Source organism: Paucihalobacter ruber, assembly GCF_006494535.1.
GTDB classification, from domain to species: Bacteria; Bacteroidota; Bacteroidia; order Flavobacteriales; family Flavobacteriaceae; genus Paucihalobacter; species Paucihalobacter ruber.
On the sequence record NZ_VHIQ01000003.1, the window covers coordinates 460,017 to 543,062 of the forward strand.

Annotated in this window: 64 protein-coding genes, 2 tRNA genes and 2 rRNA genes (1 of these 68 cut by a window edge); 24 read left to right on the forward strand and 44 right to left on the reverse strand. The window is 36.4% G+C overall.

Annotated elements, in window-relative coordinates:
* The 8 genes from rplB to rpsL all read right to left on the reverse strand — a co-directional run.
* On the reverse strand, positions 1 to 727 hold the 5' portion of the coding sequence (rplB, locus tag FJ651_RS08435; RefSeq protein WP_140990069.1) for a 50S ribosomal protein L2. The gene continues 101 nt to the left of window position 1, outside the view; only the first 727 of its 828 coding nucleotides appear in the window; its start codon is at positions 725 to 727; its stop codon lies beyond the left edge, outside the window.
* A gap of 10 nt (positions 728 to 737) precedes the next feature.
* On the reverse strand, positions 738 to 1,028 hold the full coding sequence (rplW, locus tag FJ651_RS08440) for a 50S ribosomal protein L23 (protein ID WP_140990070.1): 291 nt from the start codon (positions 1,026 to 1,028) through the stop codon (positions 738 to 740).
* A 7-nt stretch (positions 1,029 to 1,035) separates the two neighbouring features.
* Positions 1,036 to 1,665 carry a 50S ribosomal protein L4 gene (gene rplD, locus FJ651_RS08445; protein WP_140990071.1) on the reverse strand — a complete coding sequence of 210 codons (630 nt, stop codon included), beginning with the start codon at positions 1,663 to 1,665 and terminating at the stop codon, positions 1,036 to 1,038.
* Positions 1,665 to 2,282, reverse strand: a complete 618-nt coding sequence (gene rplC, locus FJ651_RS08450) for a 50S ribosomal protein L3 (RefSeq protein WP_140990072.1) — start codon at positions 2,280 to 2,282, stop codon at positions 1,665 to 1,667. The genes rplD and rplC overlap by 1 nt, the downstream gene beginning before the upstream one ends.
* 256 nt (positions 2,283 to 2,538) lie before the next feature.
* Complete coding sequence (gene rpsJ, locus FJ651_RS08455; protein ID WP_007650482.1) at positions 2,539 to 2,844, reverse strand: 30S ribosomal protein S10; 306 nt, start codon at positions 2,842 to 2,844, stop codon at positions 2,539 to 2,541.
* Between the two features lie 10 nt (positions 2,845 to 2,854).
* Positions 2,855 to 4,981 carry an elongation factor G gene (gene fusA, locus FJ651_RS08460; protein ID WP_140990073.1) on the reverse strand — a complete coding sequence of 709 codons (2,127 nt, stop codon included), beginning with the start codon at positions 4,979 to 4,981 and terminating at the stop codon, positions 2,855 to 2,857.
* Between the two features lie 6 nt (positions 4,982 to 4,987).
* Positions 4,988 to 5,464, reverse strand: coding sequence for a 30S ribosomal protein S7 (gene rpsG, locus FJ651_RS08465; RefSeq protein ID WP_140990074.1), 477 nt, complete (start codon positions 5,462 to 5,464; stop codon positions 4,988 to 4,990).
* A 22-nt stretch (positions 5,465 to 5,486) separates the two neighbouring features.
* Positions 5,487 to 5,894 (reverse strand): 30S ribosomal protein S12, encoded by a 408-nt coding sequence (gene rpsL / locus FJ651_RS08470; RefSeq protein WP_140990075.1) that lies wholly within the window; start codon positions 5,892 to 5,894, stop codon positions 5,487 to 5,489.
* Between the two features lie 210 nt (positions 5,895 to 6,104).
* Here rpsL and FJ651_RS08475 point away from each other — a divergent pair, with 210 nt between their 5' ends.
* The 6 genes from FJ651_RS08475 to rlmB all read left to right on the forward strand — a co-directional run bounded on the left by FJ651_RS08475 (position 6,105) and on the right by rlmB (position 16,554).
* The gene (locus tag FJ651_RS08475) at positions 6,105 to 7,760 is read left to right on the forward strand and encodes a BamA/TamA family outer membrane protein (protein WP_246085339.1); all 1,656 of its coding nucleotides are present in this window, start codon (positions 6,105 to 6,107) and stop codon (positions 7,758 to 7,760) included.
* A gap of 76 nt (positions 7,761 to 7,836) precedes the next feature.
* On the forward strand, positions 7,837 to 9,474 hold the full coding sequence (locus FJ651_RS08480; protein ID WP_140990076.1) for an aryl-sulfate sulfotransferase: 1,638 nt from the start codon (positions 7,837 to 7,839) through the stop codon (positions 9,472 to 9,474).
* A gap of 453 nt (positions 9,475 to 9,927) precedes the next feature.
* Positions 9,928 to 13,164 carry a SusC/RagA family TonB-linked outer membrane protein gene (locus FJ651_RS08485; protein ID WP_140990077.1) on the forward strand — a complete coding sequence of 1,079 codons (3,237 nt, stop codon included), beginning with the start codon at positions 9,928 to 9,930 and terminating at the stop codon, positions 13,162 to 13,164.
* Between the two features lie 15 nt (positions 13,165 to 13,179).
* Complete coding sequence (locus FJ651_RS08490) at positions 13,180 to 14,853, forward strand: SusD/RagB family nutrient-binding outer membrane lipoprotein (RefSeq protein WP_140990078.1); 1,674 nt, start codon at positions 13,180 to 13,182, stop codon at positions 14,851 to 14,853.
* Between the two features lie 13 nt (positions 14,854 to 14,866).
* Positions 14,867 to 15,739, forward strand: coding sequence for a hypothetical protein (locus FJ651_RS08495; RefSeq protein WP_140990079.1), 873 nt, complete (start codon positions 14,867 to 14,869; stop codon positions 15,737 to 15,739).
* Between the two features lie 80 nt (positions 15,740 to 15,819).
* Entirely contained in the window at positions 15,820 to 16,554 is a 735-nt protein-coding gene (gene rlmB / locus FJ651_RS08500) for a 23S rRNA (guanosine(2251)-2'-O)-methyltransferase RlmB (protein WP_140990080.1), read from the forward strand.
* Here the strand turns inward: rlmB and FJ651_RS08505 are convergent.
* Entirely contained in the window at positions 16,551 to 17,297 is a 747-nt protein-coding gene (locus FJ651_RS08505) for a rhomboid family intramembrane serine protease (RefSeq protein ID WP_140990081.1), read from the reverse strand. The genes rlmB and FJ651_RS08505 overlap by 4 nt on opposite strands.
* A gap of 146 nt (positions 17,298 to 17,443) precedes the next feature.
* Between FJ651_RS08505 and FJ651_RS08510 the strand changes: the two genes are divergently transcribed.
* On the forward strand, positions 17,444 to 18,724 hold the full coding sequence (locus FJ651_RS08510; protein ID WP_140990082.1) for a replication-associated recombination protein A: 1,281 nt from the start codon (positions 17,444 to 17,446) through the stop codon (positions 18,722 to 18,724).
* On the opposite strand, the gene FJ651_RS08515 is transcribed toward FJ651_RS08510, so the two are convergent.
* Genes FJ651_RS08515 through radC form a run of 3 tightly spaced genes read right to left on the reverse strand, consistent with a single transcriptional unit; the run spans position 18,721 to position 21,003 of the window.
* A complete protein-coding gene (locus tag FJ651_RS08515) occupies positions 18,721 to 19,587 on the reverse strand; it encodes a hypothetical protein (protein ID WP_140990083.1) in 867 nt (288 codons plus the stop codon). The genes FJ651_RS08510 and FJ651_RS08515 overlap by 4 nt on opposite strands.
* Positions 19,588 to 19,611: 24 nt before the next feature.
* Positions 19,612 to 20,301 (reverse strand): YjjG family noncanonical pyrimidine nucleotidase, encoded by a 690-nt coding sequence (locus FJ651_RS08520; RefSeq protein WP_140990084.1) that lies wholly within the window; start codon positions 20,299 to 20,301, stop codon positions 19,612 to 19,614.
* A 3-nt stretch (positions 20,302 to 20,304) separates the two neighbouring features.
* Entirely contained in the window at positions 20,305 to 21,003 is a 699-nt protein-coding gene (gene radC, locus FJ651_RS08525; RefSeq protein WP_140990085.1) for a RadC family protein, read from the reverse strand.
* 91 nt (positions 21,004 to 21,094) lie between these two features.
* On the opposite strand from radC, the gene FJ651_RS08530 reads away from it, so the two are divergent.
* Entirely contained in the window at positions 21,095 to 21,982 is an 888-nt protein-coding gene (locus FJ651_RS08530; protein WP_140990086.1) for a dienelactone hydrolase family protein, read from the forward strand.
* On the opposite strand, the gene FJ651_RS08535 is transcribed toward FJ651_RS08530, so the two are convergent.
* The 3 genes from FJ651_RS08535 to FJ651_RS08545 all read right to left on the reverse strand — a co-directional run bounded on the left by FJ651_RS08535 (position 21,979) and on the right by FJ651_RS08545 (position 26,687).
* Positions 21,979 to 23,334: a UDP-N-acetylmuramate--L-alanine ligase gene (locus FJ651_RS08535; protein ID WP_140990087.1), complete on the reverse strand. Its 1,356-nt coding sequence runs from the start codon at positions 23,332 to 23,334 to the stop codon at positions 21,979 to 21,981. The two genes, FJ651_RS08530 and FJ651_RS08535, sit on opposite strands and share 4 nt — an antisense overlap.
* A 91-nt stretch (positions 23,335 to 23,425) precedes the next feature.
* Positions 23,426 to 25,597: a S46 family peptidase gene (locus tag FJ651_RS08540; RefSeq protein WP_140990088.1), complete on the reverse strand. Its 2,172-nt coding sequence runs from the start codon at positions 25,595 to 25,597 to the stop codon at positions 23,426 to 23,428.
* 136 nt (positions 25,598 to 25,733) lie between these two features.
* On the reverse strand, positions 25,734 to 26,687 hold the full coding sequence (locus FJ651_RS08545) for a tetratricopeptide repeat protein (RefSeq protein ID WP_140990089.1): 954 nt from the start codon (positions 26,685 to 26,687) through the stop codon (positions 25,734 to 25,736).
* Between the two features lie 177 nt (positions 26,688 to 26,864).
* Between FJ651_RS08545 and FJ651_RS08550 the strand changes: the two genes are divergently transcribed.
* Entirely contained in the window at positions 26,865 to 32,885 is a 6,021-nt protein-coding gene (locus tag FJ651_RS08550; RefSeq protein WP_140990090.1) for an alpha-2-macroglobulin family protein, read from the forward strand.
* A 35-nt stretch (positions 32,886 to 32,920) separates the two neighbouring features.
* Here FJ651_RS08550 and FJ651_RS08555 read toward each other — a convergent pair whose 3' ends face one another.
* Positions 32,921 to 33,706, reverse strand: a complete 786-nt coding sequence (locus FJ651_RS08555; RefSeq protein WP_140990091.1) for a UbiA prenyltransferase family protein — start codon at positions 33,704 to 33,706, stop codon at positions 32,921 to 32,923.
* 178 nt (positions 33,707 to 33,884) lie between these two features.
* Here FJ651_RS08555 and FJ651_RS08560 point away from each other — a divergent pair, with 178 nt between their 5' ends.
* Positions 33,885 to 34,256 (forward strand): DoxX family membrane protein, encoded by a 372-nt coding sequence (locus FJ651_RS08560; RefSeq protein WP_140990092.1) that lies wholly within the window; start codon positions 33,885 to 33,887, stop codon positions 34,254 to 34,256.
* Between the two features lie 27 nt (positions 34,257 to 34,283).
* Here FJ651_RS08560 and FJ651_RS08565 read toward each other — a convergent pair whose 3' ends face one another.
* The 5 genes from FJ651_RS08565 to FJ651_RS08585 all read right to left on the reverse strand — a co-directional run bounded on the left by FJ651_RS08565 (position 34,284) and on the right by FJ651_RS08585 (position 38,124).
* On the reverse strand, positions 34,284 to 34,814 hold the full coding sequence (locus FJ651_RS08565; protein ID WP_140990093.1) for a DUF4136 domain-containing protein: 531 nt from the start codon (positions 34,812 to 34,814) through the stop codon (positions 34,284 to 34,286).
* A gap of 122 nt (positions 34,815 to 34,936) precedes the next feature.
* A complete protein-coding gene (locus FJ651_RS08570) occupies positions 34,937 to 35,641 on the reverse strand; it encodes an ion transporter (protein WP_140990094.1) in 705 nt (234 codons plus the stop codon).
* A 35-nt stretch (positions 35,642 to 35,676) separates the two neighbouring features.
* The gene (gene obgE / locus FJ651_RS08575; RefSeq protein WP_140990095.1) at positions 35,677 to 36,675 is read right to left on the reverse strand and encodes a GTPase ObgE; all 999 of its coding nucleotides are present in this window, start codon (positions 36,673 to 36,675) and stop codon (positions 35,677 to 35,679) included.
* A gap of 85 nt (positions 36,676 to 36,760) precedes the next feature.
* Positions 36,761 to 36,979 carry a PLDc N-terminal domain-containing protein gene (locus FJ651_RS08580; RefSeq protein ID WP_140990096.1) on the reverse strand — a complete coding sequence of 73 codons (219 nt, stop codon included), beginning with the start codon at positions 36,977 to 36,979 and terminating at the stop codon, positions 36,761 to 36,763.
* A 35-nt stretch (positions 36,980 to 37,014) separates the two neighbouring features.
* Positions 37,015 to 38,124 carry an adenylate kinase gene (locus tag FJ651_RS08585; protein ID WP_140990097.1) on the reverse strand — a complete coding sequence of 370 codons (1,110 nt, stop codon included), beginning with the start codon at positions 38,122 to 38,124 and terminating at the stop codon, positions 37,015 to 37,017.
* A gap of 127 nt (positions 38,125 to 38,251) precedes the next feature.
* On the opposite strand from FJ651_RS08585, the gene FJ651_RS08590 reads away from it, so the two are divergent.
* The 5 genes from FJ651_RS08590 (at position 38,252) to FJ651_RS08610 (ending at position 43,112) form a co-directional block, all read left to right on the forward strand.
* Positions 38,252 to 39,406: a 5-(carboxyamino)imidazole ribonucleotide synthase gene (locus FJ651_RS08590; protein ID WP_140990098.1), complete on the forward strand. Its 1,155-nt coding sequence runs from the start codon at positions 38,252 to 38,254 to the stop codon at positions 39,404 to 39,406.
* 114 nt (positions 39,407 to 39,520) lie between these two features.
* Positions 39,521 to 40,003: a 5-(carboxyamino)imidazole ribonucleotide mutase gene (gene purE / locus FJ651_RS08595; protein WP_140990099.1), complete on the forward strand. Its 483-nt coding sequence runs from the start codon at positions 39,521 to 39,523 to the stop codon at positions 40,001 to 40,003.
* Between the two features lie 196 nt (positions 40,004 to 40,199).
* Entirely contained in the window at positions 40,200 to 42,245 is a 2,046-nt protein-coding gene (locus tag FJ651_RS08600; RefSeq protein WP_140990100.1) for a M3 family metallopeptidase, read from the forward strand.
* Between the two features lie 56 nt (positions 42,246 to 42,301).
* The gene (locus FJ651_RS08605; protein WP_140990101.1) at positions 42,302 to 42,853 is read left to right on the forward strand and encodes a sigma-70 family RNA polymerase sigma factor; all 552 of its coding nucleotides are present in this window, start codon (positions 42,302 to 42,304) and stop codon (positions 42,851 to 42,853) included.
* Between the two features lies 1 nt (position 42,854).
* Positions 42,855 to 43,112 carry a hypothetical protein gene (locus FJ651_RS08610; RefSeq protein ID WP_140990102.1) on the forward strand — a complete coding sequence of 86 codons (258 nt, stop codon included), beginning with the start codon at positions 42,855 to 42,857 and terminating at the stop codon, positions 43,110 to 43,112.
* Here the strand turns inward: FJ651_RS08610 and FJ651_RS08615 are convergent.
* The gene (locus FJ651_RS08615) at positions 43,077 to 43,925 is read right to left on the reverse strand and encodes a UbiA prenyltransferase family protein (RefSeq protein WP_140990103.1); all 849 of its coding nucleotides are present in this window, start codon (positions 43,923 to 43,925) and stop codon (positions 43,077 to 43,079) included. The two genes, FJ651_RS08610 and FJ651_RS08615, sit on opposite strands and share 36 nt — an antisense overlap.
* A gap of 126 nt (positions 43,926 to 44,051) precedes the next feature.
* Between FJ651_RS08615 and gcvP the strand changes: the two genes are divergently transcribed.
* The 4 genes from gcvP to FJ651_RS08635 all read left to right on the forward strand — a co-directional run bounded on the left by gcvP (position 44,052) and on the right by FJ651_RS08635 (position 49,554).
* The gene (gene gcvP, locus FJ651_RS08620) at positions 44,052 to 46,901 is read left to right on the forward strand and encodes an aminomethyl-transferring glycine dehydrogenase (RefSeq protein WP_140990104.1); all 2,850 of its coding nucleotides are present in this window, start codon (positions 44,052 to 44,054) and stop codon (positions 46,899 to 46,901) included.
* 171 nt (positions 46,902 to 47,072) lie between these two features.
* Positions 47,073 to 48,131: a 3-oxoacyl-ACP synthase III family protein gene (locus FJ651_RS08625; protein WP_140990105.1), complete on the forward strand. Its 1,059-nt coding sequence runs from the start codon at positions 47,073 to 47,075 to the stop codon at positions 48,129 to 48,131.
* Positions 48,132 to 48,143: 12 nt separating this feature from the next.
* Positions 48,144 to 48,668: a class I SAM-dependent methyltransferase gene (locus FJ651_RS08630; protein WP_140990106.1), complete on the forward strand. Its 525-nt coding sequence runs from the start codon at positions 48,144 to 48,146 to the stop codon at positions 48,666 to 48,668.
* 34 nt (positions 48,669 to 48,702) lie between these two features.
* Entirely contained in the window at positions 48,703 to 49,554 is an 852-nt protein-coding gene (locus tag FJ651_RS08635) for a glycosyltransferase family 2 protein (protein ID WP_140990107.1), read from the forward strand.
* Here the strand turns inward: FJ651_RS08635 and pafA are convergent.
* Positions 49,551 to 51,176 (reverse strand): alkaline phosphatase PafA, encoded by a 1,626-nt coding sequence (gene pafA / locus FJ651_RS08640; protein ID WP_140990108.1) that lies wholly within the window; start codon positions 51,174 to 51,176, stop codon positions 49,551 to 49,553. The genes FJ651_RS08635 and pafA overlap by 4 nt on opposite strands.
* 105 nt (positions 51,177 to 51,281) lie before the next feature.
* Between pafA and FJ651_RS08645 the strand changes: the two genes are divergently transcribed.
* Both FJ651_RS08645 and FJ651_RS08650 read left to right on the forward strand, forming a co-directional pair.
* Positions 51,282 to 52,019, forward strand: a complete 738-nt coding sequence (locus FJ651_RS08645; protein ID WP_216746108.1) for an MlaE family ABC transporter permease — start codon at positions 51,282 to 51,284, stop codon at positions 52,017 to 52,019.
* Positions 52,019 to 52,786 carry an ABC transporter ATP-binding protein gene (locus FJ651_RS08650; protein WP_140990110.1) on the forward strand — a complete coding sequence of 256 codons (768 nt, stop codon included), beginning with the start codon at positions 52,019 to 52,021 and terminating at the stop codon, positions 52,784 to 52,786. The genes FJ651_RS08645 and FJ651_RS08650 overlap by 1 nt, the downstream gene beginning before the upstream one ends.
* Here the strand turns inward: FJ651_RS08650 and FJ651_RS08655 are convergent, their stop codons facing one another.
* The 10 genes from FJ651_RS08655 to porU all read right to left on the reverse strand — a co-directional run bounded on the left by FJ651_RS08655 (position 52,787) and on the right by porU (position 69,391).
* Positions 52,787 to 54,232: a DUF389 domain-containing protein gene (locus FJ651_RS08655; protein WP_140990111.1), complete on the reverse strand. Its 1,446-nt coding sequence runs from the start codon at positions 54,230 to 54,232 to the stop codon at positions 52,787 to 52,789.
* Between the two features lie 15 nt (positions 54,233 to 54,247).
* Positions 54,248 to 55,324 (reverse strand): mannose-1-phosphate guanylyltransferase, encoded by a 1,077-nt coding sequence (locus FJ651_RS08660; RefSeq protein ID WP_140990112.1) that lies wholly within the window; start codon positions 55,322 to 55,324, stop codon positions 54,248 to 54,250.
* A 32-nt stretch (positions 55,325 to 55,356) separates the two neighbouring features.
* Positions 55,357 to 55,968, reverse strand: coding sequence for a SprT family zinc-dependent metalloprotease (locus FJ651_RS08665; protein WP_216746109.1), 612 nt, complete (start codon positions 55,966 to 55,968; stop codon positions 55,357 to 55,359).
* Between the two features lie 8 nt (positions 55,969 to 55,976).
* On the reverse strand, positions 55,977 to 60,032 hold the full coding sequence (locus tag FJ651_RS08670; RefSeq protein WP_140990113.1) for an FG-GAP-like repeat-containing protein: 4,056 nt from the start codon (positions 60,030 to 60,032) through the stop codon (positions 55,977 to 55,979).
* Positions 60,033 to 60,047: 15 nt separating this feature from the next.
* Positions 60,048 to 60,728: an SDR family NAD(P)-dependent oxidoreductase gene (locus tag FJ651_RS08675; RefSeq protein WP_140990114.1), complete on the reverse strand. Its 681-nt coding sequence runs from the start codon at positions 60,726 to 60,728 to the stop codon at positions 60,048 to 60,050.
* An 81-nt stretch (positions 60,729 to 60,809) separates the two neighbouring features.
* Positions 60,810 to 62,477 (reverse strand): pyruvate dehydrogenase complex dihydrolipoamide acetyltransferase, encoded by a 1,668-nt coding sequence (locus FJ651_RS08680; RefSeq protein WP_140990115.1) that lies wholly within the window; start codon positions 62,475 to 62,477, stop codon positions 60,810 to 60,812.
* 3 nt (positions 62,478 to 62,480) lie between these two features.
* Entirely contained in the window at positions 62,481 to 63,479 is a 999-nt protein-coding gene (pdhA, locus tag FJ651_RS08685) for a pyruvate dehydrogenase (acetyl-transferring) E1 component subunit alpha (RefSeq protein WP_140990116.1), read from the reverse strand.
* Positions 63,480 to 63,592: 113 nt separating this feature from the next.
* Positions 63,593 to 64,075, reverse strand: a complete 483-nt coding sequence (gene cdd, locus FJ651_RS08690) for a cytidine deaminase (protein ID WP_140990117.1) — start codon at positions 64,073 to 64,075, stop codon at positions 63,593 to 63,595.
* A 145-nt stretch (positions 64,076 to 64,220) separates the two neighbouring features.
* Positions 64,221 to 65,459 (reverse strand): type IX secretion system outer membrane channel protein PorV, encoded by a 1,239-nt coding sequence (porV, locus tag FJ651_RS08695; protein WP_140990118.1) that lies wholly within the window; start codon positions 65,457 to 65,459, stop codon positions 64,221 to 64,223.
* 62 nt (positions 65,460 to 65,521) lie between these two features.
* Positions 65,522 to 69,391, reverse strand: coding sequence for a type IX secretion system sortase PorU (gene porU, locus FJ651_RS08700; RefSeq protein ID WP_140990119.1), 3,870 nt, complete (start codon positions 69,389 to 69,391; stop codon positions 65,522 to 65,524).
* 250 nt (positions 69,392 to 69,641) lie between these two features.
* Between porU and gldJ the strand changes: the two genes are divergently transcribed.
* Positions 69,642 to 71,318, forward strand: coding sequence for a gliding motility lipoprotein GldJ (gldJ, locus tag FJ651_RS08705; protein WP_140990120.1), 1,677 nt, complete (start codon positions 69,642 to 69,644; stop codon positions 71,316 to 71,318).
* Positions 71,319 to 71,369: 51 nt separating this feature from the next.
* Positions 71,370 to 72,656 carry a UDP-N-acetylmuramoyl-tripeptide--D-alanyl-D-alanine ligase gene (locus FJ651_RS08710; protein WP_140990121.1) on the forward strand — a complete coding sequence of 429 codons (1,287 nt, stop codon included), beginning with the start codon at positions 71,370 to 71,372 and terminating at the stop codon, positions 72,654 to 72,656.
* A 188-nt stretch (positions 72,657 to 72,844) separates the two neighbouring features.
* Here FJ651_RS08710 and FJ651_RS08715 read toward each other — a convergent pair.
* From FJ651_RS08715 to FJ651_RS08750, 8 genes are all read right to left on the reverse strand, one after another.
* Positions 72,845 to 72,919: transfer RNA gene (locus FJ651_RS08715), tRNA-Val, on the reverse strand.
* A gap of 51 nt (positions 72,920 to 72,970) precedes the next feature.
* Positions 72,971 to 73,045 (reverse strand) — tRNA-Val (locus FJ651_RS08720).
* A gap of 61 nt (positions 73,046 to 73,106) precedes the next feature.
* Entirely contained in the window at positions 73,107 to 74,324 is a 1,218-nt protein-coding gene (locus FJ651_RS08725) for a bifunctional folylpolyglutamate synthase/dihydrofolate synthase (protein ID WP_140990122.1), read from the reverse strand.
* A gap of 8 nt (positions 74,325 to 74,332) precedes the next feature.
* Positions 74,333 to 75,166 (reverse strand): energy transducer TonB, encoded by an 834-nt coding sequence (locus FJ651_RS08730; protein ID WP_140990123.1) that lies wholly within the window; start codon positions 75,164 to 75,166, stop codon positions 74,333 to 74,335.
* 1 nt (position 75,167) lies between these two features.
* Entirely contained in the window at positions 75,168 to 75,560 is a 393-nt protein-coding gene (locus tag FJ651_RS08735) for an ExbD/TolR family protein (protein WP_140990124.1), read from the reverse strand.
* On the reverse strand, positions 75,560 to 76,234 hold the full coding sequence (locus FJ651_RS08740; protein WP_140990125.1) for a MotA/TolQ/ExbB proton channel family protein: 675 nt from the start codon (positions 76,232 to 76,234) through the stop codon (positions 75,560 to 75,562). Before FJ651_RS08740 ends, FJ651_RS08735 begins: the two co-directional genes overlap by 1 nt.
* A gap of 65 nt (positions 76,235 to 76,299) precedes the next feature.
* Entirely contained in the window at positions 76,300 to 77,691 is a 1,392-nt protein-coding gene (gene nhaD / locus FJ651_RS08745) for a sodium:proton antiporter NhaD (RefSeq protein ID WP_140990126.1), read from the reverse strand.
* 161 nt (positions 77,692 to 77,852) lie between these two features.
* Positions 77,853 to 78,920, reverse strand: a complete 1,068-nt coding sequence (locus FJ651_RS08750; protein WP_140990127.1) for an anhydro-N-acetylmuramic acid kinase — start codon at positions 78,918 to 78,920, stop codon at positions 77,853 to 77,855.
* Positions 78,921 to 79,010: 90 nt separating this feature from the next.
* Between FJ651_RS08750 and FJ651_RS08755 the strand changes: the two genes are divergently transcribed.
* Positions 79,011 to 80,153, forward strand: a complete 1,143-nt coding sequence (locus tag FJ651_RS08755; protein ID WP_140990128.1) for an acyl-CoA dehydrogenase — start codon at positions 79,011 to 79,013, stop codon at positions 80,151 to 80,153.
* Between the two features lie 15 nt (positions 80,154 to 80,168).
* Here the strand turns inward: FJ651_RS08755 and FJ651_RS08760 are convergent, their stop codons facing one another.
* The 3 genes from FJ651_RS08760 to FJ651_RS08770 all read right to left on the reverse strand — a co-directional run.
* Complete coding sequence (locus FJ651_RS08760; protein WP_140990129.1) at positions 80,169 to 82,592, reverse strand: helix-turn-helix domain-containing protein; 2,424 nt, start codon at positions 82,590 to 82,592, stop codon at positions 80,169 to 80,171.
* A gap of 128 nt (positions 82,593 to 82,720) precedes the next feature.
* A 5S ribosomal RNA gene (rrf, locus tag FJ651_RS08765) occupies positions 82,721 to 82,828 on the reverse strand.
* 130 nt (positions 82,829 to 82,958) lie between these two features.
* Positions 82,959 to 83,046, reverse strand: a 23S ribosomal RNA gene (locus FJ651_RS08770); the annotation flags it as partial.

Here is an 83,046-nt window from a genome sequence, read left to right on the forward strand (position 1 = left end):
CACCTGAAGCACGACCTTCACCACCACCCATTGGGTGATCTACAGGGTTCATTACTACCGGTCTTGTTCTAGGTCTTCTACCTAACCATCTTGATCTACCCGCTTTACCGGATACGATTAACTGATGATCTGAATTAGATACCGCACCAATTGTTGCCATACATGTTGCCAAAATCATTCTGGTTTCACCTGAAGGCATTTTTACTGTAGCGTATTTTCCGTCTCTTGCCATCAACTGCACGAAAGTGCCTGCGCTACGCGCAATGTTGGCGCCTTGACCAGGATGCAATTCTATACAAGATATAATTGTTCCCAAAGGAATTTGACTCAAAGGCATGGAATTACCTATTTCAGGTGCTACGCCAGAGGTTCCTGATGAAATAGTTTGACCTACTTGTAAACCATTTTGAGCAATAACATATCTCTTTTCTCCATCCTGATATTCTACCAAAGCAATAAATGCAGATCTATTAGGATCATACTCAATTGTTTTTACTTCAGCAGCCATATCATATTTATTTCTTTTGAAATCGATGATACGATACTTCTTTTTATGACCACCACCTATGTGACGCATGGTCATTTTTCCCTGACTGTTTCTACCACCAGATCTTTTTTTCGGAGCGATTAGACTCTTCTCCGGCTTATCAGTAGTTATGGCGTCAAACCCATTGACTACTCTAAAACGCTGAGCTGATGTGATTGGTTTTAATTTTCTTACTGACATAATTGTCTAATTACATATTAGCGTATAAGTCTATTGTCTCACCTTCCGCCAACTGAACAATTGCCTTTTTAACAGCATTTGTTTTACCGTGCTGAAGACCCGTTTTTGTAAAACGTGTTCTTCTTTCGGGACGGACATTAATAGTACGAACCTTTTCAACAGAAACACCGTAAGCAGCTTCCACCGCTTGTTTGATTTCTATCTTGTTCGCCTTTGTATTTACTTCAAAGCTGTAGCAATTATTTGCTTCACTGCTTGCAGTGGCTTTTTCAGTAATAATAGGTTTTATTAAGATGCTCATCGTACTTCTATTTACTTAAATTCGATTCAATTCCTTCTAAAGCGCTCTCAACCAAGACAAGTTTATTTGCGTTAAGTATCTTATAAGTACTTAATTCAGAACTTGTTACAACCTCAGAGCCCTTTAAATTGCGTGACGACAAATATACATTATTATTTAAGCCGCCCAACACAAACAAAGATTTTTTATTGTCAATTTCTAAAGCCTTTAAAATACTAGTAAAATTCTTAGTCTTTGGGCTATCAAAATTGAAGTCTTCTAACACAACTATTGAGTTGTCGTTAGCCTTCATACTTAAGGCAGATTTACGAGCTAGTCTCTTAAGATTCTTATTAAGTTTGAAGCTGTAATTTCTTGGGCGTGGTCCAAACATTCTACCACCACCTTTAAAAACACCAGACTTAATGCTACCGGCACGAGCTGTACCAGTACCCTTTTGTTTTTTAATTTTTCTTGTGCTACCGGCAATCTCATTTCTCTCTTTCGATTTGTGAGTACCTTGACGTTGATTAGCCAAATACTGCTTTACATCTAAATAGACAGCGTGATTATTAGGCTCTATAGCGAACACGTCGTTAGAAAGCTCTGCTTTTCTACCGGTGTCTTTTCCGTTGATATCTAAAACTGCTACTTTCATTACTTCTCAATCATTACATAAGAGTTTTTGTGACCTGGAATGCAACCTTTAACTACGATAAGATTTTTTTCAGGTACCACTTTATACACTCTTAAATTTTCAACTTTTACGTTTTCTCCACCCATTCTGCCGGCCATTTTTATACCTTTAAAAACTCGTGCAGGATACGATGCCGCACCAATAGAACCCGGTGCTCTTAATCTGTTGTGCTGACCGTGGGTAGCCTGACCAACACCACCAAAACCGTGACGTTTAACAACACCCTGAAAACCTTTACCTTTTGAGGTACCGGTAATATCAACAAATTCTCCTTCAATAAAATGCTCTACCGTAATGGCATCGCCTAATTTGTACGCTTGTTTAAATCCTTGAAATTCGGCAACTTTGGCTTTTACAGAAGTACCAGCTTTCTTGGCATGACCAAGTTCTGCTTTATTTGTACTTTTTTCTGCCTTGTCATCGAAACCAAGTTGAAGCGCGTCATACCCGTCAACCTCTTTGGTTCTGACTTGGGTAACGATACATGGTCCAGCCTGAATAACGGTACATGGAATGTTTTTTCCATTCTCGTCATAGATGCTGGTCATACCGATTTTTTTTCCAATTAACCCAGACATATTTTGTTTGTTTTTGTTATGACAACTCGCGAATTGTCTTTTCGTTTTTGTTTTTACAAGCTTAGCTTGTTCTGGTCAAGTCGCGACTTGACTCTAATAAAACAGGGTCAAAATACTTTTCAACCCTGAAATGTATTTTTACCGTTTTTCCGTCGCTCGCAGCTCCGGACATGTATACCCGCGTAGGCGGGTATCTCATCGTTTAATTGCTGAATGTGACAATTTTTGACAAGATTCCCGTTTTCACGGGAATTCATCACACCTTAATCTCAACCTCTACACCACTTGGCAACTCTAACTTCATCAACGCATCGATAGTTTTAGAAGATGAGCTGTAAATGTCAAGCAATCTCTTGTATGAGCTTAATTGAAACTGCTCTCTACTCTTTTTGTTGACGTGTGGAGATCTCAATACTGTAAATATTTTTTTGTGTGTTGGTAAAGGAATTGGACCGGTTACCACAGCACCAGTGCTCTTTACAGTTTTCACAATTTTATCGGCAGATTTATCTACCAAGTTGTGATCGTATGATTTTAATTTTATTCTAATTTTCTGACTCATGACTTTTTATTTAAGCTTCAACACCTTTAGCTGCCTTAATCACTTCTTCAGATATATTTGAAGGTGTTTCGGCATAATGAGAAAATTCCATAGTAGAGGTTGCTCTACCTGAAGATAATGTACGTAAAGAGGTTACATAACCAAACATTTCTGATAATGGCACGTGTGCTTTTACAACTTTAGAACCAGCTCTATCGCCCATGTCATTAACCTGACCACGACGACGGTTAAGGTCACCTACTATATCACCCATGTTTTCTTCAGGAGTTAATACTTCAAGTTTCATGATAGGCTCCATAATAACAGCTTTTGCAGCTCTTGCAGCAGCTTTAAAACCAAGCTTTGCAGCCAACTCGAACGACAACTGATCTGAATCTACGTCGTGATAAGAACCATCTAAAAGTGTTACTTTCATCGCATCTACCTCATAACCCGCTAACGGACCATTTTGCATTGCCAATTTAAATCCTTTTTCAATAGACGGTATAAATTCTTTTGGTACGTTACCACCTTTAATTTCTGAAACAAACTCCAATCCAACTTTACCTGCTTCAGCCGGCTCAAGTTTGAATACGATATCGGCAAATTTACCGCGACCACCAGATTGTTTTTTGTAAACTTCTCTGTGTTGTGCTAATTGGGTGATTGCCTCTTTGTATTCTACCTGTGGTTGACCTTGGTTAACTTCAACTTTAAACTCACGTCTTAAACGATCCACAATAATGTCTAAGTGAAGCTCGCCCATACCTGAAATAATGGTTTGACCGGACGCTTCGTCCGTTCTTACAGTAAACGTAGGATCTTCCTCTGCCAATTTAGATAAAGCCATTCCTAATTTATCAACATCGGCCTTAGTTTTAGGCTCAACAGCAATACCAATTACCGGATCAGGGAAGTTCATACTTTCTAATACAATTGGATGCTTTTCATCAGATAAAGTATCACCTGTTTTAATGCTCTTAAAACCAACAGCAGCACCAATATCACCTGCCTCGATAAAATCGATGGCATTTTGTTTATTAGCGTGCATTTGATAGATTCTAGAAATACGCTCTTTATTTCCTGAACGGTTATTTAAAACGTACGAACCAGCATCTAAACGACCTGAATAAGCTCTAAAAAATGCTAAACGACCTACATAAGGATCTGTTGCAATTTTAAATGCTAAAGCAGCAAATGGCTCTTTTACATCAGGCTTTCTGGCAATTTCCGCTCCTGTATCAGGATTAGTTCCAATGATGGCTTCCTTATCAACCGGAGAAGGCAAGTATCTGCATACGGCATCCAATAAAAACTGAACCCCTTTATTCTTAAATGACGAACCACAAATCATTGGGATGATGGACATATCCATTACAGCAGCTCTTAGAGCAGCGTGAATTTCATCCTCGGTGATGGATTCTTCATCTTCCATATATTTTTCAAGAAGATTTTCATCGTATCCGGCTACCTCTTCAATTAGAAGCGCTCTGTACTTTTTTGTTTCTTCTTTTAGTTCCTCAGGTATTTCAATAACATCGAAAGTAGCACCCTGAGTTTCATCATGCCATACTATAGCACGGTTTTTAACTAAGTCTACTACACCTTTAAAATCAATTTCATCACCAATAGGTAATACAATTGGCACTGCGTTAGAACCAAGCATTTCTTTTACCTGGGTAATTACTGCCATAAAGTTGGCACCTTGACGGTCCATTTTATTCACAAAACCAATTCTTGGCACTTTGTAATTATCTGCTAATCTCCAGTTAGTTTCAGATTGTGGCTCAACACCATCAACAGCGCTAAACAAGAATACTAAACCGTCAAGCACACGTAAAGATCTGTTTACCTCAACGGTAAAATCAACGTGCCCGGGAGTATCAATAATATTAAAGTGATAATCTTTTGAATCGTCAACTGGCTGTCCATTTACTCTAGGAAAAACCCATGTACAGGTGGTAGCAGCAGAAGTAATAGTGATACCTCTTTCTTGTTCTTGCTCCATCCAGTCCATAGTAGCAGCCCCATCATGTACCTCACCAATTTTGTGACTTACACCTGTATAAAACAAAATACGTTCTGTTGTAGTTGTTTTACCAGCATCGATGTGAGCGGCAATACCTATATTTCTAGTATATTTTAAATCTCTACTCATTTTTTATTAAAATCTAAAGTGTGAGAATGCTTTGTTCGCTTCGGCCATTTTATGTGTATCAACTCTCTTTTTAACTGCTGCACCTTCTTCTTTGGCTGCGGCAAGAACTTCAGAGGCTAATCTTTGTGCCATTGATTTCTCGTTTCTCTTTCTTGAGTAACTAATTAACCATTTCATGGCAATAGAAATTTTTCTATCAGGACGAATTTGAGAAGGAATTTGGAATGTAGCTCCACCTACTCTTCTACTTCGCACCTCTACGTGAGGCATTACATTAGATAATGCATCTTTCCAGATTTCAAGAGCAGTTTTCTCTTCGTCTGTTTTCTTCTGGTCTACAATGTCAATCGCATCGTAAAAAACCTTAAACGCCACAGACTTTTTACCGTCCCACATCATCATGTTAACGAAACGTGTTACTAGTTGATCGTTAAATCTAGGATCTGGTAAAAGCGGTCTTTTTTTCGCTTGTCTTTTTCTCATGTCTTTTTCTTAAAAGATTTAATTACTTTTTCTTACCGGTTGCAGCAGGAGCCTGACCTGGTTTTGGTCTCTTTGCACCATACTTTGATCTGCGTTGCGTTCTACCTGCAACACCTGCGGTATCTAAGGCACCACGAACAATGTGATATCTTACACCCGGTAAATCTTTTACTCTTCCGCCTCTAACCAATACTATCGAGTGCTCTTGGAGATTGTGTCCTTCGCCCGGGATGTATGCGTTTACTTCATTACCATTAGTTAATCTAACCCTTGCTACTTTACGCATAGCCGAATTAGGTTTCTTAGGTGTAGTAGTGTAAACACGCGTACAAACTCCACGTCTTTGCGGACAAGAATCCAAAGCAGCCGATTTACTCTTCTTAGTTATTTTGGCTCTACCTTTTCTTACTAATTGTGAAATTGTTGGCATATTATTTTACTAAAATATAATTAACCCTCACTTTTGAGGGCTGCAAAGGTAGAAATTAAAATGAATAATTCAAATTAGTGAAGATTAATTTTAAGCATTATTCAATTAAATTATAAACAGACTACAACTAAAGAGAAATATTTCCGTTAGTTTTGACAGTTTTTCAGAAATATTCAAGTGCTAAATAGACTAAAATTTGTGTTTTATTTTGTGTTCATTCTTGCGTTGTTTCCTTCTCAAGCGCAAACACTTCAGCTAAAAATTAAAACAACGGATAGTTCGAAAATTAAAACAGTAGACTCTATTGGATACAAAAAATGGCATCAAGATTTTAACTCTGCCAATCTAGAGGTCATCTCTTTTATAACAAAACTTGAGCGCTTAGGCTACATTGAAAATAAATTACACTCATTTTTAAAAACTAACGATAGTTTATTCACGGCTGAGATTTCGTTAAACAATCAATACAAAACAGTTAGAATCTTCAAGGACCCAAATATTAGCTTTAAGTTTTTAAAAACTGACATAAAAAACAATACCAGTGATTTTGTAGATATTGATATTCAAAATCTGGAAACCGTTCTTCAAGGTATCAATAAAGAATTAAGCTCAAAAGGAGATCCCTTCACTGTTGTTCAGTTAACGAATCTCGAAAGACTAAATAACGAGATTATTAAAGGCAATTTAAAAATTGAAGAGAATGTAAAGCGCAATATTGACTCGATTATCATAAAAGGATATGAAAAATTTCCGAAGGGTTTTTTAAAACACCAAATAAAACTAACCAATAGCACACCATTCAATTTAGATAACATAAAAAAGCAAACTGCTAATTTTCAAAATATCAATTTTGTGAATCAAGTACGAGAACCTGAGGTGCTTTTTACCCAAGATTCTACACTATTATATCTATATCTTGAAAAAGAACAAGTTAATACTTTTGACGGATTCCTTGGCTTTGGAACCAACGAAGACTCCAATAAAATTCAATTTGATGGTTATTTAAATTTAAACCTCATCAACAATCTTAATTACGGTGAATCTCTAAGAATTTTTTATAAAAGTGATGAAAATGAACAACGCACATTTGATGTAAATGTCAATATGCCATTTTTATTTAAAACCCCCATTGGAGTTACAGCTAACTTAAATATTTTTAGAAGGGATTCTACCTTTCAAAACGCAGAGCAAAGTTTTAAGGTTGACTACCAAATCAACCTTAAAAACAGGGTGAGCTTAGGTATATCAGGCTTAAATTCAACTAATTTGTCAGGTGCCACCAATCTCTTTATTCAAGATTTTAAATCCACCTTTTATTTAGCTCAGTTTAATCATATTACACCACAATTTTACGATTTGCTTTTTCCTGTAAATTTTTATTTTGACCTCTCTGCCGGGTTTGGCAACAGAATTAGCGGAGACACTTCCATCAACCAAACATTGGTTAAAATTAACACCTATAAGATTTTTAATCTAAATAACAGAAACAGTGTTTATGTAAGAATTGATGGAGCAAGCCTATTTTCAGATAATTTTTTTGAAAATGAACTGTTTAGATTTGGCGGCATTAACTCCATTCGAGGCTTTGAAGAAAATACACTTCTCGCAAACCTTTATGGTGTTATAAATACCGAATACCGATACAAATTAAGCAGTAATCTTTTTGTACACACAGTATTTGATGCTGCCTACAGTGAAAATAAAATTACAGAAATCAATAATAAACTTTTTGGATTTGGATTTGGATTTGGTCTTTTAACCAACACCGGTTTATTTAGGTTTAACTATTCAAGTGCTAAAACAGAAGACCAACCATTTAGACTTTCAGACTCTAAAGTTCATATAAGTTTAACAACATCCTTTTAAAAAGGGCTGTTAATTTTAAAAACTTCCATCATTTTTTTATCAATTATTATTAGGTTTGTCGAACAACAATAGGCTTATGAAATTAAAATTACTTATTCTACTCTTAATATTTAATTTTTATGGTTTTTCACAAAACACCTTTGGAACAATTTTAATTGACGCTGATGTTTTTGAAGCTTACACACTTATTTCGATTAACAATAAATCTTTTTTATTCAACAATTGTGGTGAAGTAATCAATGAATGGGAAAGTAATTATTTACCCGGCAATGCCGTTTACTTGCTTGAAAATGGTGACTTATTACGTACCGGTCGCACCAATAGTACTACCATCTCATTTGGTGGTCGCGGTGGAGTTATTGAAAAATATTCTTGGGATGGCGACCTTATTTGGCAGTTTTTTTACGACACCCCTCAATATCGTCAACACCATGACGTTTATCCCATGCCTAATGGAAATGTGTTAATTTTAGCAGCAACGTTAATGACAGCGGAAGAAGCAATTCAAGCCGGACGGAACCCGGCTTTACTTCCGCAAGGCGAACTTTATAACCAACAAATCATAGAAGTATCACCGGTTGGATTTGATGAAGCTAACGTTGTTTGGGAGTGGAATGTCAAAAATCATCTTATACAAGATTTCGATATAACAAAAAATAATTTTGGAAACGTCGGTTTAAATCCAAATAAACTTGATATTAATTTTGTAAATGGTTTAAGCGGCAATGCCAATTGGCTCCATTTTAATTCAATTCAGTATGACGAAGTTTTAGACCAAATAGTGATAAGTAGCCGAAACCTTAGTGAAATTTACATCATTGATCACTCAACCACAACTGCTCAGGCCGCCACAGGCGATGGCGGTATTTACGGTAGAGGTGGCGATTTGCTTTACCGATGGGGAAATCCACAAGCCTACAGACAGGGTAATGCATCAGCAAGAAAATTATTCGGCCAGCATTATCCCCATAGAATTCCACAGGGATTAAATAATGAAGGTAAAATTATTTTATTTAATAACGGCAATGGCAGAACTCCTCTATTTTCAGAAGTTTTTATTATTGATACACCATTTGACAGTCCCGGATTTTACAGTTACGAAACCAACACCATGTTTGGTCCTAGTACGCCCGACTACGTTTACGTAGACACCGAAGATATTACAAATTTTTATTCGCCTATTCTCAGCAGTGCACAAGTATTACCTAATGGAAATATGCTCATCTGTTCGGGAGGTAGAGGAATAATTTTTGAAATCAATCCCAACGAAGAAATTGTTTGGAAATACATTGTACCGATTAATAACGAAACTGGAGTGATAGCTGAACAAGGTCAAACTACCCAAGGTTTTTTAAATCAAACCTTCAGAGCCATTAAGTATGCACCAGACTATCCAGCATTCACAGGAAAGGATCTCACGCCAGGCGATCCAATAGAACTAGATCCCGATTTAACCCCTTGTAATAATTTAAGCATAGACGAATTCAATACCACTCAAATAAAAATTTGGCCGAATCCAAGCAATAATTACCTTCATATTTTGTCAAACGGTATGATCGGTAAAATTCAAATTTTTAATGTTCTTGGAAAAAATGTTCTTCAATTAAACGCTACAAACCTGATTGAAGTTTCAAATTTTGAAACTGGTATTTATTTCTTGCAAATTGAATTAAATAATAATACAATGCAACAATTCAAATTTATAAAGTTGTAGCTACCACTTTACTTTTTTAGTTCACTAATTGAAAACTCTTTATTAACTAAATTGAAATAAAAAATTGAGCTTGGAATTTTATATAAGATTCTAAACTATAATTCCTTTTAATTTTAAATTTAAATTTTTAGAAGTAGTGATTCTCGTTTTTATTTTTGTGTTAATTATATTGTTTTCAATTCTTTAAAATATTTTTTTTAACTAATAAAACAAATATTAGACTGAACGTTAAATCGACTCACCTACTTTGTTAAATTCTCAACACACAGGTCGTTTTAAGTTAATTTATGATTTTATTATTACGTTTTAATTATAATTATTGCAGTATTCATACTTTTTTAATAAGTCCACTAATTTTATTTGAATATATGTTGGTGCTTTAACAAAATATTGGCATATTTGTCCCGATTAACTTAAACAAAACATTTCATTAACTTAAAACTAACATTTAGTATGAAGAAAAAGTTGACGGGTTTATTAACCCTGTTATTAGTTTTTGTTGTGCATGTATCATTTGCACAGGAAAAAATTATAACAGGTAACGTCACTGACCAAGACGGGCTTCCACTTCCAGGTGTAAGCATTACTGTAAAAGGCACTACAAATGGTGCACAAACCGATTTTGATGGTAACTATACCATTACTGCCAATGTAGGAGAAACATTAGTGTTTTCTTTTGTAGGTCAAAAAACCGAAGAAAGACTGGTTGGCGACGCATCGGTAATAAATGTTCAACTGTTTGAAGATTCTGTTGGACTAGACGAGGTGCTTATTACTGCACAAGGTATTAGAAGGGAGAAAAAAGCTCTGGGTTATGCCGTAAGCACAGTAAAATCTGAAGATATTGAGCAGCGCACCGAAGGTGATTTGGGTCGCGTACTTCGAGGCAAAGCTTCGGGGGTTAATATCACTCAACAAAGTGGTATATCTGGTTCTGCAACAAGCATCAACATTCGTGGCCAGGTCTCGTTTAATCAAAACAATCAGCCATTATTTATTGTTGATGGTGTTCCTTTTAGTTCAGACACTAATGCACCGGGAGACTTTGTTGATGGTAATGCAGGTTCAAGTAGATTTTTAGATTTAGACCCAAACAGTATTGAGAGTGTTAACATTTTAAAAGGTTTTTCTGCCGCAACCATTTATGGTGAGGCCGGAAAAAATGGTGTTATATTGATTACTACTAAAAATGGCACAGCCGGAATGTCAGCTAAAAAGTCTGAAATTACTTTTAGCCAATCAATATTTTTTAATGATATTGCCTCTTTACCCAATTATCAAACAGAATACGGAGTTGGTTTTGATCAGGCTTTTGGGTGGTTTTTTAGTAACTGGGGACCAAGTTTTAATGAAGGTGGTCCAGCAGGATGGGGAAGTCAGCCAGCAATTGACAGTAATGGAACATTGGCTCATCCTTACTCCACAGCTTCATCGGCAACCGGTATACCTCAAGCATTTCCTGAGTTTGCCGGCGCCAGATACGACTGGAGACCTTACAAAAGTGTTGAAAACTTTTTTAGAACCGGACTTGTAACAAATACCTCTGTTAACGCTAATGGGTCTTCGGCAGACGGTAAAGTTGCATACAATATAAGCTATGGTAACCTTACAGATGAAGGATTTACACCAGGTAATAAACTAACAAGAAACAATTTTGGTATGGGTGGTAGAGCCCAGTTAAGTAATAACTTCTCAATTTCTGGAACATTTAATTATACCAGAACCGATTTTAAAACGCCGCCTTTTGCGGCCAGTACAGGTAACGGGGCTTTTGGTGATGGTTCTTCTGTTTTTGGGAATTTATTCTTCACACCAATTAGTGTAGATTTAATGGGATTACCATTTCAAAACCCTATTACCGGAGGTAGTGTTTACTACAGACAAAACAATAGTATACAACATCCATTATGGACGGTTAATAACGCTCAAAACAGACAATTAACAAATAGAGTTTTTGGAAATTTCACAGCGCAGTATGATTTTACCGAAAATCTCAATCTTGTTTACCGTTTAGGATTTGATTTCTACAACGAAAGAAACAGAAATTACCAAAATAAAGGTGGTGTAGATTTACCTGCAAGAACTTTAAGCGGGGTAATAGATTCGTTCGACAACAACAATCTTATTTGGGATCACAACCTTATTCTGAATGGAAATTATAAGCTTACAGAAGACTTAGATATGAATTTTAACTTAGGTGCCACATCTAGGAGTATTAATTACGACAGACAAGGGGTATCGAGTTCAGGTCAAAATGTGTTTGGAGTGTTAAGACATTTCAACTTTAATCTTCACGAGCCTATACAATTTACTACTTATCAAAATATAGTTGGTCTTTATGGACAAGCTGAATTTGGATACAAAAACTTTTTGTACTTAACACTTAACGGTCGAAATGATTGGGCCTCAAACTTACCTGAAGCTAACAATTCTATCTTCTATAAAGGTAGCTCATTAGCCTTTATTGCAACCGACGCCATAGAAGGATTAAAATCAAGTACAATAAACTTCTTAAAAGTTAGAGCAGGATATGGAGAATCTGCAGGATTTGCTACCGGTTTCCCTGCTTCAACCAACTTATTCTTAAATACACAACGATTTCAAGATAGTGGAGGTAATTTTGTGGTGTCAAATACTGCCGACAATGTTTTGTCAAACCCTAATATAAAACCAGAAAGATACACAGAAGTAGAAATTGGTATAGAGTCTAGATGGTTTGATAATCGCGTTACATTTGATGCATCCTATTTTGACAGAGTTACAAAAGATTTAATCGTTACAAGACCATTAGACCCGGCAACAGGTGGTACTTCTATACAAACTAATGTTGGTGAAGTAACCGGCTGGGGTATTGAAGCAGATTTAGGTGTTGCTGTTTTTAGAAGCCCTGAACCTTCAGGTTTTAACTGGAGTATCAACTCTAACTTTACCGTTATCAGAAATGAAGTTACAGACTTAGGTCCCGATACCGATATTATCATTTACGCAGGTTTCTCAAACCTTGGTAATGCTGCCATTGAAGGTCAGCCTCTAGGCACCATGGTTGGTAGCAGAATAGGTAGAGATGCCAATGGAAACTTTTTGGTTGATGCTAATGGAGATTACATTATAGAAAATCAAGATGAAAGCGGAAGAATTCCAATTATTGGAGATCCAAACCCCGATTTTATTTTGAATGTTTCTAATACAATTTCTTACAAAAACGTAACCTTAAGTTTCTTATTCAACCATGTTCAAGGCGGAGACATTTACAGTTCAACTGTAGCAACTCTTCTTGGTAGAGGTCTTATCACAGAAACCATCGACAGAGAAAGCACATATATTTTGCCAGGTATTAATGCCAGTACAGGCCAGCCAAATACTACACAAATAAATAACTCAACCTATTATTTTAACAACGTGTTGTTTGGTCCTGAGGAATTAAGAGTGTATGACGCAACCACATTGAGACTACAAGAAATTTCTCTAGGTTACAACATACCAAGAAAATGGCTGGAAAGAACGCCCTTCGGTTCACTTTCATTTAGTGTTCAGGGTTTTAATCTTTGGTATAAAGCATTCAACATGCCAAGCGGTGCTAACTTCGATCCCAACGTTGCAGGTTTAGGTGTTGGTAATGGTTTAGGTTTTGATTATCTTAATGGCCCAAGTGGTAAAAGATATGGTTTTAGTTTAAAAGCAACATTTTAAAAAAGTATTATAATTATGAAAAGATTTTTCAAGATATTATCACTCTCAGGATTTGTTGGGGTACTATTCTTAACATGCGAGACAACAGATCTCGATTTAAGAGTAAACCCAAACACGCTAAGTCCTGAACAAGCTGATGTTAATGCACTTTTAAATAACATACAATTAGAGTTCATTGACATGATAGACGGAACAGGTAGTGGTTTTGCCCGTGTAGGTGCAGAACTGGCACGAATTGACTATATGTTTGGTAGAAATTACACCAACAATTACGGACCCTCAACTTTTGATGGGAATTGGAGACGTGCTTATGCCGAAATGATGACCGATATCAGAATCATGTTACCATTAGCCGAAGAAGGAGGTCTTACCACACACATCGGTATTGCTAAAACCTTAGAAGCATTTACCTTGGTGACATTAGTTGATTTCTTTGGAGATGTTCCCTACTCTGAAGCACTTCAAGGATCAGGCAACTTTAATCCGAATGTTGATGCAGGAGCAGACGTATATGCCGCAGCAGTTGGTTTATTAAACGAAGCTATTGCAGCGTTTAACGAAACTCCCGCTTCAGGACCGCAAAACGATTTCTATTATGGCGGCAATAGAACTAAATGGATAAAGGCTGCCAACACTATTAAATTGAAAATTTATTTACAATCTAGACTTGTTGATAACAGCGCCATTGCCAACTTTAATAGTATTATAAGTTCAGGAAATTATATTGCTAGCTCTGATGACGATTTTCAATTTAATGGCTGGGGTACAAACGAGGTACAGCCAGATACACGCCACCCCAGATATTCTAGCAGTTATACTACTACTGGTGGTATTGATTACATGTCTAACTGGTTAATGAACTACATGCGAGTTAACAACGATCCAAGAATTCGTTACTATTATTATAGACAAGTAAGCGCCACACCCGGAGCTGAAATTGCACCTAATGAAGAGAGCTTACAATGTTCACTTCAAGATGCTCCTGTACATTATGTAGATACGCCTTTTGAAGATATCTTCTGTTTTTTACCAAATGGATATTGGGGAAGAATACACGGCAACAATGAAGGTATTCCACCAGATGGGTTTTTGAGAACACTTACAGGTGTCTATCCAGCAGGCGGTGCCTTTGATGATAACAGATTTGAAGGTCTTGGCCAAGGTGCCGGCGCAGGAGGTATTGGTATTACTCCACTTATTTTGGCCTCTACCGTTGACTTTTATCGAGCTGAAGTGGCTATGCTAAGTAGCGACTTTACCACCGCAAGAAATTTCGTGTTAAGTGGATTGCAAAAATCTGTAGCCAAAGTCTCTTCATTCGGAGCGTTGGACACCACAGCTGATTTATCATTTGCGCCAAGTACAACGGTTATCACAAACCACGCGAACGCAATTGCCGCAAAATTTAACGCAGCTGATCCTACAGGTAAATGGAATGTTCTTGCAGAAGAGTTCTTCACCAATCTTTACGGCAACGGTATTGATGGTTATAATTTTTATAGAAGAACCGGTTACCCTACAACGGTAGCACCAAATATTGAACCCAACCCGGGAGCTTTTATCAGATCATTATTTTACCCGGCAAATTTTGTAAACAACAATTCAAATGTTCAGCAAAAAGCAAGTGTAACTCAGCAAGTTTTCTGGGATAATAATCCACCATCGCCCGGTTTTCCAATTGCAAACTAAAAAATAAATAGTTATGAAATATATATTTAAAATCTTTACAATTGTAATCTTAGCATCGCTACTTGGTTGTAGCAGTGATGATAACGTTATCGATATTGTAAACAATAATACAACACGCGGTGCTATATTAAGAACCATCGCGGTAAATAGTTCTGAATTCGACGTATTTAATCCACAATCTGAATTTTCGGTAACTCTTGAATTCGAAGATAACAGAGGTGGTGATTTATTAGAATCGGTAGACGTTGTGGTATCATTTGATGATAGAACAGACAACGGTCCTGATAATTCAAGAGATGAAGCACCTTTAACAACTATTCCCGCCTCAGCATTTTCGAATGGAGAAAATAATTTACCTGTCATTACCTTTAACACATCACTTGGACAAGCAGCTCAGGCATTAGGTCTAACCAGTGACGACTATTCAGGTGGTGATCGTTTTGTAGTTAGATTTATTGCCAATTTAACAGACGGCCGTAGTTTTTCTAGTGGTGACGCTAATGGTGGAATTTTATCAGGTTCATTTACAAGATCACCTTACCAATACAATGTAAATTTAGTTTGCCCACCGGCGCCACCGGCTTCCGGTACCTGGACCATAGAAATGACCGATTTATACGGTGATGGATGGAACGGTGGCGAATTAGTAATTACTATTGATGGAAATGAATCAAGATTTACCATGGACAACGGAGCCAGTTTAACAGTTAACTTTGAAGTTCCTTCGGGTTCTCAGGTAATCTCCATACAGTATTCTAGCGGAGATTGGGATGAGGAAGTTATTTTCCAAATCATTGCCTCTAATGGTAACACTATCATGGACATTGGTCCATTCCCACCGGTAGGTGTAGAATTGATTGATTATTGTAATACAAATTATCAATAATTGAGCATGTTAACTTGGAAGCCGGCTACCGCCGGCTTTTTTTATGTTTTGATTTCAGAATTTAATCCTACTTTTACAGCATGGAATCTAATCAACAAATCTTCGGTATTCGGGCTGTAATCGAAGCTATTAATTCGGGTAAAAGCATAGATAAAGTATTTATGCAGAAAGGCCTGAAAGGCGACCTTTCAAATGAGTTAGAACAATTGTTAAGACAAGAAGGCATCAGCACTTCTTATGTACCTATTGAAAAGCTGAACAGACTTACCAATAAGAACCATCAAGGCGTTATCGCGCAAATAGCACCGGTTGAGTTTAATAATTTAGATGATTTGGTACTTGAGGTTATTGAATCCGGGAAATTACCGCTCTTTCTTATTTTAGATCAAATAAGCGATGTTAGAAATTTTGGAGCCATCATTAGAACTGCAGAGTGTACAGGCGTTTCAGGTATTATTGTGGCAAAAAAAGGCGGTGCTCCTCTTAACGCCGATGCGGTAAAAACAAGTGCAGGTGCCATTTTTAAAATTCCTATTTGCAAAGTAGACCACATAAAAGACGCCATTTACCACATGCAAGCATCTGGCATTAAAGTAATTGCTGCTACCGAAAAAGCTAAACAAACTATTTATGATTTAGAACTTAAAGAACCTTGCGCCATAGTAATGGGTTCAGAAGGTTTTGGCATTAATCCATCTGTTTTAAAAATAGTTGATGATCAGGCTAAATTACCAATGATTGGCACCATTGCTTCTCTAAATGTAAGTGTGGCCTGTGGTGTAATATTATACGAAGCCCTAAGGCAAAGACTCTAGTCTTTTTTAGGTTCCTCTTTATAGATGTACCGAATGGTGGTTTCCTGCTTTGATTGGGTTTCAACAACTTTTGAATCTTCTTCTTTAAATTCAATAAAATTTCCGTTTTCATCGAAGTGTTTCATGAATTCGTCTTCTTCTTCATTATAATCGGGTTGTTCCCATGCGTAGATTTCTGGTTTTGCAATTTGTTTTCGGAAAATTACAGCGAACAAAAATCCGGTAATAAGGCCTGACAAATGCCCTTCCCAAGACATGTTATCCTTCACCGGAAAAACATACCAAATCATACTTCCGTAGAGAAATACCACCAAAAGTGACAAAGCAATAAGCCTGTAATGCTTGGCTAGAACTCCTTTAAAAAAAATAAAACTAACCAAGACATAAATGAGTCCACTGGCACCGATATGATTGCCAGGCCTGCCAATCAACCAAGTTAACAGTCCTGATAAAAGAATACCGTAAATAATAACCTTCCAGCTAATTTTATGATAGAAATAAAACAAAGCCATACTCAACACAAACAATGGTATGGTGTTATTGTACAAATGAGAAATATTGGAATGTAAAAACGGACTAAACAAAACGCCTTTTAATCCGGATAAAGTTTGGGGTTCAATACCAAAATATTTTATACCATAATAAACACGCACCTGGAACCAAAATACCAGCCAAATGGTTAGCACCATTAAAATAGGCACTACAATTACAGAAGGCGAAAATTTAAAATCGTCTTGTTTCATGATTAATCATCTTTACAAAAAGCAATCCATTTATAAAACGTACAGATTTACTGACAAGATGTCTAAATTTAGCAAAACTCCCTTTAAAGTAGATAAGTTTTTTATTACAATTGGAAAGGCCTTGAGTATTTTTGTAATTTTAATAAATGAATTCACCCCTAGCCGAAAGATTAAGACCACAACAACTATCTGATTTTATAAGTCAGGAACATTTGGTTGGCGAAAATGGTATTATCACCAAACAGATTAAAAGCGGTGTATTGCCTTCCATGATTTTCTGGGGTCCGCCTGGCGTAGGCAAAACCACCCTGGCAAATATCATTGCCAACTCAACCGATAGACCATTTTTTAAATTAAGTGCCATCAATTCAGGTGTTAAAGACATTAGAGATGTTATAGAACAAGCCAAACAAAAAGGCGCTTTATTTACTGTTAAAAACCCCATTCTTTTTATTGATGAAATTCATAGATTTAGCAAATCTCAACAGGATTCACTATTAGAAGCGGTTGAAAAAGGTTGGGTAACCTTAATTGGTGCTACCACTGAAAATCCGAGTTTTGAAGTGATTCCTGCGTTATTGTCACGCTGTCAAGTTTATACCTTAAACGCTTTTAGTAAAACTGATTTGGAAAATTTACTTAAAAGAGCGCTTTTAGAAGATGCATGGCTTCAGAATAAAAATATCCAAATCAAAGAAACCGATGCCTTGTTGCGCTATTCGGGTGGCGATGCGCGCAAGTTGTTAAATATGTTCGAGTTGTTGATAGGTTCTGTCGAGAACAACCACATTATTGAAATTACCAATCAACTGGTCACCAAACAAATGTCTACAAATGCTGCGCGTTATGACAAAACAGGAGAACAACATTACGATATCATTTCGGCTTTTATCAAATCTATACGTGGCAGCGACCCAAACGCGGCAGTTTACTATTTGGCCAGAATGATTGAAGGCGGCGAAGATGTTAAGTTTATCGCTAGAAGACTGCTCATATTAGCCAGTGAGGATGTTGGTAATGCCAACCCTACCGCATTAGTACTAGCCAACAGCACCTTTCAGGCAGTATCTGTTATCGGCCATCCCGAATCAAGAATTTTATTGAGTCAGTGTGCTACTTATCTGGCTTGTTCTCCAAAAAGTAACGCGTCATACGAAGCCATCAACAAAGCCCAACAAATTGTTAAACAAACCGGTGATTTAAGTGTGCCTTTGCATCTTCGAAATGCACCAACCAAACTCATGAAAGAATTAGATTACGGCAAAGATTACAAATACGCTCACAGCCACGAAGGCAATTTTGCCGATCAGGAATTTTTACCTGACGAGTTGAGTAATACAAAAATATATCAACCCGGAAATAACCAAAGAGAGCAAGCCCAACAGGCTTATTTAAAATCTAAATGGAAGGATAAGTACGGTTATTAATCGTAGAATTTAATATTTAATAATGTTTTTACAGTTCTACCTTCAACAATTTCAGAATAATACCAAAAACCTTCTTCCTTAAACACAATAGCATCTTTGCCTTTAACCGAGAAGGTATTTTTTTGAGCAGTACGAATAAGTTCCATAATTAATTTAGGCTCAGAATCAACTAATTTATATCCCGATTCTGTGGCTTGTGCATAGTAAATATTTTCGTTTAAAAGTGGTTTCGCTTCAGCACCGGTTTGTATTATTTTCTTAGATTCTTGGGTACTATTGGTTTTTGATGTTTCAGTATATTCAACCGATTTTACATTATACGAAACTGTTTCACCCTCTTTGTTTTTTTCGTTTTTAGCCACTTCAGGTGTTACTTGAGGCTTGGATTGAGATTGTGTTATATTCTCATTTTTTTGATTATTTGTCTTAGGCTTATATTGATATTCAAATTCTTCAAAACTTTCGAATGCATTTCTTAGTGCCTCTGTATACGCCTTACCAAAATCTTTTTGTTTTGAAGAACCCACTTTAGAAGTGTAAATGATCTTTCCATAACAATCATTTAGATTGATTTGAATTTCGGTTTTAAACAAGCCACTCTTTAGTTTTTCGGCATCGGCAGATAAAGCTAAACATCTGTTATTAAACAAATCCTGCGGTAAAGAATCTGAAATGATATAAGCTGCATATCCTTCTCTGTTAAACAAAAATTTAGTCAATGAGTTTAATTGATATGTATCCTTGCCTTGAACAAAATCATAAGATTCTGGAATGATAATGTACTTATAATTGTTAAGCTCCTGTTGTGCTTTTACCTGAAAAACAAACAAAAAAATTGTTAATAGTAAGATATATTTCTTCATAATAATGACTTTCAACTAGGTTATTCAAAGGTAATTTTTTAATTGTAATAAGGTGTCTACTTTTTTTATTGAGGTATCTACCTCTACTTTATGATGGTTAAATAAAATCACATCTAAACCAACGTTTAAAGCACCCAAAATATCGGCTTCTAAATTATCTCCTATCATCATACTTTGTTCAGGCGAAGTTTGTGCCAGCTCCAAGGCATGATTAAAAATAATTGGATTTGGTTTTTTTACACCAACCATTTCAGAGTTGGTAATGGTTTTAAAAAAATGATCAATTTTAGAATTTTTGATTTTTCGGTATTGAGCTTCTTCAAAACCATTGGTAATAATATGTAGTTTATAATTGGTGTTTAAATAAATTAAAATTTCTAAAGCGCCATCAAATAAGTGATTAAAAGTGGTTAAATACTTGATGTAATCTTCTGATAAGATATGAATTAATTCATCTTCAACCTTAAAGTTGAGCAGATCAAAACTATCTTTTAATCTGCCGTATCGCAACGACGGTTTATCAATACGTTCTTCTCTGTAAAGCTTCCAATAATTGAGATTGATGGGTTCGTAAATTTTTATAAAATCATTAAATGGAACCTCAACACGATGTTCAGTAAAAATTCTCTTAAAAGTCAAAGCTGAATTTTTATCAAAATCCCACAAGGTATGGTCTAAGTCAAAAAATACATCGGTAATTTTTCTTTGGGTCATAAATTAAAGCATGTTTTCGTCTGCAAAGCTAAAGTAATTGGTTTCAGTAATGATTAAATGATCTAAAACTTTCATGTCTAAATGCTCAGAAGCGCGTTTTAATTTTAGGGTGAGATCTTTATCTGCCTGGCTAGGATTTAATGTTCCTGAAGGATGATTGTGCACCAAGATTAAACTAACGGCACCTACTTCAAGCGCAGTTTTGAGCACCAATCGCACATCGACCAATGTTCCGGTGATACCACCTTTACTGAGTTGATTTTTCTGTAAAACTTTATTTGAATTGTTAAGGTACAGAATCCAAAATTCTTCGTGAGGCAATTCGCCCAAAATAGGTTGCATTAATTGAAACACATCACGGCTTGACGTTATTTTAGTTAATTGTTTAGCATCTTCTAGTTTTCGGCGTCTTCCCAACTCTAAGGCAGCAGCAATGGTAATGGCCTTGGCTTCACCAATGCCTTTAAATTCCATAAGCTGTTTTAAAGATAATTTGCCAAGAGCATTCAAATTATGGTCAACACTCGCTAAAATTCGTTTGGCCAAATCAACGGCACTTTCGTCTTTATTTCCAGAGCCAATTATAATAGCTATCAACTCTGCATCGCTTAAAACCAATTTGCCCTTATCGCGCAATTTCTCACGAGGCTGGTCATCTTGAGACCAGTTTTTAATTGAAAATGACCTATTTGATTTTAACATGAGATAAATATAGATATTGTATATTTATAAATCAAAAATCTGGTAAAGATTTAGTTTGAAAATACTTGTAATTGCAAATCCGTCTTAAAATATGAAACCAATTAAAAAAGAACAAATTAGTCAGGACGTTTTCGACCTCTACGACGATTACGCGCACAACCGAATTGACCGACGGAAATTTCTTGAAAAATTATCTATTTATGCCGTAGGTGGTATCACTTTGGGCTCTTTATTGAGTTTCGTTTCTCCAAATTATATAGGTACAGCTTTAATCAAAGAGGACGATCAGCGAATTATTTCAAATTACGTCACGTATAATTCACCTAAGGGCGGCGGTGATATCAAAGCGCTTTACAGCAAGCCTGCCAACGCTAACGCCAAACTTCCCGGTGTGATTGTTGTTCATGAAAATAGAGGATTGAATCCTTATATAGAAGATGTTGGAAGACAATTAGCAATTGATGGCTTTTTGTCTTTAGCACCCGATGCCTTAACACCACTCGGTGGTTATCCGGGCAATGATGACGAAGGTCGAGCTTTGCAGCGCCAGCGCGACAGAATGGAAATGTTAGAAGACTTTATAGCGGCGGCCTACTTTTTAAAAACGCATCCCGATTGCAATGGTAATATTGGGGTGGTTGGATTTTGCTTTGGCGGCTGGGTCTCTAATATGATGGCTGTAAAAATGCCCGAATTATTGGCTGCTGTTCCTTATTACGGCGGTCAGCCAACAGCCGAAGAAGCTGCTCAGGTAAAAACTCCGTTATTGCTTCACTTTGCCGAATTAGACACGCGTGTTAACGCCGGGTGGCCAGACTATGAAGCCATTTTGAAGTCTAACAAAGTTGAATATGAAGTGCATTTCTACCCAAACGTTAACCACGGTTTTCACAATACCTCAACACCAAGATACGACCAGGAAGCGGCTGAATTGTCATGGCAAAGAACCATCACTTTTTTCAAAAACAAACTGGGTTAGGCTATCAAGGTTTTTACCTCATCAAAATTTAAACCACCATAATTACCACTGCTCATCAGCAGCAAGACTTTATTTTCAAAATTTTGTGAAAACAAATAGGCTTTAAATGCTGCCGGATTGGTATAGATGATTAAATCTTCCCTTTGAAAAGCGTCTGCTATTTGTTGTTCTGTAATGGGTTGTAATTTTTTGATTTCTACAGCGTGCGGCGAGTAAAAAACTACGGCTGTATCGGCTGCATCAAGGGTGTTTTTATATTCCTTTAAAAATTCAGGTGTTAAGCTGCTGTACGTGTGTAACTCCAGACAAGCTATTAAATTTTTGTCAGTGTATTGTTCTTTTACGGCCTGCGTGGTAGCTTTTACCTTGCTGGGTGAATGTGCAAAATCTTTAAAAGCCACACCTGTTTTTGATTCGGCAATTTTTTCAAGACGTTTGCTGGCACCTTTAAAGGTGGCAATGGCTTCGTAAAAATCGTCTTCGTCAATGCCCATGTGCTGACAAATCCATTTGGCACCTGCCAGGTTATTGAGGTTGTGTTTACCAAAAATTTCAATAGGTAACTCACCTTCTGTAGTTTCCAAGAAGGTTTGTCCGTTTACAACCGAATAATTAGGCGTGTAATAAGGCAACTTTCGAATGGTGTTTTGTGAAGATTGCACCACTTTTACTACCTCAAAATCTTCTGCATTGTAAGTGATACTGCCGCCTTCAACAATACTATCAACAAATATTTTAAACTGTCCTACATAATTTTCGTAGGTTGGAAACACGTTGATATGATCCCAGGCAATTCCGCTTAATAAAGCAATATTGGGCTTATATAAATGAAATTTTGGTCTGCGGTCAATTGGTGAACTCAGATACTCATCGCCTTCTAAAACAACAAAATCGTTGTCTAGGGTGAGTTTCACCATTACATCAAATCCTTCTAATTGCGCGCCAACCATATAATCAACATCGCGTTCGTGATACTGCATTACATGTAAAATCATCGAGGTGATGCTGGTTTTTCCGTGGCTGCCACCTATAACTACACGGGTTTTGTGCTTAGACTGTTCGTAAAGAAATTCGGGATAGCTGTAAACTTTTAAACCTAATTCCTGTGCCTTTAAAAGCTCGGGATTATCGGCTTTGGCGTGCATTCCTAAAACGATGGCATCTAAGTTTGAGGTGATTTTTTCAGGAAACCACCCAAAGGTTTCCGGTAGTAATCCCTTTGCATCCAATCTGGATTTAGATGGTTCAAAAATTTCGTCGTCGCTGCCTGTAATGGTATCGCCTTTTAGGTGAAGTGCCAATGCTAAATTATGCATAGCACTACCGCCAATGGCTATAAAATGTATGTTCATGGTTGCAATAAATGAGGTGTAAAGATAAGTATTGTGAATAAAAAAACCTGCCCAGATTAAAGGCAGGTTTTAAAATTTATCTCCTATTTTTTTAGTTCACCAAAGTAAGCTCATCAACTATATGCTTGGCGCCGGCATATTTATCGATGATAAACAGTACGTATCTAATATCTACGCTAATGGTGCGTTGTAATTGTTCGTCAAAAATCACATCGCCGGCCATGGCTTCAATATTACCATCAAATGCCAACCCAATTAATTCGCCTTTGGCATTTAATACCGGTGACCCGGAATTTCCGCCGGTAATATCATGATCTGTCAAGAAATTAACAGGTAAGTGACCCATTTTATCTGCATAGGGGCCAAAATCTTTATTGTTATACAAGTCTATGAGTCGCTGCGGCATATCGAACTCTTCATCGCCCGGCACATACTTAGCAACCGTTCCTTTTAAGGTGGTAAAATAATTAACGGCAGCGTCGTTTGGTTTTGCGCCTAAAGGAAGCGGTCTCACTGTTCCGTAAGTTAATCTTAGTGTACTGTTAGCATCGGGATAATAAGTAACATCAGGGTTCATTTCTCTCATGCCTTTTATCATATTTCTGAAGCCTTTTTGATATTGCTCTCCAAGTACTTTTAATTCATCAGACTCATAACGATACGCAGTAAAAAGTTCATTAGAGAGCTGAATTAACGGGTCGCTGATGTAGGCGTCTCTGTCAGGATTCTTCGCAAACTGAGACAACTTTTCCTTCGAACTTAAAATACTGGCATCGAACAATTGACCCAATTGCATTTTAATATCTGAACCACTATCCTTCATTTTAACCAAAGACTCGATGGGATTTGAGGCTTTATTTGCGTATAAGCTAAGGGTTTCGATAAACACATCGCGTTCTAAAGGCATATATAACTTGGCGTACAGATTGTCTATTTGCGGTTGGATTTTTTCATCAAAAGCCACTTCATCCATGGCATCACTTTCCATTACTTCAGACATCATTCTACTTAATCTATTGGGAAGTGTAATCATATTGCTTCCTCTTAAAACACTCACCAAGTAATTATCGTCTTTACTTTTAACGTTGGTTTGCTCGTAGTAGTTATTAATGGCGTCCATTACGTTTCCGTAGTTTTTGATACGTTCAGCCTGACCTGTTTTCCCACCCAGCTTTTTATCCTTTGAGTTAATCCATTTCACAAATTCTTCCTCTTTAGCTCTTTTAGCCTCGGCGGTTTTGTGCTGTGTAAGGGCGTCAATCATACCTTGTCTGTTTTTCCAATAATTAGCAATACTGGCGTATTTGGAAGCGTAATCCAAATTAACTTGCTGATTTTGTTCCATGTGTTTTTTCATGGCATCCATGGACGTTTTTGAACCTTCAACCCAAGCGGGATAGGCATATTTCACGTTTTGATCTATTCCGGCCGATGGCATCCATCTATTGGTTCTACCGGGATATCCTAATATCATTGAAAAATCGTTCTCTTCGTAACCTTTCATGCTTACCGGTAAGTGGTATTTAACCTGTACCGGCACATTGTCTTGTGAATAGGCGGCAGGATTTCCTTCAGCATCACCATACACTCTAAACAACGAAAAATCACCGGTGTGACGTGGCCATTCCCAGTTATCGGTATCACCACCAAATTTTCCGATACTGTTTGGTGGTGTTCCTACCAAACGCACATCTGTATAGTCTTGATAAACAAAATAGTAATATTCGTTACCACTATAAAATGGACGTACCGAAACCGTATACTTACCACCTTCGTCGTTTTCCTTTTGAATTTTTGCTATTTCTTGATTGATAATTTTCTCGCGTTCTAACTCGGTCATACCTTCATTCACCAAACTTAAAATTCGCTCGGTTACATCGTCCATTCTTACGAAAAATCGCACCGATAAATTAGCAGGCTTTAATTCTTCGCTGTAATCTTTGGCCCAAAAACCATTGGTGAGGTAATCGTTTTCTTCGGTAGACAGTTCGGCTATTTGTCCATATCCACAGTGATGATTGGTGAGTACGAGTCCGTTTTTAGAAATAATTTCGGCAGTACAACCACCGCCAAATTGCACAATGGCGTCTTTTAAACTATAATTGTTGATGTTGTAAATTTCTTCGGGCGTAAGTTGCAAGCCCATTTTTTGCATATCGACATAATTGAGTCTTTCAATATGCATTAAAAACCACATGCCTTCATTGGCGCTTAATGGCAAGACCATAAACACCATGAGCAAAATTTTAAACATTTTTTTCATGTTGTAATATTAAATTTGATTAAGTTAAAAAATCTTGAATTTTAAGTGCTTAAAATTACGAATTTTTCATGATTTGTATTCCTAATTGATACATGTAATTTTTCCCGAAAAAGATAATAGAAGACAAAAAAATACTTTAAAGCGAAAGAATAAGTTGCTGTTCTTCCTTAAAATATTTAATATCTGGTAACTGGGACATTGCCAATTGAATATAATTTAACGCCGTTATTTTGTCTTTTTTGTGTCTGTAAATTTGTGCGAGTCGGTAATTGGCCCAAGCCACAGGCACGCCGTCTTTGGCTGTGTAATTTTGAATGTAGGTTTTTAAGCAATGTTCACCTTTGTCTAACTGCAAATTATATTCGGCGCAAACTTTTCCTAATTGATAGTGCAACGCGTTACGTTGATGCTTATCAATACCGGTTTGTATGGTTTGTATGGCGTTTTCGGGTTTTTGTTGTTTTTCGTAAAAATTACTCAATTTTTCATAACAAGTCAACGATCCGCCAACCAGAACAGCTTTTCTATAATACAATTCCGCTTGATCGGGGTTATTATCGTATTCATAAATATAGCCTTTTGCCAAATAGCCGTCAACTTTTGAGATGTTTTCCAATTCATTGGCATAAGCCAAGGATTTCTTAAAACTACCACCAAAAATCCCGGGTAATTGCATGTACAATTCAACCAAGGCCCAACGCGTATCAATATGGTTTTTATCTAATTCTGCCGCCTTTAAAAATGCATTTTTGGCGTCAAACACATAACTTAAAGCCTTCACTTTACTAACCGATAAGGCTTTCATTGCCAAAGCACCACCATATTTGTATTGAAAATTAGCACTGTTAGGTTCTTTTAAAACCAGATTTTTATAGATGTCAATGGCTTCGTCCCATTTGGTGAGATAGCCAAAAGTATCGCCGTAAAGCTCCATAGCTTCGGAATGGTCGGGATTTTGACTTAAGAAGTTTTCAATGGTTTGTTGCGCTTTTATATAAGACTTATTTTCAATGTATTGATGCGTTTTCTGAATCGCCAATTGCGACCAGCAAAACAAAGGGAATAACATCAAAATAAATGTTTTAATCATAATTTAAATGTCGCATTCAACCTTGTAAACTTACACAATATTGATTAAATTGTTTAAAAATGTATATTGGTGCTGGACACAAAACATAGACACTCAAATGAAAGTGAATATTATTTATATCGATATTTCATTTTTGGAACAGCTTTTGAAACTACTTTCATATAAAAATTAGTCATCATGCCTTACTTAAGAATCGCGCTCATTATTATGATATTCACAGGAATTACAAACGCGCAAAACAACAATTACGACAAACTTTGGGAAGAAGTCACCAAACTTGAAAACGACGGACTCACCCAATCTGCCTCAAAAGTTGTTGACCGGATTTGGCAACAGGCCGAAAAAGAAAACAATGAGCAACAACTCATTAAGTGCCTGATTTATCAAAGTAAATACACCTTGATATTACAAGAAGATGCTGAACTCAACATTATACATAAGTTTAAAAACAAAATTAATAAGAGCAAAGTACCTACCAAAAATTTGCTGGAATATATGCTTGCCGACCTTTATTGGCAATATTTTAAGCAGAACAGATATAAATTTTATAACCGCAGTACCACTGACGGAAAACCTTCGGATGATTTTAGAACTTGGGATTTGAGTACGCTTTTTAACGAAATTCATTCGCATTTTCAAAAAGCGCTTCATCAACCTGAAACACTTCAAAAAACATCATTAAATGCTTACGAAAGCTTACTAATTAAAGTCCCTAATTCTGAACTTTACAGACCAACACTTTTTGATTTGCTGGCACATGGCGCTTTGGATTTTTACAAAACTCCTGAAAGCAGCATCAATCAACCGGCCGATAAATTTTTAATCGATCGTGAATCGTTCTTTGAAGACGCTAAAACCTTTTCAGAACTAAAAATTACAACTACCGATACTACGTCGCTTCAACACAACGCACTCAAAATTTATCAGCAACTTATAAAATTTCATCTCAACGACACAAACAAACTTGCTTTAGTTGATGCCGATATCCAAAGACTGCAATTTGTTTATCAAAATGCTGTAAAAGACAACAAAGACCAACTTCTTAAAGCTTCCTTAGAAAAAGCTATTGGTCAAAACACAGGAGAAATTTCGGGATTATATCAATTTGAATTGGCGGCACTGTATTATAAACAAGGTAACACCTACAATCCACAAACCAACAACGAACATAGATGGAAAATAAAAGAATCCTTGGAAATTTGTAATACCATCAGTGCTATTAATTCTAACAGTTTATCATCTAAAAAAGCCGAAGTTTTAAAACAACAAATTCTTCAAACTCAGCTAAGCATAAAGACAGAGCAATTTTTGCCGCTAGATAAAAATACTTTTAGCCTCGTAACATATAGAAATATTGAAACTCTCGACTTTTCGGCTATTAAAATTAGTCAAGAACAACTTGAAATCTTCAACAAAACCTATCGAAAAGATAATCAATATTCGTTTATTAAAGCTTTAAAACCCACTGAAACCTGGCAAGCCAAACTACCTAACGAAAACGATTACCAGCAACACAGCACAGAAATTGTTATTCCAAAATTAGAAAACGGTTTATATATTGTTTTTGCTGAACGTGCTAATGATCCAGAAACTTTTGCGTTTTCTACCATTCAGCTAACCGATTTGGCTTTAACTTCTAAATGGACTCAAACTGAAGAAATATTTCAAATCATTAACCGCAATAACGGCAAACCCATTGTTGGAGCAGCCATTGATATTAGCTACAAAGAACAATATAACTTACCGCTTAAATATCAAACTTATACCACCGATAAAAACGGAGAGTTTAAGTTGTTTAAAAGCGATAAACAATACCGAGATTTAAATTTTGTAGTGTCGTATCAAAAGCAGACAGCATACTTCGGAAATTCGTTTGTTGGCGAGCAGTCTAAACCGGGTAAAAAAGAGATTGACTACCAGTCCTTCATTTTTACAGACAGAAGTATTTACAGACCCGGACAAACCGTCCATTTTAAAGCTATTGTAATTAAAACCGAGAACGATAAAAGTGAAGTAGTGCCCAACCAGATAGTAGAAATAATTTTATACGACACCAACGACGACGAGCTCACTACACTCCAACTAAAAACCAACGAATTCGGCTCGGTTAGCGGTAGTTTTATATTACCTTCAAACACCTTAACAGGCGAGTTTTCTATTGAAATTGATGCTGATGACATTGATATATACCATGAAGTTTATTTTTCGGTTGAAGAATACAAACGACCTAAGTTTGAAGCAAACTTTCAACCCATTACCGAGACTTTTCGCGTTAACGACAGTATAAAAGTAACAGGCGAAGCCAAAGCCTATGCCGGCAGCAATATTACCAATGCCAAAGTGCAATATCGGGTGGTGAGAACTGTGCAATTTCCGCGTTGGTACGGGTTTAGACCTCCGTATTACGCCCAATCTCAGGAAATTACCTTCGGGGAAACCCAAACAGATGCCAATGGTAAATTTGATGTAATGTTTAAGGCCATTCCTGACGAATCAGTTGATAAAACACATCAGCCTGTATTTACCTACGAAGTCACTGCCGATATCACCGATATCAATGGAGAAACCCGAAGCACGCAAACCATTGTAAAAGTTGGTTATCACGCAATGACGGCTGCTATTTTGGTGAATTCAGAACTTGAAAAAGGCGATAAAAATCACGATATCGCCATTCAAACCAATAACCTTAACGGTCAATTTGTGCCTGCTAAAGGTAACATCAAAATCTATAAACTTCAAGAACCTGAAACCGTAACCAGACCCAGACCATGGTTGGCACCGGACTTACCTTCGTTAACCGAAGCTGAATTTAAAACACTATTTCCTCACGACATTTACAGCAATCCAAATTCCGCTGAAACACCCAAAACGGCATTAGTTTTTGAGCAAAGTTTTGATACCGGTAATTCCAAATCTATCAAACTTGGAAACATTAAAAAATGGCTTTCAGGCGATTATGTGATTGAACTTGAAAGCGAAGACAACTTCAATCAAACCGTCAAAACATCGGCATTTTTTAAAGTTTTTGGTAAAGATGATAAAACGGTTAGTGAGAAAAAACTTTTTGAAATCTATACCAACAACAACGTTTATCAGCCGGATGATTTTGTAATGCTCACCATAGGTTCAGCGGCTAATATCACGGTTACCATTGACATCGAAAAGAGAAAACAAACCATTAATAGCTATGTAATTGAACTCAATAACTCGAAGAAAACCATTGCCATTCCGGTAAATAAAGGTGATGAAGGCGGATTTTCAATTAATTACAGTTACGCTGCCTTCAACAGTTTTGACAACGGCAGTTTGGTTATAAATGTACCCTATCCTTCAACCGATTTAAATATTGAAACCCTTGTATTTAGAGACAAACTGCAACCGGGAACTAACGAAACCTGGCAATTTAAAATAAAGGGTCCAAAAGGGGAAAAAGTAAGTGCCGAACTGTTGGCAAGTATGTATGATGCATCTTTAGATCAGTTTAAATCGCATAACTGGACGTTTAATCCCATTTCAAAACCCACCTATTACGCCAAACAAACCCGCTGGTCGCAATTGAGTTTTGGCACCAAGAATTTAAGGGTTTACTTACCCAATTATAGTATGAGTTATCCCCAACAATCGTATGATGCGTTGAATTGGTTTGGGTTTTATTTTGGATTTAATAGTAAGAATAATTACAGACTTAAAAACATGGCACAAGCACCTGTCCAACTAAATGAAAGTACTGATGGTTTAGAAATGGCAATTGAAGAACTGGAAAATAATCCAAGATTAGATGAAGTAGTAGTGACAGGATATGGGAGTCCAATAACAAAATCGATTGATAGTATTCAAAATGAATTAGATTTCTCAACGGTCAAAATCAGAAAAAACCTCGAAGAAACCGCCTTCTTCTTCCCACACCTTCAAACCGATGCCGATGGGAATGTGAGTTTCAGTTTTACCTCACCCGAGGCTTTAACACAATGGAAGCTCCAATTGTTAGCGCACACCAAAAATTTAGAAAGTAGTGTAACAACCCTTCAGGCCGTGACCCAAAAAGAATTGATGGTGATACCCAATGCACCGAGATTTTTACGTCATGGCGACCAAATTACCATCAGCGCCAAAATTGCCAACCTGAGCACGCAACAATTAACAGGCGACGCGGTGTTACAATTGTTTGACGCTTTTACAGAAAAATCAATAGACTTAGACTTAGGAAATATAAATGCTGTTAAAAGTTTTACAGTTGATGCCAATGGCAACACCAATGTATCTTGGGACATTACAATTCCAGACACTGTTGATGCCGTCCATTATAAAATTATTGCCAAATCGGGCGATTTTAGTGATGGCGAGCAAAATGCCCTACCGGTATTGTCAAACCGAATGTTAGTGACCGAAACCTTGCCTATGTGGGTAAAAAGCAACGAAAGCAGAACCTTTGTGTTAGACAAATTAAAAAACAATACCTCAAACACCTTAAAACATCACAAACTTACGCTGGAAATTACCTCAAACCCGGCTTGGTATGCGGTGCAGGCACTGCCCTATTTAATGGAATATCCATACGATTGCAACGAACAGATTTTCTCAAGATTCTACGCCAATGCGCTTGCAAGTTTCATAGCAAATTCAAACCCAAGAATAAAAGAGGTGTTTAACCAATGGGCGTCACAAGATGCCTTGATCAGCAATCTAGAGAAAAATGAGGAACTCAAACAAATTATCATTCAAGAAACACCGTGGCTGAACGAAGCACAATCTGAAACAGAACAAAAAAAGCGCATAGCCTTACTCTTCGACTTGAATAAAATGACCAATGAACTCGAGGTGGCGCAACGCAAATTAGAAAACAATCAACTGGGCAATGGTGCCTGGTCTTGGTTTGAAGGTGGTAGAGAGAACAGATTCATTACCCAACATATCATTACTGGTTTTGGCCATTTAAAACATCTTAATGTGTCGGCTCAAGATAATGAGAACATGATTAGTCAGGCAGTATCTTATTTAGATAATGCCTTTGTTAAGGAATATCATGACCTTACAAAATTTAACGCCAATGTAGATCTTAGTAAAGACCACTTAAGCTACACGCAATTGCATTATTTATATATGAGAAGCTTTTTCCCTGACATCGAAAAAAGCAAAGAAGTAAAAGATATTACTAACTATTATTTAGGTCAAATAGAAAAGTATTGGTTAAAAAGATCATTGTATGCGAAGGGATTAATGGCGCTCATCACCCATAGAGCCGAAAAACCTGTAGTTGCCGATAAAATTTTAAAATCGCTCAAAGAAAATGCCATTATTAGCGATGAATTAGGCATGTATTGGAAAGAAAACACGGCATCTTGGTATTGGTATCAGGCACCGGTAGAAACTCAGGCCTTGATGGTGGAAGTTTTTTCAGAAATTGAAAACAACACCAAAACGATTGATAACCTTAAAATATGGTTACTTAAAAATAAGCAAACCAACAGCTGGAAAACTACCAAATCTACCGCCGATGCGGTTTATGCTTTATTGCTACAAGGCAGCGACTGGTTAAGTATTACCGATGCTGTTGAAGTAACCGTAGGAAACCAATCTATCAACCCTGCCACTATAGACGCAGTAAAAGTTGAAGCCGGTACCGGTTATTTTAAAACGTCTTGGAACACCAACGATATTAAGCCTGAGATGGCCGAAGTTTCATTGAAGAAAAAAGGCGAAGGTATTGCCTGGGGAAGTCTGTACTGGCAATATTTTGAGGATTTAGACAAAATCACATCTGCTGAGACAGGTTTAAAATTAACTAAAACCCTATTCTTAAAATCAAATACAGCCAAAGGTGAAGTGATTACCGAAATTAAAGATAACAGCGTGTTGAAAGTTGGTGATTTAATAAAAGTAAGGATAGAATTACGCAGTGATCGCGACCTAGAGTTTATTCATTTAAAAGATATGCGCGCAGCAGGATTAGAACCGGTTAATGTGATATCGAGTTATAAATGGCAAGACGGTTTGGGCTATTATGAAGCCACCAAAGATGCGGCTACCAATTTCTTTATAGACTTTTTGCCCAAAGGTATATACGTATTTGAATACGATTTAAGGGTTAATAATTCGGGTAATATGAGTAACGGCATTACTACCATTCAAAGTATGTATGCACCGGAGTTTAGCAGTCATAGTGAAGGCATTAGAATAAACGTAAAAGGCGACAATTAACTTGCCGCCTTTTACTAACTGTTGTAACTTATGGTCTACTCTTCTACCGCTTCATCAAGTGCCTCTATTTGCTCTTGATAGTCGGCTTCGTCGAGGTTTTTCTCTTTGATTTTTCTGTTTTCGCAACGGCTGCACAAGTTGGCTATGTTTTTTAACTCTCTGGCTTGGGCCACTGAACCTTCAAAAATTTCGGTAGTTCTATCGGTATTGATATAAGAACAATCGTTATATAAATGGTAGACAGTTCCTGATTTGGTCCAATACACAAAGTTAGAGCCTTGCAACCATTCAACACGTCTGGTCTGTTCGGTATATTGCTCTATCGATGGCGGATTAAAATCAAATCCGGTAACTCCGGCTATAACTAAAGCTACCACGGCAATACTGCCTACAATTCCTTTTTGTTTACCGTCTAAATTTTTGCTGGTAAAAATAAAAATCACCAATGGTAAAAAGGCAATAATGGCTACCACCATGCCCAACTGACTTTGCATAAAGAATTTAAATTTATCCTTTTCAGATGCAGGATCAAGTCGGTTTGACTTTTTCCAAAGTACAGCGCCAATGATGGCAAAAATTAAATCCACTACAATTAGTATAATCAACCAGGTCATGTTAACCGGTGGCTTAAACAGCAAGGTAATGGCAAATATTTGCGCAGCAATAGCTAAAATCCATGAAATCACCGCAAAGGTGCGTAACTGATTGGCTTTCCCTTTGGCTTCTGCTGTTGGGACAAAGGTTGTGGTTGTGGCTTGGTGCGAAGTGTTGTCACCACCCGAAACACGCGTCACTTTTTTGTTTGGTTTGTTAGTTTCCATAGTTGGGATAATTAATGTGCTTGCTAAAATACATTTTTTATCATAAATTACAGATGAAAAAAAGTAATGGTTAAATAACGGTATTTTGAACTATTAATTGACCTCTTTTGTAAGTAATATGTCAACATAACGACTTAAGCATTACATCAAATGAATTACTAACTAAACAATCAAAATTATGAACTCGAAACTTTTTTTAATTTTAAGAATTTTACTAGGTCTTTTTGTTTTAGTTTTTGGTCTTAATAAGTTTTTCAACTTTATGCCAATGCCCGAAATATCTGAAGATGCAGGCGCATATTTTGGCGCTTTAATGAATGCTAAAACCTTAGTTTTAGTAGCAATCGTAGAGATTATAGCAGGCTTAGCTTTTATATTTAATAAATATGGCGCTTTACTAGCTCTCATTTTAATGAGTGTTTCGATTAATGCTGTATTATTTCATTTAACTTTAGATCCCGGAGGTATTGGTGGCGCGGCCATGTTATTAATTTTAAACATAGCGGTACTCTTTGGTTATAAAGATAAATATCAGTCTCTTTTGAAATAAAAACAATTTAGTTTACGGCTAAAGATTTTAATTTTTAGCCGTTTTCTTTGGTGGGTAACCAGACAAAATCTTATCAACTAATTTCAAAAAATCCAATTGGCGTTTTTCGGGTGAGGCATTTTGCTTATAAGCGCCTCTGGCAACGGCTTGCCAAAAAAGTGTTCGTCGGTCTTTGTCGAGAAATTCTAAAATAATGACCCTTCGGGTAGTATTTTGACTTACCGGAATACCTACGCTCATACCCCCACCCATATTACCACCGGTACCACCAATGCCAACACCAAAGCCTCCGTCTTGAGCCACTTCGTATAATTCAGACTGTATATCAACAAAAAAATCGGGCGTATCAGACATTTCATAACCCTTGGCTTTAAAGACTGTAGTGATGGCTTCCTTAAAGCGGTTTTCGTCTAATTCGCTCATACCACTTTCAATATCGTCAAAGAAATTATAGGTTTTGTATTGCGAAAAATCGGTTCTGTGTTCGTAGTCGTAATTAATTACCGGTCCGCACGAAAAAAAGCATATTACAAAAACAAACTGGAGCAAGGCTTTCATTTTCATCATTTTCAATTTTATTATAAAGATAATAATTTAGTTTCAGATAAAAACGACGGCCGTTCAACAAGTTTATTCTTGAGAACGTATACCAATATTATGGCGTATTAGACAAAAAAAATCTATTTTTTATCAATGGTCTTAGTTAAAGCCGAAGAAATGATCCCGGTTGGTATGGCTACGATTCCCAAACCAATTAAAAGAATAAAAAATGTAAATACTCTGCCACCAACTGTAATTGGATAAATATCTCCATAACCAACTGTTGTGAGGGTTACGATGGCCCACCACAAACTAGAAAATATGGATGAAAAATTTTCGGGCTGTGCTGCATTTTCGAAATAGTAAATACCAACGGCCGACAAATAAATAAGTATTAGAGTAACAAATAGAAATAGTAATATTTCTTCTTTGGCGGTTTTAATAGCATTGGTAAAATGCCTGATGGCCCGATTGTACCGCACCAATTTAAACACTCTAAATAACCTGACAAATCTGAGCGTTCTCAAAGACCTTAAATCCACTCCAAACGATAAGTAAAAAGGCAGAATTGCTAATAAGTCTATTATTCCAAAAAAGCTAAAAACAAACTTGAACTTATGGTCAGCTACATAAATTCTGAGAAGGTATTCAGCAGTAAAAATAACAACACAAACAATTTCGATGATTTGCAGCCAATATTGTGTGCTTTCGCTTAAATCAGGTAAGGTTTCAATGGAAAAGGCAATTAATGAAATAATAATTAGAAGCTGAATGCTTAATGACACAAATCGGCTCCATTTGTTTTGGGACGCATCATCCAATAATAATTTTATTTTTGCTTTCATTGGGTATTTAGTTGAAATTTCTAAATACTAAATAACTAATTATTGAGCATTTGCCAAAGTTTATCTTTTAGTTCGGTAATACCCATATTTGCGGCCGATGATATAAACATGTAAGGTACATTGAGCGTTTTGTCAAGCTCTTGTTTGAGCTCGGCTTTAAGTTCTTCGTCTAATAAATCGGATTTTGAAATGGCAATAAATCTGTTTTTATCTAACAACTCAGGATTATAGCGTTTTAATTCGTCTAATAAGATACGATACTGCTCGACAATATCTTTGGCATCTGCAGGTATTAAAAAAAGTAAAGTTGAATTGCGTTCAATATGTCTGAGAAAATAATGGCCTAAGCCCTTGCCCTCTGCAGCGCCTTCAATAATTCCGGGTATATCGGCCATTACAAACGATTGGAAATCTCTGTATTCTACAATTCCTAAATTAGGTTTTAAAGTTGTAAACTCATAATCGGCTATTTTGGGCTTCGCTGAGGTTATTACTGATAACAGCGTTGATTTCCCCGCATTTGGAAAACCAACCAGACCAACATCGGCCAGCACTTTCATCTCTAATGTAATTTGTGTTTCCTGACCGGGTATACCGGGTTGCGAATATCTCGGCGTTTGATTGGTAGATGTTCTAAAGTGCCAGTTTCCTCGGCCGCCCATTCCACCTTCAACAATAATTCTTTCCTCGCCTTCTTGGGTAATTTCAAATAGCACTTCACCGGTTTCGGTGTCTTTAACAACAGTTCCTAAAGGCACATCGATGTATTCATCTTTCCCATCGGCACCGGTACTTCTTGATTTACTGCCATGTTCGCCATGTTCAGCTCTAAAATGTCTTTTAAATTTGAGATGATAGAGAGTCCACAAATTAGATTTCCCTCTAACTATCACATGTCCGCCACGGCCACCATCACCGCCATCAGGACCGCCTTTTTCAACATATTTTTCCCTGTGTAAATGCGAAGAACCTTTACCACCATTACCGGAAGTAACAAAAACTTTTACATAATCTACAAAATTACCTTCGGTCATATTTATTTCCCGTGCAAACGGGAATCCTTTTATTAAGTTATTGAACTGTTGTCTTCTTTAGTAATAGAATTTAAAATCAAAAATGTTATTGTTGTGATTGCACTCGTTGTTGTCTCCCTATGGCAAAATATAAAATGGCTCCCAAGAGAGGTAACAGCAGTACAATAAGAACCCAAACAATTTTATCATTTCCTCCAAATTGATTTTTCACAATACTGATCAATGCCAAAAGTGGAAGTAACAACACTAAAAATGATACTATTGTTAAAATAACAAGTCCTGAACCCGGTGTTATAAAATCCATGACATTTGGTTTTAATCGCTGAAAAATTTAGATGTTTATAGTTCGTTTATCACCTTACTCAAACGCGCTGTAATTTCTTCAATCGAACCTACACCATCAACTCCAAAATATTTATTTTTTGCTGCATAAAAATCTTTCAGGACAGCAGTTTTATTGTAATATTCGGTAATGCGATTTCTAATAATATTTTCATCGGCGTCATCGGGACGACCACTGGTTTTTCCTCTTTCATGCAATCTTTTTACCAATACCTCATCCTCTACCTCCAGAGCAATCATGGCATTAATTTGAGAGTCTTTGCGCTCCATAAGCTGATCGAGTGCTTCTGCTTGCGCTGATGTTCTTGGAAAACCATCAAAAATAAAACCATTGGCATCCTGATTTTTTTCAACTTCGGCTTCTAACATATCAATGGTTAACTGATCCGGAACCAATTCACCTTTATCCATATAAGATTTGGCCAACATGCCAAGTGCTGTTTCGTTTTTAATGTTATATCTAAACACATCTCCGGTAGATATATGAACCAGGTTGTATTTTTCTTTTAAAAATTCGGCTTGTGTGCCTTTTCCTGCACCCGGAGGTCCAAAAAGTACAATATTTGTCATGTATTGAGTAGATTTTAGTTGATATATTTCAGGTAAATCTCTGCCTAATCCGTTATAATCCAAACCATATCCAACAATAAACTTATCGGGAATTTCCATGCCTACAAAGTGAATTTTAAAATCCTTGTTGTAAGCATCGGGTTTAAAAAACAAGGTGGCTATAATGAGTTGTTTGACGTTTTCGTTTTTAAAAATGCGATAAATTTCATTGAGCGTCCCACCGGTATCAATGATATCTTCAAGTATAACAACAGTTCTTCCTGATAAATCTTGAGTAAGACCTATTAAACGCTGAATGTCTTCGGTAGATTTTACGCCTTCGTACGATGCCAGTTTAATAAAAGTTACTTCGCACGGGTTGGGGTATTTTTTCACAAAATCGCTCACAAACATAAACGATCCATTCAGAATGCCAACAAACACAGGAACTTCATCTTTTAAGTCGGCAGCAATTTCCTTGGCCATCTTTGAAACCACCGCATCGAGTTTTTCAGCTGAAACAAATGGCTTAAACTCCAAATCGTGTAACTTTATCACTGAGTTTTGTTTTAAAAATGCAAAGATAATCATTTGTTTAAGCATTTACGAATACAAAATCAGAATGTTTTACCAATAAGTTTTACAAGCAAGAATTGGTTTGTATTTTTGCAACAAATAGTGATTAATGAATTATTTCTCGTCAAATTTTAAATTGGGTATTATTGGCGGTGGCCAATTGGGTAAAATGCTACTGCAAGAAACCCGTAAATTTGATGTGCATACACTTGTGCTAGACCCAAGTGAAAGCGCACCATGCAAAATTGCATGTAATGAGTTTTTTGTAGGAGATTTAATGGACTTCGATACAGTTTACAACTTTGGAAAAAGAGCCGGTGTAGTTACTATTGAAATTGAAAACGTTAACGTTGAAGCGTTAGAAGCACTTGAAAAAGAAGGTATAAAAGTTTACCCAAGTTCAAAAACTTTACGAACTATTCAGGACAAGTCTCAACAAAAATTGTTCTATGTAGATAACAACATTCCAACAGCACCGTTTTCGAGATTTGCTTATAAAGATCAAATTTTAACCGCCATTAATAACGAAAGTTTAAGCTTTCCTTTTGTGTGGAAAAGCACCAGATTTGGTTATGATGGTTACGGCGTGAAAATTGTTAAAACCTATTCAGATTTAGATAATTTAACAGCCGGCGAGTGCATTACCGAAAATTTAATTGCGTTTGAAATGGAATTGGCTGTTATTGTGGCCCGATCTGTTTCGGGTCAGGTAGCGACTTATCCTGTGGTTGAAATGGAATTTCATCCTGAAGCCAATCAGGTAGAATATGTAATTTGCCCGGCGAGAATTAGTGATGAAAACGCAAAAAAAGCACAGCTAATTGCGTTGAAAACCTCGGCCGCATTTAATCATGTTGGCTTATTGGCTGTTGAAATGTTTTTAACAAAGAACGGTGACCTATTAGTAAACGAAGTGGCACCAAGACCCCATAATTCAGGTCATTTTAGCATTGAAGCCAGTATCACCTCGCAATACGAACAACATTTGCGAGCTATTTTAAATTTCCCTTTAGGCAGCACCAAAAGCAAGGCCGCCGCTGTTATGGTAAATTTGGTAGGCGATGAAAATTACAACGGTCCGGTTGCGTATGAAAATATTGAAAAGATACTTTCTTTAGAAGGTGTAACACCACATATATACGGCAAAAAAGAAACCCGACCATTTAGAAAAATGGGGCATGTTACTATAGTCAACCAAGATTTAACCGAAGCAAGAAAAATTGCAGAACAAGTAAAAAGAACCATAAAAGTAATCAGTACCTAACCTAACCTATTAATAAGAGGTCTATGAAATGAGCCATAACAATTAAGTCGATACCACCCAAATCGATGATTGGCGAATTCCATCTGACCTTTAAAAAACAATAACCATAAACAGATGAAAAAAGTTGGAGTTATCATGGGTAGCAAAAGCGATTTGCCCGTAATGCAGGAAGCAATTGAGATTTTAAAATCATTCGGAATAACCACCGAAGTTGATATTGTATCGGCTCACCGTACACCTGAAAAAATGATAGATTACGCCAAAAATGCGCACAAAAGAGATATTGCCGTGATTATTGCGGGTGCCGGTGGTGCTGCACACCTTCCCGGGATGGTTGCATCTATCACCCCGTTGCCGGTAATTGGCGTGCCCGTAAAAAGCAGCAATTCTATTGATGGCTGGGACTCAATTTTGTCTATTTTACAGATGCCTGGTGGCGTTCCTGTGGCTACTGTTGCACTTAACGGTGCCAAAAATGCCGGTATACTGGCTGCTCAAATTTTAGGTAGTTCTGATCAAGAAATTTTGAATAAAATTTTAGATTACAAAGCCGATTTAAAATTAAAAGTTGAGCAATCGGCTAAAGATTTAAACTAAAAAACCCCGGAAAATATCCAGGGTTTTACAGCTATTAATCAACATTTTATGAAGTCCATGTAAATGTTCTTCCCAAAATCTGTTGCAAAGATACATTATAACTTTATTATATGAAGCATAAAATTTAGTTAAATAACAGTTAATCAAATTATTGGTAAGAAAAAACATACAATACTGTCAAACAAATAACTACACTATGAGCGTATTAAATCAACCATTTATAACACCTTTTCAAACGGCGCCATTTTCAAAGATAAAAACCGAGGATTTTTTACCCGCCGTCATAGAGGCTATCAAAGAAGCTAAAGCAGAGATCGATGCCATAACGTCTAACCCCGATAAACCAAACTTTCAAAACACCATAGAAGCGCTTGAGTTTTCGGGTCAACAATTAGAACGTATCACAAGCATTTTTTTTAATCTTAACGCCGCCGAAACCAACGATGACATTCAAAAAACGGCTCAGGAAATTTCACCCTTACTGTCTGAATTTAGTAACGATATTACTTTAAATGAAGTTTTATTTCAGCGAATAAAAGAAGTTTATGAACAAAAAGAGCAGCTCAATTTAACCAAAGAGCAACAAACTTTATTAGATAAAAAGTATAAAAGTTTTTCTCGAAACGGTGCCAATCTTAGGGATGAAGACAAAATAAAACTTCGCGAAATAGATAAAAAATTAAGCTCTTTAAAGTTGAAATTTGGGGAAAATGTATTGGCAGATACGCATAACTACGAATTGCATATTACCAATGAAAATGATCTTGACGGATTACCTGAAGGTGCCATTGAAACAGCCAGACAATTGGCAGAAAGCAAAGAAAAAGAAGGTTGGATTTTTACTCTTGATTACCCCAGTTATATTCCATTTATGACTTATGCTAAAAACAGAATGCTTCGAAAGGAACTAGCAATTGCAGCAGGTAAAAAGGGTTTTCAGAACAACCCCAACAATAACGAAAAAATTGTTTTAGAAATTGCAAAACTAAGACATAAACGCGCTAATCTGTTGGGTTACAAAACACATGCTCATTTTGTTTTAGAAGAGCGTATGGCAAAGTCGCCTGAAGCCGTCAATAAGTTTCTAAATGAACTTCTTAAAAAAGCAAAACCCGCAGCAATAAATGAGTTTGAAGAACTGCAGCAATTTGCCAATAAAACGGAAGAAATTGATATTTTACAAAAATGGGATAGCGCCTATTTTGCAGAAAAATTAAAACAAGAGCGTTTTAATCTTGACGACGAATTATTAAAACCATACTTTAAACTTGAAAACGTTATTGACGGCGTTTTTAAAATTGCAGAAAAATTATACGATTTACATTTTGAAGAAGTTAACAACATAGACACTTATCACGAAGATGTAAAAACCTATTTGGTAAAGTTTGGAAACGGTGAATTAGCAGCCATATTCTACGCAGATTTCTTTCCACGAAAAGGCAAACGCAATGGTGCATGGATGACCAGTTACAAATCACAATACGTTAAAAATAAAGCGAATGAAAGACCACACATATCAATAGTGTGCAATTTCACAAAACCCATCCATTCAAAATCGGGCAACTCAAAACCATCACTATTAACCTTTAACGAAGTAACCACCTTATTTCACGAATTTGGTCATGCGTTACATGGTATGCTGGCCAATACAACTTACCCCAGCTTATCGGGAACAAGTGTCTATTGGGATTTTGTTGAACTTCCAAGTCAAATTCTCGAAAACTGGTGTTACGAAAAAGATGCACTGGCACTTTTTGCAAGACATTATGAAACCGAAGAACCCATTCCAATGGATTTCATTGAACGTATCAAAGCTGCGGCCACTTTCCATCAAGGATTGCAAACTTTAAGACAATTAAGTTTTGGAATTTTAGATATGAACTGGCACGGCATGAACCCAAGCAATATTGATAACGTAAAGCAATACGAATTAGCAGCTTTTAAAGACACCAATCTTTTTCCTGATGTCCCCGAAAATTGCATGAGCACCTCATTTTCACACATATTTCAAGGAGGTTACTCAAGTGGTTATTACAGTTACAAATGGGCCGAAGTGTTAGATGCCGATGCTTTTGAATATTTTAAAGAAGAAGGTATTTTTAATCCCGAAGTTGCCGGTAAATTTAAAAACTTTGTATTGTCTCAAGGCGGTACCGAAGATCCTATGACCTTATATAAAAAGTTCAGAGGTCAGGAACCAAAACCGGAAGCACTTTTAAAACGCGCCGGATTATTAACTTAATGTTCTTGTGGGATTTCAATCAATTTAATTACATTTGAAATACCTTTAAAATTTCAATGAAACACGAACTAAATCCGGAAAATTGGGTAGATCTGTATTCAGACTATTTATTCAATTATACCATTAGCAGAGTTAACGAAAGCGAAATTGCTAAAGATTTAGTGCAAGAAACTTTTCTTGCGGGTCTGGGAGCTTTAAAAAATTTCAAAGGTGAAGCACATGAACGTACCTGGCTTATTGCTATTTTAAAAAGAAAAATTATAGATTATTACCGAAAAATAAATTCTAATAAGGGAAAAGCTGAAGTTCGCATTCAATTTAACAGCGGAGATGACAATGAAGGCGAATGGCTCGAAACCAACGTAGCCGACCCATTTGATAAAACTGCCGAAGACGAGTTTGAGAACCAAGAATTGGGTGCGGCTATTTATAGCTGCCTGGCCAAATTAAACACCAAACAAGCCGAAGCATTTAAAATGAAAACCATTTTAGGAATGGAAACCGAAGATATTTGTAATGATTTAAACATTACCACGTCTAATTTTTGGGTGTTAATTCACAGAGCCCGAACAGCCATGGCCGAATGTTTAGAAAAACACTGGTTTTAAAATGAAGAAAGGATTTTTATTTATATCGTGCGAAGAAGCCAAGCATATCTGCGATAAAGCGCAATATGGCGAAGCCACCATATGGGAAAAATTTGAATTAAAACTCAGGTTATCATGGTGCCATATCACACGCTCCTATGCCAAAAAAAATCAAAAACTCTCCGAAGTTTTAAAAAAATCTAACCTTAAAGGCATGAGTCTTAAAGATCGGGAATCGCTTAAATTAACCATCCAGCAAGAACTTAAAAAGCAGCATTAAAACAAGCCAAATAACGGGTATAGATTCTACCCAAAACCCGGTATAAACTTGATTAGAATTTTTTCTGGAAAAGAATAGAAATACAGCTGATATTATCAATATAGTTAACAAAGAAAGTCTGTATACCGTTGCATCTTGCTGTTTTACATATTCTAAAATTGCAATTGCAAGTATCATTATAAAACCTACCAATTTGGTGTTTTTTACACCAATTTTTTGCGGAATGGTTTGTAGTTTTAAACTGTCGAATTGCAAATCTCTAATTTCAAAAGGCAGAATTAAAACCACCAAAATCAAAAACCTCTGCACGAATGATATCCAAATTAAAAGTAATAGCTCAACATCATTTTCTACTAGGAGTAACATAAAAGTTATAAGACTCCAAACCAATGCCACCAAATAAACCTTTAGCCCGGGAATCATTCTTAAATTTCTTATGTCTTTTGATAACAAACGAAATGGCGATTTTGGAAAAGCGTAAAACCAGGTAATCAAACCCGAAACAGCAATGACTGCTAGCGCTTCGGTTTTTAGGAACATCATAAAATAACCAGCCAAAATAACACAACATAAAGAGCTCCAAAAAATGAGATTTAAATTTGAGGTGCGAACTTTAAAGTGCGCTTTGTCAATACCAAAATACTTTACAAAATTATAAGCCGATATTGTAGCGAAAAAAACAAATAAGATGAGAGAAATATCAGGTTTAATGGCAAATTCATAAGCAGTAATTAAAGTAAGTGATACTGCTGCCAAGGCCACATGAACACTGGCGTTTAAATAAAACTCAAACCACTTTTTAAGATTGTGCATTGCGTAAAAATAATACAAGTGTTAATAATGCCTTTAAATGGTTAAAAACTTTGGCAATCTTTAACATTAAAACCACTGCAAAAACGTATTTTTGTGCATCAAAAAAATAGGAACTTTTTTACTGCTATGAACACAAAAAAATTTTCACTTCGCCACATAGGTCCAAGACCGGAAGAACAACAGCAAATGCTAAACTTCATCGGTGTTAATACCATAGACGAACTTATTACACAAACCATTCCTGATAACATCAGACTTAAAAAAGAATTGGATTTAGATGCACCTATGAGCGAACAGGAATTTACTGTTCATATGCATCAATTATCCAAAAAAAATAAAGTATATAAAACCTATATAGGTTTAGGCTACCACCCTACCATTTTACCTGCTGTTATACAAAGAAATATTCTTGAAAATCCGGGATGGTACACTGCCTACACGCCATATCAGGCCGAAATTGCACAAGGCAGATTAGAGGCCTTGTTAAATTTCCAGACAATGGTTACCGATTTAACCGGTATGGAAATAGCAAATGCCTCACTTTTAGATGAAAGTACATCAGCAGCCGAAGCTATGGCCTTGTTATTTGCAGTTAGAGACAGAGACCAAAAAAAGAACAATGTTCATAAGTTTTTTGTTTCAGATGATATTTTACCGCAAACATTATCTTTGTTAGAAACGCGTTCAACACCTATTGGAATTGAACTGGTAACCGGTAAAGCCGAAGATTTTGATTTTTCATCAGAATATTTTGGTGCCATTGTTCAATATCCTGGCAAACACGGACAAATAACAGATATTAAAACCTTCATCGAAAAAGCCAATCAAAACAACATTAAAGTTGCAGTTGCTGCCGATATTTTAAGCTTGATCATGCTGGAAGCACCTGGCAAATTTGGCGCCGATGTAGTTGTTGGCACCACACAAAGATTTGGTATCCCAATGGGATACGGCGGACCGCATGCAGCCTACTTTGCCACCAAAGAAGCCTACAAAAGAGATTTACCCGGCAGAATCATTGGCGTTACAAAAGACCTCAACGGCAATCGTGCCTTGAGAATGGCTTTGCAAACTCGTGAACAGCATATAAAAAGAGATAAAGCTACTTCAAATATCTGTACCGCTCAGGTATTACTTGCAGTGATGGCCGGTATGTATTCAGTTTATCACGGTCCTAATGGATTAAAGCACATCGCCAATGAAGTTCATAGCCTAACGTCAACTCTGGCTAAATCTTTAAATAGTTTAGGTTACAAACTGCACAATGCATCGTTTTTTGATACGCTTCATATAGAAGCCAATGCTAAGACCGTTAAGAACTTTGCTAAAAAGAGAAAAATTAATTTTTACTACCCCGATCAAGAAAGTGTTTCAATTTCAATCAATGAAACCACCACACTTGAAGATATCAATATCATCACTCAAATATTTGCCGATGCCAAAGGTGTTCCTTTTAAAAGAATTGAAAGTATCAATAACGTCGTACAAATCCCTGAAATCCTGCAAAGAACTTCAGAGTTTTTAACCTTACCTATTTTTAACACCTATCACTCTGAAACAGATTTGATGCGTTATATCAAAAAATTAGAACGCAAAGATTTGTCGCTAAATCACTCTATGATTGCGTTGGGTTCATGTACCATGAAACTAAATGCAGCAGCCGAAATGCTACCGCTTAGTATGTTTAAATGGGGCAATATTCATCCATTTGCACCTTTAGAGCAAGCAAAAGGCTTTCAAATTGTGCTTAAAAAATTAGAAGAACAACTCAACGAGGTTACCGGTTTTGCAGGTACCTCACTTCAACCAAATTCAGGTGCGCAAGGAGAGTATGCCGGGTTAATGGTGATTAGAGCTTATCACGAATCTAGAGGAGACAGTCACCGTAATATTTGTATTATTCCTTCTTCGGCTCATGGTACAAATCCCGCAAGTGCTGTAATGGCAGGAATGAAAGTGATTGTTACAAAATCTTCGGATAACGGTAATATTGATGTTGACGATTTAAGAGAAAAAGCCGAAATGCACAAGGACAATCTCGCTGCGTTAATGGTGACTTATCCATCTACGCACGGCGTTTACGAATCAGCCATTAAAGAAATCACACAGATCATACACGATAACGGCGGTCAGGTTTATATGGATGGCGCCAACATGAATGCCCAAGTTGGTCTCACCAATCCAGGAAATATTGGCGCTGATGTTTGTCACCTCAACCTTCACAAAACCTTCGCCATACCTCACGGTGGTGGTGGCCCGGGCGTTGGACCAATTTGTGTTGCAAAGCAACTGGTACCGTTTTTACCATCAAATCCTATCGTAAAAACCGGTGGAGAACAAGCCATCACAGCCATTTCAGCAGCGCCATTTGGATCTGCATTGGCTTGCTTAATTTCTTACGGCTATATTAAAATGCTTGGTGCTGACGGTTTAAAACAATCTACAGAAGTGGCCATTTTAAATGCTAACTATATTAAAGAGCGCCTTAATGGTTACTACAATACTTTATACACCGGTGAGCAAGGAAGAGCTGCACACGAAATGATTATTGATTGCAGACCGTTTAAAGAAAAAGGGATTGAAGTGGTTGACATTGCCAAACGATTAATGGATTACGGGTTTCATGCGCCAACGGTATCGTTTCCGGTGGCTGGTACCATGATGATTGAACCTACAGAAAGTGAAAGCCTTTCAGAATTAGATAAGTTTTGCGACGCCATGATTGCCATTAAACTGGAAATTGATTTGGCCGATAAAAATGAGCCCAACAACGCGCTAAAAAACGCACCACATACCCTCAACATGCTAACGGCTGATGAATGGTATTTCCCTTATTCAAGAGAAACTGCTGCATTTCCTTTAGATTATGTGAGAGATAATAAATTTTGGCCAACTGTTAGACGCGTTGACGAAGCTTACGGAGACAGAAACTTAATTTGTACCTGTGCTCCTATTGAAGACTATATAGAAGCTTAAAATTTTTAAGTTTAAGCTATTTAATTTTTTTACCAAGATGGTTAAATTATTTTTATTGAATTATTTAATTTTTTAAATTATCCATAAAAATACAAGTTATTTAACATGGTTTGATGTTTGAATTTATATAATAAGTAGCTTCGTATTACCAACTAAAAATTAAAAATACAAATGGGCATAAAAATTACAGGAATTGGTAGTTTTATTCCGGATAACGTAGAATCGAATGAAGATTTTTACAAACATGAATTCTTAAACTCAGACGGAACGGTTATTCATTATCCGAACGAAGTTATTGTTGAAAAATTCAAGGATATCACCGGTATTGTAGAGCGCAGATATGCCGATAATGACTTGAATTCCTCAGACCTTGGCTACCTCGCTGCGGAAAAAGCTATAGCTGATGCAAACATTGATCCTGAAACATTAGACTATATTATTGTAGCTCACAACTTTGGTGATGTTAAATACAACACCATTCAAAGCGATATTTTACCATGTTTGGCCTCAAGAATAAAATACAGGCTAAAAATTAAAAATCCGAAATGCGTGGCCTACGACATTTTGTTTGGTTGCCCCGGATGGATTGAAGGTGTTATCCAAGCACAAGCTTTCATCAAAGCAGGAATGGCCAAGCGCTGTTTGGTGATTGGCACAGAAACCTTATCGAGAGTGGTTGATAAACACGACCGAGATTCTATGATCTATTCAGATGGTGCAGGCGCAAGTATTATTGAAGAAACAACAGACGATAGTGGTATACTTGCTCATGAAACTGCAAGTTTTACATATGATGAAGCCTATTATCTTTTCTTTGGAAACTCTAACAACCCGAACTTAGATCCCGATACCAAGTACATCAAAATGCATGGCCGAAAGATATATGAATTCGCTTTAAAGAATGTAGCCGAAGCCATGAAAACCTGTCTCGATAACAGCGGCATTGGTATTAATGAAGTTAAAAAAATTCTCATTCATCAGGCAAATGAAAAAATGGATGAAGCCATTATTAAAAGGTTTTATAAACTCTATAAAATGGAAGCTCCTGAAAATATTATGCCTATGAGTATTCATAAATTGGGCAATAGCTCTGTAGCTACTGTTCCAACGCTACTCGATTTGATTGTAAAAAATGACCTCGAGAATCACCAAATTAATAAAGGAGACATCATAATTTTAGCCAGTGTTGGTGCCGGCATGCATATTAATGCTATTACTTATAGGTATTAAGTGTATAAATAAATGTACAAGACATATCCAAAGAAAAGGTATCAACTTACAATTGAGTTTTTAAAAAAACATATTTCAACCGAAGAAATAATTCTTGATTTAGGTGTTGAAAACCCCTTATCAGAAATAATGATACAAGAAGGTTATAATGTTGAAAATACTAAAGGCGAAGATTTAGACCAAGACCAAACTGTATTAAAAAACTCCAAAGCCACCGTTGTTACTGCATTTGAAATTTTAGAACATTTGTTATCGCCTTATCAGGTTTTAAAATCGGTTCGAGCCCAACAGTTAGTAGTTAGTGTGCCACTTAGCTTATGGTTTTCTAAAGCATATAAAAGTAAAACAGATTTATGGGATAGACATTACCATGAATTTGAAGACTGGCAGCTAGACTGGTTGCTTGAAAAAACAGGATGGACTATTATTGACCGTAAGAAGTGGACTCATCCTGTAAAAAAGTTTGGGTTTAGACCTTTGCTAAGACTATTTACACCCAGATACTATATAGTTTATGCCCGAAGAAGCGATACATAATAACACAACTAATATTGCATCAATAAACTATTAGATGGATTTTTACATCGTCATACCGGCACATAACGAAGCAGAATTTTTAGAGCAAACACTGCAATCGCTCGTTAACCAAACCTTAAAACCAAAAAAGATTGTTATTGTAAATGATCATTCTACAGATAATACACAATTAATTATAGAGAAATTTTCATCTGGGCACAACTTCATTGTTAGCATACAAAAAACTTCCTCAAGCCAACATGTACCGGGAAGTAAAATAATCAATGCCTTTTATGCAGGATTCAACACATTAGACAATAATTATGATGTGATTTGTAAGTTTGATGCCGATTTAATTTTTCCTGAGGATTACCTTGAAAAAATAGCCGAGCATTTTAAAGTAAACAACAACATTGGGATGGCAGGTGGCTTTTGCTACATTGAGTCAAACGGTGAGTGGATTTTAGAAAACCTTACCAATAAAGAACATTTAAGGGGTGCTTTAAAAGCTTATCGAAAAGAGTGTTTTGAACAAATCGGAGAATTAAAACCTTCAATTGGCTGGGATACGGTCGATGAACTTTTAGCTCAGTACTACGGCTGGATTATAAAAACAGATGCAGCGCTTATAGTTAAACACTTAAGACCAACAGGAAGCGGCTACAAGGCATCATCTAGTTTGCTTCAAGGCGAGGCTATGTACAAAATGGGCTATGGTATTATAATTACATTAATTTCGGCTGTAAAAATTGCGTTCAAGAAAAAACAATTCGCTCTTATTCCCGACTATTTAAAAGGTTTTATAAAGGCTAAAAAACAAAAGATTCCTTTCTTAGTAACCAAAGAACAAGCACAGTTTATTAGAAAATTTCGCTGGCGCGGTATTTTAAATAAACTAAAACTTTAATCCAAAACAAATTCTAGTGGCACTCCGGTTGTGGCGTTGGGAAAACTGATTCCCAATAAGGCCGAAATTGTTGGCGCTATGTCAGTAATTTTTACTTTCTGAAGTGTACTGCCTTGCTTAATTCCATTTCCGTAAAACAATAAAGGCACATGTGTGTCATATAAATATCCAGAACCATGCGTTGTTCCTTTTCTTCCATATGAAATTACCGCAGCATTAAAAGACACCAGTACATCACCTGAGCGTTTTTGGTGATAGCCGTTTTGCAACAAAGATTCGATACCTTCTGTAAATGCTTTGTTGTGAAGTGTATGTGCAGCGTAGGCTCGGTCAATATATTCGTAATTAATAATTTCGTCAACGATACTTTGTTGAACCTCTTGAAGATTTAGGTTTAATTGACTAATTTTCTCTCTGTTTAAGAATATTTGGAAACCTCCAATATGTTCAATCAAATCAGAAGTGGCATAACGCTTCAATAAAAAGTTATCTAATTTTTCTTTAAATACCTTTTTGTCAAAGTACCCGGCAGGTATTTTTAAACTCTCCAAAAAAGCAGGCACATGAACTGCGGCATGATCGGCTGTTAAAAACACTGTGTAATTTCCGGTGCCAACTTTGTTATCGAGATGTTTTAAAAGCCTTGCTAATTCTATATCTAGCCTTAAATAAGTATCTTGAATTTCTTTTGAGTTCACACCAAAATTATGACCAATATAATCGGGGCTAGAATAACTTATCGTTAAAAAGTCGGTAACACTTCCATTGCCAAGTTTCTCACCCTCAATGGCTGCAATTGCAAAATCTGTTGTAATACTATTCCCAAAAGGTGTTACTTTTAAAATATCTAAGTCACCATTATCTTTACTTAATTTTTTTAGATTATATGGAAAGGTTGCGGTTTCTTTTCCTTTAAAACCCGACTCGAAATCGTTTAAATCAGGGCCGCTTTCGGTGTAGGTTTTAATATCATAAAGTGTATTCCAGGTTGTCAAGTATTTTTCAACTGTTTTAGATTTGTTGAAATCTTTAACCCATTTAGGCAAATCGGTCATATAATAATCACTGGTTACCCAATTCCCTTCGTCCTTGCCAACAAACCAGTAAGCCGCATTTGCTGAATGACCGGCCGGAAGCACCGCACCTCTGTCTTTCATTGCAATACCAATTACTTTTGATTTTTGTTGGTTATGCAATTTCAACTGATCGGCTACAGTGGTTACCAACATTCTACGCGGCGAAACACGGCTGTAATTATCGGTTGTACCTACCGGATTAAAGGTATCATCGTTTACACAGTAAACTATTTTTTTCTCAAACTTATCATACCAATTATTTTCAATAATTCCGTGATATTTTGGTGTGGTACCGGTGTAGATAGATGCGTGGCCGGGAGCAGTATAGGTTGGTATATAGTTAAAATGTGCATTTTTACAATCGTATCCTTTTAACATCAATCTTTTAAATCCATCGTCGCTGTATTTATCGTAAAATCTGGTGAGATAATCGTAACGCATTTGATCTACAACAATACCAACAACCAATTTTGGCTTATTATCGACCTCCTGAGCAATTAAATTTGGAAACACACAGATCGCTAGGATAAAAATAAGTTTTTTCATGGAGAATATTTTAACTTCACAAAAGTATAGAATTAGCTTCATCTTAATTTAAAATTAAGGTTAAATACCATTAAGTTTTTTTAATTTAGCATCATCATTTCTAATATGAAGTATTTACAAAATATAGGCGCCTATTTCATCATGATTAAGGATATGTTCAGAAGACCTACCAAATGGTCTGTTATGAAAACCCTTATTCTAAAAGATATAGACGATTTGATTCTTGGCTCTCTGGGTATTGTTGCATTTATTTCGTTTTTCGTTGGTGGCGTTGTGGCCATACAAACATCTTTAAATATTAGCAATCCATTAATTCCCAAAAATTTAATCGGATTTGCAACTCGTCAATCTGTAATACTTGAATTTGCTCCAACTTTTGTGTCTATTATTATGGCCGGTAAAGTTGGATCTTTTATAACCTCGAGCATTGGCACGATGCGGGTAACAGAACAGATTGACGCCTTAGAAGTAATGGGCATTAACGCCCTTAACTACTTAGTATTTCCTAAATTTATAGCTTTATTATTTTACCCTTTTGTTATTGCAATTGCCATGTTTTTAGGTGTTTTTGGTGGTTATATAGCTTGTGTTTACGGCGGTTACAGTTCTTCGGCAGATTTTATAGATGGTGTACAACTGGATTTCATAGAATTTCATATTGTTTATGCATTTTTAAAAACATTGGTGTTTGCCTTTGTTTTAGCTACTATACCTTCTTTTCACGGATTTTTTATGAAAGGAGGCGCATTAGAAGTTGGTAAAGCCAGCACCACGGCATTTGTTTGGACCAGTGTGGTAATTATTATTTTAAATTATTTCTTAACCAGTTTGTTATTAGGCTAATGATAGAGGTAAACAACTTACATAAATCTTTTGGAGATATTCATGTTTTAAAAGGCATTACCACCTCATTTTTACCTGGACAAACTAATTTAATTATAGGTCAGTCAGGTTCAGGAAAAACAGTGTTTTTGAAATGTCTATTAGGTTTAATCGAACCCGAAGAAGGCACCATAAGTTTCAACGACGCTATTTATTCTGAATTATCAGTCAACGAAAAAAGAGACCTTCGCTCTAAAATGGGTATGGTTTTTCAAGGAAGTGCTTTGTTTGATTCTATGAACATTCAGGAAAATGTGATGTTTCCACTGAGAATGTTCACTAAAATGACTTTATCTGAAATGCAAGACAGATCAAACGAAGTTTTAAAGCGTGTTAACCTGCCCGACGCACACAAAAAAAAGCCAAGTGAAGCTTCGGGTGGGATGCAAAAACGGGTTGCGATAGCACGGGCCATCGTTAACAATCCGAAGTATTTGTTTTGTGATGAACCTAATTCAGGTCTTGACCCAAGAACTGCCATAGTAATTGATAATCTTATTCGAGAAATTACAGACGAATACAATATTACAACAGTCATTAATTCTCACGACATGAACTCTGTAATGGAAATTGGAGAGAAAATCGTTTTTTTAAAAGACGGCGTAAAAGAATGGGAAGGCTCTAAAAAAACCATTTTTAAAACCGACAATCAAGCAGTGACTAATTTTGTTTATTCTTCGGAGTTATTCAAAAAAGTTCGTCAAATGTACATTGAAGAACGCAATTAGTTACATACGTCTTACCTGTATAGAATCGAGTTGATACTTCACCTTCAACCATCTTTCTAAATTTTTAGATTGCTGATAAATCTGATCTGATGATACATTCGACTTCCACTTTACCGATAACACCGCAATGGTATCTATTTTGCTGAAATCGCTTGAAATAAGACTTGAATAAGCCACCTTTTCAATGGTATTGTAATTAATACTCAGCTCTTCAATAAATTTGTCAAACGGAATTTGGTTACGCTCTAGACGTTCTTTTTTGCGCATCTCAACTTCTAAAAATTTAATCCTTTCGCTTTGTGAAAGCAAATCTATAGAATCACGATATCTTAACTGTTCCATGAATCTAAGGTTGTCGATATTCCTGTACTTGTTTTGGTTAATTACCAACTCGGTTTTTGCAAGTGCCTTATACGATTTAAGTCTTTCTTTTAACATAGCCTCTGCTTCTGACGGTATTTCATCTAAACCAAAAGTATTGAGTTCAATTCTGGTGGTTGCTTTATCCACGTATTCAATATTAGCATTCTTTTTCACATAATCAGAATGAGGCAAGGCTTCTAACTCAGTTTCAACAAATGCCTTTGCATCTCTATTAAAATTAGTTTCATTTAAAACTGAAACAAATGTCCACACTGCGGGAATCATCACAACAATAGCTAACAAAGAAGCGATGTTAGCAATACGTCGTCTCTTTTTGGAGTTAGCGTACTCAATCATTGGAAAGCCCAGAATTTTTAAAACTAAAAAAGTAGCTAATCCAATAAAAATTGTATTGATAAGAAACAAATACATGGCCCCAAGAAAGTAACTCCAGTTGCCCTTTGCCAATCCAAAACCTGCGGTGCATAACGGTGGCATTAACGCCGTAGCAATTGCTACACCAAAAATTACAGAGGCAATAGTGCCTTTTTTTGTTCTTGCAATTATTAAGGCCAATCCACCAAAAAATGCGATGAGTACGTCCCTAATATCTGGTCTGGTTCTGGCAAAAAGTTCTGATGTTACTTCGCTTAATGGGAACAACCAGAAGAATAAAAAAGCTGTTAAAACACTTAGTACCACCATTATACCGAAGTTGATTAATGATTTTCTAAGCGTGAAAATGTCGTTGATGGCAATAGACATACCTATACCTAAAATTGGACCCATTAGCGGAGAAATTAACATGGCACCAATAACAACAGCTGTTGAATTTGCATTCAAGCCCACCGAAGCAACAAAAATAGAACAAATCAAAATCCACGCCGTAGCACCTCTAAATGAAATATCCTTTTTTATGGCTTCAACAGTTTCTTCTGTATCGGTGTCCTTTCTAAAATTAAAAACACTTTGCACAAAAGACCAGATATTAGCTAAAAAACCTTGCGCCTCTTCTTTTAGATCTGCAGCACTTTTTGTTTTATTTTCTGTTTCTTCGTCGAAGTTAAATTTGTTTTCTTCCATGTAATTACAAATAAATTAACTGTATTGTTGCCCAAATTTATCAGTAGTAGCTTTAAGTACTTCTTTTATTTGTTGTTCTTTTTCTTTGGGAAAGATAAGTAAAACTTCGTTTTCATCTACAATAATATAATCTGAAATCCCGTCAATCACCACAATTTTATTGGTTTTTGTTTTTATCATGTTGCCGAAAGCGTCAGTGCTTTGAAGCCGGGTGTTAACTACCGCGTTGTTATTTTCGTCTTTATCGAGCTTATCGTATAAACTGCCCCAAGTGCCCAGATCATTCCAGTCAAAAGTGGCTGGCAATACGTAAACATTATCAGATTGCTCCATAATGGCATAATCAACCGAAATATTTTCGGCCAATCCGTAATTATCTAAAATAAATTGGTTTTCACTGTCAGTATTGTAAACTGATTCACCACTTAAAAATAAATTAATTAATTTAGGTTGATGCTTCTCAAAGGCGTCAATTACTGAAACTACCGACCAGATAAAAATACCTGCATTCCATAAAAAATTACCTTGCGCAAGAAATGATTTTGCAGTCTCGTAATCTGGTTTTTCTCTAAATTGTATAACAGGTTTTAGTTCGACAGAAGACTTTTCAAATTCTATATAACCATAACCGGTATTTGGAAATGTGGGTTTGATACCTAGGGTTACCAAAGCATTATTTTGATGGCAAAAGTTAAATGCGGCTTGCACGTTTTCACCAAAGGCATGTTCATCTTCAATCCAATGATCGCTTGGCGCTACCAACATAACTGCTTCCTGATTTTGCTTTTTAATTTTTAATGCGGCGTATAAAATACAAGGTGCAGTATTTCGCATGGCAGGTTCTAACAACACCTGATTTTCATTAATTTCGGGCAGTTGCTCTAAAACCAAATCTTTGTAAATCTCGTTGGTTAAAACCAAAATATTCTCTTTAGGAATAAGAGCTGAAAGTCGCTTAAATGTTTTTTGAATGAGCGTATCTCCTGTACCGAGCATATCGTGAAATTGCTTTGGAAAGGACTTGGTACTCACCGGCCAAAATCTGGATCCTACACCTCCGGCCATTATGATTCCGTAATAATTATTGTTCATTAAAATGGATTTTAAAACTTATTTAAATTTTTCTACTCAATTACTTCCACCTCTGCATTGGGATTGAACAAATATAACCTACCCGATTTTAACTCCAAACATTCAATGCGTTTAGTTCTTTTTTTACCGCGTTTAAATTCTCTTCCGTTGTATATTTTGAATTTAGTGCCGTGCTCCAGTTCATATACATAGGTTTTATCATCATTAATATCATAACTTCTCAAAGCTTTAGCCAAAGCAACATCGGTGTCGCTTGACGCTTTAGGGTTTTTAAAATGTCTGGCTAAAAAAGGAAGAAATTCTTCCGGAAACACCCGAGGATTTATCAACGGCAACATGAGATGTTTAAAAGTAAGTTTCCATTCTATTCCGTGTGGGTTTATGCGTTTGCCATGACTCTTGTAGGCTTCAAAATGTGCAATTTCGTGGATAAGCGTGATTAAGAATCGATACGGATTTAAATTATTATTAACTGTAATCAAGTGAAAACCATCTGGCAACTCTTTATAATCGCCGTGTCTTGTTTTTCTTTCGCTTTTAACCTTAATAATTAAATGATCGACCTCCAATAATGAAGATACATAACTATGAGCACTTTCAGGAATGTGGTGTAATACAGAATCATTATTGTTTTTTGATGGCATTCTTATCATTAATTTTTTATAATTAATACTTTAGACACTCCTTTTGCTCTTAAGATATACATACCGGTAGCTGTGTTTGATGGCAAGTTAATTTGTGTAACACCTGAACTTTCGTTAAAAAACACCGATTCAATTTTTATGCGTCTGCCATTGATATCGAATAAATCAAAGCTATCATTGGTATTTGTTCCTGTTACAAAAATTGTACGATCTAAAACCGGATTGGGATAAATAACAACGTTATCTGTGCTAACTACTTCTTGCTCTGAATTAAAATAAGGTACCGCAAACGCATAGGCACGTTTACCAACAAGATCTCCCATTATTCTACCCGGAATGTCGTCGGCCGGTGGGTGAATACCACCCCAAATTCTGGATAAACTGGTTTGATCTGAAGCGTCTCGATAGGTGGCCCATTGCATCACAATATCTACCGAAGGTCCTTTTTCAAAGACCAAAAAATCGTTTTGTTTGGCAACAAACTGTCCCATTCCACCAGGAAAAAATTCGTCTCCTGTAATAAGTGTTAACACTTCGGCTGCGGCTCTTGAAAAAGTTGAATGACCCGATACATAACCCGCAAATGGCGGCGTTACAAACGATGGTCTTTGATATGGCCACCAGCGTTCGCCTAAAATCCAACCAACGCCTGCTATGTCTGTTTCAGAATTGCTCACAAAATCGTGACCACGCCAGGCTTTTACTTTTATTTTTCCAATATTGATGTTATTGGGTCCTGCCAAGGCATCTCCAACTTCAACTGTTTCGATATATCCCGGAATTAATGGTAAGCCTGCAACGTGATAATTTGGTAATGATGCGTTGGTACTTTGGCCTAAGGTTGCCATATATCTAATAGCCGAAATTGGCCTTACATAGTCATACCAGCCTTTCACTCCCCAAGCGGCTACGGCCGCATCGTGTACGGCACCACCTAAAACAAAGTAGGCTTTTACATCCCATTCTAAATCATCCAGAATTTCTCCTCTACCGTTAAATCGCTTTTCGAATTCCGGATGATCGTTAACATAGTTAAGAATTGTAAACCAATGTCCCGGTGGCGTTTCAGAATCGGGGCCATCGGCCCAAAATTCGGCTAGAACTCTGGTATAATCACCTCTTGGCACCATTTGGGTTTGGTACGGCTGATTGGTTTTAGGGTTGACGGCATGGCCTTGCCCAATATCACCGCCCTCAAATAAATTATAAAATTGTTGGTGACCACTAAAATTAGTTGGAAACGAATTGAAATCTACATTACCAATAGTTCTGGGAGAAATATCTATCATCACATTATCGGCAGGATCTAGATGAGCACTCCAAACAGACACCAGACTAAAATTCCATTTAAACAAATCGCTGTTTTGGTCTGAATTTTCAAGATTTAACAGTGGTGGTGTCCCTGGATCTAAATATACAGGGTAAGAATTACCATCTCTTTGATAGGTTGCTTTATCTGATTCATTTAAAGCAAACGGATGAACTTGTCCCCATTCGGGCCCCATAAAAATAGGTGTTGAACCTTCTATAAGGTTACCGCTTTGATCAATAAAGGTATCAAAGGTTAATGGTTGCCATCTATTGATGTCAACGATATTACCTAACTCATAAGTATTTAGTATTAACGGCGGATTGATAGGTTGATAGAATCTATTATCGTAATCTGATGCCTCTCTGGAATTATCAATATTACCGTAATTTATGATGACCTGAGCTACGTAATTACCTAAAGCTGCCGCATTACCAAACTGATAGTTGGTAGGCACAAAACTAGTGTCATAGCCCAATTGATCCATAATAATATCGAAACGCCTCTGCGATGCTTCTCTTCCCGGAGAATTCCTGAACCTGTGCGAAAGTAATCTGTACATGGCGTAACTAATGGCTTTTTTTACAGATTCTTCTTTACTCTCTATTAGGATAAAATCTTGGAGATTAGAACTAAAATTATTGACCGTTTTTCCAAGTAAGTAAGTTTCGGCCTGGTCATCGTAAATGGCCCAAATATCGTACATGGCAACGCTTGAATGAAATAAATTACGGGCGTGTACATTAGGTCTTGCAAAATCTCTTCTTATAGCTCCCAATAAGGCTTCATTCCAAAGTCTGGCTATTGAAATATTATCTGGTAATTCTTCAATACTTAAATTTACCTCAAGACTCACAGGCAAACCGTTACATGTTTCGTTTAGTTCTGTAACAGTAATTTGACCCGTTTCAGCAATATCCCATTCAACAGTAATAGTGTTGGTGCCTTGACCTTCTAAAATATGACCACCTGTAACTTCCCATTGCGCTACTGAACCCGAAATAATTTGATAACTGTAGGTATTAACAGATAGGAAACCTGAATTTGACACTCCAACTATGGGATTGGATGGTAAATACTCGCAAGAGCCGTCATCAAGAGTAGCATCAGGATTGTAATTGCAAGAATTGGGGTCGGTGCAACCGTATCTTTTTTGGCTGGGTTGGATATCAAGAATTACATAGCCGTTACCTTCGGTAGCTTTGATGGTGATGTTTGAAGTGAGGTCTTGATGCGTTTCTACCAAACCACTTGGCCAGGTAATCTCAATGCTTGTTACTTGGGTAGATTGAGCTAAACCGAAGTGAACAGGCAACAAACTTTGACCTAAAAAGCCAACGCCGGTGTAATATCTAATAAATTCGCCCTCGGGCGTGGTGAGTTTAATTTTGGTGCCAATAGCATCTCGGTTTGAAACGGTTCCCTGTAAAATAATTTTGAACCAGTTATAGCTGTGTTCTTGATCGAAATTAATGAGTTTATTTTCGTAAAAATACGATGCCCTATCGGCATTGGTGATATATACGTCCAAATCCCCGTCGTTATCATAATCGAAATCGAGTACTTCAACACTGATGGTTTCAGCATTAAAACCCGATGCCGCCGATTGATCAATAAAACCAATATTACCTTGACTAACCGTATTTTCGAAGTAAAAGTTATTTTCTTCGCTATTGCCACCTCCAAATCCGAAGTCGGCAAAATCAAAACCATTAACCACAATTAAATCTTCATCGCCATCTAAGTCGAAATCTGAAAATCTGGTACCCCAAGACCAACCGGTTTCTCTCACCCCAAAGGCCTGAGCAACGTCGGTGAAATTGTTAGTCCCATTATTTTGAAGTAAAATATTTTCGTCTATGGCTGTGATGTAAAAGTCAAAGTATCCATCTTTATTAAAATCACCTACTGTAAATCCCATAGCGTCTACACCTTGATTAACCCCGTAATTGGCGGCCTCTTCGGTAAAAGAATTTCCGCCTTGGTTGATAAATAACTGGTTAGGGGCACTAAAATCATTCATCACAAAAATATCCATGAATCCATCGTCATTAAAATCGAATGGAAAGGCTACGAAGCTATAGTCGTTATTAAAAGACGAAATACCCGTTTGCGCAGTAACATCTGTAAAGGTTTCATTGCCATTGTTTCTATAAAGTGTATTACGGCTGTTTGAGTTACGACGCCAATCGCTTATAAACAAGTCTAAATAACCATCGTTATTATAATCAAACCACAAAGCATTTGTATTACCAAAACCATTAAACTGGTTAATTCCGGCAGGAACTGTTACTTCAACGAAAACTCCGTTACCTTGATTTCTAAAAAGTTGAACTTTCTCTAAATGGGTGAAAAATATATCAGGATATCCATCATTATTATAATCACCCCAAAAAGCCCCAAACTTAAAACCATCTAATCCAAAGAAAAAACCCGGATTCTCTAGTTGAGAGTACAAATCTGTTAACCCTGCAGCTTCAGTAACATCTGTGAAAGAACCATCATTATTGTTGCGATAAAGTCTACTTAAAGTTACAGGGTTGTTTTGATCGTCTTTTGCTTTGGCTACTACAAAAATATCGAGATCGCCATCTTGGTCATAATCGGCTACGGCAACACCATTGTTTTCGCGCAAATTCCCAAGTGAACTTACATTCTCAATGCGATCAAAATTTTGTGCTTTTAATGAATTAATTGTCAGCACAAAAGATATGATAAAAATAAACGCAATATGGTTTTGTAATGTTTTTATCATTTAATTCTAAAATAACTATGGCGTTGAATTAGAAACCTGTAAAATTTTTCCGTTATAGAATTTATGACCGTTTAAGGCAAAATCGGCGATGTAAGTAGCCATTTCTATGGCTGTAACAGGCGCCTGATAACCCGGAAAAGCTTCTGCCAACATTTCGGTTTGAACGGCACCAAGCGCCAGCGCATTAAAACTTGGGCCATTATCTTTATATTCTTCTGCCAACAATTCGGTTAAGGTAATTACGGCGCCTTTACTTGAGCTGTAGGCCGATAAACCTGCAAATTTGGCACTGCCTTGAATACCGCCCATTGAACTTATGGTCAACACGTGCGATGTTTTTGTGGAAAAAGGCAACATGGTTTTAATCATTTCGGCTACACCAAATAAATTGGTATCATAGACTGCTTTGAATTCATCGTAGCTTGTTTCTTGAAACGGCTTATTGAGTAGTGCGCCGGCGTTATTGATAAGCACATCTACGGTCTTCCAATTACTTTTTAAAAATTGGGAAACTGAAAGATAATGTTCAGAATTGGATAAATCGAAATTGAAAGTTGTTACGTTGGGAAGCTTTAAATCTAAAATTGGTTTTGAATTCCTTGAAAGCGCCAACACCCGATGCCCTTGGGCAGATAAGAGCTTAACCAGTTCAAATCCAATACCTCTGCTTGTGCCGGTGATAATTATATTTTTCACATCAATTTTTACAGTAAAAATAAAAAAAATCCTGCTTCAATCTAATGAAACAGGATATTAGTTATTATTACAACTAGTTATTTACAATAACATGGTAATTGGATTTTCAATATAGTTTTTAAGTGTTTGTAAAAACTGAGATCCCGTAGCACCGTCAACCGTTCTGTGGTCACATGCCAGCGTTAACTTCATGGTGTTTCCGGGAACAATTTGACCGTTTTTAACAACCGGTTTTTCTACGATAGCACCAACCGACAATATAGCTGAATTAGGTTGATTGATAATTGAAGTAAAACTCTCAATACCAAACATTCCTAAATTTGAAATGGTAAAAGTGCTACCTTCCATTTCTTGTGGTGTCAACTTTTTATTTCTAGCTCTACCGGCAAAATCCTTAACCGCAGCATTGATTTGCGGTAAACTTTGCTCATTGGCAAAACGCACAACAGGCACTACCAAACCGTCTTCTACAGCTACAGCCACGCCAATATGCACATGATTGTTAAGTTTCATTTTATCATCAAACCACTGCGAATTGACCTGTGGGTGCTTTTTCAAAGCGAGCGCACAAGCTTTCACCACCATATCGTTAAATGAAATTTTTGTGTCGGGAATACTATTGTATTGTTCTCTAAACGCGATGGCATTATCCATGTCGAACTCAACATTAAGATAATAGTGCGGCGCTGTAAATTTAGACTCTGCCAGGCGCTTGGCAATTACCTTGCGCATTTGAGAGTTTGGCTTTTCATCAAAACTTTCTTCTCCGGCCGGAACAAATTTAGCAGTTGAACCAACCCCCTGCAGTGCTGCAGGTGTTAAGTTCTCTATATCGCGTTTAATAATACGACCGTGTTCTCCGCTACCCTTAACTTGAGATAATTGTATCCCCTTTTCTTCGGCCATTTTTTTGGCTAATGGCGATACAAAAATACGGCCATTACTTGATGTTGGTGCAGCTGTTGGCTGACTTACATTCTCTGACGTCGCCGGTGCTGCTTCCTTTTTAGGTTCAGAAGCAGACTCGCCTTTACTTTCTTGTTGTTTAGGTTCTTGTTTTGGCTCAGAAGTACCTGCTGCGCTAAAGTTCTTGGCAATTCCTGAAACATCGGTTCCTTTAGGCCCTAAAATGGCCAGAAGTGCATCAACTTTAGCCGATTCTCCCTCTTGTAAACCAATGTGCAATAAAGTACCTGAGTTAAAAGATTCAAACTCCATAGTAGCTTTATCTGTTTCAATTTCGGCTAATATGTCGCCTTCGCTCACCTCGTCACCTACTTTTTTCAACCAGGTTGCTACCGTACCTTCTTCCATAGTATCACTTAAACGCGGCATGGTTACCACGGTAACACCATCGGGTATTTCGGCAGATTCTTCCTTCGATTCTTTCTTAGGTGCTTCGTCATTTTGCTTTGATGCGGTATCACTTTCATCTTTGGAACTTGTCTTTTCCTCTTTGGAATTTGTCTTTTCCTCTTTGGAATTTGATAGCAACGCCGAAATATCTTCACCGTCCTCACCAATTATGGCCAGTAACTCATCTACTTTGGTAGTTTCACCTTCTTTCACGCCAATATACAGTAATGTACCTTCGTGAAAAGACTCAAATTCCATAGTAGCCTTGTCGGTTTCAATTTCAGCTAAAATATCGCCTTCTTCAATTTTGTCACCAACTTTTTTTAACCAGGTGGCAACTGTTCCTTCTTCCATGGTGTCGCTTAAACGCGGCATATTTATAACTTCGGCCATAGATTATAATTTATGTTTTAAAAACGGGTAATCTTCTTGCTCGTAAACTGCATCGTACATGACGTTGAGTTCAGGGAATGGAGATTCTTCTGCAAACTTTTCGCATTCGTCTACCAAATCTTTAACTCGCTTATCCATTTTTTTGATATCGGCTTCTGTAGCATATTTCTTTTCAAGAAGAATATCTTTTACTTGAGTAATAGGATCAATCTTCTTGTATTCTTCAACCTCATCTTTAGTACGATAATGTTGTGCATCACTCATAGAGTGACCTCTGTAACGATAGGTTTTCATTTCCAAAAATGTAGGTCCACCACCTGATCTGGCACGTTTAATGGCTTCATCGAAGGCTTCCGCGACCTTAACAGGATTCATACCATCTACAGGACCGGAAGGCATTTCATAGCCAAGACCCAATTTCCATATTTCGGTGTGATTTGCGGTTCTTTCTACCGACGTTCCCATAGCGTAACCATTATTCTCACAAACAAACACTACAGGTAAATTCCAAAGCATGGCAAGATTAAAAGTCTCGTGAAGCGAACCTTGTCGGGCAGCACCATCTCCAAAACAGCAGAGTGTAACAGCGTCTACACCGTGATATTTATCACCAAAAGCAATACCTGCTCCCAATGGAATTTGACCACCTACAATACCATGGCCACCATAAAATCTGTGTTCTTTTGAAAAGATATGCATCGATCCTCCGAGACCTTGCGACGTTCCGGTAGCTTTGCCGTATAGCTCTGCCATAACACGTCTTGGATCAACGCCCATGCCTATTGGTTGAACGTGGTTTCTGTAGGCCGTAATCATTTTATCTTTTGTAAGATCCATGGCATGGAGCGCTCCAGCCAATACGGCTTCTTGACCATTATATAAATGAAGAAATCCTCTAACTTTTTGCTGAATGTAAACAGCTGCCAGTTTATCTTCAAACTTTCGCCAAAACAGCATGTCTTCGTACCACTTAAGGTATACTTCTTTTGTTACTTTTTGCATGGAAACCTATTTCTTGATTAAAAAGGATTACAAAAATAGTACTTTACAAATTAAAGATGAAACTCAAGGCAGCAAAAATGTAATTAATATTGCGGAAAACTTATGCTTTTGTACTACAGCACATTTTTATCGAAAACAAGAGGCAATAAATTTTTAAGTGAATTTGATTTAACGATCTCTCCTTCTTCGCCCATAAAGTAAATTTCAATTGGTTGATTTTGCTTTATTTCGTATTCTGCAATAGCTTGTCTGCAAGCGCCACAAGGCGGAATTGGTGTAGTAGTTTTGTGATTTTTTGAACCTGCAACAATTGCCATTGCCTTGATTAAATTTGATGGAAATTGCGCCCCTGCGTAATAAATTGCAGTTCTTTCGGCACAAAGTCCTGACGGAAAAGATGCATTTTCCTGATTGCTACCTGTTATTATCTCTCCGTTATCCAGCAATATGGCAGCACCTACGGTAAAATTTGAATAAGGTGCATAGGCTTTACCACGGGCTTCTCGAGCTTTTTCAAATAATTGCGCCACTTTGTTTGGAAGTTCATCCAAGCCAGTGTAGACATGTAATACAGTATTGATTTGAATTTCCCTCAATCTTCAGATTTATTAGTTTATAGCATTAAAGATAGATTAATTTTTAAAATTGAATTTAATTAATTCAGTATTTGCTACAAGCATCAAATTACCTGAGACAAAAAACTGCCCCGAAAGGCAGCTTTTATAAATTATTAAAACTTATCTAATATTCTGCGTAAGTTTTATCACCAAAATTAAAAGTTAATGAAAATCTTAGCGTGTTTTCTAACGGACTTTGCACTTGAGAGGCAGAAAATAAGTAAGATAAATCAATTTGAATAGTGGTATATTTAAATCCGGCACCCAAGGCGAAAAACTTTCTGGCACCCTTATCATCACTTTCATTAAAGTAACCTGCTCTTAAAGCAAAAGAATCCTGATAAGTATATTCTGCACCTAAGGCCCAGGTAATTTCTCTTAATTCTTCGCTAAATCCTCCGGGCGCATCACCAAACGATTGAAATATACCTTGCATGAAGCCTACGTTACTGTCTTGACCGGCTATGATGACATTATTTTGTCTATCAATTTCAATATCTCCTTCGTCAAAAGTGCCATTATCATTAACATCTTCATACTCTATTCTAGTGCCTAACAAAGGTGGCGTAGGTACTAATAATTTGGTAAACTCTGTTGTTAAACCAAGTTTATTATAATCGTCGAATATAAAATCAAAACCACCGCCAAGTCTAAGAGTAGTTGGTTGGAAGTTTTCTCTTCCGCCATCGTCATATCTAAACTTTGGACCTAAATTTTGGATAGCAAAACCACCACGCCATCTGCCGTAAAAATCGCTGTAAGCAAGTTCCTCACTTTGATAATATCCGGAAATATCAACACCGAAGGTGCCGGCTGGTCTGGCATTAGGGTCAATTTGATTAATTCTCAAATCAGACCTTAGATATCTCATCGTTACGCCCATCGCAAATTGATCGGCTAAGCGTAAGGTATAGGCTATATCTGCTGTGAACTCGTTTGGTTTTACATTTAATCCGGGATCATTTGGCCCTTGTGTAAGTGTGATATCACCTAAACTAAAATATTTAAAACTGCCTGAAATAGCACTGTTTTCAGATAAACGATTAAAATAAGTTAAGTAGCCAATTGAGATATCGTTTACCAATCTACTTAAATATGGTGTATAACTTAAACCTAAACCCGATTTTGCTTCAGAAAAAGCATATTTAGCGGCATTCCACTGCTGAGAAAACCCGTCAACTGATGTAGCTACTCCAATATCACCCATACCGGCAGCACGAGCATCTGGCGCAATTAACATAAATGGGACACCCGTTGTAATTACTCTGGTATCATTTGTATTAGGAATTAATTCTATAGAATTTTGTGCAATTAAAGGACTTGCTATTAATAAAGCTATAAAATAAAATATGTGTTTATTCATAAGTTTAAAGTGAGTTCATTTCGGGCTACGCGCCTTTTAAAAACGTTAACAAATATAAATTATTATTGTAGTATGACAAGTTTTTCAAATTTTTCAACTTCTTTGTTTAAGGTATTTGAACGCACTGTTAACTTGTAAACATATACGCCTTTACCGATCTTATCGCCAAAATCGTCTCTTCCGTCCCAAACAATATCTTTGGAAAGTGAACTGGTGGACTTGTTACCGCCAGATGTTTGACCGTTTAGTGTGCGGACTAATTTACCCGATACTGTAAAAATTTGCACCGATACGTCTAATGGTTCTGAACTGTTGTGGTTAAACCAAAACTCTGTATAGTTAACAAATGGATTTGGGTAGTTAAGTACATTTTCAATTCTAAGTACTTCGTTTTGATCGAAGACTACAAATTCTAACTCGGCGGTTGACGAATTATTATAAACATCCCAGGCTCTAAAAGTTAAAGTATGAGGTCCGGGTTCAAGGTCTCTAAAAGGAAAACTTACGGTACCTCTTTGAAAATCGTCTACATTGGCCTGATAGTAGTTATTTAATATAAATGGATTGGCAACATCGCCATCAAGAATAGCAATAATATCATGTCCTATACCGCTGGCCGTGTTGATACCGCTATCGTCTTGTAATTTCGCAAGCAGTGTTGGTGATTCATTAGTAATTCCACCGGTTACAAAATTTTCATCGTTCATAAAAAGGTTGATTAATGGACCGATGTTATCTTCAGCGGCATTTTGATTTATGCCACCCACATTGATATCAAAGCTGTAACCGGTTTTATCTAATGTAACAGCGTTATCAACAGCGTAAAAACTAACTTTTCCGGCACCAACAGGAATTTGAATATCCCGAGGTACAATAAAGTCGAAATCAAAGGTACCGTTGGTAACTGAGGCCTGACCTCTAAACAATACCTGGCCTAAAGTCTCAAAGTCAAGCTTAATTAATTCATTACCAAGTCTAACACCATCATTAGCCAAAGTTTGACGTTGAATGGGCTTGTCGTAAACCGTTGCAGATAACGTACCGTTATAGTTTGTTAAAGGGTTACCCAATTCATCATAAACCTGCCCGGATAGTTTTGTGTAGCCAAGTGCTTGTAATACAGTGGTGTTTTCGTTCACCGGTACATCGTTTATTTGCGTTAATCTAATTTCGGGTTTGGGAATGGAAAGTTTCATGGCAGGATCTCCTATATAAAATACCAATCTTTTTTGAGAAATACCAGCCACAGCCGGATCTATTTTAGTGAGTCTTAAAGCCTCGGCTATAGAAGGATATTCGCCATCTATTTTTCTAAAAATATAATCAGAAAAAACAACATTATACGATACACCTACACTTACAAATATTTGTCTGGTAGTTGTTACCAAACTAATGGCGCCACCGGTTTTGTTCCAATAGGTGAATTCGCCGGCTGTTGGTCTACCCGGATCATCAAACTTGGTATACTCGCAAGTAATGGTTACAAAACAATTATATTTACACTGGTTGTTAATGGATTGCGCATCATTTTTATCGAAAATACGTTCTTTAGCCAAAAAATCTTCACCGCCATGACCAAAGTAATTTACCAATATAGCACCTACTTCAATAGCATTTTTTATGACCGTATTGACTTCTGGATATCTATCTCCTGCCGACGAGGATGCCTGTTGAAATGCATCGGCATGTATTTTAACAACGTTAAAAAACGGGTTTTGCGCGGTGATGCTATTACCAATCTCATCGGTGGTACCTTGAAGTATTCGTTCCCAAGATTCATCTACATCATCAGAAATCATGATGACATTATTCCGCCAACCACCAAATGAATCTCGTGAGTGATACTCGGCAATTTTATCTACCAGCTCACGTGCGCGCTGCGGAGAGTCAGCTAGAATTCTGCCAACTGCTAAATCTAATCTGTTGTTGGGAGCTAAAGTACCTTCATTTGGATCCATCATTCCATAGAAATCATCAGACACAAAACTGCTGGTTAAACTAAAACTTTCCAAGGCATACCAGGAAGGAACAAAATTAGTGTTATTAGGTAATCTATTCTTGTAGTCATATGAACCATCTCCAAACAGACAAACGTATTTCACCCTGTTTTCTGGAGAACTGGCGTTGTGATATACATATCGAATAAAGTTTCTAATAGCTGCAATATCTTGATTGCCTGAGCTAAATTCAAGATAAATTTGACTTAAACGCACTACTTTGACATTTAAATTGTAAACATTCTTGTTAATATCGGCCAGTCTCTGTGCCTGCGAAGAAAATGCATCTGGTGTTATAATCAGGTAATCAACATCTTGAAATTGGCCTTGTTGATTTAGAAATATACTGCCTTTTAAATCTTGATTTGCCACCTGAGCACTATTTTCTCTAAAAGGATCTAAAAAATTATTGTTGCCAAATACCAAGTAATTTTTGGAAGTACCGGCTTGTGCCTTAAAACTGAATGAGGCACTATTATTGGTATTTTGATAGCTGGTTACATTAAATCTATCTGTAATGTCCCAAACTTCAGAAATATTTTGGGTATTACCCAGTTGATATTCTACAATGCCACCTATATTGGCAACAATATTTTTTGTGAAAAAGAGCTGATCACCGGTATAAGTTAAGGCCCTAGTGGCCTGAATACCGATATAATCTATATAACCTGTTGCCGTGGGAATTCCGTTGTTATTATAGGCAACATTTACAGTAATATTATCTGAACTTGGATTAATTATTCCTGTAAAAGAACTTCCACTGGCTAAAATCGAACTACCGGGAGCTATTAAAGAAAAATTTAAGTTTGCAGCAAGCTCACCGTTAACAGAAAAGGCCATACTTGATGTTTGAACCGAAACTGCCGCTGCTTTTATTGAAAAATTTACAGGCTCTGAGCTGACTAAATTAGAAAAATTAAATTCAAAATTTCTTTCTGTTTCAATATCAAATCTATCGCCATACCATCTTCGGCCTAACTTTACAAGGTTAAATTCATCAAGTTCATGAAATTGATAATCGTCAAAAGTATTAACCGTTAAGTTGGCGGGTGATTCAGGCTGTAATGCTGATTGAATTCGTTTTCCTTCACCTGAACTGACATTAACATAGTAATAACTTCTATCTGTATATATATTATTGTGTGTGTCACTTTCGTTGCTGTATCCTTTTGTTCCTTCGGCGTAAAAAATAATATAATCGCTGTTATCAAATCGACCATCTTCCTCACCGATGATTTTTATGGCATTTTCGGTTAAATCAATAGGGTAATCTTCTGAATTAAGTAAGGGTAACATTCTACCGCCATTACCAAATATCTTAATATTTCGAGGATTAACATTATTTGTATTAACTCCTAAACTATTCAAAAAAGATCTCGAAAGTTTGTAAACACCAGATTCGGTTACATAAAATCTATACCACTGGCCGGTTCGCAAAACTGAATTGGTAAGTTGATTAGAACGATTAAAACTTAGAGTTGACTGTAAAGATCTATTTTGAGTTAAATTATTATAGGTAACGGTAAAACTTCTGATACGTTTAAGCACGCCATTGTCTCTAACAATTGGTGAAATTTCCAAGTAAATATAATTTTTATTTCTATCGGTGGCATTTTTTAAATAAAGATTCGGATTATCAGGAATTAAATTTTTAGGCATTTGTTTTAAATCAGCCTCACTGATATTTTCATAGACGATATTATTTACTTGGACATTATCTTCATCTATAATTTGGCCCGATTCCCATTGAGCGAAATAGATTAGACCTTTTTCGTCGTTATAACTAAAATGATTATCGTCAAATGATGGTAGTTCAATTCGGGATAATTCAGTTTCTAAAACTTTCGGCTCTGACCAATTAATATCAAATTGTCGCTGTTGTGCATTACCAAATAAAGTATAAAGCAAGGCGAAACTTAACAAAATCTTTTTCATACAGCAATAACGCCTGTGGAAGGCGCTTATTATTAGATTTCTAATTTTTGCTCAAAATTACAACAATAATTTATTTTTATAGTCGTTAATTGTATACAAAATAGTGGCCGAAACAGGCAAAAAATCCGATGTCATGTATAAAAAATAGGACGAAATGCACATTTTTTTGCATTTTATCGTAAAAAAAGGTTGTTAGTTTATGTTTAATTACTATATTGCGGTGCGAAATTTAACCCACTTGCTTAAAATTATGTTTATGAATAATGTCTCAAATCTCAAATTGTTAGTTGTATTACTAGCTGTTTTATCTGTTACAAGTTGTAAGAGAAGTTCTAACAGTAATACCTCAAGAGCTACCGGCTGGAATATTAACAGTCGCGACGGCGGTTTCCAATACAATACCAGCTTCAAGGAGCAACAAACTGCTCCCGGCATGGTATTTATTGAAGGTGGTACCTTTACCATGGGTAAAGTTCAAGACGACCCTATGCACGATTGGAATAATGCACCAAACCAACAGCACATTCAGTCTTTTTATATGGATGAAACTGAGGTTACTAATCTAATGTATTTAGAATATTTAGATTATTTAAAACGTGTATATCCTCCTGAAGATCCAACTTATAAAAATATCTATTTGGGTGCCTTACCAGATACCTTAGTTTGGAGAAACAGATTAGGTTATGCCGAAATGATGACTCAGAACTATCTTCGTCATCCAGGTTATGCAGAGTATCCTGTAGTAGGTGTTAGTTGGATTCAGGCTGTGGAATATGCCAAATGGAGAACAGATCGTGTAAATGAATTATTTTTAGAAGAATCCGGATACATTAAAAGAGATGCTAAAACCACGGAAGTTACAGCTGACGCCAATTTTAGCACTGACACCTACATCAATGCGCCATCTCAAACCTACGGAGGTAATGCAGATATTTTAGAAGGTGGAAGAAGAAATGTTCAAACCGATGCCGATGGCAACCCAATTAATGTTTATGCTAAAATAGAATCAGGAATCATTACGCCTGATTACAGACTCCCAACCGAAGCTGAATGGGAGTATGCAGCCTTGGGTATGAGTGAACTAAGAAGTTATAACGTTTATCGAGGACGTAAGAAATATCCTTGGGATGGTCAATATACCAGATCTGGAAAACGCCAATGGAGAGGTGATCAATTAGCTAACTTTAAACAAGGTAAAGGAGATTATGGTGGGATAGCAGGCTGGTCTGATGACGGCGCTGATATTACTGCAAAAGTTAAATCGTACGAGCCTAATGCTTACGGATTGTACGATATGGCAGGAAACGTCGCCGAATGGGTGGCTGATGTTTACAGACCTATTGTAGATGAAGAATTCAATGATTTCAATTATTACCGAGGAAACGTTTATACTAAAAATGCTATCAATGATGATGGTACTGTAAAAATTCTTACAGCCGACGATATTGTCTATGATACATTAAGTAATGGAAAAATTGTTGCCAGAAATTTACCTGGGGAAGTTGCTAAGGTGCCTGTAGACGAAAACGAAACATACCTCAGACCTAACTTTGATACCAGTGACAATAGAAATTATCGTGATGGAGACAAAAAATCTTCCAGATTTTACAGAACCAATTTTGACGAGTCAAGCAATGCTACCAAGAGCAGTGAAACTCAAAAAATGTATAACTCTCCACAACACAAAATAGAAAGAGATTCACTAGGTAACATTATTAGAGAATACGATGAATCGTCTAATAGAACATCTTTAATCAACGATGAAGTTAGGGTTTATAAAGGTGGCTCATGGAGAGACAGAGCTTATTGGCTAGACCCTGCACAACGCCGCTATTTCCCACAAGATATGGCAACTGATTACATAGGTTTTAGATGTGCCATGTCTAGAGTAGGTTCTAAAACTAAAACTCCTAAAAGACGTAATTAAAAACAATATTTATTATAATGAAAGTCCTAACTTTGTGTTAGGACTTTTTTTATGAAAACAAATCAACTACATCAACTTTTCAAAGAATGTACAGGCGTAAGCACCGATACGCGCAAGATTGAAAAAAACACTATGTTTTTCGCACTTAAAGGTGAAAATTTTAATGGTAACAAATTTGCTCAAACTGCTATAAATCTAGGTGCCAAATACGCTATTGTAGACGAAGATTTAGAAATTAACGTATCGTCGTCAATCATTAAAGTCGATAATGCTTTAAACACATTACAAGAGCTCGCCTCCTTCCATCGAAAAACATTGAAAACACCCATTATAGCACTTACGGGTAGCAATGGAAAAACCACGACAAAAGAACTAATTAATGCAGTACTTTCAACTCAATACAAAACCATCGCTACAAAAGGCAATCTCAACAACCACATTGGCGTGCCACTAACACTTTTAGAAATTAATGAGAGTACCCATATAGCTGTAGTAGAAATGGGTGCAAACCATCAAAAAGAAATAGAATTTTTATGTGAGATTGCTCAGCCCGACTTTGGCTTAATCACAAACTACGGGAAAGCACACTTAGAAGGTTTTGGCGGTGTAGAAGGTGTGATCAAAGGCAAAACCGAGATGTACATTCATTTAAAATCGAATCATAAAACTATCTTTTATAATTCTGAAGACGCCATTCAAAGTGAAAAAATTAGAGGTTATTCTTCCACATTTAAATTCAGCACCAAGGGTAATGGCGATGTTAATTTACAATTAGTCGATACAGACCCTACATTATCTATTATGTTCGAAGACAACTTGATTAAAACTAATCTTACCGGAACTTACAACTTCACTAATGTAGCTTATGCCATTTTGATTGGAAAGTATTTTAAAATTTCTGATGAAAAAATTAAAAAAGCAATTGAAGGTTATGTACCACAAAACAACCGATCTCAAATTTTAAAAACCAACCGAAATAAAATTGTTCTAGACGCCTACAACGCGAATCCAACAAGCATGGCACTGGCGTTGGAAAGTTTCGAAAAAATAAAACATCCCAATAAAATTGCCCTATTGGGAGACATGTTTGAACTTGGTGAAGCGGCGCAAGAAGAACATCAAAACATAATTAACCTTCTTGAAACATCACCGATTAATAGAGCCGTTTTAATTGGTAAACATTTTTATTCTTGTAACATACAAAGCAATTTCATCTTACAATTTGAAACTTTCGAAGATGCTTTTAACTACTTAAAGAAATCTGAAATCAATAATGCCCAAATTTTAATTAAGGCATCTAGAGGAATGGCTTTAGAGCGGCTTGTTGAATTATTTTAACTCCCAAAAAACCTCAAGCAAGCTTTTTGGATTAACTGCGTTGATCCAGATTTAGTCCACGGCTGCAAATACAAATCCAATAGGGCTAGCGCCCTGAATGTCTTTTTTAATTCTCAAAAACCTCAAGCAAGCTTGGGTTTTTGAGAATTAAAAAATCCAATGCTCCCGCATCGGATTTGTGCTTGATGTGGGTCATACTGGATTCGAACCAGTGACTTCTACCCTGTCAAGGTAACACTCTGAACCAACTGAGTTAATGACCCAAATTCTATTTTCAAATATAAAAAAAGTCCGCTAAAAACGGACTTTTGATGTGGGCGATGAGGGGTTCGAACCCCCGACCCCCTCGGTGTAAACGAGGTGCTCTGAACCAGCTGAGCTAATCGCCCTCAAATTGGACTGCAAATATACTTTAGTTTTTGAATCCTCAAAAACTTTTTTACTAAAATATTAAATAATCTCTGCTACCACAAAAGTACTGCCACCAACAAAAATCAAATCTTTAGTTTTAGCATGAACTCTTGCAGCATTTAAAGCTTCTTGAACTGAGGAGTAAACTACTCCAAACCTTTTGAATTTTAGGAATTTATTCTTCAATACTTCTGTATCTAAACCCCTCATCACATTTGGTCTGCAGAAATAATAATTAGCATCAAAAGGCAGTAAAGGAACAATAGTATCTAAGTCTTTATCGTTAACAGCACCAAAAACGATATGAAGCTTATTAAAGTCTAAAGAAAGTAATTGATTCATCACAATTTCGATACCTTCACGATTATGAGCAGTGTCGCAAATTACGAGAGGATTACTAGATAAAATTTGCCATCTTCCTTTTAATCCTGTATTTTCAACTATTTTATTAAATCCTGACTCAATATGAGTATCCAAAATTTCATAATGCATTTCTTTGAGAACATCTATGGCTAAACGAGCAGTTCTTGTATTTTTTGTTTGATAATCGCCTTTTAATTGACAGGTTATTTCAGGAAAATAAATTTGATCTGCAAAGTATATTTTAGAGTTTGTTTTCTGGGCTTTCTTTATAAAAACCTTCTCAGTTTCAAATTGAGTTTCTCCTACAATTATCGGAATTTCATTTTTTATAATTCCCGCCTTTTCACCCGCGATTTTCTCTAAAGTGTCACCTAAAAACTCAACATGATCCAACCCTATATTTGTAATTACCGAAAGAATTGGGATTATAATATTTGTAGCATCCAACCTTCCGCCAAGCCCTACTTCTATAATAGCAATATCAACTTGTTTATCTGCAAAATATTTAAAAGCCATTCCAACTGTCATTTCAAAAAAGGATAGCTTATTTTCTTCAAAAAACACTCTGTGTGAGTTGATAAAGTCAACTACATATGATTCTTCTATGTCCTTACCATTAATCTTAATTCGCTCTCTGTAATCCTTGAGATGAGGTGAAGTGTAGAGTCCGGTTGTATAGCCAGCCTCTTGCAAAACCGATGCCAGCATATGACTTGTTGACCCCTTGCCGTTTGTACCACCAACGTGAACCGATTTGAAACAAAGATGTGGATTATCCAGATAATTATCTAGCTTAACAATATTATCAAGATTAGCCTTATAGGCCGATTTACCCTGATTTTGATACATAGGCAACCTGCTGAACATCCATTGTACTGTTTCAGTGTATGTCATGAAAAGAACTATTGACCAATACTAAAATTAATACTAACAAAACCAATTTGCCGGGCAGGTGCATTTGAATCTGCCGGCCATTTGTGTGAAAGTGCTATGCGCTTAGCCGGTTCAAGTAAACAAGGATGTGTATTAGTTGTGCCCTGAACTCCGGGTTCGGCCTTGATAACTTCACCCGAAGGATTGACTTCAATTCTAACAATTACAAGACCATATTCATTACACTCCTGTTTAAAAATTTTTCTGGTTGGAACGCCGCGTCCGCTTAAACCAAATCCAACACCACCTTTTCCGGGTCCGGAACCACCAAAATAACTGGATGCATACGGATTACCATCTAACTGCCCTTTATCACCTGCAACATTATCATTGCCTTCTCCACCTGTATCTTTACCTTCACTATCGGTGACTCCACCAATGAGCGCATCTAGCTTTCTCTTTTTTTCGGCCTCTTCCTGTTGCTTTTTAATTTCTTGTTCTTGTTTTTCGCGGGCGATTCTCTCAGCTTCTTGTTGTTTTTTTAAGGCTTCTTCCTTTTGTTTATTAATGGCAATAGACTCTTGTGAATCGTTAGTTAAAACTTCTTCACTTACTTTTTTAGTTTCGGTAGGCTTTACTTCGCTCTCAGTTTTTGGCTGTGGTGTTGCTTGAGGTGCCGGATTTAACGGTTGAATGGCCCCCGAACCTACATCTGAAGTGCCAAAATTAACAGCTACACCAAATTCTTCGGGTGGATCCATATAAGGCATTCCAACAACAAACAACAATAGTAGGATGACTAAAATTAAAAGAGATGTAATTTTAGCCGAATCGCGTTCGTGCTTGGTTTCTAAAAATTTCAACTTAATTGGGTTTTACGGCTAAAATAACCTTAAACTTATTTCTATTGGCAATATCCATCACTTTCACAACATTTTCAACAGGGACAGATTTTTCGGCTCTTAGTACTATGGTAGGTTGGGATTCTTTGGAAAGTGTGTTGATTAACTCGCTTTCTAATACACTTTCACCTACCAACTTATTATCGATGTAATAAGTTAAGTTCTGTTTGATGCTTACTGCAACCGACTTTTTGTTTTCTGTTTTTCCGCTGGCTGTAGGTAAAATAATGTCGATAGCATTTGTGGTTACCAGCGTTGACGCGATCATGAAAAATATGAGTAGAAGAAATACAATGTCGGTCATAGACGACATGCTAAAATCGGGAGAAATTTTATTGCGACCTCTAATATTCATTACACGGGTTCGTTTAAATGATCTAAGAATTCAACAGAGTTTGCCTCCATCTGATACACTACCTTGTTGGTTTTAACCACCAAATGGTTATAGGCTATATAAGCAATAATACCTACTATTAATCCACCCACTGTAGTTGTCATGGCGGTATAGAGGCCGTCTGCGAGTAATTTTATATCAATTTGTCCACCTGAATTTGCTATTTCAAAAATGGACAAAATCATACCTATAACTGTTCCAAGGAAACCAATCATAGGCGCAGCACCGGAAATAGTAGCTAAAACACTTACATTTTTTTCTAAACCATAAATTTCAAGTCTACCGGCATTTTCAATAGCTGTGTTAATATCTTCTAGAGGCTTACCAATTCTTGAAATTCCTTTGATGATTAGTCTTGAAACCGGTGTGTTAGCTTGAGCACAAAGTAATTGCGCTGAGTCTATCTTACCTTTACTTACATGGTCTTTAATTTGATTCATAAAATTGGCGTCTACTCTAGAAGCCTCTTTAATGGCAAAAAGTCTTTCAAAATAAATGTAAATGGCCACGATCAGGAGTAAAAATAAAACCCCTATAATAATTTGACCGGCCAAACTGCCTGTAAAAATCAAATCTATTATTGAAATTGATTTTTCAACCGATTCTAATTCAACAAGGTCTGTAGTTTCTTGCATAAATATTGTTTTAATGTAAAATTAAAGAAGTTTGAGTTATAACGAATAATTAAAAGTAAAAGTATTTAAATTAAAGTTCTTGTTAACATAAATACACCGGCACCAGCCAAAAATCCTATTAAAGCCAGCCATGATATATTTTTAAAATACCAAAAAAAGTCTATTTTTTCCATACCCATGGCAACCACTCCGGCGGCCGATCCAATAATAAGCATACTACCACCTGTGCCGGCTGCATAGGCTATAAAGTGCCACAATTCATTGTCTATTGGTTGTGCAAACATTCCTAAACTTGCCGCTACCAGCGGAACATTGTCTATAACGGCAGAACCAACTCCCAAAAACAACACTACTAAATCTGAAACACCTTCACCATGCAATTCGGTACCCATCATAGGTAAAAATAATTCCAGTGAATTGGCAAAACTATAAAGAATACCAACAGATTCTAAGGCCGCTACAGCCATAAGAATTCCGAAGAAAAATAACACACTAGGCATTTCTACTTTGGATAACGATCTATGAACCGGATTTTCGGGTTTATCTTTATAACTTTTACCTTCCTTAACCTGCGCCATTTTGAAACTGTAATTGGTAAGTAATTCGGCTAAAACCGCAACAACCCCAAGTGATAACATCATACCAACATATGGAGGTAATCCTGTTATCATTTTAAATATTGGCACAAAAACAATGGCACCTAAACCAGAGAATAACATGGTTTTTCTAAAATTATTTACGGGCTCATTCTTCTCATGCTCCATTTCAATCTCTCCCTTAAATGCCGGTAACTTAGATGCAATAAAAGTTGGCAATACCATACAAATAAGTGAAGGTAGAAACAGATATACAAATAAATAGGTAGTAGTTACTTTATCTGCAATCCACAACATGGTAGTAGTTAAATCGCCAACCGGAGACCATGCACCACCTGCATTTGCGGCAATAACAACCAAACCTGCATACCACATTCTCAATTTATCATCTCTAACTATTTTTTGTAAAATAGACAATAAAACAATAGTTGCAGTAAGATTGTCAATAATAGCTGAGAGCATAAAAGCCAAAATTGACATAATCCATAAAACACGCACTTTACTTTTAGCTTTGATAAAGGTTTTCATGGTTGAAAAACCATCAAAGTAATCTATAATTTCCACAATTGTCATGGCTCCTAAAAGGAAAAATAAAATTTCGGCGGTCTTACCCAGATGCCTTAATAAGGTTTTTTCAAGCAACACCTCACGACTTTCGTGATCCAGCCTATCAAAATTATTTAGTAAAGCATGTCGCACCGGATCAAACCAGTTGGTAAAACTATCTAAAAATAAAGCAATAAAGCCCCAGCTTAAACCGAGCATAACTATAGCAGGTATTAACTTGTCGACTTTTAATTGATGTTCTAGAGTTATTGCTAAATACCCTATAACAAATACTGTAATCAATAAAACTTCCATGAGAAAAAATGAGTAGGTGAATTTTGAGGCATTGTGCACATAATATTACACGAGAAAATTAAAATCTTAAAGGTAGAAATGCAGCCAGGTACAGCCATTAAATTTCAATATTAGGCAGTGCAAATATAAAAAAGAAAAAACTATGGAATTGATTTTCAGTGTTATTTTAAAAAATAAATTTTGCCGCTACTATGGTCTATGTTAGCTCCGGTTACACTTTTTAAACAATTTATTTCATCTCTAAATCGAAGTACGCCAAGAAAGGCAAAAATCAAGGCCTCTTTAAAGTCAATAATTTGATTTGATGGTACAACTATTTCATTTAAACTGTAAAAACGTAAACGATCTAATAAAAATTTATTTTTCGTTCCACCACCTGTAACAAGTACTTTTGAATTGATTTTAAAGCTGATTTGTTTTGCTACTTGTACGGCAATGTGTTCAGTAAATGTTCTAAGAATGTCCATTACATCAATTTGATAACCATCAATTAAAGGTAAAACTGAATTATTTACATACTCTATTCCTAAAGATTTTGGAAAGGGTTGGGTATAATATTCAAGGCTATTAAGTTCTTGCAGCAGTGTTTTTTTAACTTTTCCGGCTCTGCTGAGTTCACCATTCATATCGAATTCAAAACCCAATTTATTGGCATAAAAATTCAATACCGTATTTACGGGGCAAATGTCAAATGCCTTTCTTTCACCATTAAACTCGAAAGAAATATTAGAAAATCCGCCAAGATTTAAACAATAATCATATCCAGAAAATAGTAGTCTGTCACCAATTGGTACCAAGGGCGCTCCTTGCCCACCAAGTTTAACATCATTGGTTCTAAAATCGCAGATAACGGTACACTTTAAAAGTTGAGAGAGTTGTTCCAAATTACCAATTTGATATGTCAACCCTTTTTCCGGTTGATGAAGAGCAGTATGACCATGGGAGGCAATGAAGTCAATTCTCGAAATATTAAAGGTAGAAATAAATTGATTTATTACAGAACCCAGATAATTTGTATATCTGGGATCTATTTCGATAATTTTTTCAATAGTATCCTTTGCGAGATTTGTTAATATATTAGTCCATTCTTTAGGATACGGAATCGTTTGAGCGTGAATAATTTCAAACTGCCATTGCTTATTTAATGTGAAATGAACGTAAGCCAAATCTATCCCATCCAGGGATGTTCCGGACATAACACCAATCACAAAATATTCGTTTCTTAACATATTTGTAAAAATATATATTCTTATTGATAATACGTCAACAAAAACTTATCTTTGAGGGCAATTTTTAAAAATTCAATAATTTATTTTTCTATGGAATTTAGCCTTACCGAAGAACACCTCATGATTAGAGATGCTGCCAGAGATTTTGCGCAAACAGAATTGTTTCCTGGTGTAATTGAACGAGATGAAAAACAAGAATTTCCTAAAGAATTAGTTCGAAAAATGGGAGACCTTGGCTTTATGGGCATTATGGTTGACCCCAAATACGGCGGCAGTGGTATGGATACCATTTCGTATGTACTCATAATGGAAGAACTTTCAAAGATTGATGCGTCTGCCTCGGTGATAGTTTCTGTTAACAATTCTTTGGTTTGTTATGGTTTAGAAAAATATGGTACAGAAGCACAGAAAGAAAAATACTTAACTAAATTAGCTACCGGCGAATTTGTTGGAGCTTTTTGTTTAAGTGAACCGGAGGCAGGTAGCGATGCTACTTCACAAAAAACTACAGCCATTGATATGGGCGACCATTATATTGTAAATGGTACTAAAAACTGGATTACAAACGGCGGCAGAAGTGATGTTTATCTGGTAATTGCTCAAACTGACAGAGAAAAAGGTCATCGCGGGATAAATGCGTTTATTGTTGAAAAAGGTATGCCCGGTTTTGACATAGGTCCAAAGGAAAATAAATTAGGCATTAGAGGTAGCGATACTCATACACTTCAATTTAATGATGTAAAGGTTCCAAAAGAAAATAGAATTGGGGAGGATGGATTTGGATTTAAATTTGCCATGAAAACGCTCTCGGGTGGTCGAATTGGTATAGCAGCTCAGGCCTTGGGTATTGCTTCCGGAGCATACGAACTTGCGCTTAAATATTCTAAAGAACGAAAAGCTTTTGGCACAGAGATTTGTAACCATCAGGCCATTGCTTTTAAACTTGCCGATATGGTAACAGAAATTGAAGCTGCCAGAATGCTAGTTATGAAAGCTGCCTGGGATAAAGATCAAGATAATAATTACGATTTTTCGAGTGCAATGGCAAAATTATATGCCTCGAAAGTGGCTATGGAACAAACCGTTGAAGCAGTTCAAATTCACGGTGGTAATGGATTTGTAAAAGAATACCATGTTGAACGATTAATGAGAGATGCCAAAATTACCCAAATTTATGAAGGTACCTCAGAAATTCAAAAAATTGTGATATCTCGTACCGTTTTGAAGGATTAAAAGACACCTTAAGTTTTAACTTTGAAGCGCGTTTAACACCAATCTAAGTTCGGCATAACTGTATTTATCATCCAGTTGATTTTTTAAATCGGAAAGATTTTCGAAACTAAGTGTTGGAATGATTTGCTTTAGTTCGTTGTAATGCGATTCAGACATCAAATCGGTAACTTTAATTTTACCTGAAGGAATGTACGAGGCCAAATGACCAAAAATGGTATTTTCGGTTAATTCTCTAATAACGGCAATTTCTTCAATGGTTTTACCATCTTTAAAAAGCTGAAAAGATAAAGCCTTTGTATCAATTTTTGATTTTTTAACAATTTTCGTCTCAACTTGGTCCATTCCGTTTGGCACAATATCGTGAACTTCGCAGTAAGCTTTGATGACTTCTAAAATAACATCGCCATACTTGTTAACTCTGGTTTTGCCCATACCATGAATTGCGCTCAGTTCTTTTTTGGTTGTGGGCAACAATTCGCACATGGTATATAATGATTTTTGCGTAAAAATTTGATAGTGAATTTGATTGTATTCTTGAGCTAAGTTACTTCTTAAGTCTTTAAGCAATTCTAACAATTTGGTATTTGAAGTGCTCGATAAAGCCGGTTTTCTTTTCTGTTTTGGTTGTTCTTCATTAAGAAAAACGGATTGGGCTTTTAATTTCAGATAATTTTCAGCATTAAATTCATTTTTTAAATTTTTGAAGTAAAATAGTTTAACTCCGATGAGTTCTTCCAATTGATTCAATTGTTTGAGAATATCAGACTCTACCGAACTATTATCTGTAGAAAATTGCAAGGACTCAAATGGTTGACTTATTTTATCTTTAAGTTGATTATTAAAATAACCAACGGCTTTAGCAAATCGCTCTTGAATTAAATGATGTTTTTGTGGTAGTATCTCAGGCGATGTCAAACTTTTTAATTGGGCATTAAAGTTTGAACTGACCTTTAATAATGATGATATTTCGGTTTTCAAATCATTTAAAACAAGGTCCATTTGCCCTTCTATACTATTTCTGTTCTTATAATAAATGTCAAGAAGTCTATTAACAGGTTGAAGAAATGCGTAACAATCAAAAATTTCGGCAATGAGATTAAGTTGGTAATGTATTTGAGATTGTTTTAAAACATCAACATTCGGCTGATTTGATTCTGCAGTATCATTAAATTTCAACACCTGATCGTCTGAAATAATTTGATCGGGATGAATGTTACTTTTTAGAATTAAACCCTCAAGAGATTTACATCGGCTAAGCGCAACATACGTTTGTCCATGCGCAAAAGCATCTTGAGCATCAATAATGGCTTTCTCAAAAGTTAGGCCCTGACTTTTATGTATAGTAATAGCCCAGGCTAAGCGCAAAGGCATTTGTTTAAAACTACCTATTTTATGTTCCTTTATAGCGCTTGTTTCTTTATCTACGGTATAATCGAAATTATCCCAAACTTCCAGCATAGTGACAATGTGAAAATCATCTCCCGGACATTTAACTATTACTTCGTCTTCGCCTAATTCAACGACTTTTCCAATTTTACCGTTGTAATAGCGCTTTTCAGGCGAACTGTCGTTTTTAATAAACATCACCTGAGCTCCCTTCTTTAGCTCAAAAATTGGATTGTTAGGATAGCTATATTCAGGGAATTTTCCGTGTATTTCAGCTTTATATGAAAATGCATTATCAGAAATTTTAGCTAATTCTGAAAGATTAATTTTATCAGCTTTGTAATTATGAGTTGTTAAAGAGACGTAGCCTTCATTTTCAGAAGGTGTAAAATCCTCAATAACCTGCTTATTTATAATATCAATAGAGGTTTGGGAAAGTGAATTGTTTCGTATTTCATTAAGAATATTTATAAACATTGGATTGTCTTGGCGATAAATATGCTTAAGCTCTATAGTTAATGCGTTACATGCCTTGAACGCCATACTATTAAAAAAATAAGCACTTGAATAAAAAACACTTAACAAATTCCACTCATGTTCTTTAATTACAGGCGATAGTTGTTGTAAATCGCCAATCATAAGAACTTGAACACCACCAAACACTTTATCTCTTTTACGGTAACGTCTCAGAACCTGATCAATACCGTCTAATAGGTCGGCTCTTACCATACTTATCTCATCAATGATCAAAAGATCTAACGATTTAATAATATTGATTTTAATTTTACTGAATCTAAAATCCTGAGAAGTATTTAAATCACGATTTGGTAAAATTGGTCCAAATGGTAATTGAAAAAAGGAATGGATTGTAACACCTTTTGCATTAATGGCTGCTACTCCTGTTGGAGCCACCACAACCATGCGTTTAAGACTTTGTTCCCTTAGACTATGTAGAAACGTTGTTTTACCGGTACCGGCTTTACCGGTTAAAAAAACATTTCTGTCTGTATTATTAACAAAGTTCCATGCAAGGTCAAGTTCTTTGTTTTTCATTCTAACTATCAAATGATTAAATAAGTCTCAATATAGATTAGAATTTTTTATTAAACAAATTTCAAATCCTATTACGCAAAATTCTACCAACAAAAAAAGCCATTCAGACTAGCTGAATGGCTTTTCAAAAAAGGCGATGACCTACTCTCCCACAAACGCAGTACCATCGGCGCTAACGGGCTTAACTACTCTGTTCGGAATGGTAAGAGGTGAGCCCCGTTGCAATAATCACCTTAAATCTTTATCCCGCACTTGTTGCGGGATCTAATATCGTGACATATTGAAAAAAATATACTTTACTTAAATAACGTGTGTTGTAAAAAGAATCGCACGCTCTTTGTGAGTTGCCTCACAAAGAGCATACACTACAATAAGCATACGGGTTATTAGTACTACTCGGCTATGACATTACTGCCTTTACACCTGTAGCCTATCAACGTGGTCATCTTCCACG

Coding starts and splice junctions, on each gene's coding strand:
- rplW (WP_140990070.1), bottom strand. CDS start 1,028: ATGAGCATCTTAATAAAACCTATTATTACTGAAAAAGCCACTGCAAGC.
- rplD (WP_140990071.1), bottom strand. CDS start 1,665: ATGAAAGTAGCAGTTTTAGATATCAACGGAAAAGACACCGGTAGAAAA.
- rplC (WP_140990072.1), bottom strand. CDS start 2,282: ATGTCTGGGTTAATTGGAAAAAAAATCGGTATGACCAGCATCTATGAC.
- rpsJ (WP_007650482.1), bottom strand. CDS start 2,844: ATGAGTCAGAAAATTAGAATAAAATTAAAATCATACGATCACAACTTG.
- fusA (WP_140990073.1), bottom strand. CDS start 4,981: ATGAGTAGAGATTTAAAATATACTAGAAATATAGGTATTGCCGCTCAC.
- rpsG (WP_140990074.1), bottom strand. CDS start 5,464: ATGAGAAAAAGACAAGCGAAAAAAAGACCGCTTTTACCAGATCCTAGA.
- rpsL (WP_140990075.1), bottom strand. CDS start 5,894: ATGCCAACAATTTCACAATTAGTAAGAAAAGGTAGAGCCAAAATAACT.
- FJ651_RS08480 (WP_140990076.1), top strand. CDS start 7,837: ATGAAATTAAAATTACTTATTCTACTCTTAATATTTAATTTTTATGGT.
- FJ651_RS08485 (WP_140990077.1), top strand. CDS start 9,928: ATGAAGAAAAAGTTGACGGGTTTATTAACCCTGTTATTAGTTTTTGTT.
- FJ651_RS08490 (WP_140990078.1), top strand. CDS start 13,180: ATGAAAAGATTTTTCAAGATATTATCACTCTCAGGATTTGTTGGGGTA.
- FJ651_RS08495 (WP_140990079.1), top strand. CDS start 14,867: ATGAAATATATATTTAAAATCTTTACAATTGTAATCTTAGCATCGCTA.
- rlmB (WP_140990080.1), top strand. CDS start 15,820: ATGGAATCTAATCAACAAATCTTCGGTATTCGGGCTGTAATCGAAGCT.
- FJ651_RS08505 (WP_140990081.1), bottom strand. CDS start 17,297: ATGAAACAAGACGATTTTAAATTTTCGCCTTCTGTAATTGTAGTGCCT.
- FJ651_RS08510 (WP_140990082.1), top strand. CDS start 17,444: ATGAATTCACCCCTAGCCGAAAGATTAAGACCACAACAACTATCTGAT.
- FJ651_RS08515 (WP_140990083.1), bottom strand. CDS start 19,587: ATGAAGAAATATATCTTACTATTAACAATTTTTTTGTTTGTTTTTCAG.
- FJ651_RS08520 (WP_140990084.1), bottom strand. CDS start 20,301: ATGACCCAAAGAAAAATTACCGATGTATTTTTTGACTTAGACCATACC.
- radC (WP_140990085.1), bottom strand. CDS start 21,003: ATGTTAAAATCAAATAGGTCATTTTCAATTAAAAACTGGTCTCAAGAT.
- FJ651_RS08530 (WP_140990086.1), top strand. CDS start 21,095: ATGAAACCAATTAAAAAAGAACAAATTAGTCAGGACGTTTTCGACCTC.
- FJ651_RS08535 (WP_140990087.1), bottom strand. CDS start 23,334: ATGAACATACATTTTATAGCCATTGGCGGTAGTGCTATGCATAATTTA.
- FJ651_RS08540 (WP_140990088.1), bottom strand. CDS start 25,597: ATGAAAAAAATGTTTAAAATTTTGCTCATGGTGTTTATGGTCTTGCCA.
- FJ651_RS08545 (WP_140990089.1), bottom strand. CDS start 26,687: ATGATTAAAACATTTATTTTGATGTTATTCCCTTTGTTTTGCTGGTCG.
- FJ651_RS08550 (WP_140990090.1), top strand. CDS start 26,865: ATGCCTTACTTAAGAATCGCGCTCATTATTATGATATTCACAGGAATT.
- FJ651_RS08555 (WP_140990091.1), bottom strand. CDS start 33,706: ATGGAAACTAACAAACCAAACAAAAAAGTGACGCGTGTTTCGGGTGGT.
- FJ651_RS08560 (WP_140990092.1), top strand. CDS start 33,885: ATGAACTCGAAACTTTTTTTAATTTTAAGAATTTTACTAGGTCTTTTT.
- FJ651_RS08565 (WP_140990093.1), bottom strand. CDS start 34,814: ATGAAAGCCTTGCTCCAGTTTGTTTTTGTAATATGCTTTTTTTCGTGC.
- FJ651_RS08570 (WP_140990094.1), bottom strand. CDS start 35,641: ATGAAAGCAAAAATAAAATTATTATTGGATGATGCGTCCCAAAACAAA.
- obgE (WP_140990095.1), bottom strand. CDS start 36,675: ATGACCGAAGGTAATTTTGTAGATTATGTAAAAGTTTTTGTTACTTCC.
- FJ651_RS08580 (WP_140990096.1), bottom strand. CDS start 36,979: ATGGATTTTATAACACCGGGTTCAGGACTTGTTATTTTAACAATAGTA.
- FJ651_RS08590 (WP_140990098.1), top strand. CDS start 38,252: ATGAATTATTTCTCGTCAAATTTTAAATTGGGTATTATTGGCGGTGGC.
- purE (WP_140990099.1), top strand. CDS start 39,521: ATGAAAAAAGTTGGAGTTATCATGGGTAGCAAAAGCGATTTGCCCGTA.
- FJ651_RS08600 (WP_140990100.1), top strand. CDS start 40,200: ATGAGCGTATTAAATCAACCATTTATAACACCTTTTCAAACGGCGCCA.
- FJ651_RS08605 (WP_140990101.1), top strand. CDS start 42,302: ATGAAACACGAACTAAATCCGGAAAATTGGGTAGATCTGTATTCAGAC.
- FJ651_RS08610 (WP_140990102.1), top strand. CDS start 42,855: ATGAAGAAAGGATTTTTATTTATATCGTGCGAAGAAGCCAAGCATATC.
- FJ651_RS08615 (WP_140990103.1), bottom strand. CDS start 43,925: ATGCACAATCTTAAAAAGTGGTTTGAGTTTTATTTAAACGCCAGTGTT.
- gcvP (WP_140990104.1), top strand. CDS start 44,052: ATGAACACAAAAAAATTTTCACTTCGCCACATAGGTCCAAGACCGGAA.
- FJ651_RS08625 (WP_140990105.1), top strand. CDS start 47,073: ATGGGCATAAAAATTACAGGAATTGGTAGTTTTATTCCGGATAACGTA.
- FJ651_RS08630 (WP_140990106.1), top strand. CDS start 48,144: ATGTACAAGACATATCCAAAGAAAAGGTATCAACTTACAATTGAGTTT.
- FJ651_RS08635 (WP_140990107.1), top strand. CDS start 48,703: ATGGATTTTTACATCGTCATACCGGCACATAACGAAGCAGAATTTTTA.
- pafA (WP_140990108.1), bottom strand. CDS start 51,176: ATGAAAAAACTTATTTTTATCCTAGCGATCTGTGTGTTTCCAAATTTA.
- FJ651_RS08645 (WP_216746108.1), top strand. CDS start 51,282: ATGAAGTATTTACAAAATATAGGCGCCTATTTCATCATGATTAAGGAT.
- FJ651_RS08650 (WP_140990110.1), top strand. CDS start 52,019: ATGATAGAGGTAAACAACTTACATAAATCTTTTGGAGATATTCATGTT.
- FJ651_RS08655 (WP_140990111.1), bottom strand. CDS start 54,232: ATGGAAGAAAACAAATTTAACTTCGACGAAGAAACAGAAAATAAAACA.
- FJ651_RS08660 (WP_140990112.1), bottom strand. CDS start 55,324: ATGAACAATAATTATTACGGAATCATAATGGCCGGAGGTGTAGGATCC.
- FJ651_RS08665 (WP_216746109.1), bottom strand. CDS start 55,968: ATGCCATCAAAAAACAATAATGATTCTGTATTACACCACATTCCTGAA.
- FJ651_RS08670 (WP_140990113.1), bottom strand. CDS start 60,032: ATGATAAAAACATTACAAAACCATATTGCGTTTATTTTTATCATATCT.
- FJ651_RS08680 (WP_140990115.1), bottom strand. CDS start 62,477: ATGGCCGAAGTTATAAATATGCCGCGTTTAAGCGACACCATGGAAGAA.
- pdhA (WP_140990116.1), bottom strand. CDS start 63,479: ATGCAAAAAGTAACAAAAGAAGTATACCTTAAGTGGTACGAAGACATG.
- porV (WP_140990118.1), bottom strand. CDS start 65,459: ATGAATAAACACATATTTTATTTTATAGCTTTATTAATAGCAAGTCCT.
- porU (WP_140990119.1), bottom strand. CDS start 69,391: ATGAAAAAGATTTTGTTAAGTTTCGCCTTGCTTTATACTTTATTTGGT.
- gldJ (WP_140990120.1), top strand. CDS start 69,642: ATGTTTATGAATAATGTCTCAAATCTCAAATTGTTAGTTGTATTACTA.
- FJ651_RS08710 (WP_140990121.1), top strand. CDS start 71,370: ATGAAAACAAATCAACTACATCAACTTTTCAAAGAATGTACAGGCGTA.
- FJ651_RS08725 (WP_140990122.1), bottom strand. CDS start 74,324: ATGACATACACTGAAACAGTACAATGGATGTTCAGCAGGTTGCCTATG.
- FJ651_RS08735 (WP_140990124.1), bottom strand. CDS start 75,560: ATGAATATTAGAGGTCGCAATAAAATTTCTCCCGATTTTAGCATGTCG.
- FJ651_RS08740 (WP_140990125.1), bottom strand. CDS start 76,234: ATGCAAGAAACTACAGACCTTGTTGAATTAGAATCGGTTGAAAAATCA.
- nhaD (WP_140990126.1), bottom strand. CDS start 77,691: ATGGAAGTTTTATTGATTACAGTATTTGTTATAGGGTATTTAGCAATA.
- FJ651_RS08750 (WP_140990127.1), bottom strand. CDS start 78,920: ATGTTAAGAAACGAATATTTTGTGATTGGTGTTATGTCCGGAACATCC.
- FJ651_RS08755 (WP_140990128.1), top strand. CDS start 79,011: ATGGAATTTAGCCTTACCGAAGAACACCTCATGATTAGAGATGCTGCC.
- FJ651_RS08760 (WP_140990129.1), bottom strand. CDS start 82,592: ATGAAAAACAAAGAACTTGACCTTGCATGGAACTTTGTTAATAATACA.